The sequence below is a fragment of the Rhizobium sp. P1_B8 genome (assembly GCF_056406515.1).
The window spans coordinates 1-115343 of record NZ_JBFTZZ010000009.1 but is presented as its reverse complement, the minus strand read 5'-3'; the positions used below and the strand labels follow the sequence as shown (position 1 = coordinate 115343).

At 60.8% G+C, this 115343-nt stretch carries 99 protein-coding genes, 6 tRNA genes, 5 pseudogenes and 1 riboswitch (1 of these 111 running past the window's edge); of the genes and pseudogenes, 64 read left to right on the top strand and 46 right to left on the bottom strand.

The annotated features are described in order from the left end of the window. On the bottom strand, positions 1-846 hold the 5' portion of the coding sequence (locus tag AC1D2N_RS13600) for an ROK family transcriptional regulator (RefSeq protein WP_018241543.1). It extends 336 nt beyond the left edge of the window; only the first 846 of its 1182 coding nucleotides appear in the window; its start codon is at positions 844-846; its stop codon lies off the left edge, out of view. Between the two features lie 334 nt (positions 847-1180). Between AC1D2N_RS13600 and AC1D2N_RS13595 the strand changes: the two are divergent. Beyond that, positions 1181-1393: pseudogene (locus AC1D2N_RS13595) on the top strand (glycogen debranching protein); the annotation flags it as partial. 6 nt (positions 1394-1399) lie between these two features. On the opposite strand, the gene AC1D2N_RS13590 reads toward AC1D2N_RS13595, so the two are convergent. Then, a complete protein-coding gene (locus AC1D2N_RS13590) occupies positions 1400-2014 on the bottom strand; it encodes a GNAT family N-acetyltransferase (protein ID WP_130653526.1) in 615 nt (204 codons plus the stop codon). A gap of 177 nt (positions 2015-2191) precedes the next feature. Here AC1D2N_RS13590 and AC1D2N_RS13585 point away from each other — a divergent pair, with 177 nt between their 5' ends. The 3 genes from AC1D2N_RS13585 to AC1D2N_RS13575 all read left to right on the top strand — a co-directional run bounded on the left by AC1D2N_RS13585 (position 2192) and on the right by AC1D2N_RS13575 (position 5381). Further along, positions 2192-3529 (top strand): extracellular solute-binding protein, encoded by a 1338-nt coding sequence (locus tag AC1D2N_RS13585; RefSeq protein ID WP_028733645.1) that lies wholly within the window; start codon positions 2192-2194, stop codon positions 3527-3529. Between the two features lie 125 nt (positions 3530-3654). Then, on the top strand, positions 3655-4548 hold the full coding sequence (locus tag AC1D2N_RS13580; protein WP_028733646.1) for a carbohydrate ABC transporter permease: 894 nt from the start codon (positions 3655-3657) through the stop codon (positions 4546-4548). Beyond that, positions 4548-5381 (top strand): carbohydrate ABC transporter permease, encoded by an 834-nt coding sequence (locus AC1D2N_RS13575; RefSeq protein WP_018447497.1) that lies wholly within the window; start codon positions 4548-4550, stop codon positions 5379-5381. The genes AC1D2N_RS13580 and AC1D2N_RS13575 overlap by 1 nt, the downstream gene beginning before the upstream one ends. 27 nt (positions 5382-5408) lie before the next feature. On the opposite strand, the gene AC1D2N_RS13570 is transcribed toward AC1D2N_RS13575, so the two are convergent. The 4 genes from AC1D2N_RS13570 to AC1D2N_RS13555 all read right to left on the bottom strand — a co-directional run bounded on the left by AC1D2N_RS13570 (position 5409) and on the right by AC1D2N_RS13555 (position 10028). Beyond that, the gene (locus tag AC1D2N_RS13570; RefSeq protein WP_130652165.1) at positions 5409-6647 is read right to left on the bottom strand and encodes an O-antigen ligase family protein; all 1239 of its coding nucleotides are present in this window, start codon (positions 6645-6647) and stop codon (positions 5409-5411) included. After that, positions 6644-8206 (bottom strand): undecaprenyl-phosphate glucose phosphotransferase, encoded by a 1563-nt coding sequence (locus AC1D2N_RS13565; protein ID WP_018447499.1) that lies wholly within the window; start codon positions 8204-8206, stop codon positions 6644-6646. The genes AC1D2N_RS13570 and AC1D2N_RS13565 overlap by 4 nt, the downstream gene beginning before the upstream one ends. A 73-nt stretch (positions 8207-8279) precedes the next feature. Then, the gene (locus AC1D2N_RS13560) at positions 8280-9449 is read right to left on the bottom strand and encodes a glycosyltransferase (RefSeq protein WP_130652166.1); all 1170 of its coding nucleotides are present in this window, start codon (positions 9447-9449) and stop codon (positions 8280-8282) included. A 3-nt stretch (positions 9450-9452) separates the two neighbouring features. Beyond that, positions 9453-10028, bottom strand: coding sequence for a polysaccharide biosynthesis/export family protein (locus AC1D2N_RS13555; RefSeq protein WP_130652167.1), 576 nt, complete (start codon positions 10026-10028; stop codon positions 9453-9455). Positions 10029-10218: 190 nt separating this feature from the next. Here AC1D2N_RS13555 and AC1D2N_RS13550 point away from each other — a divergent pair, with 190 nt between their 5' ends. Then, positions 10219-12387 carry a GumC family protein gene (locus tag AC1D2N_RS13550; protein ID WP_130652168.1) on the top strand — a complete coding sequence of 723 codons (2169 nt, stop codon included), beginning with the start codon at positions 10219-10221 and terminating at the stop codon, positions 12385-12387. A gap of 6 nt (positions 12388-12393) precedes the next feature. On the opposite strand, the gene AC1D2N_RS13545 is transcribed toward AC1D2N_RS13550, so the two are convergent. Beyond that, positions 12394-13632: a GNAT family N-acetyltransferase gene (locus tag AC1D2N_RS13545; protein WP_130652169.1), complete on the bottom strand. Its 1239-nt coding sequence runs from the start codon at positions 13630-13632 to the stop codon at positions 12394-12396. 119 nt (positions 13633-13751) lie between these two features. After that, positions 13752-13961 (bottom strand): DUF2842 domain-containing protein, encoded by a 210-nt coding sequence (locus AC1D2N_RS13540; protein ID WP_018241554.1) that lies wholly within the window; start codon positions 13959-13961, stop codon positions 13752-13754. Positions 13962-14076: 115 nt separating this feature from the next. Between AC1D2N_RS13540 and AC1D2N_RS13535 the strand changes: the two genes are divergently transcribed. Then, positions 14077-15180, top strand: a complete 1104-nt coding sequence (locus tag AC1D2N_RS13535) for a COX15/CtaA family protein (RefSeq protein WP_130652170.1) — start codon at positions 14077-14079, stop codon at positions 15178-15180. A gap of 25 nt (positions 15181-15205) precedes the next feature. On the opposite strand, the gene AC1D2N_RS13530 is transcribed toward AC1D2N_RS13535, so the two are convergent. The 7 genes from AC1D2N_RS13530 to AC1D2N_RS13500 form a co-directional block, all read right to left on the bottom strand. Further along, entirely contained in the window at positions 15206-15997 is a 792-nt protein-coding gene (locus tag AC1D2N_RS13530) for a sulfite exporter TauE/SafE family protein (protein WP_130653527.1), read from the bottom strand. Positions 15998-16183: 186 nt separating this feature from the next. Next, the gene (gene argC / locus AC1D2N_RS13525; protein ID WP_018447506.1) at positions 16184-17116 is read right to left on the bottom strand and encodes an N-acetyl-gamma-glutamyl-phosphate reductase; all 933 of its coding nucleotides are present in this window, start codon (positions 17114-17116) and stop codon (positions 16184-16186) included. Between the two features lie 60 nt (positions 17117-17176). Further along, positions 17177-18139 (bottom strand): agmatinase, encoded by a 963-nt coding sequence (gene speB, locus AC1D2N_RS13520; protein ID WP_018241559.1) that lies wholly within the window; start codon positions 18137-18139, stop codon positions 17177-17179. Positions 18140-18363: 224 nt separating this feature from the next. Continuing rightward, positions 18364-19551, bottom strand: a complete 1188-nt coding sequence (gene cml / locus AC1D2N_RS13515; RefSeq protein ID WP_130652171.1) for a CmlA/FloR family chloramphenicol efflux MFS transporter — start codon at positions 19549-19551, stop codon at positions 18364-18366. Positions 19552-19858: 307 nt separating this feature from the next. Next, on the bottom strand, positions 19859-20326 hold the full coding sequence (gene rpsI, locus AC1D2N_RS13510; protein ID WP_018241561.1) for a 30S ribosomal protein S9: 468 nt from the start codon (positions 20324-20326) through the stop codon (positions 19859-19861). Position 20327: 1 nt separating this feature from the next. Beyond that, a complete protein-coding gene (rplM, locus tag AC1D2N_RS13505) occupies positions 20328-20792 on the bottom strand; it encodes a 50S ribosomal protein L13 (RefSeq protein ID WP_003558420.1) in 465 nt (154 codons plus the stop codon). A gap of 316 nt (positions 20793-21108) precedes the next feature. Further along, positions 21109-21987, bottom strand: coding sequence for a LysR family transcriptional regulator (locus tag AC1D2N_RS13500; protein WP_130652172.1), 879 nt, complete (start codon positions 21985-21987; stop codon positions 21109-21111). A 94-nt stretch (positions 21988-22081) separates the two neighbouring features. Between AC1D2N_RS13500 and AC1D2N_RS13495 the strand changes: the two genes are divergently transcribed. Both AC1D2N_RS13495 and AC1D2N_RS13490 read left to right on the top strand, forming a co-directional pair. Further along, positions 22082-22312, top strand: a complete 231-nt coding sequence (locus AC1D2N_RS13495; protein ID WP_130652173.1) for a DUF1127 domain-containing protein — start codon at positions 22082-22084, stop codon at positions 22310-22312. Positions 22313-22405: 93 nt separating this feature from the next. After that, positions 22406-23236: an enoyl-CoA hydratase gene (locus tag AC1D2N_RS13490; RefSeq protein ID WP_130652174.1), complete on the top strand. Its 831-nt coding sequence runs from the start codon at positions 22406-22408 to the stop codon at positions 23234-23236. On the opposite strand, the gene AC1D2N_RS13485 is transcribed toward AC1D2N_RS13490, so the two are convergent. Together AC1D2N_RS13485 and AC1D2N_RS13480 are read right to left on the bottom strand one after the other, a co-directional pair. Then, positions 23237-24073 (bottom strand): EamA family transporter, encoded by an 837-nt coding sequence (locus tag AC1D2N_RS13485; RefSeq protein ID WP_130652175.1) that lies wholly within the window; start codon positions 24071-24073, stop codon positions 23237-23239. Positions 24074-24548: 475 nt separating this feature from the next. Then, positions 24549-24872: a hypothetical protein gene (locus AC1D2N_RS13480; RefSeq protein WP_130652176.1), complete on the bottom strand. Its 324-nt coding sequence runs from the start codon at positions 24870-24872 to the stop codon at positions 24549-24551. Positions 24873-24992: 120 nt separating this feature from the next. Here AC1D2N_RS13480 and AC1D2N_RS13475 point away from each other — a divergent pair, with 120 nt between their 5' ends. From AC1D2N_RS13475 to AC1D2N_RS13435, 9 genes and pseudogenes are all read left to right on the top strand, one after another. Continuing rightward, a complete protein-coding gene (locus tag AC1D2N_RS13475) occupies positions 24993-25421 on the top strand; it encodes a CoA-binding protein (protein ID WP_018447514.1) in 429 nt (142 codons plus the stop codon). A 117-nt stretch (positions 25422-25538) separates the two neighbouring features. Further along, positions 25539-26822 carry an O-acetylhomoserine aminocarboxypropyltransferase gene (locus AC1D2N_RS13470; RefSeq protein ID WP_130652177.1) on the top strand — a complete coding sequence of 428 codons (1284 nt, stop codon included), beginning with the start codon at positions 25539-25541 and terminating at the stop codon, positions 26820-26822. 1100 nt (positions 26823-27922) lie between these two features. Next, positions 27923-28057, top strand: a pseudogene (locus AC1D2N_RS13465) (DUF1214 domain-containing protein); the annotation flags it as partial. Positions 28058-28059: 2 nt separating this feature from the next. Next, a pseudogene (locus AC1D2N_RS13460) lies at positions 28060-28227 on the top strand (HupE/UreJ family protein); the annotation flags it as partial. Between the two features lie 74 nt (positions 28228-28301). Then, entirely contained in the window at positions 28302-28994 is a 693-nt protein-coding gene (locus AC1D2N_RS13455) for a hypothetical protein (protein WP_018447519.1), read from the top strand. Between the two features lie 93 nt (positions 28995-29087). Then, positions 29088-29579 (top strand): ion channel, encoded by a 492-nt coding sequence (locus AC1D2N_RS13450; protein ID WP_130652179.1) that lies wholly within the window; start codon positions 29088-29090, stop codon positions 29577-29579. An 893-nt stretch (positions 29580-30472) separates the two neighbouring features. Continuing rightward, positions 30473-30826 (top strand): cupin domain-containing protein, encoded by a 354-nt coding sequence (locus AC1D2N_RS13445; RefSeq protein ID WP_130652180.1) that lies wholly within the window; start codon positions 30473-30475, stop codon positions 30824-30826. Between the two features lie 231 nt (positions 30827-31057). After that, positions 31058-33187 carry a bifunctional diguanylate cyclase/phosphodiesterase gene (locus AC1D2N_RS13440; RefSeq protein ID WP_130652181.1) on the top strand — a complete coding sequence of 710 codons (2130 nt, stop codon included), beginning with the start codon at positions 31058-31060 and terminating at the stop codon, positions 33185-33187. A 154-nt stretch (positions 33188-33341) separates the two neighbouring features. Beyond that, positions 33342-33623 (top strand): annotated as a pseudogene (locus AC1D2N_RS13435) (phosphate ABC transporter ATP-binding protein); the annotation flags it as partial. A gap of 35 nt (positions 33624-33658) precedes the next feature. Here AC1D2N_RS13435 and AC1D2N_RS13430 read toward each other — a convergent pair. Then, complete coding sequence (locus AC1D2N_RS13430) at positions 33659-34903, bottom strand: cytochrome P450 (protein WP_018241579.1); 1245 nt, start codon at positions 34901-34903, stop codon at positions 33659-33661. Between the two features lie 59 nt (positions 34904-34962). Further along, positions 34963-36378 (bottom strand): GGDEF domain-containing protein, encoded by a 1416-nt coding sequence (locus tag AC1D2N_RS13425; protein ID WP_018241580.1) that lies wholly within the window; start codon positions 36376-36378, stop codon positions 34963-34965. Between the two features lie 214 nt (positions 36379-36592). Here AC1D2N_RS13425 and clpP point away from each other — a divergent pair, with 214 nt between their 5' ends. The 6 genes from clpP to AC1D2N_RS13395 all read left to right on the top strand — a co-directional run bounded on the left by clpP (position 36593) and on the right by AC1D2N_RS13395 (position 45671). Further along, complete coding sequence (gene clpP / locus AC1D2N_RS13420; RefSeq protein WP_003547334.1) at positions 36593-37222, top strand: ATP-dependent Clp endopeptidase proteolytic subunit ClpP; 630 nt, start codon at positions 36593-36595, stop codon at positions 37220-37222. 303 nt (positions 37223-37525) lie between these two features. Next, positions 37526-38803 (top strand): ATP-dependent Clp protease ATP-binding subunit ClpX, encoded by a 1278-nt coding sequence (clpX, locus tag AC1D2N_RS13415; RefSeq protein WP_017963839.1) that lies wholly within the window; start codon positions 37526-37528, stop codon positions 38801-38803. 402 nt (positions 38804-39205) lie between these two features. Next, the gene (lon, locus tag AC1D2N_RS13410; RefSeq protein WP_017959927.1) at positions 39206-41623 is read left to right on the top strand and encodes an endopeptidase La; all 2418 of its coding nucleotides are present in this window, start codon (positions 39206-39208) and stop codon (positions 41621-41623) included. Between the two features lie 206 nt (positions 41624-41829). After that, positions 41830-42105, top strand: a complete 276-nt coding sequence (hupB, locus tag AC1D2N_RS13405) for a DNA-binding protein HupB (protein ID WP_003558438.1) — start codon at positions 41830-41832, stop codon at positions 42103-42105. A 124-nt stretch (positions 42106-42229) separates the two neighbouring features. Continuing rightward, positions 42230-42384, top strand: a riboswitch (FMN riboswitch). An 84-nt stretch (positions 42385-42468) separates the two neighbouring features. After that, entirely contained in the window at positions 42469-43377 is a 909-nt protein-coding gene (gene ribN / locus AC1D2N_RS13400; RefSeq protein WP_477981419.1) for a riboflavin transporter RibN, read from the top strand. Positions 43378-43460: 83 nt separating this feature from the next. Further along, entirely contained in the window at positions 43461-45671 is a 2211-nt protein-coding gene (locus tag AC1D2N_RS13395; protein WP_197728242.1) for an esterase-like activity of phytase family protein, read from the top strand. Positions 45672-45756: 85 nt separating this feature from the next. Here AC1D2N_RS13395 and AC1D2N_RS13390 read toward each other — a convergent pair whose 3' ends face one another. Then, positions 45757-46743, bottom strand: coding sequence for an aldo/keto reductase (locus AC1D2N_RS13390; RefSeq protein ID WP_130652184.1), 987 nt, complete (start codon positions 46741-46743; stop codon positions 45757-45759). Between the two features lie 242 nt (positions 46744-46985). Between AC1D2N_RS13390 and AC1D2N_RS13385 the strand changes: the two genes are divergently transcribed. Further along, on the top strand, positions 46986-47387 hold the full coding sequence (locus AC1D2N_RS13385; protein WP_245484458.1) for a (R)-mandelonitrile lyase: 402 nt from the start codon (positions 46986-46988) through the stop codon (positions 47385-47387). 5 nt (positions 47388-47392) lie between these two features. Here the strand turns inward: AC1D2N_RS13385 and AC1D2N_RS13380 are convergent, their stop codons facing one another. Continuing rightward, the gene (locus tag AC1D2N_RS13380) at positions 47393-47998 is read right to left on the bottom strand and encodes a class I SAM-dependent methyltransferase (protein ID WP_130652186.1); all 606 of its coding nucleotides are present in this window, start codon (positions 47996-47998) and stop codon (positions 47393-47395) included. A 165-nt stretch (positions 47999-48163) separates the two neighbouring features. Here AC1D2N_RS13380 and AC1D2N_RS13375 point away from each other — a divergent pair, with 165 nt between their 5' ends. Together AC1D2N_RS13375 and AC1D2N_RS13370 are read left to right on the top strand one after the other, a co-directional pair. After that, complete coding sequence (locus tag AC1D2N_RS13375; RefSeq protein ID WP_018241586.1) at positions 48164-48517, top strand: hypothetical protein; 354 nt, start codon at positions 48164-48166, stop codon at positions 48515-48517. 131 nt (positions 48518-48648) lie between these two features. After that, positions 48649-49197, top strand: coding sequence for a glutathione peroxidase (locus tag AC1D2N_RS13370; protein WP_018241587.1), 549 nt, complete (start codon positions 48649-48651; stop codon positions 49195-49197). A 111-nt stretch (positions 49198-49308) separates the two neighbouring features. On the opposite strand, the gene AC1D2N_RS13365 is transcribed toward AC1D2N_RS13370, so the two are convergent. From AC1D2N_RS13365 to AC1D2N_RS13355, 3 genes are all read right to left on the bottom strand, one after another. Next, on the bottom strand, positions 49309-49521 hold the full coding sequence (locus AC1D2N_RS13365) for a hypothetical protein (RefSeq protein WP_018447536.1): 213 nt from the start codon (positions 49519-49521) through the stop codon (positions 49309-49311). 406 nt (positions 49522-49927) lie between these two features. Continuing rightward, positions 49928-50326: a hypothetical protein gene (locus AC1D2N_RS13360; protein WP_028733659.1), complete on the bottom strand. Its 399-nt coding sequence runs from the start codon at positions 50324-50326 to the stop codon at positions 49928-49930. 101 nt (positions 50327-50427) lie between these two features. Then, positions 50428-50503: transfer RNA gene (locus AC1D2N_RS13355), tRNA-Val, on the bottom strand. Positions 50504-50907: 404 nt separating this feature from the next. Between AC1D2N_RS13355 and AC1D2N_RS13350 the strand changes: the two genes are divergently transcribed. The 25 genes from AC1D2N_RS13350 to AC1D2N_RS13230 all read left to right on the top strand — a co-directional run bounded on the left by AC1D2N_RS13350 (position 50908) and on the right by AC1D2N_RS13230 (position 74841). Then, a tRNA-Asp gene (locus tag AC1D2N_RS13350) sits at positions 50908-50984 on the top strand. A gap of 84 nt (positions 50985-51068) precedes the next feature. Beyond that, positions 51069-51145: transfer RNA gene (locus tag AC1D2N_RS13345), tRNA-Asp, on the top strand. A 246-nt stretch (positions 51146-51391) separates the two neighbouring features. Next, positions 51392-51757: an NADH-quinone oxidoreductase subunit A gene (locus AC1D2N_RS13340; protein ID WP_010055493.1), complete on the top strand. Its 366-nt coding sequence runs from the start codon at positions 51392-51394 to the stop codon at positions 51755-51757. Further along, the gene (locus AC1D2N_RS13335; protein ID WP_003547368.1) at positions 51748-52332 is read left to right on the top strand and encodes a NuoB/complex I 20 kDa subunit family protein; all 585 of its coding nucleotides are present in this window, start codon (positions 51748-51750) and stop codon (positions 52330-52332) included. Before AC1D2N_RS13340 ends, AC1D2N_RS13335 begins: the two co-directional genes overlap by 10 nt. 18 nt (positions 52333-52350) lie before the next feature. Beyond that, positions 52351-52953 carry an NADH-quinone oxidoreductase subunit C gene (locus AC1D2N_RS13330; protein WP_112902547.1) on the top strand — a complete coding sequence of 201 codons (603 nt, stop codon included), beginning with the start codon at positions 52351-52353 and terminating at the stop codon, positions 52951-52953. Between the two features lie 65 nt (positions 52954-53018). After that, entirely contained in the window at positions 53019-54209 is a 1191-nt protein-coding gene (locus tag AC1D2N_RS13325; RefSeq protein WP_018241591.1) for an NADH-quinone oxidoreductase subunit D, read from the top strand. Beyond that, positions 54209-54481, top strand: coding sequence for a hypothetical protein (locus AC1D2N_RS13320; RefSeq protein ID WP_477981414.1), 273 nt, complete (start codon positions 54209-54211; stop codon positions 54479-54481). The genes AC1D2N_RS13325 and AC1D2N_RS13320 overlap by 1 nt, the downstream gene beginning before the upstream one ends. A 16-nt stretch (positions 54482-54497) precedes the next feature. Continuing rightward, positions 54498-55664, top strand: a complete 1167-nt coding sequence (locus AC1D2N_RS13315) for an NADH-quinone oxidoreductase subunit E (RefSeq protein ID WP_130652187.1) — start codon at positions 54498-54500, stop codon at positions 55662-55664. Between the two features lie 10 nt (positions 55665-55674). Next, positions 55675-56979 carry an NADH-quinone oxidoreductase subunit NuoF gene (gene nuoF / locus AC1D2N_RS13310; protein WP_003547378.1) on the top strand — a complete coding sequence of 435 codons (1305 nt, stop codon included), beginning with the start codon at positions 55675-55677 and terminating at the stop codon, positions 56977-56979. A 2-nt stretch (positions 56980-56981) separates the two neighbouring features. Beyond that, positions 56982-57680 (top strand): 5' DNA nuclease, encoded by a 699-nt coding sequence (locus AC1D2N_RS13305; protein ID WP_130652188.1) that lies wholly within the window; start codon positions 56982-56984, stop codon positions 57678-57680. Positions 57681-57903: 223 nt separating this feature from the next. Continuing rightward, on the top strand, positions 57904-59985 hold the full coding sequence (gene nuoG, locus AC1D2N_RS13300; protein ID WP_028733664.1) for an NADH-quinone oxidoreductase subunit NuoG: 2082 nt from the start codon (positions 57904-57906) through the stop codon (positions 59983-59985). A gap of 12 nt (positions 59986-59997) precedes the next feature. Next, entirely contained in the window at positions 59998-61041 is a 1044-nt protein-coding gene (gene nuoH, locus AC1D2N_RS13295) for an NADH-quinone oxidoreductase subunit NuoH (RefSeq protein WP_018241596.1), read from the top strand. A 40-nt stretch (positions 61042-61081) separates the two neighbouring features. Next, positions 61082-61573, top strand: a complete 492-nt coding sequence (nuoI, locus tag AC1D2N_RS13290; RefSeq protein ID WP_003547385.1) for an NADH-quinone oxidoreductase subunit NuoI — start codon at positions 61082-61084, stop codon at positions 61571-61573. A gap of 144 nt (positions 61574-61717) precedes the next feature. After that, on the top strand, positions 61718-62332 hold the full coding sequence (locus AC1D2N_RS13285; protein ID WP_003547387.1) for an NADH-quinone oxidoreductase subunit J: 615 nt from the start codon (positions 61718-61720) through the stop codon (positions 62330-62332). Between the two features lie 23 nt (positions 62333-62355). Beyond that, positions 62356-62664, top strand: coding sequence for an NADH-quinone oxidoreductase subunit NuoK (gene nuoK / locus AC1D2N_RS13280; RefSeq protein ID WP_003547388.1), 309 nt, complete (start codon positions 62356-62358; stop codon positions 62662-62664). Positions 62665-62671: 7 nt separating this feature from the next. Next, the gene (gene nuoL / locus AC1D2N_RS13275; protein WP_028733666.1) at positions 62672-64672 is read left to right on the top strand and encodes an NADH-quinone oxidoreductase subunit L; all 2001 of its coding nucleotides are present in this window, start codon (positions 62672-62674) and stop codon (positions 64670-64672) included. After that, positions 64672-66183, top strand: coding sequence for an NADH-quinone oxidoreductase subunit M (locus AC1D2N_RS13270; RefSeq protein WP_130652189.1), 1512 nt, complete (start codon positions 64672-64674; stop codon positions 66181-66183). Before nuoL ends, AC1D2N_RS13270 begins: the two co-directional genes overlap by 1 nt. An 18-nt stretch (positions 66184-66201) precedes the next feature. Then, complete coding sequence (gene nuoN / locus AC1D2N_RS13265; RefSeq protein WP_115156956.1) at positions 66202-67647, top strand: NADH-quinone oxidoreductase subunit NuoN; 1446 nt, start codon at positions 66202-66204, stop codon at positions 67645-67647. After that, positions 67647-68411, top strand: coding sequence for a biotin--[acetyl-CoA-carboxylase] ligase (locus tag AC1D2N_RS13260; RefSeq protein ID WP_477981410.1), 765 nt, complete (start codon positions 67647-67649; stop codon positions 68409-68411). The genes nuoN and AC1D2N_RS13260 overlap by 1 nt, the downstream gene beginning before the upstream one ends. A gap of 17 nt (positions 68412-68428) precedes the next feature. Then, positions 68429-70099 carry a ribonuclease J gene (locus tag AC1D2N_RS13255; RefSeq protein ID WP_018241601.1) on the top strand — a complete coding sequence of 557 codons (1671 nt, stop codon included), beginning with the start codon at positions 68429-68431 and terminating at the stop codon, positions 70097-70099. A gap of 2 nt (positions 70100-70101) precedes the next feature. Continuing rightward, entirely contained in the window at positions 70102-70506 is a 405-nt protein-coding gene (mce, locus tag AC1D2N_RS13250) for a methylmalonyl-CoA epimerase (RefSeq protein ID WP_130652190.1), read from the top strand. 131 nt (positions 70507-70637) lie between these two features. Further along, the gene (locus tag AC1D2N_RS13245) at positions 70638-70913 is read left to right on the top strand and encodes a DUF1467 family protein (RefSeq protein ID WP_018241603.1); all 276 of its coding nucleotides are present in this window, start codon (positions 70638-70640) and stop codon (positions 70911-70913) included. A 588-nt stretch (positions 70914-71501) separates the two neighbouring features. Further along, positions 71502-72824, top strand: a complete 1323-nt coding sequence (proS, locus tag AC1D2N_RS13240; protein ID WP_130652191.1) for a proline--tRNA ligase — start codon at positions 71502-71504, stop codon at positions 72822-72824. A gap of 14 nt (positions 72825-72838) precedes the next feature. Beyond that, on the top strand, positions 72839-74143 hold the full coding sequence (locus tag AC1D2N_RS13235) for a lipoprotein-releasing ABC transporter permease subunit (protein ID WP_130652192.1): 1305 nt from the start codon (positions 72839-72841) through the stop codon (positions 74141-74143). A 14-nt stretch (positions 74144-74157) separates the two neighbouring features. Next, positions 74158-74841 (top strand): ABC transporter ATP-binding protein, encoded by a 684-nt coding sequence (locus tag AC1D2N_RS13230; protein WP_018241607.1) that lies wholly within the window; start codon positions 74158-74160, stop codon positions 74839-74841. A gap of 64 nt (positions 74842-74905) precedes the next feature. Here AC1D2N_RS13230 and AC1D2N_RS13225 read toward each other — a convergent pair whose 3' ends face one another. Then, positions 74906-75370 carry a DUF5680 domain-containing protein gene (locus AC1D2N_RS13225; protein WP_477981406.1) on the bottom strand — a complete coding sequence of 155 codons (465 nt, stop codon included), beginning with the start codon at positions 75368-75370 and terminating at the stop codon, positions 74906-74908. 502 nt (positions 75371-75872) lie between these two features. Here AC1D2N_RS13225 and dnaE point away from each other — a divergent pair. Continuing rightward, positions 75873-79370: a DNA polymerase III subunit alpha gene (gene dnaE / locus AC1D2N_RS13220; RefSeq protein WP_130652194.1), complete on the top strand. Its 3498-nt coding sequence runs from the start codon at positions 75873-75875 to the stop codon at positions 79368-79370. A 236-nt stretch (positions 79371-79606) separates the two neighbouring features. Here dnaE and AC1D2N_RS13215 read toward each other — a convergent pair whose 3' ends face one another. Both AC1D2N_RS13215 and AC1D2N_RS13210 read right to left on the bottom strand, forming a co-directional pair. Then, complete coding sequence (locus tag AC1D2N_RS13215) at positions 79607-80866, bottom strand: L,D-transpeptidase family protein (protein ID WP_130652195.1); 1260 nt, start codon at positions 80864-80866, stop codon at positions 79607-79609. Positions 80867-81057: 191 nt separating this feature from the next. Then, positions 81058-82350 carry a DNA polymerase IV gene (locus AC1D2N_RS13210; protein ID WP_028733671.1) on the bottom strand — a complete coding sequence of 431 codons (1293 nt, stop codon included), beginning with the start codon at positions 82348-82350 and terminating at the stop codon, positions 81058-81060. A 76-nt stretch (positions 82351-82426) separates the two neighbouring features. Between AC1D2N_RS13210 and AC1D2N_RS13205 the strand changes: the two genes are divergently transcribed. Further along, positions 82427-83014: a GNAT family N-acetyltransferase gene (locus AC1D2N_RS13205; RefSeq protein WP_130652196.1), complete on the top strand. Its 588-nt coding sequence runs from the start codon at positions 82427-82429 to the stop codon at positions 83012-83014. Here the strand turns inward: AC1D2N_RS13205 and AC1D2N_RS13200 are convergent. Both AC1D2N_RS13200 and AC1D2N_RS13195 read right to left on the bottom strand, forming a co-directional pair. Next, the gene (locus tag AC1D2N_RS13200; RefSeq protein WP_018447554.1) at positions 82989-83663 is read right to left on the bottom strand and encodes a hypothetical protein; all 675 of its coding nucleotides are present in this window, start codon (positions 83661-83663) and stop codon (positions 82989-82991) included. The genes AC1D2N_RS13205 and AC1D2N_RS13200 overlap by 26 nt on opposite strands. 2 nt (positions 83664-83665) lie before the next feature. Continuing rightward, positions 83666-83974, bottom strand: coding sequence for a DUF3572 domain-containing protein (locus AC1D2N_RS13195; RefSeq protein WP_018241613.1), 309 nt, complete (start codon positions 83972-83974; stop codon positions 83666-83668). A gap of 133 nt (positions 83975-84107) precedes the next feature. Here AC1D2N_RS13195 and AC1D2N_RS13190 point away from each other — a divergent pair, with 133 nt between their 5' ends. Together AC1D2N_RS13190 and AC1D2N_RS13185 are read left to right on the top strand one after the other, a co-directional pair. Next, entirely contained in the window at positions 84108-84479 is a 372-nt protein-coding gene (locus AC1D2N_RS13190; protein WP_003547430.1) for a response regulator, read from the top strand. An 18-nt stretch (positions 84480-84497) separates the two neighbouring features. Beyond that, positions 84498-85871, top strand: coding sequence for a PleD family two-component system response regulator (locus tag AC1D2N_RS13185; protein ID WP_047622597.1), 1374 nt, complete (start codon positions 84498-84500; stop codon positions 85869-85871). A gap of 747 nt (positions 85872-86618) precedes the next feature. Here AC1D2N_RS13185 and rpmG read toward each other — a convergent pair. From rpmG to AC1D2N_RS13140, 9 genes are all read right to left on the bottom strand, one after another. Next, positions 86619-86786, bottom strand: coding sequence for a 50S ribosomal protein L33 (rpmG, locus tag AC1D2N_RS13180; RefSeq protein ID WP_003547442.1), 168 nt, complete (start codon positions 86784-86786; stop codon positions 86619-86621). A 92-nt stretch (positions 86787-86878) separates the two neighbouring features. Then, positions 86879-88063, bottom strand: coding sequence for an MFS transporter (locus tag AC1D2N_RS13175; protein WP_018241615.1), 1185 nt, complete (start codon positions 88061-88063; stop codon positions 86879-86881). 255 nt (positions 88064-88318) lie between these two features. Further along, positions 88319-88771 (bottom strand): DUF983 domain-containing protein, encoded by a 453-nt coding sequence (locus tag AC1D2N_RS13170; protein ID WP_018447557.1) that lies wholly within the window; start codon positions 88769-88771, stop codon positions 88319-88321. A gap of 118 nt (positions 88772-88889) precedes the next feature. After that, positions 88890-91262, bottom strand: a complete 2373-nt coding sequence (gene rnr, locus AC1D2N_RS13165) for a ribonuclease R (RefSeq protein WP_130652197.1) — start codon at positions 91260-91262, stop codon at positions 88890-88892. 1 nt (position 91263) lies between these two features. Continuing rightward, positions 91264-93918, bottom strand: a complete 2655-nt coding sequence (gene topA / locus AC1D2N_RS13160) for a type I DNA topoisomerase (protein ID WP_026230854.1) — start codon at positions 93916-93918, stop codon at positions 91264-91266. 249 nt (positions 93919-94167) lie between these two features. Continuing rightward, positions 94168-95310, bottom strand: coding sequence for a DNA-processing protein DprA (dprA, locus tag AC1D2N_RS13155; protein ID WP_130652198.1), 1143 nt, complete (start codon positions 95308-95310; stop codon positions 94168-94170). Next, on the bottom strand, positions 95310-95930 hold the full coding sequence (plsY, locus tag AC1D2N_RS13150; RefSeq protein ID WP_018241620.1) for a glycerol-3-phosphate 1-O-acyltransferase PlsY: 621 nt from the start codon (positions 95928-95930) through the stop codon (positions 95310-95312). Before plsY ends, dprA begins: the two co-directional genes overlap by 1 nt. Positions 95931-96223: 293 nt before the next feature. Then, positions 96224-97513 carry a dihydroorotase gene (locus AC1D2N_RS13145; RefSeq protein WP_018241621.1) on the bottom strand — a complete coding sequence of 430 codons (1290 nt, stop codon included), beginning with the start codon at positions 97511-97513 and terminating at the stop codon, positions 96224-96226. Continuing rightward, a complete protein-coding gene (locus AC1D2N_RS13140) occupies positions 97510-98466 on the bottom strand; it encodes an aspartate carbamoyltransferase catalytic subunit (protein WP_130652199.1) in 957 nt (318 codons plus the stop codon). The genes AC1D2N_RS13145 and AC1D2N_RS13140 overlap by 4 nt, the downstream gene beginning before the upstream one ends. A gap of 179 nt (positions 98467-98645) precedes the next feature. Here AC1D2N_RS13140 and AC1D2N_RS13135 point away from each other — a divergent pair, with 179 nt between their 5' ends. Next, positions 98646-100304 (top strand): acyl-CoA dehydrogenase family protein, encoded by a 1659-nt coding sequence (locus AC1D2N_RS13135; protein ID WP_028733677.1) that lies wholly within the window; start codon positions 98646-98648, stop codon positions 100302-100304. A 64-nt stretch (positions 100305-100368) separates the two neighbouring features. Here AC1D2N_RS13135 and AC1D2N_RS13130 read toward each other — a convergent pair. Together AC1D2N_RS13130 and AC1D2N_RS13125 are read right to left on the bottom strand one after the other, a co-directional pair. Continuing rightward, a pseudogene (locus AC1D2N_RS13130) lies at positions 100369-100575 on the bottom strand (type II toxin-antitoxin system VapB family antitoxin). Positions 100576-100719: 144 nt separating this feature from the next. Further along, the gene (locus AC1D2N_RS13125) at positions 100720-103593 is read right to left on the bottom strand and encodes an Rne/Rng family ribonuclease (RefSeq protein ID WP_130728999.1); all 2874 of its coding nucleotides are present in this window, start codon (positions 103591-103593) and stop codon (positions 100720-100722) included. A 623-nt stretch (positions 103594-104216) separates the two neighbouring features. On the opposite strand from AC1D2N_RS13125, the gene AC1D2N_RS13120 reads away from it, so the two are divergent. From AC1D2N_RS13120 to prfB, 3 genes are all read left to right on the top strand, one after another. Then, positions 104217-105473, top strand: coding sequence for an N-acetylmuramoyl-L-alanine amidase (locus AC1D2N_RS13120; protein WP_115156945.1), 1257 nt, complete (start codon positions 104217-104219; stop codon positions 105471-105473). Between the two features lie 360 nt (positions 105474-105833). Beyond that, positions 105834-108293, top strand: coding sequence for a penicillin-binding protein 1A (locus AC1D2N_RS13115; RefSeq protein ID WP_477981399.1), 2460 nt, complete (start codon positions 105834-105836; stop codon positions 108291-108293). Positions 108294-108393: 100 nt separating this feature from the next. Next, positions 108394-109525, top strand: a protein-coding gene (gene prfB, locus AC1D2N_RS13110; RefSeq protein WP_112902571.1) for a peptide chain release factor 2 whose coding sequence is annotated in 2 segments (ribosomal slippage) — positions 108394-108462 and positions 108464-109525 — 1131 coding nt in all. Because the reading frame shifts where the segments join, the coding sequence is not laid out codon by codon here. Between the two features lie 57 nt (positions 109526-109582). Here prfB and AC1D2N_RS13105 read toward each other — a convergent pair. From AC1D2N_RS13105 to AC1D2N_RS13095, 3 genes are read right to left on the bottom strand one after another with little or no spacing between them, the layout of a single operon-like run. Then, positions 109583-110599, bottom strand: a complete 1017-nt coding sequence (locus AC1D2N_RS13105) for an alpha/beta hydrolase family protein (RefSeq protein WP_130652202.1) — start codon at positions 110597-110599, stop codon at positions 109583-109585. A gap of 33 nt (positions 110600-110632) precedes the next feature. Next, the gene (locus AC1D2N_RS13100; protein WP_018241629.1) at positions 110633-111148 is read right to left on the bottom strand and encodes a hypothetical protein; all 516 of its coding nucleotides are present in this window, start codon (positions 111146-111148) and stop codon (positions 110633-110635) included. Positions 111149-111152: 4 nt separating this feature from the next. Continuing rightward, positions 111153-111926 (bottom strand): NAD kinase, encoded by a 774-nt coding sequence (locus AC1D2N_RS13095; protein WP_018241630.1) that lies wholly within the window; start codon positions 111924-111926, stop codon positions 111153-111155. Between the two features lie 158 nt (positions 111927-112084). Between AC1D2N_RS13095 and AC1D2N_RS13090 the strand changes: the two genes are divergently transcribed. Next, positions 112085-112160: transfer RNA gene (locus tag AC1D2N_RS13090), tRNA-Thr, on the top strand. A 194-nt stretch (positions 112161-112354) separates the two neighbouring features. Further along, the gene (locus AC1D2N_RS13085; RefSeq protein WP_197728283.1) at positions 112355-112774 is read left to right on the top strand and encodes a hypothetical protein; all 420 of its coding nucleotides are present in this window, start codon (positions 112355-112357) and stop codon (positions 112772-112774) included. Positions 112775-112805: 31 nt separating this feature from the next. Here the strand turns inward: AC1D2N_RS13085 and AC1D2N_RS13080 are convergent, their stop codons facing one another. From AC1D2N_RS13080 to rlmB, 3 genes are all read right to left on the bottom strand, one after another. Then, positions 112806-112943, bottom strand: a complete 138-nt coding sequence (locus AC1D2N_RS13080) for a hypothetical protein (RefSeq protein ID WP_003547501.1) — start codon at positions 112941-112943, stop codon at positions 112806-112808. A gap of 64 nt (positions 112944-113007) precedes the next feature. Further along, positions 113008-113166: a hypothetical protein gene (locus AC1D2N_RS13075; RefSeq protein WP_003558513.1), complete on the bottom strand. Its 159-nt coding sequence runs from the start codon at positions 113164-113166 to the stop codon at positions 113008-113010. Positions 113167-113493: 327 nt separating this feature from the next. Beyond that, a complete protein-coding gene (rlmB, locus tag AC1D2N_RS13070) occupies positions 113494-114384 on the bottom strand; it encodes a 23S rRNA (guanosine(2251)-2'-O)-methyltransferase RlmB (RefSeq protein ID WP_047622609.1) in 891 nt (296 codons plus the stop codon). Between the two features lie 201 nt (positions 114385-114585). On the opposite strand from rlmB, the gene AC1D2N_RS13065 reads away from it, so the two are divergent. From AC1D2N_RS13065 to AC1D2N_RS13055, 3 genes are all read left to right on the top strand, one after another. Next, positions 114586-114670, top strand: a tRNA-Tyr gene (locus AC1D2N_RS13065). A 24-nt stretch (positions 114671-114694) separates the two neighbouring features. Continuing rightward, positions 114695-114768, top strand: a tRNA-Gly gene (locus AC1D2N_RS13060). 347 nt (positions 114769-115115) lie between these two features. Continuing rightward, positions 115116-115343 (top strand): GTP-binding protein (locus AC1D2N_RS13055; protein ID WP_477981396.1); only part of this gene is annotated, 228 nt, incomplete at its 3' end.

Genomic DNA, 115343 nt, shown 5'->3' with positions numbered 1-115343 from the left:
CCCGCCGAAACCGACGTAGCGGCGCAACATAGCGACGCTGCCGACCGCACTCTCAAAGGTTCCAAGCGTAAAACCACCAGGATCAAAAGCATCTCCACCGATCGGAAGATAGGCGATTTCACCGGCCGCCCCACGCGCGCCGCGCAACAGAGTTCCGTTGGCGATGATGCCCATGCCGACGCCCGTGCCGAGAGCAACGAAAGCAAAATTGCTGGTTTCGACACCGTGTCCCCGCCATTTCTCCCCTTGCGCGGCCAGGTTGACGTCATTTTCAACGATCACGGGTATCCCCATTCTGTCGCTGAAGACTTGCCGCAGATTTATTGCGTCGATGCCGGGGATGCTTGGCGCTACGTTGATATGTCCGGTGGCCGGATCGAGCACGCCGGGACTGCCGAGAACGACGAGACGAAGTTTGTCGGCAGTCGTCCCGGCCGCAAATGCGAGTTCCACGATAAGATCACTGAACTGATTGACGAGATGCATTCCGCCGCGCGGATCGGTGGATACTTTGGTTTCAGCAACCACATTCCCTAACAGATCGCAAATAGCCGCAGCAATCTTGGTGCTCCCGAGATCGATAGAGACGGCCAGTCCCGCCCTGGCATTGATTTCATAGGTGATCGCATTCCGGCCCGGGCGACCATCAGTCTGCCCGACTGGTTTCAGCCATCCGTCATCCTCGAGGTCGCGCACGACATCGGAAATCGTCTGCTTTGACAAGCCGGTCAGCTTGGCAATATCGGCGCGAGAGATCGATCCGTTCGCGAACACGGTTCGGATGACGGCATTGGTTGAAATTTTTCGTGCGATCGGAGTCTGTGCGACAGAAGATGTCATTGCCATCCGGCTAGCTCAGTCCAATTAGTTCGGAGCACATACTTAATGGGGGCGGTATTGAGTTGGCAATTATCGCGACTAACCGGAATTCAATACATCGAAGAAGGCAATTTGTCTATGTCCTTGACAAATGGGAGGCCAGCTGTAGGCTTGAGATTAACGTGCGATGAAAATGCGCGATGAAATAAAGAGGGTCGAGTAGAAGTATGCGCCATACGTATCGTCTGGTTAGCCGTGCGCCCGTCAAGATCGCCCGAAGAAGAATTAGGCTAGGTTTAGCTAGCTCTTTCCTCTTTCGCGTTCCCCCGACTCCTTGAACCTGGCTGCCGAGGATTTGCTCATGATGAAGCCCTCGATTGATGGACAGCTTTCCGCCGAGCAACCTGTTTTACTGCCGATTATGGCACCACGCCTTCAGGCGAACGTTCATCCAGATAGGTACGCTGATCTCGCCTTGTGGGGAGCAGGCAGCTCTGGGCGTGTGAGATTTTCGCCAATCAAGGGTCCTTATACCTACGAGACAGGGCCTTGCCGTGCCTGGCAGAAACCAGGAAGTGCTTCAACCCAATCCCTGATCAATCCGCATAGCAAAGGCGACGGAGCCATCGTGCTCGAATTCGGAAAAGCCAAGGTGACGGTAGAAACCCTTGGCGCGTTCGTTGTTTGGGTCGACCCCGAGATGCACGCCTCCGACCCCGTGATTTCGAAGCGCTTGAAGCTCCGTGCCGATCATCCTGCGTCCCCAACCGCTTGCCTGAAGTCCGGGAAGGATGTTGATGTGAAGATGCGCCGGATACTGGTCTTGAAGCCACGACGTTCCGCTGCGCGGATTTTGAATTCGTTCCATCACGTCGGCGTCGCGCGGACGGGTGGGTGCCAGTCCCGCAATCTGCCGGCGGACGAACGGCCACCAGTTTGTCTGCAAGTCTCTGTCGAACCCGCCGGTGTCCGGTACCCCCACGACGTAGCCAACCGGCTGGCCGTCCTGAACGAGAACAAAGGCAAAGTCCTGGGCGAACTTGAGGTAGGGTACCGACCAGATGTAGCCGGGCAGATGCGGGTCGCTATAAAGCGTGCTGGCATCATGACCGCCATTCGCGGTTTTCAGGCAGATGTCGAAAAAGGCGTCGATATCCGCTTCAATCGCGGGGCGGATGAAGCAGTTGGTGTCCATCACTTTGCCACCTCCTGCGTGGCGCTTTGTCATTTTAGGTCGCGAGAGGTGCGGATGCATTGACGATTACCTCAGATTCGCCAGCCAGGCAAAGCTCTGGGGGAAGAAAACGTTCGGCCGGTGCTTGGCGCAAGGCCTGAGCGGAGAGTGGAGAATAAACCAGATGAGGTGGAGCAGATGAAAAGAACTGTGAAATCGATCAGCATACTGCCGGCATACGGATTGAAAGCAGCTGTCGCGCTTGCTGGCGCGGCGCTTCTGAGTTTTGGCCTTTCGGCAGCCGCGCGCGCTGACGACCTGGCCGTGTGGGATGACCAAACCTATGAAGGCCAGAGTGCGGTCATAGAGCAGCTTAACAAGGACTTCGAAGCTGCCCATCCCGGCGTCACTATCAAACGCACTGCCCGCACCTTTGATGACATGAAGCTGACGCTGAAGCTTGCGGTTTCAGCGGGTGATGGCCCTGTCATCACGAAGGTCAACCAAGGTGCCGGTGACATGGGGGCGATGGTCAAGGAAGGATTGCTCCTGCCGGTCGACGACTACATAAAACAATATGGCTGGGATAAGCTCCAGTCGGATTCCGTGCTTGCTCGAGACCGCTGGGAGGATGGAAAATTTGGGGTCGGTAAGACCTACGGCATCTCCGGCCTCGGCGAGATCGTTGGCCTCTTCTACAATAAAAAGATCCTCGCCGATGCAGGAGTAGCGCTGCCGCAAACCTTCGAGGAGTTCCTGGCCGATCTCGACAAGCTGAAGGAAAAGGGGGTTCCGCCCTTCATGATGGGCTCGGCAAAGCAGCATCTGGCCCTGCATATGATCGGCGCCATCGACCAAGCGCATATCGACGCGAGCAATCGCGCCGAACTTGACGATCTGATCTACGGCCGAGGCGGCTCCTGGAACACCAAGGGGAACATCGAATCCGCCAAACTCGTGCAGCAGTGGGCACAGGGCGGTTATTTTTTCCCTGGTTTCGAAGGCATCTCGGGTGACGACGCCGTCCAGCTTTTCATTTCCGGACAGGGCGCGTTTCTTATCTCCGGGACCTGGTATTTCGGTGACATGCAACACAATCCGGATATCGGCTTCATGGCCATCCCCGCCCCGAAAGGCATTTCCAAGCCCATGAGTGTCGGGGGTGTGGATCTTGCCTGGGCGATAACGAGCCTTGCCAAAACCAAGCCAACACAGGACCTAGCCGGCGCATATATCGACTATATGGTTTCAGAGAAGGCTGCGGAAACCTGGGCCAATGCTGGCTATCTCCCGGCAACTTCGCTCGCGGCTGACGCAAAGCCAAAGCTCACGCCGCTCCTCAGCTCCGGCATCGAAATGTGGAAGACACTCAACGCAAACGACGCTCTCGGCCATTACCCCGATTGGTCGAGCCCAACGATGCTGAAGACAATAGACGACAACACGCCGCTTCTTCTGTCCGGCAATATCACGCCCGAAGCCTTTGTCGATGCCATGGACAAGGATTATCAGGCGTACCTGAAGGACAAGAAATAAAGACTGCGGGCGCTGGTCACGACCGTCCCCTGCGGTCGTGGCCTGAGTCTCGTCGATCCAAATAAATGAGCACTGCGATCGGCTTGCTGCGCGATGATCACAGCTTTGGCTTTATGGAGTACTGGATGAAACGCTCCGCACTTGATGGCTCGCAACATGCCAATTTAATCTATTTATTGCCTGGATTGCTGTTCTACGCGGCTTTTGTCTTTGGACCGATCCTCGCGGCTTTGGGTTTGAGCCTGACCAGCTGGGACGGCTTGGGCATGCCCAAGTGGGTTGGTTTGGGCAATTACGCCGATCTCTTTTCTGACAGTCGTTTTTATATTGCCTTGCGTAACAATGCCGAGCTTATGATCTTCTACTGTGTCCTGCCGCTCGTGCTCGGTATAGCTCTTGCTGCTTGCGTCTGGAACCTGAAGCAACGCGAACAACTCGCCCTGCGGACCTTCTTGTTCCTGCCTTATATCATGCCGACTGCCGTGTTGGGCATCATCTGGGCATGGCTCTACAATCCTGCCTTTGGCCCGTTCAATCAGTTTCTGAGAGCGGTGGGGTTGGGCGCATTCGCGCTGCCGTGGCTGGGCGATTTCAATTTTGTGCTCCCCGCGGTCGGGATCGTTGCCACATGGTATTTCTTCGGTTTTTGCATGGTCATCTTCCTGACCGGAATTCAGCGCATCGACCCGTCTCTTTTCGACGCTGCCAAGGTCGATGGCGCTTCGGCGCGAAAAACCTTCTTCTGGATAACGCTGCCGCTTCTATTGCCTGAAATAAGGGTGGTTTTGCTTCTGACGGTCATAGCCTCGATCAAAAGCTTCGACCTGATTTTTACAATGACCCGGGGTGGACCAGCCAACGCTACGCTTGTGCCGAATATCTACATGTATCAGCTCGGCTTCGAGCTTAATCGGTTCGGCGCCGCAGCGGCCATCGCCATTGTGGGCGCGATACTCACATTCGTAATCAACTATGCAATTCACCGATTTGTAGGATCGCAGCATAAAGGAGTGGCTTGATGGGCCGTTCATTTAACATTTCGGCCGGTCCGCTATTCCTCCGCATTGTCCTCTGGCTTCTTGCTTTCGTCACGATCATCCCCTTCCTGCTCCTGCTTCTAACCTCAATAAAGAGCAAGGCTGACGTTCTGCAGGGTGCATTCGCGTTGCCGGCGTATCCACATTTCGAAAATTACGTCGATGCCTGGAATGCCGGACATTTCAACATTTACTTTTGGAATTCGATCATCGTTGTCATACCCGTCGTCGCTGCAAGTGTCTTTTTGGGCCTGCTGACCGGCTTTGCATTCGCATACCTGTCATTTCCGCTGCGGCGTACGCTGTTCGCTATCCTGACGCTCGGCATGATGGTGCCGGCGGAAGCCTTCATTATCCCGCTTTATTATGAAATGCGGTATCTCGGACTGATCAATACCTATGCGGCTCTGATTGTGCCGCAGATCGCGATGTCGATACCATTCTCAACGATCTTCCTCGCCAGCGCGATGCAGCAGCTGCCGGAAGAAGTTCTCGAAGCGGCGGTTCTCGATGGCGCCGGACGCTTCTATATCCTGCGCAAGATCGTTATCCCCCTCATGGTGCCGGCAATGTCGACGCTGGCGCTGTTTCTGTTCATATGGACCTGGAACGAGTTTCTCATTCCGTTCATTCTGGTCAATGACGACGCTTATCGGACGCTGCCCCTCGGCATGCTGTTTTTCCAAGGGCGTTATACCGTCAACACGCCGGTTCTGACAGCCGGCGCGGTGATCGTGATTTTCCCGCTAATCGTGACTTATCTGGTTTTCCAGCGACGGTTCATTGCCGGCCTGACGGCGGGAGCGACGAAATAGACAGCCGATGGTGTCGGCGGCAAGACCTCACACCGCGCCCCTCACTCTTCGCTTGTGGCGCACTTCCAGTGCCGCGCAGCCCCAGACCGTGCCAAGCAGCAGATAGACATGGCGCCAGTGGTCGATGTCGATGACGTTGCCGATTGTCGCATGGCCGAGAACCGAGATCCAGGCGATCATCAGGAAGGGTTGCCACGGCCGGTCGAGCAGCAGGTTTCGGAAGCCGAGAGCCAGCGTCCAGAGAAGCATGCTGACATAGCTGACGAAGCCGAGCCAGCCATAGGTGGTCAGCGATTTCAGCCAGATATTGTGCTCGTCTTCGGGAAACATCGTGCCGAACACCAGCGGGCCGATACCGAACGGGCGCTCCATCATCATGGTGAAACCGATCCGGTGGCGCTCGAAACGGCCGAGATGTTCGCCGTCATATTGCTGCACCAGCTGGGCGCGCGCCGAAAACAGTTCGGCGACCTTCGGGATCTGGAGTGCCACCAAGAGCGAGGCGACCAACATAATGATCGCCGCCAGCGACAGGACCAAGACTCGCAAGCGAAAGGCGCCGCTGCGCTCCTTCAGCAGCATGATGAGGATCAGCAGCGCCACGCCAAGCGCGAAGAGCCCCCAGGCGGCACGGGAAAAGGAGAGGAAGATGCCGAGCGCAAGCACGAGCAGGGCCGCGGCCTTCAGCGGCGATTTCTTCAGGTCGCCAGCCAGGATGCCGTGGATGAGATAAAGGGATGGCGGCACCAGGAAGGGGCCGAAGACGTTGGGGTCCTGGAAGGCGCCCTTGGCGCGGTCGTAGAGCGTGAAGACTTCCGCGCCCGGAAAGGCATGGAAATAGCCGAGTATGCCGAGCGCGGAGGTGGCGACGGCGGCGAAGGTCCAGGCGTTGAAGATCAGCGGCAGCCGCTTGTGGCTGTCCTCGATGATCGCCGCGTAGAAGACTGCCGTCAGCGCCAGGAAGGTCGACACCGCGATATACATCGGCCCGGTCGCCAGGTCCTTCATCTGCGTCAGCGACAGCATCCCGCCGATATTGAAAGTAAGCAAAAGGGCGAGCAGCGGCGCCACGCCGCGCGAAATCCTTAAGCCCAGGATGAACCAGAGGCCGATTAGCCCCGCCATCCAGAGTTCATAGGGCGCCGGCTCGTCGATCACGAAGCCGGAAAGGAAGACGCCGAAGGCGACAAAGGCCGAGCCGATCAGGCGCAGCGTCATCCGCTGCGGCTGGGCGACACGGGAATATGTCGCCTCGATCGCGCTCAATAGGCGTTTTCCGTGTTGAGCAGCCGGATCGGCGTCAGGAACAGGATCTTGAGATCGAACCAGAGCGACCAGTTCTCGATGTAATAGAGGTCGTAAGCGGTGCGGAACTTGATCTTCTCGTCATTGTCCACTTCTCCGCGCCAGCCGTTGATCTGTGCCCAGCCGGTGACGCCGGGCTTGACGCGGTGGCGGGCAAAATAACCCTCGACGACGTCGCCAAAGGCGCGGTCGCGCGCCTGGGCGAGAACGGCATGCGGGCGTGGGCCGATCAGCGAGAGATCGCCTCTCAGCACGTTGAAGAGCTGCGGCAGTTCATCGATCGAGGTCTTGCGGATGAAGCGGCCGACGCGGGTGACGCGCGGATCGCCCTTGGTCACCGCGGCCTTGCCCGTGGGATCGGCCATGTTGGTGTACATCGAGCGGAACTTGAAGACGTTGATGATTTCATTGTTGAAGCCGTGGCGCTTCTGCATGAAGAAGACCGGGCCTTCCGATGTCGCCTTGATGGCGATCGCGGTCGCGACCATGATCGGCCAGAGAAGCGCAAGCGCGACGAGCGCGAAGAAGATGTCGAAACCGCGCTTGGCGACGGAATCCCAGTCGCGGATCGGCTTCTTGAAAATATCGAGCATCGGCACCGAGCCGACATGCGAATAGGCGCGCGGCCGGAAGCGCAGCCGGTTGGCATGCGCGGCAAGGCGGATATCGACCGGCAGAACCCAGAGCTTCTTCAAAAGGTCGTAAATACGGGCCTCGGCCGACAGGGGCAGGGCGATGATCAGCATGTCGATGCGCGTCAGCCGTACGAATTCGACGAGTTCGGCCACGGTGCCGAGTTTCGGATAACCGGCGACCATGATCGGCGAGCGCTTCTCGCCGCGGTCGTCGAAGATGCCGCAGATGCGGATGTCGTTGTCGGCCTGTTGTTCGAGGACGCGGATCAGGGCCTTGGCCGGCTCGCCGCCGCCGACGATGACGGCGCGGCGTTCCATGAGGCCGTTGCGCGCCCAGTTGCGGATGCCGTAGGCGACGAGGAAACGCTCGGCCGCAAGGAAGAGCGCGCCTGCGGCGAACCATGGAATATAGGCGTCGACCATCGCCCATGTGGTGCCGCGAATGAGCGCGAACAGCCCGACGGTGAGGAAAAGCGCGAATGTCCACGAGGCGACGATGCGCGGCATCAGCCGCAGCTTCGCCCGAAGCGCGGGAATGGTGTAGGTGTCGGCAAGCTGCAGGCTGATGACGGTCAAGGCCGAAGCGATCGCCGCCATGCCGGTCCGCATCAGCAGGGAATCGCTGCCGTCGCCGGGCCAGAAATAGTGGACGATCAGGGCGATCGCGAAGAGCGCCAAGAATTCCAGCAGCCGCAATTGCCCGATGATGATGGCAGGCGAATTGGTCCCGTCGCGGAACTGTTCGGCAATCTGCCGGGCATAGGGGTTGATTTCGGTCGGGTCGGAAGGCTTCTCCTCACCCGTGTCGCCGCGCACCTCGATGTCGGAGACCTGCTTGCGCAGCGCTTCGACGTCGAATTGATCGCCTTTTTCCAGCTTGTTCATGGGGCCAGCTTGTTCATGGGGCATCGTCGCTCGTTGTCAGCAAGCGAAGTACCAGAAAGCCCCTAAGAAATATTTACGAGGCGACGGGCATTGCTTGGCTGGCAGCCGGGTTGACGAGCTCATGATACAATTTCAGGACATCGCGTGCCATGACGGCGGATGAAAACACCGCCTTCACCGCCTCGGGCTTCGGCATCGTCCTGGCGTGCCAATCGGGCGTGCTCAGCGTTTCCGCCATGACGCGGGCGAGATCGTCGGAATTACCGGGCTCCACCAGGGCTGCGCTGTCGGCGCCAAGCACCTCGGGGATGCCGCCGACACTGCTTGCGATGATCGTCTTGCCGGCGCCGAGCCCCTCGAGCACGATGTAGGGCATGGCTTCGGCGCGCGAGGGAACGACGAGGTTCTGCGCCATGGAGAAGGCTTCGTGGACCCGCATTGCCGGCAGCATGCCGATGCGTTTGCCAAGGCCGCGTTCGACCATCATTTCGCGGTAGCGGTCGCGATCCGGCCCGTCGCCGATCATCAGCGCCGACAGTGGCCTGCCGAGCAGCCGTTCCGTTTTGGCGAAGGCATCGACAAACAGATCGGGACCCTTGAGGTCCCGCAGCATTCCCACATAGATGAAATGCACGGCATCCGAGCGGGTCGGGATCGGCTCGAAATCGCGCTCGCCGATGCCGTTGTAGATCAGTCTCGTCTTCGTCCGCGGCCGCCCGACCTTGCGCGCGTAGGTATCGCGCTCATATTCGCAGATGAAGACCAGCGCATCGGTGAAATATTCCTGCAGGCGCTCCATCTTGAGGACGAACTGTCCTCCGAGGGAGGAGCGCGAATAATGCAGGCTTCCGCCATGCGCGGTATAGAGGCGGGCTACGCGATACCTATTCACCCGCAACGCTGAGCCGGCAAGTCGCGCGAGCACGCCGCCCTTGGCGCCGTGTCCGTGCAGCACATCCGGCCGCAAACTTTTGATTTTCTTGTATGTGTCCCACATCGTCGCAATGTCGGACGGGCTGATCGAACGCCGGATTGGCACGCGTGTCAGGCCGAGCGAGAGATAGGGACGGATATCATCGAACAGGCTGTCCTCGTACTCGCCGCCGGTCGAGCTGTCGCAGAGGATGCCGATTTCATGGCCGGCCTTGCTGTGCTCCTCGACGAGATCGCGGACATGGCGGAAAATTCCGCCGACCGGTGACCTGAAGCAATGAAGGATGCGGAGCGGCTGCTGATTTGCCATCGCTCAGAAAAGCCGTTCGCGAACGTAGATCGTGTCACCTGCGATGATCGGCCCTGATATATTGATGCGGCCGGTCAGCACCTGTCCATTGATCTTGCGCGTGACATCGACCATGCGCTGGTTGGCGCGGCTGGTGAAGCCGCCGGCAACCGCGATGGCATTCTGCACCGTCATGCCGGGAACATAGGCATACTGGCCGGGCTGGCCGACTTCACCCATGATGAAGACCGAACGATAGCGATCGACATCGATGGTGACGTCGGGATCGCGAAGATAGCCCTGCTGCAGCTTCTGGGCGATCTGTCCTGAGAGTTGCTGCAGGGTTCGGCCGCGGGCAGGGACCTGGCCGATGAGCGGGAAGGCGACATAGCCGGCCTGATCCACCGTATAGGTGTTGGTAAGGCTCTGCTGGTCGAAGACGGTGATGCGCAGTCGATCGCCGCTGTCCAGCGTATAAGGCTGAATAGTCGCCTCGTTGAAGGCCTTCGGCGCCGGCTTGTACGTCGTGCAGCCGCCCAATGCTGCCAACATGGCTGCAAGGCTCAGGGCCAAAAGGATCTTGGGCTGGACGACAGACATCCGCTTGTGCTCACAAAAATGAACTCGGTGCAGTCGTTATCGATCCGTTAGGGTTAATGCCCGGTAAAGGGCGCTTGCAATTTCCTGGTTTCCTTCATCGATCATCGCTCATTTCTCGGCGAGATCGCCATTAACCGTTGAGTTACCATGGTCGTTTACGCTTACGGCACCTTTGTTGTGGAGTAAGAGCATGTCCGGCGTAGCTCGTGATCAGGATGTGGACATCGACCTCGGCCAGTTGGTCCGTGCGGTCTGGGCGCGCCGTCTGAGGATTTTGACAATCACCCTCCTGGGGGCGGGCGTCGCCTTTGCCGGCGCCAAAATCATGTCGCCGCAATATCGCAGCGAAACACGCATCCTCATCGAACCCCGAGCGCCGGCCTTCGCCAGCACGCAGCAGATCAATGACGCCAGCGCTGGTCCGCTGATGGATGAACTGAACATCGCCAGCCAGGTGCAGCTTCTGCAATCGGCCGATCTCCTCAAGAGGGTCATCAACGACCTGAAGCTCTATAACCTGCCGGAATTCGACGATGCCGCCAGCGGCTCGGCCATGAGCAGTATCCTGGTGAAGCTGCACCTGAAGAAGAACCCGCTGGAAAATCCGCCTGAAGAGCGCGTCATCGACGCCTTCGTCGAGCGCCTGCAGGTCTATCAGGTGCCGGGTTCACGCGTCATCGGCATCAATTTCACCTCCAAGGACCCGAAGCTCGCCGCCGCCATTCCGAACGCCATGGCGAATGTCTACCTTTCGACCCAGAGCGGCGCCAAGCTCGATTCCAATTCCGAGGCGACCCGCTGGCTGGAGCCGGAGATCGAAGGCCTGCGCCGGAAGGTCAGCGAAGCCGAGAAGAAGGTCGCCGAATACCGCACGTCGCACGGGCTGTTGCAGACGAACGGCACGACCACTTTTCCGGCCCAGCAATTGAACGATATCTCCGCCGAGCTGACCCGCGTGCGGGGCGACAAGGCCAATGCTGAGGCGAGGGCGCAGGCGGTGCGAAACGCACTGTCTTCGGGCGAGGCCTTCGATACGCTGCCCGACATCATGTCCTCACAGGCGATCCAGCGGCTGAAGGGGACGGAATCCGGCCTGCAATCGCAGATCTCCGATCTGCAGACCAGCCTTCTCAACAATCATCCACGGCTGAAAAGCCTGCGTGCTCAGCTCTCGGATATCCGCACCCAGATCCGCCAAGAGACGCAGAAGATCCTGGCAAGCATCGAGAACGAGTCCAAGGTCGCGGATTTGAGGGCGAGCGAACTCGAGCGACAGTCGGAGACGGTGCAGGCCACTAGCGCGCGCGCCGGTGAGGACGAGGTCGGTCTCAATGCGCTGGAGCGTGAGGCAAACGCCCAGCGTCAGTTGCTCGAAACCTATCTGGTGCGCTACCGCGAGGCCGCCTCCCGTGCCGACAGCAATTCGAGCCCTGCGGATGCGCGGATCGTTTCCAGGGCTGTTGAGCCGGTCGACCCCTATTTCCCCAAGGTGGTGCCGATCGTTGTCGTCGCTGCTGTCGCGACGCTGATCATGAGCGCCATCGTCATCATGCTGACCGAACTCTTCAGCGGCCGGGCGCTCCGCCCAGCAGATGCGACCCCGGAGGCAATCGAGGCAGAAGCGGTCGTCGAGGAGAAGCATGTGCCGCAGGCTGCTCCGATTGCCACTCCCGCCAAAAAAACCGTTCAGCCGAGCATGCTCGCCATTGTCGCGGACGAAGAGGATACGACCGAGGACGCGGAGGCTGCCGAGGAGGCGCGAGAGGATGAGAATGAATTCTCCGTCGCCTCAGTTGCAGACTATCTCACCGGCAGCCGCGCGCCGCTGGCAATCGCCATATCTCCGACTGGTGACAATGGCTCGGCGGCGACGGTTTCGCTGACCCGCATGCTCGCCGACGCCGGCCGCCGCGTCATCCTGATCGACATGACCGGTTCCGGCTACCCCACAGAACTGATGGCCGAGGACCAGGCCGCCCTCGGCGTCACCGATCTGCTTTGCGGTGAGGCCGCCTTCGGCGATACGATCCACGGCGACCGCCTTTCCGATGCCCATCTCATCCCTCAAGGCCAGAGCGACGTGCGCCGCGCCATGCGCGGTGTCGACCGGCTGTCGTTGCTGCTCGATGCGCTCGCCGCCGCCTACGATCTCGTGGTGGTCGAATGCGGTTCGGCCGATGTCGCTGGCGTCTCGCGGCTGACGCGCAGCCGGGACGTCGAGATCATCCTTTCGCTACCTGAGGTCGAGGAGACCATTTTCGTTGCACTGATGACGGAATTCCAGGCCGCAGGCTATGAGCGCGTCGTGCTGATGTCGGGCGGCGAGGGGGCCGAGCAGACGCTCGGCCGGGCGGCCTGAACGGGATCAACCGATCCGTGCCCGGATGCCCTGGGCGAATTTATAGAGCTTCGGGCGCGCCTTGATATGCGCCTTGCCGCGGGTGACGATCCGGTGCGCGGCGCCGGCGATCACACCGAACGGCGAGACCGGCAGCACCACGTCGTAGTGTGGGGTCTCGACCGGCGCCCAGGAGCGCTTGTAGGTCTGGTCGCCGAGGCCGAAATCAAACAGCGCGACACCCTTGCCATGCAGTCCCGAAATGGTCTGCCAATAGAGGAATTCGCCGGGGCTCGTATCCGGCACGATTTCTTCATTGATCGCGCCGAACTGGCAGATGATGTGGTCGCCCTTGCGCGAAATACCTGAAATCGCTGCGATCTTACCCTCATGCCCGTCCTTGAGCCGGAGTACATGCATCTGCAGCCCGAAATACTGCTTGCTGTCATCCAGCTTGTCGAGCAGGCCGTGCAGAAAGGCCTGCGTTTCCCTGTCGGCGAAGACGTCGGGCAGGCCGAGGTTGGCGAAGCGGGCGCTCTTCAGGCAGAAGAAGATATCGAGCAGGCGGTGCTGTTCTTCCGATGTCCCGGGAATGAGGTATTCGAAGCCGCCGGCCGCCTCGAGGCGTTTCGATTGAACGCGGAATTTCTTGCGCCGGTTCTTGGCGTTGAGCTGCTTCAGCGTTTCCTCGAACGTGGGAAAGAACGGCAGCTGGTAGGCATGATTCTGGTTCTGCACCATCGGCAGCCCCGTGAGCGGGGTCTGTCGCCCGCGCCATTCCAGCGGAATGTTCTGCAGCAGCAGCAGATCGGCCCGGCCCTTGAGTGCCTGCTGAAGCTGGCTGGCGAATTTGCCGGCGTCGATGGTTCCGCCGCTTTCTGCAAAACTCTCGGAGAACAAGCCGGTATTGATGTTGCTGTGATCGGCTGCGATGAACTTCGCGACCGCGAGCCCCCGGGACTTGACGATTTCGACCGGCAGAATGAAAGCCGTCTGGTCGGCATGGGTGCCTTTGAGGATTGCAAGCGGCCGCTGGAAGGCGCTCACCCAGGCGGTGCACCAGTCGTAGCTCTGATGCAGGGACTGGAGATTGTCGCGCTCCAGCGCCCGCCACTCATCCTCCAGCGGCTGCATCGTATCGAAGACTTCGATGTCGATTTCGGCCATGGCGAGTTTCATGCTCAGCTGGCGCAGGCGCGAAATGGCCGCTTCGGCCAGCGCCTTGTCGGACGGCTGTTCATGGACATCGAGCTTTTGCGTCTGCACGGTTTTCTCCGGTCAAGAATGCTGAACGGGAAGGTAGGTATGCCAGGCGTATATTTGGTTTAACCGCACGCGATGGACGAGGTTTTCCGCGGATCACGGTTATTCGGCCGTTAATGGCCCTACTTCTGCGGCGGCCCGGCCATCCATTTGATGAGCACCATCGCCGGCAATACCCAAAGCAGGCCGGTGAACAGGAAGTAGAGCAAGTGTCCCCACCAGGGCGCGTTGCCGAGCGTTGCCACCGCGATCGTATTCGCCACCAGCGCATAGACGAGCACGAGCACGATGATCAGGATCGTGCCGATAAATTTGCGGAGGCGGATGGGCATCGGCTATCTCTTGCAATGGATGGGTCGAACCGGCGCGACGGCATGCCGCAAAGGTTCGGGGCTTGTTTTGCATGAGCCGGTGGGGCAAATCAACTGCCGGATAGAAGGAGATATCATGGCCGTCGCAAACCCGACCACGGAACAGGCGATCCTGAGAGAAGTGCGCAGGCAAAATCGTGACCGCCGCGCCTTGCGTCTCTGGCTCGGTTTCGTGCTATTGGCGCTCTTCTGTCTCGTCCTCGTCGGCGGCGCCACGCGGCTGACCAATTCCGGCCTGTCGATCACCGAATGGAAGCCGATCCACGGCGTCATTCCGCCGCTGTCGGCTGCCGAATGGGAGGAGGAATTCCGCCTCTACCAGCGCATCCCCGAATTTCAGCAGCTGAACAATTCCATGACCGTCGATGAGTTCAAAGGCATCTTCTGGTGGGAATGGGCGCACCGGCTGATCGCCCGCGGCATCGGCGTGATCTTCGCGCTGCCGCTCATCTATTTCTGGCTGACCGGGCGGATCGAAAAGCGTCTGCGCTGGCCACTCGTCGGCATCCTGGCGCTCGGTGGCCTGCAGGGTTTTATCGGTTGGTGGATGGTGTCCTCGGGCCTTTCCGTCCGCACCGACGTCAGCCAGTACCGGCTGGCAATGCATCTCGTCATGGCCTGCCTGATCTTTGCCGGCTGCATGTGGATCATGCGCGGTCTCGCCAGACATTCCGATGATCCGGCGCCGGCACGAAGCTCGCGCGGTTTTGCCGCCGCGATCGCCATTTTCGCGCTGTTCCAGATCTATCTCGGCGCGCTGGTGGCTGGGCTCGACGCCGGTTTTTCCTACAATACCTGGCCGCTGATGGATGGCGCCGTCATCCCCTCCGATCTGTTGATCCAGCAGCCCTTCTGGATCAATGCCTTCGAGAACCCGAAGACGGTGCAGTTCATCCACCGCATCGGCGCCTATACCCTCTTCGCATTGACGCTGATCAACATGGTGATCGCCCTTCGCGCAGCACCTTGGACCACCCATGCACGCCGCGCCGTCCTGCTCTTCGCGCTGGTGACGCTGCAGGCGGCGATCGGCATCGCCACGCTGCTGATGCAGGTGCCGCTTCACTGGGGCCTGCTGCACCAAGCCGGTGCGCTGGTGGTTTTCGGTTTCGCCGTCGCCAATTGGCGCGGCTTTTACGGCGAATATCCGCATGGGACGATGATCGCCGAACGCGATTGAAGCGAGCTGGTTTCTCGGGGCGGATCTATCGCAACACCCCATCGAGCAGCGGCATGCCGATGATCGCGGCGGCGGCTATCAGGATGTAGCAGGCGATGCGGAAGGTCCGCTCCTCGGCAAGCCCGAACAGTTTCGAGCCGCCGTAGAGCCCGACCGCATAACTCGGCAGGATCACGGCGGTCAGCGCGAAGACGGCAGGCACGAACAGTCCGCCGACATAATAGCTGATGGCGCTGAAAACGGACGAGATCGAGAAGTAGAGCACGACATTCGCCCTGACGCGCGTGAAGTCGCTCTTGCCGCCGAGCCAGTAGGCGACGACCGGCGGTCCGCCGAGCTGTGCGGCGCCGCTGAAAAGCCCGGCGATCAGGCCGACGCCGCTGCTGAGCGGTGCAGAAGGGGCGCCATGGTAGCGCCATCCGGATGCAAGAAGCGCGAGCAGGGTGATGGCGATGATGGTGATGCTCCAGCGCAGCAACATCGGGTCGAGCAGCGCCAGCATCGCCGTGCCGGCCGGCACGCCGAGCGCGGCCCCCGCCGCCATGACGAAGACCTCGGGCCGGTTGGCTCCGCGCCAGGCGGGAGGGATCATCCCAAGCGCCGCAATGCCGTCGATGACGAGCAGGATCGGCGAGATCAGCTTCGGCCCGACGATCGCACCGCCGAGCGGAATGAAGATCAATGCGGCGCCGAAGCCCGAAAAGCCGCGGGCAAGCCCGGCGATGAAGGCAAACGCCATCAGCGCATAGATGCCATGGTCGGGCAGGGCAGCGGTAAACCATGCGTGCACGCCATCGACCAGCGCATCCAGCGTCATGACATCAGGCTCCGTGATTCGGGAATAGCGGGCGAGGAAAGTCCGCTCTCATAGCCCAATCGTCGCCGATGATCGAGCCGAAAGCGATGCTGCGGCCGCCGAGGGAGGCGGCCGCGGGGGAAAGATCATGATGAAGAGATCGACACAAAGCTCGAATGGCATCACCTCGATGCCGTCGTCTGCGCCTTATGAGGCGAGCATCAGGTCCATGTTCTGGACGGCGGCGCCCGAGGCGCCCTTGCCGAGATTGTCGAGCAGCGCCACGAGGTTCACCTGCGAAGCGCCCGAGGTGCCGAAGACGAAGAGCTTCATCGTGTCCTTGCCTTCGAGCTCGACGGCGTTGACGCGGGGCAGGGCCTTGCTTTCGGTCAGCGGCACGACACTGACGATATCCTGGCCGGCATAATGGGCGACGAGTGCGGCATGGATGCTTTCCATCGTCGTGCCCTCGGCGAGATCGTCGAGATGCAGTGGTACCTGCACGATCATGCCCTGCGCAAACTTGCCGACCGACGGCGAGAAGATCGGCGCGCGGTCGAGCAAGCCGTGCACGGTCATCTCGGGCACGTGTTTGTGGGTGAGCGGCAGGCCATAGAGGAAATGCGGCGCGGTGATCGCATCCGGGTGATCCGGGTTTTCCATCTGCGCGATCATCTGCTTGCCGCCGCCGGTATAGCCGGAGACCGCGTTGACCGTGACCGGATAGCCGTCCGGCAGAATGCCGGCGGCGCGCAGCGGCCGGATGAGGCCGATCGCTCCGGTGGGATAGCAGCCGGGGTTGGCGACGAAACGGGCGGCCTTGATCCTGTCGGCCTGCGCGCCGTCCATCTCGGCAAAGCCATAGGCCCAGCCGGGATTGACGCGGAAGGCGGTCGAGGTGTCGATGACGCGCACATTGTTGTTGGCCGAAACCATCTGCACCGCTTCCTTCGACGCATCGTCGGGCAGGCAGAGAATGGCGATGTCGGCACTGTTCAGCATGTCCTCGCGCATGGCGGCGTTGCGCCGCTCGGCTTCGGGTATGGACAGAAGCTCGACATCGCGGCGGCCGGCCATGCGCGTGCGGATCTGCAGACCCGTCGTGCCGTGTTCGCCGTCGATGAAGATTTTCGGTGCCATGTTAAACCTGCGCTTTCAATGGGTTCTGAAGGTTTCCGGATTCAGTTTGAGGATGATAGGTCAGCCTTGTGACACGGCGATGGCGCGTCGCTCGGCATGAAGACCCAGCATATACATCGCCACCGTTGCCCCCGCAATGGCGGTGATATCAGCATGATCGTAGGGCGGCGACACCTCGACGACATCGGCGCCGCGGATATCGAGCTGGTGCAGGCGCTGCAGCACCGAGAGGATCTTGGCGCTCGACGGTCCGCCGGCAACCGGCGTGCCGGTGCCCGGCGCAAAGGCCGGATCGAGGCAATCGATATCGAACGTGAGATAGGCCGGCGCCCCGCGTGTGTGGGAGATGATCGCCGAGGCGATATCGCTGGCGCTCATCTCCTCGACCTGATGACCGTAGAGAATGTTGACGCCGCAATCCTCCGGCGCATGGGTGCGGATGCCGATCTGGATCGAGCGGTCGGGATCGATGATGCCCTCGCGGGCGGCCCGCGCCACGAATGAACCATGGTCGATGCGGCGTTCTTCGTCGAACCAGGTGTCTTGGTGCGCGTCGAACTGCACGAGCGCCAGCGGCCCATGTTTTGCCACATGGGCTTTCAGCAGCGGCCAGGTGACGTAATGATCGCCGCCGAGCGTCAGCAGGAAGGCGCCGCTGTCGAGGATGACATTCGCCTGTCGTTCGATGGCGGCTGGCGTGTCCTGATGATTGCCATAGTCGAGCAGGCAATCGCCGTAGTCGATCACGGCCATTTCGGCGAAGAGATCACGGTGGAAGGGATATTGCGCATCATTGTCGAAGATCGCCGAGGCGCGCCGGATCGCTTGCGGCCCGAAACGTGTGCCCGGCCTGTTCGATGTCGCGGCATCGAAGGGAATACCCCAGACGGCAACGTCGACGCCGGCGAGCTCCTTGGTGAAGCGGCGGCGCATGAAGGACAGGGCGCCGGCAAATGTCGGGTCGCTGGCAGCGGAGGTGAGGCTGGTCGCCGTGAAGGCGTGGTCAATCGATCTGTTCGCCAAGTCATGCTCCTTTTTTCGGTCGCAAAACCGTAGTCGCGTTCGATGCGGACGCTGCATTGCATGATCGCCGTTGACGTGAGGGTGCCAGGCGGCGGTTCTCTCGCGAAGGAACTGGCCGATCCCCTGCGCGCAGAAAGGGGTAGGCGAGGTGCGTACAGATTTCAAGCGATCGTTCGGACGACGGCCGCTCGTTATCGTCGAGCGACCGTCATTTGCTCGTCTGCCTATCGGGCCGGCTCCGGCAGGCACCACAATCCAGCCAGCGTCGTCAGCGCGGTCGCACAGACATAGGCCGCGAGCGGCCAGGCGCTGTCGCCGCCGAGCAGAATCACGAAGAAAGTTCCGGCAACTCCGACGATGATGCTCTCGACGCAGCAATAAAGCGCGACCGCCGTTCCTGCCGTGTCGCCAAAGGCGTCGAGCGCGCCGTTGGCGGTGACCGCGGTCGCAAGGACGATGCCGATCGCGATGATCCACATCGGCACGACGAAGCTGACCAGGGAAGGCTGCAGAAACAACTCTCCGAAGACAAGCAGCATAGCGCCGGAAAGCAGCACCGCCATGCCTCTGGCAAGGCTGCCTGCAATGCCCCAGCGTATGACGAAGTGTTTGGCAAAACGCGCCGTCACGATCATTACCAGCGCCACCGTGGCAAAGACGAAGCTGAAGGCGATGCCGGAGAATCCGGCTTTATCGATCAAGATGCGGGGTGCTGTCGAGAAGAAGACGAAGAAGGCGCCCATCGCCGTACTGAAGCCCACTGTATAAACCCAGAAGGGTAAGCTTGTAAGGATCGGGCGGAGAGCGATCTTTGCAGTGACGGCGGGGCGGGTTTCATGCCACCGCATGCCGGCATTGAAAAGGGCGGCAACCGAAAGGAGGCCGATGACGAGGAAGATGGCGCGCCAACCGAAGTGATCGGCGATCAGGGCTCCGGTGATCGGAGCTAATGCAGGCACGAAGGAGAGGATGGAGCCGAGAAGGCCATAAATCGTGCTGCTTTCGGGACGCCCGGCATAGACGTCGCGCACTGTTGCGAAAGTTGCGACCAGTGTCGCCGACGCGCCGATGGCTTGCACCAATCTCAACACTACGAAGATTGGTGCTGACGAGGAGGCGGCAAGCAGGAAGGATGAAGCGGCAAAGAGTGCCGCGCCTCCGAGCAGGACAGGCCGTCGTCCGACAATATCGGAAATCGGCCCGAAGACGATCTGCCCGGCGCCGAGCACGAGCATGTAGAGGCTGAGGGTCAGTTGGATGACGGCCGGCGAGGTACCGAGCGCCTCCGGCATGACCGGCACGATCGGCAGATAGATATCCATGGCAAGCGAGGCCAGGATGTCGAACGGTGCCATCAGCAGCAAAGCTGCCGGCAGGGAATAGGTCCAGGGCTGGATTTTGGGATAGGACATGGGAAAGAACCCGCTCAAATGATTTCATTCGGCGGCGATCTGTCTCTTCATCAGTATCGGGATTGGCCGGACAGACGCCGCAACAACAGGGCAAAGTTGTTGCGGCTTATTTGTCTGCGGACTTGGTTATTCCCATGATTCGACCCTTGAATGTGGCCTCGCTTAATCCCGAAGCGTTTTGCCAAATTTCTACCAGCAGAACCGGAATGCGACAATGGCATGCCGGCACGCTTCCAATTGGCTTAACAGAGCAAAACAAAAAGGCCGGGTTGCCCCGGCCTTCGTAAATTCTGTCTGTCCGAAGCGATTAACGCTTGGAGAACTGGAACGAGCGGCGGGCCTTTGCCTTGCCGTACTTCTTGCGTTCGACGACGCGGCTGTCGCGGGTCAGGAAGCCGCCCTTCTTCAGCACCGCGCGCAGGCCCGGTTCGAAGTAGGTGAGCGCCTTGGACACGCCGTGGCGAACGGCACCGGCCTGGCCGGAGAGGCCGCCGCCGGCAACGGTTGCGATGATGTCGAACTGGCCGTCACGGGCAGCGGCGACGATCGGCTGGCGCAGGATCATCTGCAGCACCGGACGTGCGAAATATTCCGCGAATTCCTTGCCGTTGACGATGATCTTGCCGGAGCCCGGCTTGACCCAGACGCGGGCGACGGCGTTCTTGCGCTTGCCGGTCGCGTAGGAGCGGCCGAGCGAATCGACCTTGCGGACGTGGGCCGGAGCAGCAGCTTCGGAAGCCGTGCCGAGATCCTTCAGGGAGGAGAGGTCAGCCATATCAGGCGCTCCTTACGTTCTTTTTGTTGAGCGCGGCAACGTCGAGGGCGACCGGCTGCTGGGCTTCATGGGGATGGTTGGAGCCGGCGTAAACGCGCAGATTCTTCATCTGGCGACGGCCGAGCGGGCCACGCGGAACCATGCGTTCGACGGCCTTTTCGAGGACGCGCTCCGGGAAGCGGCCTTCGATGATCTGGCGTGCGCTGCGTTCCTTGATGCCGCCGGCATAACCGGTGTGCCAGTAGTAGACCTTGTCGGAATACTTCTTGCCGGTGAAAACGACCTTTTCGGCATTGATGACGATGACGTTGTCGCCGTCGTCAACGTGAGGCGTGAAGGTTGCCTTGTGCTTGCCGCGCAGGCGCATAGCGATGATGGAAGCGAGACGGCCAACGACCAGCCCTTCGGCGTCGATGATCACCCACTTCTTCTCCACCTCTGCAGGCTTCTGGGAGAAGGTTGCCATAGTGAATACTCTCTTTTGGGACCCTTGGCCCGAAGGCTTGAAGGGCGTTTCTTGTTGCTTGGATTGGCACGCTCGAGGCATGCCAAAAAGAAAGCAGCCCGGATAGGCTGCGTTCTGGCGCGGTGTATAAAGGGAATACGACATGGGGTCAATATCGACTTTCCCGAGGTTTGGAAAAAAAATAAAGCAAAAACAATAAGTTAGATATATGGTATTGCAATACCTCATATTTGTCGAGGTCCCAGGCTGCTGCGCCGGACGTTTTTGGCGTCGCCTCTGCCGGTTTGACGTAAGGTCCGACGGTCGAAAGCAGCTCTCAACCTTTGAACGCGCGCAGGCATTTCATCATTTCGCGAAGGCCGCGTGTCAGATGTTTGTCCCGGCGTAGAACCATGCCGAGGCGGCGCGTCAGCCGCGGGTTCAGCGATGATGTCGTCACGAGGCCGGCGCGGTCGCGCTTCAGCGCCAGCCCCGGCAGGATCGACCAGCCAAGTCCCACAGCCACCAGCTCCTTGATCGCCTCGATACTGCCAAACTCCATCGCAGGTCGGATCCTGGTATCCGGGGCGGCTAACCACGCGTCGATCGCGCGCCTGGTATTGCCGCCCTCATAGAGCAGCAGTGTCCTGTTGCGCATGAATGCGGCGTCCGGTCCGTCTTCGGGCATGAGGCTGCCCGCGGGGGCGACGGCCAGCAATTCCTCTTCGTAGAACGGTTCGATCTCGAAGTTCCGTCCCGATGCCGGCAGGGCAACGACGGCGATGTCGAGGCTGTTGGCTTCCAGTTCGTGCAGAATGTCGTCGGCATCGCCGATGCGCACGGTGATTTCGAGCCCGGGCATGCGTTTTCTGGCGGCAGCAATGGCGCGAGGAAGCAGATGGATCGACGCCGTGCCGCCGCTGCCGATGCGCACGCGGCCGCTCGCACCATCTCTGTACGGCACCATCGCTTCTTCCGCGGCGGCCGATTCCTGAAGTAGCCGCCTTGCATGCACGAGCAGGTCGAGGCCTGCAGCGGTCGGCTGTGCTCGCCGTCCGACGCGCTCGATCAGCCGGACGCCGAGCCGCTGTTCGAGCCCCTTGACCTGCAGGCTGACGGCCGGTTGCGTCAGGCCTTCCTTGTCGGCCGCAGCCGTAAAGCTTCCGAGATCGGCAACATTGACGAAGGTGGCAAGCTGATCAAGATTGAGAGGCATACCAAAGAAATCCTTATGCATATGATAATATCAATAAGCTTCTCTCGCGGCATTTTCCAGCGCATCTTTCACCCGTTCAAGAAAGGAAGAAGCGATGGCTCTGGAATTGAGCGAGATCTTCGAAACACCTCGCGATATCGTTCGGTCGAGAATTCGCTGGATGGCGCGATGGAGCCGGCGGCGGCTGATGACGGTCGAACATCACCTCGAAAAGCGCCGCAGCCGTCGCACGCTTTCGGAACTCACCGACGACGAGCTTTGCGATGTCGGTCTGACCCGTGCGCAGGCGAGGGCCGAGACATCGAAGTCGTGGTTCTGGTCCTGACTTCAGCGGCCAAGGCGGGGTGGGGATCCTGCTCGAAATTGCCGGCGCCTTGTGGCAAAACGTCTGCCTGAATCGAGCGCAGGGAGCAGCATCATGGCCGAAATCGTATCTTTCCCGGACGCAGCCAGAGCGGAAGAGGGCGGATTGTTGATCCGCTCGCTGCGCGACGGCGTGCTGCGGTTGGTGCTCAACAACCCACCGGCGAATGTGTTTTCGATCGCACTTCTCGAAGCGCTGATGAGCGAGCTGGAGACGGCCGAGGCGGAGCCGGATGTACGCGTCGTCGTCATCGCCTCGACCGGTAACGTCTTTTCCGCCGGGCATGATCTCAAGGAACTGACGACCCATCGCGCCGATGAAGATCAGGGTGCCAGTTTCTTCGAAAAGACCTTTCGGCTCGCTGCCGATCTGATGCTCAAGATCGCGCATTTGCCGAAGCCTGTCATCGCCGAGATCGACGGGCTTGCAACGGCTGCGGGCTGCCAGCTCGTTGCCTCCTGCGATCTGGCGATATGCACGGATAGTTCGACATTCTGCACGCCGGGCGTCAATATCGGCCTGTTTTGTTCGACGCCGATGGTGGCCGTTTCCCGTGCCGCGCACCGCAAGCAGGCGATGGAGATGCTGCTGACCGGCGAGACGATCGACGCCTCGACTGCCAAGGATTTCGGCCTCGTCAACCGTATCGTGCCGAAGCAGTATTTGGCGCAGGTGGTTTCCAAATATGCGGCTGTGATCGCCAGCAAGTCACCGCTGACGCTGAAGATTGGCAAGGAAGCCTTCAACCGGCAGCTCGAACTGCCAGTGGAGGCGGCATATGATTATACCGCCAGGGTGATGGTCGAGAACATGCTGACGCAGGATGCGCAGGAAGGGATTGGCGCCTTCCTCGGCAAGCGCAATCCTGAATGGAAGGGCGAGTGACTACGCCAGTTTCAAAATCAGCCCGCCGATGGCGATGACGACGCCGGCGACGTAGCGCCAGATGCTGGCTTTTTCCTTGAAGACGGTGATCGAGATCACCAGCGCAAAGAGGATCGCGGTTTCCCGCAGCGCTGCGACGGTCGCGACCGGGGCTTTCGTCATCGCCCAGAGTGCCAGCCCATAGGAGGCGATCGAGCCGGCGCCGCCGATGAGGCCGCGCCACCAGTTGCGACGAACGTGACGCACGACGGCGACAGTGCCGCGTTGCGAAACCGCCCAGGAAAACAGTAGGACGGGTGGCAGCAGCGACATCCACAAAGTGTAGGAAACCGCATTGCCGGAGATACGCGCGCCGATGCCGTCGACATAGGTGTAGCTGGCGATGACACAGGCATTGGTAAGCGACAGCATGACGGCGCGGCTGCTGCCGCGCCGTGCCTCCAGAGCGAGTGTGAGGACGCCGGCGCAAATCGTCATCGTGCCGGCAAGGGCGCCGCTGGAAAGATTTTCCTTCAGGATGAAACCGCTTGTCGCGGCGATCAGTAGCGGTGCGCAGCCGCGCATCAGCGGATAGACGAGACCGATATCGCCGGCCCGGTAGGCGGCGGCGACCAACTGGAAATAAGCGAACTGCAGGATGGCAGAGGCGCCGATGAACGGCCAGGCCGAGGCGTGCGGCAACGGCAGGAACGCCAGGAACGGCAACGCCGAAACAGCGCCGCCGGCAGAGATCAGCGCCGCATCCAGGGATTTATCACTCCCCGCCTTGACGATGGCGTTCCATGTCGCGTGCAGCAGTGCGCCGAAGAGAACGAGCAGGATGACGTCGAGAGGCAAGGGAGTAAATCCGGAAAGGATGACAGGAAGCGGAATACGTCTCGCCTTCGGCGTTTCAAATTCCTGAAAAGACAACTGGGATTTGCACGAAAATGTACGGCTGCGGTCGCTTATGCGTTCATATGTCGAATAGCATCCTTCCACTATGTGAACAATGGCGGCGCATTGGAGCAATTTTTACGTGCGCGCGACATGCGTTCAATCCGCACGATCCTTTCAACTATGAGATGTTTCTAATGGATGGAAGAACAAAGGGCGGAATTACCACGAACAAAAAGAGAAAATATCTACAGGAGCGAGGGAGCCGATTATTCTATGCTGCTGAAATATAGATATTATTCTATAGCTTTGACATAGGGGGAAATTGAAGCTTCCGATTGTGAATCTTCAAGAAATCGCAGCGCACAATTGAGCCAAAACCTTTCGCAAACGCGAAAGACGTACAGTTTCGGCGGCTGTCACGACGTTGAAAACATCAAAGCTGATGATGCGGAACGAAGAGCATCCCGTCAAGGTTGTCGATGCTCTGGCAGTTCAGGACCTGGCAGCGCGGATTGTCCTTTGAGGGGATATGCGTCCATTCCGCATAGTCGGTCGCGTCGCAATAATTGCTGTTGCGGACATAGCGATCGTAGAGCGGCAAGCCACGGGGAGATTGGTAGCGGAAGATGACGGCGCCCTGATTGTGGATGGCGGCGCGCACGCTGGCACAGCTCATGGTGAGCGGATTGTAGCGCGAGATCGCCAGCGCCGGCGATGCGGCGAGCACGAGCATGAGGGTAAGAGCGATTTTTTTCATCGAATCATCCTCACGGAGTATCCAATTCATATATACGGAAAAGATGCCCAGCCGGTTTCACGGAAACGCAAAAAAAACTGCGCGCCGTGGCGAAGGGCTTTCGGGAGTGGAGAAACGGATATGAATCACGACGTCTACACGGATGATTACCTCGCCGGAATTCTGCATTCGGTAAAGACCATCGCGCTGACCGGCGCCTCACCCAATCCGGCCAGGCCGAGCAACGGCGTCATGGGCTATCTGTTGTCGCGCGGCTACGAGGTCATTCCTGTCAATCCGGGGCAGGCGGGCAAACAGATCCAGGGCCGCAACGTGTATGCCCGGCTCGCCGACATTCCCATGCCGGTCGACATGGTCGACGTATTTCGCGCTTCCGAATATCTGGACGGGGTCGTCGAGGAGGCGCTGGCGCTGAGGCCGCTGCCGAAGATCATCTGGTCTCAACTTGGTGTCCGCGACAATGCGGCTGCGGCAAAGGCGGAGGCCGCCGGCATCAAGGTGGTGATGAACCGCTGCCCGGCGATCGAATATCCTCGTCTCATTGCCTGAGTTGCGGTTCGCGGAGACGGATTTTCCACGGAACGCCCATGGGTTGAAACGGATCGCGATTAACTTTCGTTCGCGAGAGGCTATGATCCCTCCCGTCAGCAATAACGGGAGGACGACATGGCCAAGAATGATCCGGGATTCAACACGTTGGCGATCCACGCCGGCGCGCAGCCCGACCCGGCGACCGGCGCGCGGGTAACGCCGATCTACCAGACGACCGCTTTCGTCTTCAATGATTCCGATCATGCCGCCGCCCTCTTCGGTCTGCAGGCTTTCGGCAACATCTACACCCGCATCATGAACCCGACACAGGCCGTGCTTGAGGAGCGCGTCGCAGCGCTCGAGGGCGGCACGGCCGCCCTTGCCGTCGCCTCCGGCCATGCGGCGCAGGTGATCGTCTTCCACAATATCATGCGTCCTGGCGAGAATTTCATCGCTGCCCGCCAGCTCTACGGCGGCTCGATCAACCAGTTCGGCCACGCCTTCGAGAATTTCGGCTGGCAGGTGCGCTGGGCCGATGCCGCCGATCCGGCAAGCTTCGAAAGCCAGATCGACGACAAGACGCGCGGCATCTTCATCGAGAGCCTGGCCAATCCCGGCGGCACCTTCGTCGATATCGCTGCCATCGCCGACGTCGCGCATCGCCACGGCCTGCCGCTGATCGTCGACAATACGATGGCGACACCCTATTTCATCCGTCCGATCGAGCATGGCGCCGACATCGTCGTGCATTCACTGACGAAGTTTCTCGGCGGCCACGGCAATTCGATGGGTGGCCTCATCGTCGACGGCGGCACCTTCGACTGGTCGAAATCCGGCAATTATCCGATGCTGTCGAGCCCGCGGCCGGAATATAACGGCGTGGTCCTGCACGCGACCTTCGGCAATTTCGCCTTTGCGATCGCTGCCCGCGTGCTCGGCCTGCGCGATCTCGGGCCGGCGATCTCGCCCTTCAACGCCTTCCTGATCCTGACCGGCATCGAGACGCTGCCGCTCAGGATGCAGCGCCACAGCGACAATGCGATCGCCGTCGCGAAGTGGCTGAAGGCGCACAGCAAGATCGCCTGGGTCAATTATGCCGGTCTCGACGACGATCCGAACCACGCTCTGCAGCAGCGTTACTCGCCGAAGGGCGCAGGCTCCGTCTTCACCTTTGGCGTCAAGGGGGGGTATGAGGCGGGCAAGACGCTGGTCGAGGGGCTGGAGCTCTTCTCCCATCTTGCCAATATCGGCGACACCCGTTCGCTCGTCATCCATCCGGCCTCGACGACACACCGGCAGTTGACCGACGAGCAGCGGATCGCCGCCGGTGCGGGGCCCGACGTTGTACGCCTTTCCGTCGGCATCGAGGACGTCAAGGACATCATCGCCGATCTTGAACAGGCGCTCTCGAAGATCTGATGTGGTTCGTCACATACCTCTGACACCTACGTCAGTTCCTTTGACAACTTTTTTGAGCAGGTTGTATTGAGTCGACCGCCGAGAAACCCCTGAAAACAGGGCGCTTTCGGCGGTCAAACTTTGAAGAAAGAAGAWTTTTGAATTTTTTTTTTGGTTGTGCTCGAAGGTCGTTTTGTTAACCCCTTGGCCGCACGACAGCCATCTCGGGGAGGCGGCCCAGCGCCCAATTCAGTGCGATGGCACTCCCGGCCTCCGACGGGTTCACCTCAAAACGCCGCGTCAGAAAATCATAGAGTTACAGACCCCGGATCGGCGTCTGTAATACCATGCGCTCAATCTTCCCCGGCGCGGCGGGCTTACCTGACTGGAAACGTGTCGTCAGAGAATGACTGGAAGCTCGTCAAGGCTTCGCGTTCATCAGCCGCCCGACCATGTCGATACTGGCGCAGTTAAAGGAAGACGCCGATGTAAATCAGCCGAGGCGGGTTCAATGCCCCACGTCTCAACCATGAAACTCCCGAACACCGTCATCGAACTGAATTCTCTCGTGGCTCCGAGGTCGGATGTCGTGTTGATGTCCAAGCTGATCGGCCAGTGCTCAGGGCTTGCTTCCTACTCACGAACTTCAAGCTTGTCGCCATATTTCAAGGCGAGCCGACGGCAGTCCTCGCAATTCAACATAATGCCCTCCGCCAAGACACTCGCGGCGGCGGTCGTGCAAACCGAAACGTCCAGTCTCGCGACATGCAGAATTGCATTACCCAGTAGCATATCGCAGGGCGTAGTCTCCACTTCGGCCCCGCCCACGCTATGCGCAGGGACGCCGCGCACGGTCGCCAGCATTCCGCGCTTTCTTAATATGGTTATGTCGGATCCCTTGTCATGACGATCTCTTCTGCCGCCCGGCCGCCGCTTGCTTCGAACATAGCGTCCCGTACCACCAACTACCCCGTATGTTACCGTTACATACTTGCGCATTCGCGATGCACGGTCACGATGAGTAGCTCCGTGTCCTGAGTCTGCATGACAGAGCCGCTGGATGATAGGTCTGCAACCGAGGGAACATCATGACGGCGCTTAAAAGAACGGTCTCGTTACTCGCAGCCGCGGATGGCTCTACCACGATCTATTTCGGCCCCGATCAGCCGAAATACGTCAAGCGAGGCAACTGGGTGCAGACGGTTCCCGGCAAGGGCTGGTTCACGATCCTGCGGCTCTACAGCCCGCTCGCACCCTTGCGAAACGCCCTTGGCTGGTCGCCTTTGCGTTCGGGCTGCTGCACGGGCTGGGGTTCGCGGGGGCACTGTCTGAACTGGCCCTTCCTTCAGGGGACATTCCGCTTGCCTTGCTGTTCTTCAATCTAGGCGTCGAGATCGGGCAGTTGATGTTCATCGCCACCGTGATCGACAACAGGCGCGTTCAACTGATCAATCTAGGGCTCCTGAAATAGGGAGTGGTCATAATCAAACTGGAGGATGTATGATGCTAAGACTCTCAGCAATAAGCATGATCGCCGTCGCGGCGAGCCTTCTAGCGGCATCGCCTGTCTTCGCGCAGGACGCCATTTCGGCTCCAGCGGAAAAGACGATAGGAGCGACCAAGTCAAAAATGGTGCCGTCGCTTGCCGTGCTGAATTCCGGTGGGGCGAAGCTCGAGGGTGGCAAGCTAACGATGAGTGGCATCTCGGCGGTGTCGATCGTGTTTGCCGACCGCCCGGTCCGATCGGCGGGCCACGTGCTGACCTCCGAGTTCATCAAGCAATGGGGTGAGGGGCCCGACAGCTTCGCGAAGGACCCACCCAACGCGACGATATCGGTACTCAGCGCCAAGGGTGATTCTGTTGCCGACGTGGTGGTCGTCCTGAAAATGCCGAAGCTTGAGGGCGGAGACCTGACGTTCGACGTAGCAGTGCTTGAAGGGGACCTCGCCGGAGCCGATGGGCCCGCATCGCTGTTTATCGACTGGTTCGCGGCACGTGGTCCCTATGGGGGCGTCGCCGTGGGAGGCGCTGGGTTCCGCGCGCCGGTTTGGCGTGGCGGATGGTACGCCCATCCAGGCGCGTACTATGGGGCGGGCGTCGTGGCGGGGGCGGCGATTGGTGCGGCCGCTGCGGAGCGACGTTATTACCCGCCTCCGGCATGTGGCTATTATCCGTATCCGCCCTGCTACTAGCACTTAGGGCAAAGTCCATGCTCGCGCTGGGTTCGGTCGTGGGACGCTGCACGACGCGTCCCACCGCAGGCTGAACACTGAGGACGCAAACGATTGGACCATCTCACCCACCCGAATCCAGTTCTGGAGATTCTTGTCGGCACCGTGTTTTTGATCGTTGTGATCTTTGTGCATGGCGTCGGAATCCGAAGCATCGGGCTTCAGTTCAGCAAGTCATGGGCACACGTCACCCCAGCCACGCCGCATTGGCGGCTGAATTTGATGCTCGCCGTAACAATCGCCTCGCTAGCGGTTCTGCACTTCGCGGAGACTCTTATTTGGGCAGTTCCCCTGTACGTCAGGGACATTATCCCTTCGATGCGCGATAGCTACTACTACGTCCTCGAAAGCTATACCACTCTCGGCGAGGGCAACGTCACTCTTCCAGACCGATGGCGTCTGCTCGGTCCTATCATCGGTATGTCGGGCCTGTTCACCTTCGGTTGGACTGGAAGCGTTCTCGTTAGCATCATGACCGATTTTGGCAAGTTCGACCGACTGCAGGCGAGGCGGGAGCGAGTGGAGGAGGGCAAGACGGAGTTGTGAGCAGGCTCGGTCTTCGCGATACGCCTGCACGTTCTCGCCGTCGGCAACGCTACCCGCCCACTCTCCGCCGCCATGCTTTCTGACCAGTGATGCGAAGCGCTTCATGCAGTATGTGTGAAGTCGATCAAGCGCGGCGTGCGGCTTCTTGGCGTCGAGGTCGCGGCGGATTGATGCCACGAGTTCGTCGAGTGTTTCACTGGGTTCGAAAGACTCGATCACCGAGCTGTCGATGTCCTGGCTTACCCCTTCGAACCTGCCAACGGTGATGAAATAGCTGGCCTCGAGCACCTGATCAGCGGGCGTCGTCGCACGGGTGGCGATGGAGCTGCGGTAGTTCCAGAGTTCGCGGAGCAGCTTCGCAATTAAGGAGGCCGGGGCGCGCTCAATGAAGGACCTCAGGCGCTTCGCTTTCGACGTGCCGCGCCCGTTGAAGAGGCGGCCTTCAGTCTCTGGGTCGATGCCCAGTCTCTCATAGAAGAAATCGTTGAAGGTCCGGTCCGAAAGATCGAGGACGTAACCTTGGCCCATTTCAAGGGCTAGCTCGAGCTTCTCCCTTTCGGCGCGCGGGATAAGCTGTTCGTAGGTGCGGGTCATGAGCTCTGGAACTCAACGACTACGGTTTCGGAAACAACAACTCTCATCGTCCTCCCCTCGCAGCTGTACGACAGCCAGTTCGGCGCAAGCCAAGCCTGCGATAAATCGTCAAGAAAACAATGGTTTAACTTGCGGTTGCAGAGTTGCTCAAGGGTATTTGACGAAAGGCACATACTTGAGCAAAGGTATGTGAGGAAACAACCAGACGTACATGACGCCTCCACTGAAAAAACTCTACGATTCCAAAGGGGTACGTGTCAAAGGTATGTGACGAACCACATCTGAGATCAGAGGGACCCATGGTGACCAAGGCAAATTTCATCACCTTCAGCATCGACGGCGTCGAACCCGAGTTCGGCGCCCCAGAGCCCGGCCGGATCATCTCCGGCGATCCGCATTTCCGCACCTGGAATCTGGAGGAGGCCGAAGGCGGCCTCTATTCCGGCATCTGGGAGGCGACACCGGGCAAGTGGCGGATCATCTACGAGGAATGGGAATATTTCAGTCTGCTGTCCGGCCATTCGATCGTGACGGAGGACGGCGGTGAGCCGGTTCATCTGAAGGCGGGCGACCGGATGATCCTCAGACCCGGCTTCAAGGGAACGTGGGAAGTCGTTGAAACGACTCGCAAGGATTATGTGATCAAGGTTTGAGCGGGCCAGAAAATCGACGTTGACGATTCCGCGCTTGTCCCGATTTGCGGCGATGATGGCCCGTCTTTCAGCGAATGGCTGCACCTGTTTCCGGGATAGAACGCTTTTAACCATTCCCATTAATCGTGCCTACATCGTCAAATGCTAAACCTTATCTGCAGCGCATTGCGGACATGATGTCTCCTGCCGTCCCACAGACATGGCCTTGCAATTAATCTTTTCGGAATTTGCATGTCGTCGAATCTTGCAGGTCGGCACGTTCGGACCCAGACGTCTTCCATCATCGCGACAACGGTCTGCTTCCTTGTCGTCGCCCTCGTCCTGACTGGCCTTGTGGCACACGTCGTCGTCACGATGACCCGGTCGGCCAACGAGATCGATGATGCCAGGGCCAGTCGCGCCGCCCGCGCGGCAATCGGTGCGTTTGTGGCTCGCCTCGGCGCGACAACGACGGATAACGCCGTATGGGACGATGCCTATAGCGCGATCTCGTCTCCCACCGCCGCGGATTGGGCCTATGAGAATTGGGGAAAGACCAGCGAGGATTACGCGCTTTATGACGGCGCGATCGTGACCGGCCCTGAGCGGTCTTTGGTCGTCTCGGCCTATGCCAAGGGCAAGCCCTTCCAGCCGGGCACGTTTTTCGGGGAAGCCTTTTATCAGCAGATCAATGCGGCTGCAGATCCGGCGAAGGTGCCGGTGGTCAATTTCATCAAGACCGAAAGCGGTATAGCGCTGATCGCCTCGCAGGCGATCCAGCCGTTCGACGCCGCCGTCGAGGTTCCGAAGTTCAGCGTGCTGACTTTCTACAAGGAGTTTACGTCGGAGGTTCTCGACACTCTCTCCAACGAACATGAACTCGAGGGGCTGAGCCTCGAGACGACGCCCAAGCCGGGATCCCTGAATACGCCGATCACCGACATGAAGGGAGCCGTCATCGGCTATCTCGTTTGGCCCAGCAAAGCGCCCGGAAGCGCCGTGTTTCATCAGGTCTATCCTTATCTTGCAGCTTCTACCGTCATCCTTTCGCTATTCTTGATCGGCGTTCTGTTGGTTGGGGCCTCCGAGGCGCGGCGCCTGCGCCAACTGGCGCAAACAGCGCTTTTCGAAGCGGGCCATGACAGCTTGAGTGGCCTGTTGAACAGACATGGGCTTCTCAACCTGCTGGCAGAGCTGGATAATTCCGGCTCTCCGCCACCCCGGCTCTATTTAGTCGACCTTGATGGCTTCAAGGCCGTCAACGATGCCTGGGGGCATGCGGTGGGGGACGATTTGATCCGGTTGGTTTCGAAGGCGCTGACAGGCTGCCACCCCGAAATCATTGCCGTGGCGCGGCTCGGGGGCGACGAATTTGCGCTGGTACACATCGGTTCTGCCACGTGCGGAGAGATCGAAAAGACGATTTTGGCACTGTTTGCCGAGCCCTTCAAAATCGACGGGCGAACGATCGAAATTGGCGCAAGCATCGGAGCCGCTGCTCGCAACGGCGACGTCCCGCCCCTGGAGCTTCTCCGCAGAGCAGACATGGCCCTCTATCGGGCCAAGGCAAATGGCAGAGGCCAGGCAATCGAATACGATCCCGAGCTGGACCGGGAACGCCAACAGGTCGCCGAACTGGAGGGCCTGTTGAAGAGCGCCATCAACAGCGGCGCAATCGAAGCCGTTTTCCAACCTCTCGTCTCGGCTTCGACCGGCGCTGTGACTGGTCTTGAAGCACTGGCGCGCTGGCGAACTGCAACCGGAAACATCAGCCCGGAGATTTTCATTCCTCTTGCCGAGAGGTGCGGCCTCATCGATGCCCTCGGCGTTCACATGCTGAGAACATCGATCGAGCATGCCAAGAGCTGGCCCGATCTGGCATTGTCGGTGAACGTTTCGCCAATCCAGCTCTGCAATCCGGAATTTGCCGCAGAAGTGATCTCGGTCCTGCAGGAGCTTGATTTCAATCCAAACCGCCTGACATTGGAAATCACCGAAGGTGTTCTGATGACCAATCCGGATCAGGCCCGGCGGTCGATAGACCAGCTCAAACGCGTCGGCATTAAGTTCGCGCTCGACGACTTTGGCTGCGGCTACGCAAGCATTGGCGCCTTGCGGCAGTTCGGGTTTGATCGCATGAAGATCGACCGCTCGCTCGTGTGGGCTCTCGACGAAGGTGCAAATGGCGCCGATGTTCTTCGGGCAACCATCTCGCTCGCGACCGCGCTGCGGATTCCGGTTACCGCGGAAGGTATCGAGACTACCCGCCAGGCGGCGATCTTGCGCGATGCCGGCTGCGACCAGCTTCAAGGATATCTGATTGGAAAACCTATGTCGGCATATGACATATCCAGTAAACTGGAAGAAGAGTCAGCCGCATGATGCCGCCAAGATCGTGGCAATATGCTCGGTATTGATGGCTTGTCGCCGGCGTTCCAGCAGAGCGGTGACCGCTGAACACGGCTCCCTTTCATTCGCTGCCCGATGTCCTGACCGTTAACCTGGACCGGTTGCCCTCTGCAGCATTTCAAAAGCCGCGCGTGCCGTGGCGCTTCGCCCCGAGGTGCTTCTCCTCGACGAGCCGACCTCCGCCCTCGACTCGATCTCGACCGCCAAGGTGGAAGAGCTGGTCGCCCAGCTGAAGACGGAGTTCACCATCGTCATCGTCACCCACAACATGCAGCAGGCAAGCCGCATCTCCGATAACACCGCCTTCATGTATCTGGGCGAGCTGGTCGAATACGGCCCGACCGCTGAGATTTTCCAGTCGCCGAAGGTCAAGCGTACGGAAGACTACATTACCGGACGTTACGGTTGATCCTCGCGCGGTGGATCACCTCTGCGAGGGATGGATCACCACTGCAAATCCAGCCGGTCCAGCCCGTGGAAATGGTAGACATCCTTGACCACCGGCGTCTTCGCTAGCCTCAGGCCGGCAAGCCGCTCGAACAGGATCGGCAGCACGACGTTGAGCTCCAGCCGCGCCAGCGGCGCGCCGATGCAGAAATGGATGCCGGCGCCGAAGGAGAGGTTCGCCGCCTCGTTACGATCGGGCCGGAAGGTCAGCGGATCGGTGAATTTTGTCGGGTCGAGATTGGCGGCGGCGAGGATGAGGCTCACCTTGTCGCCGCGCTTGAAGGAGACCCCATCGATTTCCGCAGGCTCCAGCGCCCAGCGCTGGAAGATGTGGACCGGCGCGCAGATGCGCAAGGTTTCCTCGACGGTGCGCTCTGTCGTCGCTTCGTCCCGGAAGAGTTCTGCCGGATCGCAGCCGCTGTCGAGGATGGTACGCACGGAATTGCCGATCTGGTGCACGGTCGCCTCGTGCCCGGCATTGAGCAGCACGATCGTCGTCGACACGAGCTCCTCATCGGTCAGATACTGGCCCTTGTGCTCGGTATGGATCATGTGGGTCAGCAGGTCGTCACGCGGTTCGGCGCGGCGTTCTGTGATGACCGTTTTGACGTAGTCGGAAAATTCCTTCGCCGCCCGCTCGGCCTCCTCCTCCTGCTCGCGCGTGCGGCCGAACATGTACATGCGAACATAGGCGTGCGACCAGGTAAGCAGTTGCGGTCCCATCTCTTCGGGAATGCCGATCATGCGGGCGATCATGGTCACCGGGATGATGTCGGCAAAGGCCGAGAGTAGCTCGACCTCACGCTTCTCCGCGAAACCGTCGATCAGCCGGTTGGCGAGTTCGGCAAGCTCCGGTTTCATCTTCTCGACATGGCGGGAGACGAAGGCGCGGTTGACGAGCGTGCGGAGCCGCGTGTGCTCCGGCGGTTCGAGTTCGAGCAGGGAATAACGTTCCGAGAGATCGAAACTGGCAAGATGCGGCATCGGCTCGGCAAGGCCGAGCTCCTCGCGGCTGGCGATATGCAGGATCTGCCGGCCAAAGCGGCGGTCGCGCAGCAGGCCGTTTACATGGTCGTAACCCGTGAAGAACCACTGCTTCTGCTCACTCCAGTAGAAGGTCGGGCAATGGGCGTGAAGTGCGGCATAGACGGCATTCGGGTTGCCGTAGAAGGCCGGATTGCGGCCGTCCAGCGAGACATGGCGGTTGGCGCGGTCGATCGAGAGAAAGGATGGGATCATCATGCCACGAGGCTTATCGGATTTGCCGAGCCTCGGAAAGATGCGGGGTGAGGGACCCAGGACTACCCGGCCCGTGACAGCGTACCCATGCGTCGCAGCGCCTCGACCTGGTCGTCGACCGTCGGCACGAGTTCGCCGGCGGTGCCGCTCGGCGTGGCCGGTGCCGGGGCAGCGGCCTCCGCTTCGCCGAAGGTGACCGTGCAGTTGCGGCCGGCCGCCTTCGCCGCATAGAGCGCCCGGTCGGCGGCCGAGATCAGTTTGTCGATATTGGCTTCGATCGAGGAGGCAAGCGCGATGCCGATGCTGACCGTGACCGGGACGATCGCTTCGCCGGTGCTGACGGGAAGACGGCAGAATTCGGTGCGGATCGCTTCGGCGATCGCCTCGGCTTCCGTCTGGTCCGTGACCGCGGCGAAGGCGGCGAATTCTTCGCCGCCCATGCGGCCGAAGATGTTGTTTGGAATATACTGGCGGGCCATCCGCGCGAATGCGGTCAGCACTGCATCGCCGGATTGGTGGCCGAAACGGTCGTTGACACGCTTGAAATGGTCGAGATCGAAGAGCATCACCGCGACCTGGCGCTGGTCGTCATGGGCCTTTTCCTGGATGCCGTCGAAATAGCCGAGCAGGCCGCGGCGGTTGAGCACGCCGGTCAGCGAATCAGTCAGGGTGAGCGCACGCAGGTGCCGTTCGGAGCGCTCCATGATCAGCCGGCAGGTGAACGCGAAGGCGATTGTGAGCAGGAAGGCGCTGGCCATGGCGGAGGCGCCGCCGAGATTGGTCGCTTCGATATCGCTCGGCAGCGTCAGCGCCATCATCAGCGCTGAGCCGAAGCACAGGCAGCCCTGGATGACGAACACGCCCATCAGCTTGACGCGGGTACGCTCGCGGCGCATGTCGCCGGCGGCGACCGCCATGGCAAGTGCCGTCGCACCCGTCGCTGAAGCAAGGTTATAGAGCACCACCCGGTTTGAATAATCGCTGTTGACCCAGGGCAGGAAGACCCCGGCGAGCCAGATGACCGGCGGCAGCAGCGCCCACCATTCGATCCGCTTGCGGTCGAGCGCCAGAAAACCCGCCACCCAGGCGCTCTGGCCGAGCAGGGCGATGGCATTGCCCGCCTCTATGGAAAGCACGCTGGGGATTTCGCCGCGCAGCGCGACCATCGCAAAGCCAATACCGGTCAGGAGGAAGCCCAAGCCCCAATAGAGATAGGCCTCGTTCCTGACGTTATGGCGCCAGGCGACGAACAGCACCAAAGCGAGCGTCATGGCCTCGGAACACCAGATGGCGAGACCTGTAGCAATATTGAACACGGCAGCAACCCCTTGTCTGTCGGTTCTCATCCTTGCCGAGGAAGCTCGCCAGTTCCTTAATGTCGCTGCGCTGCGGCATTGTTTCAGGCCGATATCTGCCGGTAGGCTTTCCGTTGGGTAAACGTGTATGAGCACAGTCGAATAGAGTAAGCCTTCCTTCACACTGTCATGGAGAAAAGCCGGGGGAGATCGTAGCAAGGGCTCGCCGTTAACAGGCGTTTGGGGGAAAGAGGCTGCCTGGAGCCGCCTTGCCCCGCCTTCTTAACGTTATCCTCATGCGTGTCTTGAAGAGGAGGGCCGGGACACTCTATGTAGGGGTAAGATATTTTTCTTTGATTCCCGGCGCCGGCCGGCGAGACGTTGACAAAGGACGCACATGAGAAACCCAGTCGATACCGCAATGGCCCTCGTGCCGATGGTCGTGGAACAGACCAACCGCGGTGAACGCTCCTACGACATCTATTCCCGCCTGTTGAAGGAACGCATCATCTTCCTGACGGGTGCCGTCGAAGACCATATGGCGACGCTCGTCTGCGCCCAGCTGCTCTTCCTCGAGGCCGAAAACCCGAAGAAGGAAATCGCCCTCTACATCAATTCGCCCGGTGGCGTCGTCACGGCCGGCATGGCGATCTACGATACGATGCAGTTCATCAAGCCCGCGGTTTCGACGCTCTGCATCGGCCAGGCCGCATCCATGGGCTCGCTGCTGCTGGCTGCCGGCCACAAGGACATGCGCTTTGCCACGCCGAATTCCCGCATCATGGTGCACCAGCCCTCGGGCGGCTTCCAGGGGCAGGCCTCGGACATCGAGCGGCACGCCCGCGACATCCTCAAAATGAAGCGCCGCCTGAACGAGGTCTACGTAAAGCACACCGGCCGCACCTACGAAGAAGTTGAAAAGACGCTCGATCGTGACCATTTCATGGATGCGGACGAAGCCCAGAGCTGGGGCGTGATCGACAAGGTTCTGACGTCGCGCCTCGAAATGGAAGGCGAACAGGCCTAGTAATTAATAGGGATGGTGTTTTTGTCGCCACAGTTCTATCCCATTTGTGATTGAACAGGGGCTTTCATACGGCGACGAAGACGCTAATAGTAACTATTAATGCTATGTTGAATTTTTATGACATAGCATTCGGCATTCGAAGGGGAATTCGTTGCCGCCGGAACCCGGACATGATTGGTTGGGCCCGGTTCGTACCCCCTGAAGCCCTTCTCGGCAAAGGCTCCGGAAACGGAGTGCCGCCAGGAGCTGATAGAGTGGACCGCGATTTCGCCTTGAAATGCGGCGTGCTGGAAGGAAAGTGATATGAGCAAGGTCAGCGGCAGCAACGGCGGCGACTCCAAGAACACGCTTTATTGTTCGTTCTGCGGAAAGAGCCAGCACGAAGTCCGGAAACTGATTGCCGGACCGACCGTCTTCATCTGCGATGAATGCGTCGAATTGTGCATGGACATCATCCGCGAGGAGAACAAGTCTTCGATGGTCAAGTCCCGTGACGGCGTTCCGACGCCCCAGGACATCATCAAGGTCCTCGACGAATACGTCATCGGCCAGCGGCAGGCGAAGAAGATCCTGTCGGTCGCCGTTCACAACCATTACAAGCGCCTGGCGCATGCCTCCAAGAACGGCGAAGTCGAACTGGCGAAGTCGAACATTATGCTCGTCGGCCCGACCGGCTGCGGCAAGACCTATCTTGCCCAGACGCTCGCCCGCATCATCGACGTTCCCTTCACCATGGCCGATGCGACGACGCTGACAGAGGCCGGTTATGTCGGCGAGGATGTCGAAAACATCATCCTGAAGCTCCTGCAGTCGGCCGACTACAACGTCGAGCGTGCGCAGCGCGGCATCGTCTACATCGACGAAGTCGACAAGATTTCGCGCAAGTCCGACAACCCGTCGATCACCCGCGACGTCTCGGGCGAGGGCGTGCAGCAGGCACTGCTGAAGATCATGGAAGGCACGGTCGCTTCCGTTCCACCGCAGGGCGGCCGCAAGCATCCCCAGCAGGAATTCCTGCAGGTCGACACGACGAACATCCTGTTCATCTGCGGCGGCGCCTTTGCCGGCCTCGACAAGATCATCTCTGCCCGCGGCGAGAAGACCTCGATCGGCTTCGGTGCGACCGTCAAGTCGCAGGATGACCGCCGCGTCGGTGAGGTCCTGCGCGAGCTGGAGCCTGAAGATCTGGTCAAGTTCGGCCTCATCCCTGAGTTCATCGGCCGTCTGCCGGTTCTGGCGACGCTTGAAGACCTCGATGAGGACGCGCTGATCCAGATCCTGTCAGAGCCGAAGAACGCGCTGATCAAGCAGTATCAGCGCCTGTTCGAGATGGAAGACGTGGAACTGAACTTCCACGAGGACGCTCTGCGCGAAATCGCCCGCAAGGCGATCGTGCGCAAGACCGGCGCCCGCGGCCTTCGCTCGATCATGGAGAAGATCCTGCTCGACACGATGTTCGAATTGCCGACGCTGGAAGGCGTGCGCGAGGTCGTCATCTCCGAGGAAGTGGTGCGCGGTTCGGCCCGTCCGCTTTACATCTATGCCGATCGCCAGGAAGAAAAAGCCAACGCTTCGGCGTGAGCTTGGGCTTTCGTGTGATTATTTTGGGGGCTTGCCATAGGCAGGCCCCTTTCTATTTGAAAAACCATGCGAAGCGCTGCTAGTATTTGCTGGTGGGAACCGACATTGCCTTTGCCGATGTTGCGCAAGGGGTAGTGCTTGGCAATCATGCAATGATTCCGTAAGTCTCTTGCTGGCGTTTGTATTTTAGCCGGGTCGGAAGTGGTAAGCGCCGGTCCAGCCACGCGCTTCATAGTGTTGGCGTTCCGTTGTAATAAAGCTGTCACATCCGAGGGACGCGGGCGTTTGCGTGGCTTGAAAAGCGTAGTCAGAACCTCCACTTGTAGCAACAAGTGAGAGTGCCGGCCGGTCCCAAGCGGCCGTGCAAAGAGCCCGGCAACGGGACGATGGAAAGGACATAAAATGACGAAGAAAACGTCTGTAGCGAGCAGCACTGCCTACCCTGTTCTGCCCCTGCGCGACATCGTGGTTTTCCCGCATATGATCGTGCCGCTGTTCGTAGGACGGGAAAAGTCGATCCGTGCGCTCGAAGAGGTCATGGGTTCCGACAAGCAGATCATGCTGGTGACGCAGATCAACGCCAGCGACGACGATCCGGATCCTTCCGCGATCCACAATGTCGGCACCGTGGCGAACGTGTTGCAGCTCTTGAAGCTGCCCGACGGCACCGTGAAGGTTCTGGTCGAAGGCCGCGCCCGCGCCGAGATCGACACCTATACCAGCCGCGAGGATTTCTATGAGGCGCTCGGCCATGTGCTCGAGGAGCCGCATGACGATCCGGTCGAACTGGAAGCCCTGTCGCGTTCGGTCGTCTCCGAATTCGAGAGCTATGTGAAGCTCAACAAGAAGATTTCGCCCGAAGTGGTCGGCGCCGCCAGCCAGATCGACGACTATTCCAAGCTCGCCGATACGGTTGCTTCGCATCTGTCGATCAAGATCACCGAGAAGCAGGAGATGCTGGAGACCACCAGCGTCAAGCAGCGCCTCGAAAAGGCCCTCGGCTTCATGGAAGGCGAGATCTCGGTCCTGCAGGTCGAAAAGCGCATCCGCTCGCGCGTCAAGCGCCAGATGGAGAAGACCCAGCGCGAATACTACCTCAATGAACAGATGAAGGCGATCCAGAAGGAACTCGGCGACGGCGAGGAAGGCCGCGACGAGATGAGCGAACTGGAAGAGCGCATCTCCAAGACCAAGCTGTCCAAGGAAGCCCGTGAAAAGGCCGATGCGGAACTGAAGAAGCTGCGCCAGATGAGCCCGATGTCGGCGGAAGCCACCGTCGTGCGCAACTATCTGGACTGGCTGCTCGGCATCCCCTGGGGCAAGAAATCGAAGATCAAGGCCGATCTCAACAATGCCGAGAAGATCCTCGAAGCCGATCACTTCGGTCTCGACAAGGTCAAGGAGCGCATCGTCGAATATCTGGCCGTGCAGGCTCGCGCCACCAAGATCAAGGGCCCGATCCTCTGCCTTGTCGGCCCTCCGGGTGTCGGCAAGACTTCGCTCGCCCAGTCGATCGCCAAGGCGACCGGCCGTGAGTATGTCCGCATGGCGCTTGGCGGCGTTCGTGACGAAGCCGAAATCCGCGGTCACCGCCGCACCTATATCGGCTCGATGCCCGGCAAGGTCATCCAGTCGATGAAGAAGGCGAAGAAGTCCAACCCGCTCTTCCTGCTCGACGAGATCGACAAGCTCGGCCAGGATTATCGCGGCGATCCGTCCTCGGCCCTGCTGGAAGTGCTCGATCCGGCGCAGAACATGACCTTCATGGACCACTATCTGGAAGTCGAATATGACCTGTCGGATGTGATGTTCATCACGACGGCAAATACGCTGAATATTCCGGCGCCCCTGATGGACCGCATGGAGATCATCCGTATCGCCGGCTACACCGAGGATGAAAAGCGCGAAATCGCCAAGCGGCACCTGCTTCCGAAGGCCATCAAGGAACATGCGTTGCAGCCGGAAGAATTCTCGGTCAGCGACGACGCCCTGATGGCGATCAGCCAGCAGTACACCCGCGAAGCCGGCGTCCGCAACTTCGAACGCGAACTGATGAAACTCGCCCGCAAGGCGGTCACCGAGATCATCAAGGGCAAGACGAAGGCCGTTCATGTGACGGCTGCCAACATCTCCGACTACCTGGGCGTCCCGCGCTTCCGCCATGGCGAAGCCGAGGGCGAGGATCAGGTCGGCGTCGTGACCGGTCTTGCCTGGACGGAAGTCGGTGGTGAGCTGCTGACCATCGAAGGCGTGATGATGCCGGGCAAGGGCCGCATGACGGTCACCGGCAATCTGAAGGAAGTCATGAAGGAATCGATCTCGGCAGCGGCCTCCTATGTTCGCTCGCGCGCTGTCGATTTCGGCATCGAGCCGCCGCGCTTCGACAAGAGCGACATCCACGTGCACGTGCCGGAAGGCGCGACGCCGAAGGATGGCCCCTCGGCCGGCGTCGCCATGGCAACCGCGATCGTCTCGATCATGACCGGCATCCCGGTGGACAGGCATGTGGCCATGACCGGTGAAATCACCCTTCGCGGTCGTGTGCTGCCGATCGGTGGTCTCAAGGAAAAGCTGCTCGCAGCGCTTCGCGGCGGCATCAAGAAGGTGCTGATTCCGGAGGAAAACGCCAAGGACCTGGCGGAGATTCCCGATAACGTGAAGAACAACATGGAGATCATCCCGGTATCCCGCATGGGCGAGGTGATCAAGCATGCGCTGATCCGGCGACCGGAGCCGATCGAATGGGACGGCACGGTAGAAACGCCCGTCATCGCAACGGTCGAAGGCCTCGATGAGACGGGCGCAACCATAGCGCATTGAGTGGCCTTTGCCACATTTACGCCCAATTGGGGCAAAACACGCAAAAAGGCTGGCGGAAACGCCAGCCTTTTTTGTGAAAACGTCATGTAGACGCTTGCTTTTCCTTGATTTGCAGGGCTTTTGGGTTTTCGGCGGGCCTGATGAAACCTATTCTGCGCCTAGCTTACTTTTGAGTCGTTTCATACCATTTAGAAAGGGGTGGAAACATGAACAAGAATGAACTCGTGTCCGCAGTAGCCGAAAAGGCAGGACTGACGAAGTCTGACGCGGCTTCCGCTGTTGACGCGGTTTTCGACGTTGTCCAGGCTGAACTCAAGAACAAGGGCGACATCCGCCTCGCGGGTTTCGGCAGCTTCACCGTTTCTCATCGTGCCGCAACGAAGGGCCGTAATCCGTCGACGGGCGCTGAAGTCGACATTCCGGCTCGCAACGTGCCCAAATTCACGCCTGGCAAGGGCCTGAAGGACGCCGTCAACGGCTGATCTGATATTATCCGTCAGCCGGAAACGAGACCGGTTGTGAAGGATTTGAGAGGGGTTCGGCTTTGCCGGATCCCTTTTGCTTTAGGAGCACTCTTGCCGCCGCGCGGGCTTTGATCTACGACATTTCTGTTCTCAGGGCGGGGTGAAACTCCCCACCGGCGGTAAGAGTTTCGGCTCGAGCCCGCGAGCGCCTTCCCTCGTGTCCAAGCGGGGGAAGGGTCAGCAGATCCGGTGCGATTCCGGAGCCGACGGTTAAAGTCCGGATGGAAGAGAATGAGTGTCGGTCGTGCGAAGGGCAGGGGTCTGTCCTGTGTCGCTTGGTCGTGGCTCATGCGTCCTGATTTATGTTGGTCCCTGTTTTGGATGAAAGACATGAATCAGACTTCCCTTGCAGTCTCGCCGTCCCGCGCCGTTGTCGGCGCACTCTGGATGGTGCTTGCCGGCATTGCTTTTTCGCTTCTCAACGTCGTCACCCAATGGCTGACGATGAAGCTTGCCTTTCCCTCGGCGTCGGCAGCCTTCTGGCAATATGGCTTTGCCTTCCTGTTTTCGTTGCCGTTCCTTAAGAGGCTCGGCCTCGCGGCGATGCGCACGCACTATCCCTGGCGTCACCTCGCGCGCGTCGCGCTTGCCGCGCTCGGCGTCGAGGCCTGGGTCGCCAGCCTTGCCGCCGTGCCGATCTGGCAGGCGATCGCACTGGTGATGACCTCGCCCTTCTTCATCATTCTGGGTGCCCGGCTTTTCCTCGGTGAGCGCGTCGGCCCGGCCCGCTGGGCCGCGACGGCGGCGGGTTTCACCGGAGCGATGATCATCCTGCAGCCATGGTCGGACGGCTTTGGCTGGGCAGCACTCCTGCCTGTGCTCTCGGCGCTGCTGTGGGGCGCCTCGTCGTTGATCACCAAAAGCCTGACGGGCATTGAACGACCGGAGACGATCACGGTCTGGCTGCTCGTTCTGCTGACCCCGATAAACGGCGGGCTGGCGCTTGCGGCAGGTTTTGCAGTGCCGACGGGTGCAACACTTGCCCTGTTCCTGCTGGCGGGGCTGCTGACCGCCGCAGCGCAGTATTTCCTGACGCTTGCCTATGCCGCAGCCGATGCCGCCTACGTCCAGCCGTTCGATGATCTCAAGCTGCCGTTGAACGTGCTGGCCGGTTGGCTGTTCTTTGGTTATGCGCCGGCGGGTTACCTTTGGCTGGGAGCGGCTCTCATCCTGTCTGCCTCGCTCTTCATCATGGGAAACGAGATGCGCCGGGAGCGCAAACCAGCCTGACGCGCTCAGGTACAAAATGTCGATTCTGTCATGCCTCTGTCATGTCGCTCCCGCAGAAAACTCCTGTTTCGAATGTTCGACACATGGGGGATTTCATGACAATTTCATCGCGCAAGGCAGCGCTTGCTGCCGTGCTTCTCGCATCCGTTGCCTTTCCGGCCACGGCCGAACCGGTTTTCAACCGCATCGCTTCCTTTCCGGTTGCGCAAAACCTGCCGGCTGACAAGGACAAGCTTTCGGTGAGCTCCGCCGAAATCATCACCGCGACCGACGACGGCAACACGCTGATCTATAGCGACAGCCCGCTCGGCGCGATCGGCTTCATCGACATTACCGATGCCAAGGCTCCGAAGGCCGGCGGCGCGGTGATGATGGACGGCGAGCCGACATCGGTCACCTCCAGCGCCGACAAGGCGCTCGTTGCCGTCAACACCTCCGAAAGCAAGGCGAAGCCCTCGGGCCGTCTCGCCATCGTCGACGTGGCGACCAAGAAGATCGAAAACAGCTGTGATCTCGGCGGCCAGCCGGATTCTATCGCCCTCAACAAGGATAAGACACTCGGCACCATCGCGATCGAAAACGAGCGCGACGAAAAGGTCAATGACGGCAAGATCCCGCAAATGCCGGCTGGCGACCTCGTCGTCTTCCAGGTCAAGAACGGCACCGTCGATTGCGGCACTATCAAGCACGTGGCGCTGACCGGGCTTGCCGGCGTCGCCCCGGAGGATCCGGAACCGGAATTCGTCGCCTTCAACAGCCTGAACGAGATTGCTCTGACGCTGCAGGAAAACAATGAGATCGTCATCATCGACGCCAACACGGCTGAAGTGAAGACGCATTTCTCCGCCGGCAGCGTCGATCTCACCGGTATCGACACCAAGCGTGACGGCGCCCTGAAATTCTCGGGCGAAGCCAAAGGCGTGCTGCGCGAACCCGACGCCGTGAAGTGGCTGGACGACAACCGCCTTGTCGTCGCCAATGAAGGCGACTACCAGGGCGGCTCGCGCGGCTTCACCATCTTCGACAAGACGGGCAAGCTTCTCTACGAATCGGGCGCATCCTTCGAACGCGCCGTCGCCCATATCGGCCACTATCCGGAAAGCCGGTCAGGATCGAAGGGCGTCGAGCCGGAAGGCCTCGAAGCCGCCAAGTTCGGGGACGATCAGTATTTCTTCCTGCTCGCCGAGCGTGCTTCGGTCGTCGGCGTCTATAAGGATACCGGTGCCGATCCCGAACTCGTCCAGCTGCTGCCGTCCGGCATTTCGCCGGAAGGCGCGATCGCCATCCCTAAGCGCAATCTCCTCGTGACTGCCAACGAACTCGACCTCGGAAAGGATGGCGGCGCGCGCTCGCATGTGATGATCTACGAGCGCTCGGAAGGCGAAAAGGCCTATCCGCAGATCGTCTCCGCCGAGAAGGACGGCAATCCGATCGGCTTTGCAGCCCTTTCGGGTCTCGCAGCCGTTCCGGGCAAGCCGGGCATGCTCTACGCCGTCAGCGACAGCGTTCTGGGCTCGCAGCCGACGATCTACACGATCGATGCCAGCAAGAAGCCGGCCGTCATCACCGACGCCCTCGTCGTCAAGCGTGACGGCGCCCCGGCCCAGAAGCTCGACATCGAAGGCATCGCGGCTGCTGCCGACGGCTCCTTCTGGCTCGCCTCGGAAGGTTACAGCGAGCGTCTGGTTCCGCATGCCCTCTACAACGTCAATGCCAAGGGCGACATCAAGGCCGAGATTGCCCTGCCGAAGGAGCTCTTCGTCAACGAAATCCGCTACGGCTTCGAAGGCGTGACCATTGTCGGCACCGGCGACGATGCGACGCTGTGGATGGCGGTCCAGCGTGAGTGGAGCGATGACGAGAAGGGCTTCGTCAAGCTCGTCTCCTACAATCCGAAGAAGAAGGAATGGGGTGCTGTGCGCTATCCGCTCGACAAGACGGAAAGCGGCTGGGTCGGTCTGTCGGAAATCTCCGCCCAGGGCAACAGCGTCTACATCATCGAGCGCGACAACCTCGTCGGTGATGCCGCCAGGCTGAAGAAGCTCTACAAGGTCGCGATTTCAGACCTGAAGCCCGCCAAGCTCGGCGGCGAGCTGCCGGTCGTCAAGAAGACCGAAGCCCACGACTTCCTCGGTGAGCTGAAGACCGCGACCAACGGCTACGTGCTGGACAAGCTTGAAGGCTTCGCCTTCGACGCATCGGGCAAGCCCTATGCGGTCACCGACAATGACGGCGTCAGCGACTCCTCCGGCGAGACCCTGTTCTTTTCGGTCGATCTCGTCGGCACGAACTGAGCCCACCAACTGACCTTGACGGATCGATGACACGAAAATGGCCGGGTTTTCGCCCGGCCATTTTCGTTTCGAAATGTCGGACGGCCTACCAGCGCTGATGCACATGCGGCGCGATCAGCCGCTCGTAAATCTCGCGCGTTGCTGCCATGACATCGGCCGAAAGCGGCGCCAGATTGGCAGCAGCCGCATTGCCCTTGGCCTGCTCGGCGTTACGCGCGCCGGGGATGACGACGGTGACGGCGTCGCTCATCAGGATCCAGCGGAGCGCGAAGGCGGCCATGGTGGCGCCCTCGGGCACCAGCTTGCGCACCTCTTCCACCGCCTGCAGGCCGACCTCGAAGGGCACCCCGGCAAAGGTCTCGCCGACATCGAAGGCTTCGCCGTTGCGGTTGAAATTGCGGTGGTCGTCGCTGGCGAAATGTGTGTCCCGGGTGATCTTTCCGGAGAGAAGACCGCTGGCGAGCGGTACGCGGACGATGATCGCCACGTTCCTGCGGCGTGCTTCCTGGAAGAACAGGTGATCGGGGCGCTGGCGGAAGATGTTGTAGATGATCTGGATGCTGACGACGCCGGGATATTCGATCGCCTTCAGGCCGTCCTCCACCTTTTCGACGCTGACGCCGTAACCCTTGATCTTGCCGGCCTTCTGCAGCTCGTTCAGGTCCTCGAAGACCTCCGGCTGGTAAAGCACCTCACGCGGCGGGCAGTGGAGCTGCACGAGGTCGAGACTGTCGACGGCAAGATTCGTCAGGCTGCGGTCGATGAAGCCTTCGAGATTAGCCTTGGTGTAGCCTTCCGCGACATGCGGGTTGAGGCGGCGGCCCGCCTTGGTAGCGACCATCGGACGCACATCGCCGCGCGTCTTCAGCACGTCGGCAATGATCTTTTCCGAGCGCCCGTCGCCATAGACGTCAGCCGTATCGATGAATGTCATGCCGGCATCGAGCGCGGCATTGAGCGCCGCGCGTCCGTCGGCCTCGCTGATATCGCCCCAGGAGCCGCCGATCTGCCAGGCGCCGAAGCCGACATTAGTGACGGTGAAGGGCATGCGGCCAAAAGCATGGTGTTTCATGAAAAATCCTCCCTACTGCATGTCGCCCGGAAGTGTGCGGGGACAACGACATGCATAAAAACAAAGAGCCAAAGCGCATCGCATGAATCAAGCACGATGCGACGCGCTTTGGTGATGAAAGCCACTGGAACTATCAGGCGGGTGACTCCGCGGCAATTACCGATCCGGCTTTGATTGGTCGCCTCGATGAAATATCGTCGCGATATAAGGCTTCAACCGCAATGAATGGAAAAGGAAAGATCATGGAGATCAAACCCGCCGGCTCTCGCCCCTCGACGAAGCCACCGGCCGACTATTTCACCGGCGCCGTTCGCCAGGATCCGCTGATGGAAACGCCGGCGCCGGCACGGGCGAGGGCGGTCTCCGTCACCTTTGAACCCGGCGCCCGCACGGCCTGGCATACGCATCCGCTCGGCCAGACACTGATCGTGACATCAGGTAAGGGCCTCGCCCAGAGCTGGGGCGAGGACATCCGCGAGATCCGCCCCGGCGATACCGTCTGGTTCGCGCCGGGCGAAAAACACTGGCACGGCGCTGCCCCGGACACGGCGATGACGCATATCGCCATCCATGAAGCGCTGGACGGCAGCCACGTCGACTGGATGGAAAAGGTCAGCGACGAGCAATATTCCGGTAAAGTGTGAGCTGATCAGAGCCGCTTCAGGCAATAGGAAAAATGCGCGTGCGATTCGACCGTCAGGAACTCGAATTGCCAGCCGTAATCCTTGCAGAATTTGGTGACCGCCTCGACGACGCCATAGACGATCGGCTTCACCGTATTGCCGGTGCAGAAATCATGCCCGGCAATGCGCCCCGTCCGCTTCACCTTCTTTTCGCAGAGCAGGAGTTCCTGCCAGGTGAGCTCGAACGAATGGTCGGTATCGATATAGGCCCAATCGAGGAAATCGTCCTCGAATTCGGCAAGCTTGTCGAGCGATGTGCCTTGCATCAGATGCAGCCGGCCGGCCGCGATCTCGACCGCGAAATTCGTGTGGATTGCATCGAGCCCGGAGCTGTAGCGATCCATTGACCAGGGATCGATGAGGTAGAGCTGCGCCGGGCGATTCTTTTCCAGGATCTCCGCCGTATATTCGCCGAAGGCTGCACCGACCTCGACGCCGATGCCGCCGTTCGGGATCCGATAAAGCAATTCGCCGCGATCCGGCAGCAGCCGGGCGTTTTCCATATGATGGGCGCTGAGCGGGGTGCGCGGCATGCTCGCCCGGAGCGCCTGCCTTTCTTCACGTGTCTTCATTTCTGATCTCGGGATTGCGGGCGACTGACGGCCCTGATGCGGTTTGACGGCAAGGTAGGAGCAGCCGGCACCGATGACAACCGCATGACGGGAATTTGCTTCTTTCGAACAAACCGCTAAGTTCCATCTGTGAACTGACGAAAAAGCCTCGGGAGGAGCGATTTCATGAGACGCATGTGGCCTGAAGAATTCAACGCCATCATCAGCGGAGCTGAGGAGGTGATGTTGGAAACACCAGCCGAGGCCGGCGAAGCGCCGCTGCAGCGCAAGGCGCTGAAGGCGCGAATCACCATGCAGGATTACGAGCGGATCTGGCCGCTCGCCGAGATGCGCTTCCGGCTTGGTGAAAGAGATGGCAAGGCCATCACGCTGATCACCACCAATCCCCATTACCACGCCTGGCACCCGAAGGACGGCGGCAGCGTCGATTCCGTGTCGGACAGTGGCCGCCATTACAAGACGGATTATCTCGTCGTGCACTTCCTGCTCGACGACGTGAAGGAAACGTCTCCCGCCTGAGGCTAAGGCCCGGTGCGGCCGGAAGCCGTACCGGCGTCCTGTGGAAGCCAAGTTGATCCCGACGCTGATGACAACGGCGGCGATATCGGTAAGCTTGGGCGAAACATATCCTTACGAAATTGGAGGTTCCCGTGACGGGCAACGTGCTGGATATCCCGGTCAAGACTGTGGATGGTCGTGAGACCACGCTCAACGAATACAGGGGCAGGGTGCTCTTGGTCGTCAATGTCGCCTCGAAATGCGGGCTGACCGTCCAATATGAGGGGCTGGAAAAGCTCTATGGGGAAAAGCGCGAGCGCGGCTTCGTCATCGCAGCTTTCCCCGCCAACGACTTCAAGGGTCAGGAGCCCGGCACCGACGCCGAGATCCTCGATTTCTGCACCAGCACCTATGACGTCACCTTCCCGATCTTCTCGAAGATCTCGGTCAAGGGCGAGGCCCAGCACCCGCTTTACCGGCAGCTGACCAAGTCGGGTGTCGCGACGACGGGTGACGGCCCGATGCGCGAACGCCTGAAATCCCATGGCATGACAGGCGGAGATGAGGACGACATCCTCTGGAACTTCGAGAAATTCCTGATCGGCCGCGACGGCAAAGTCGCCGCCCGTTTCGCGCCTGACGTGACGGCGGACGATTCGCGGCTGGTTTCCGCTGTGGATAAAGAACTGGCGAAGGGATGAATGGTGGGCCATGAGCACCCACCGGACAGCGGGATGCTCACTACCCCGATCACGCTCTCACATCTCAGTCGGAGAAAATGAGAAAGCGCATCCGGCGCCGTTCCAAGATCCTCAGATCCCAAGCACGGTCACAAGCGGGGGCGTAAAGTTCTTGAAGCCCACCCTCGGCCAGTCGCACCTCTTGTCGAATTTCGTCTTTGGTTCGTGGCGCTGGCATGTCGGATTCGTCTTGAATGCATATCCGGGCAGGGCGACGTATGTGGCACTTGGCGTGCCAAGGGCAATCGCGATGCACAGCATCAATGCGGAGCGCAGGGTCCTCATGGCACACCTCCAGGCGTGATGAACCTTCAAGCGCGGAGACTTTCCGGGCGGCGAATTCTCCCACTTTTGCCGGCCCCTATCCATTCGCCCAATAGGAGGTGGCGCGGTGGTTGGGAGTAGTCCGTTTTGCGGAGCGCTGGCGGGACGGCGCGCATCTGAAGCTGCCGGGATGTACGCCTTGCTGCGCCGGAACGTCTTGCCGCATGCTGCCTCGAGAACGCAGTCCTGCCCACAACTCGGACCGTGGTGTGCCGCCGAACGGGGGCATCGGCAGCCAGTTCACCGGATACGGAGAGTCGTGAAGAACCGATAGGCAGCGGGTGGGTTTTCAGTGTGGATGTAATCGCCATGAAATGGCAGACGATGGGCGTCCTCCAAACGGCGAGGGATGCCCATCACCCCACAGTCACTTCTGCGTGAGAGAAAATGAGAAGGCGCACCGGGCGCCGCTCATAAATGAAACGCGGTTTTGGAAAAACGAAAACGTATATTTATCGCCACTTTGACCGCTGTCTCTGAAAGACGCGGGGAATCGGCTGATGGTGCTTAAGACGCCGCGCTGGCTGGCTTTGCTGATTTCCAAGCTGCAGGCTGAATTGTCGGCATCGACCGAAAAATTAATCGGCAGATCTGACTGCATTCTCAGCAGATATGTTCTGGCTTCACGCGCCGGGGTTTCTCCCGAGGTTGTAATCGCCTGATCCCCGGCAGACAGGAACACCTCTTGCGCTGGCTCTCTGGCAATGCACGGCGGCGCAGCCACGCTGGCGAGAAGCAGCGTAGAGATGATGGCAACGGTTTTCATGAGGTGTCTCCTGACAAAACACCTTGCGCAGATCCTGATCGGATTAGCGAGCTAATTCGGGAGTCTAATTCCGATGAACAAGCAGCAGGAAAGATTGAAAATGGTGGGCGATGAGAGACTCGAACTCCCGACATCCTCGGTGTAAACGAGGCGCTCTACCAACTGAGCTAATCGCCCATCGCAAACGAAGCCGGATCGGCCTGCCGCGTTGGTGGCCGTGATCTATGCGGATCGCGGCAAAACCGCAAGAGTGTTTGTGAAGATTTTTTGATTTTTTTGGTGGTGGTCCCGTGTCTTGCAATGCCGCTTAGGTTCGGCTCGGCTGTGGAAAAGTGAGGGGAGGGCGACGAGCATGTCCGTTTCGAAGGCGCTGCGTCTGCGTCTGAGCGCCGCTGCGGAAGACGGAAGTGCCGGCTTTTGTTCGTCTGGCACCCAACCCGTAGAAACATTTCACGGACTGTCATGGTTTTGTCTCCAAACCTGCTTGACACTAAAAGGCGAACCCCGTAGTTAGCCGCTCATCGAAACGGGCAGCCGTTTTGGAGAGGGTGCGAAGGCATCCGGACTGCTTGAAATGAATTGCGGGTGTAGCTCAGTTGGTTAGAGTGCCGGCCTGTCACGCCGGAGGTCGCGGGTTCGAGCCCCGTCACTCGCGCCATTTCAAGTCTTGTAAAACGCAAATGCGATTTGTCGTTTGTCCGGTTCTCTTCTTCCTCGCGGCCGCAAAATGGCCGATCAATGCGCGGGTGTAGCTCAGTCGGTTAGAGTGCCGGCCTGTCACGCCGGAGGTCGCGGGTTCGAGCCCCGTCACTCGCGCCATTTCTCTTGAAAGCTATGCAGTTTCCAGTGGTCAGGCATGCGCGCTGAAGCGGCTTGCGCGGATTTGTCGCGACATCATTGCATGTGCTTGATAGTGTCCCTCGGCTACTCGTCGAATTGCTTCTGTAAAAGTCTTGCGCCGGGGCTTCGGCTGCGCTAACCACGGCTTGTTGCAACGCACGTTCGCTTGCCGGGCATTTGCCCAAATGCGCCACCTGGCGTCTCCGGCAAGCAGGGATGAACATGATGACTGAACTACTCAGTTCTTATATTCCAATCGCTATCTTCATTGCTATTGCGCTCGTGATCGGTCTGGCGCTGCTCATCGCGCCGTTCGCCGTGGCTTTCAAAGCGCCAGATTCGGAAAAGCTCTCGGCTTACGAATGCGGCTTCAACGCTTTCGACGACGCCCGCATGAAGTTCGACATCCGCTTCTACCTCGTGTCGATCCTCTTCATCATCTTCGACCTCGAAGTCGCCTTCCTCTTCCCCTGGGCCGTCTCCTTCGGCGCCATCGGCTGGTTCGGCTTCTGGTCCATGATGGTCTTCCTTCTCGTGCTGACCATCGGCTTTATCTATGAATGGAAGAAGGGAGCCCTGGAATGGGAGTAGCCCCTGTGAGCAATCAGCCGCTCGTCGCACAGCAGCCAAAAGGGATCATCGATCCTTCGACCGGCAAGCCGATCGGCAGCAACGACCCATTTTTCGGTGAGATCAACAACGAGCTCGCCGACAAGGGTTTTCTCGTCACCTCGACCGACGAGCTGATCAACTGGGCCCGCACCGGCTCGCTGATGTGGATGACCTTCGGCCTTGCCTGCTGCGCCGTCGAAATGATGCAGCTGTCGATGCCGCGTTACGACGTCGAGCGCTTTGGTTTTGCGCCGCGCGCCTCGCCGCGCCAATCCGACGTGATGATCGTCGCCGGCACGCTGACCAACAAGATGGCGCCGGCGCTGCGTAAGGTCTATGACCAGATGCCCGAGCCGCGTTATGTCATCTCGATGGGCTCCTGCGCCAATGGCGGCGGCTATTATCACTATTCCTATTCGGTGGTGCGCGGTTGCGACCGCATCGTGCCGATCGACATCTACGTGCCGGGCTGTCCCCCCACGGCAGAGGCGCTGCTTTATGGCGTGCTTCTGCTGCAGAAGAAGATCCGGCGTACCGGCACTATCGAACGCTAAGGGTTAAGGACAAGGCATATGAGTGAAGCCCTGACTGAGCTTGCGTCCTACCTTGGCGAAGCGCACGCCAACCTGATCGCCGCATCGCAGATGAAGTATGGCGAGCTGACGCTGACGACGACGGGTGAAAACCTGGTCGCGCTTCTGACCTTCCTGCGCGACGACGCCAAATGCGGTTTCGTCAACCTGATCGATATTTGCGGGGTCGACTGGCCGCAGCGCGAGTTGCGTTTCGATGTCGTCTACCACCTGCTGTCGCCGAAGAAGAACCTGCGCATCCGCGTCAAGGTCGCGACCGACGAGGATACGCCGGTTCCGTCGGCCTGCCCCGTCTATCCAGGTGCCGACTGGTTCGAGCGCGAGACCTGGGACATGTATGGCGTGCTCTTCACCGGCCATCCGGACCTGCGCCGCATCCTGACCGACTATGGCTTCGAAGGCCATCCGTTGCGCAAGGACTTCCCGACCACCGGTTTTGTCGAAGTGCGCTACGACGACGCCGCAAAGCGCGTCGTCTACGAGCCGGTCGAGCTGAAGCAGGAATTCCGCAACTTCGACTTTATGTCGCCCTGGGAAGGCACGGAGTATGTGCTGCCCGGCGACGAAAAAGCGAAGCAATAAATTCAAGGCGGCTGGTGGGCTTAGCCCGCCATTCACTGGTTATCTGAGAACGCGAGCCCATCGCCATGACAGAACATAACGTCCGCAACTTCAACATTAACTTCGGACCGCAGCATCCGGCGGCGCATGGCGTTCTTCGTCTTGTCCTGGAGCTTGACGGCGAAATTGTGGAGCGTGTCGATCCGCATATAGGCCTTTTGCATCGCGGCACCGAGAAGCTGATCGAGACAAAGACCTATCTTCAGGCCGTGCCCTATTTCGATCGTCTCGACTACGTCGCGCCGATGAACCAGGAACATGCCTATGCGATGGCCGTCGAAAAGCTGCTCGGCATTGAGATCCCGATTCGCGGCCAGCTGATCCGCGTTCTCTATTCAGAAATCGGTCGTATCCTCTCGCACCTTCTGAACGTCACGACGCAGGCCATGGACGTCGGCGCGCTGACGCCGCCGCTCTGGGGCTTCGAAGAGCGTGAAAAGCTGATGGTGTTCTACGAGCGCGCCAGCGGCTCACGCATGCACGCCGCCTATTTCCGTCCGGGTGGCGTCCACCAGGATCTGCCCGAACAGCTCGTGCAGGATATCGGCAACTGGTGCGACCCGTTCCTGAAGGCGCTCGACGACATCGACAACCTGTTGACCGGCAATCGTATCTTCAAGCAGCGCAACGTCGATATCGGCGTCGTCTCGCTGGAGGAATGCTGGGCTTGGGGCTTCTCCGGCGTCATGGTGCGCGGTTCGGGTGCGGCCTGGGATCTGCGTCGCGCCCAGCCGTATGAATGTTATTCCGATCTCGAATTCGACATTCCGATCGGCAAGAATGGCGACAACTACGACCGCTATTTGATCCGCATGATCGAGATGCGCGAGTCGGTTCGCATCATGAAGCAATGCGTCAACCGCCTGCTCTCGGATGCCAAGACCGGTCCCTTCTCGTCGATCGACGGCAAAGTCGTGCCGCCGAAGCGCGGCGAGATGAAGCGTTCGATGGAAGCGCTGATCCACCACTTCAAACTCTATACCGAGGGCTACCACGTGCCGGCCGGCGAGGTTTACGCCGCCGTCGAGGCGCCGAAGGGCGAGTTCGGCGTCTATCTGGTCTCCGACGGCACCAACAAGCCCTATCGCTGCAAAATCCGCGCCCCGGGCTACGCCCATCTGCAGGCCATGGATTTCATGTGCCGCGGCCACCAGCTTGCCGACGTCGCGGCCGTCCTCGGCTCGCTCGACATCGTCTTCGGTGAGGTGGACCGCTGATGCAGCTTCTGCCGCTGGCCGTCGTAATCCTTCTTTCGACATCCGGGGTTTCGGCTCAGGAGTCCGATAGCCTCGGCACGCCGCTGGGCCGTAAGGAAGAGACGCCGCCGGCGCAGCAATCGTCCATGGGCGAGCTTTTGTCCAAGGGCTATCAGATCAAGGCTGCCATTCCGAACGGCAGCAAATTCGTAGTGTTTATGCAAAAAGACCAGTCGGCCTATGCCTGCGAAATGCAGTCTTTGACCGCTTCGCGGTGTGGAACCCTAAACTGACAAGGCGTGAGGAAGAATGTCCGTTCGTCGATTAGCCGAAGATCAATTCCAGCCTGCCGCATTCGCCTTCAGCGATGAGAATGCGGTCTGGGCGGACAAGACGATCCAGAAATACCCCGCCGGCCGCCAGCAATCGGCGGTCATCCCGCTGTTGATGCGGGCGCAGGAGCAGGACGGCTGGGTCACGCGCGCGGCGATCGAAAAGATCGCCGACATGCTCGACATGGCCTATATAAGAGTGCTCGAGGTCGCGACCTTCTATACGCAGTTCCAGCTGCACCCTGTGGGAACGCGCGCCCATGTCCAGGTCTGCGGCACGACGCCCTGCATGCTGCGCGGCTCGGAAGCGCTGATGTCGGTCTGCAAGAGCAAGATCCATGCCCATGCCTTCGAGCGTAACGCCGAAGGAACGTTGTCCTGGGAAGAGGTCGAATGTCTCGGGGCCTGTGTCAACGCCCCGATGGTGATGATCGGCAAGGACACCTATGAGGACCTGACGCCCGAGCGTCTCGAAGAGATCATCGACGTCTTTGCCGCCGGCAATGGCGCCAGCATCAAGCCCGGCACCCAGATCGACCGCGTGTTTTCGGCGCCCGAAGGCGGCCTGACCTCGCTGACGACGGAAGAGCCGAAGGCAAGGACGCGCGCCAAGAAGGCCAATGCCGAAACCGTGTCGGCTCCAGTCGACGCCGCGCCGGTTCCGCCCTCCGAGGCCGCCCGCCCGAAGAGCACCGATGCCGAGACCAATGCTGCCCTGAAGACGCCGGCAACGGCGCCGAAGGCGGCTGCGAAAAACGCCAAGGCTCCCGAGCAGCAGCCGATATCAGGCACTGCGGCCGCCGAACCGGCGCCGAAAGCTGCCGTCAAGGCTGAAGCTGCCCCTGCGGCAAAGCCTGCTCTGACCGACAAGAACCGTCCGGCCGGCATCGAAAAGCCTGCCGCACCGGATGATCTGAAGATGATCTCGGGTGTCGGCCCGAAAATCGAGGCGACGTTGAACGAAATCGGCATCTTCACCTTTGCGCAGGTCGCAGGCTGGAAGAAGGCCGAACGCGAATGGGTCGACGGTTACCTGAACTTCCGCGGCCGCATCGAGCGCGATGACTGGGTCAAGCAGGCCAAGGCGCTCGCCAAGGGCGGGGAAGCGGAATATATCAAGGTCTTCGGCAAGAAGCCGCGGTAAGAGGTGAAGCATGTTACAAGATAAAGACCGCATCTTTACCAATATCTACGGCCTCAAGGACAAATCCCTGAAGGGCGCGATGAGCCGCGGCCACTGGGACGGCACCAAGCAGATCCTCGAAAAGGGCCGCGACTGGATCATCAACGAGATGAAGGCCTCTGGTCTTCGCGGTCGTGGCGGCGCCGGTTTCCCCACAGGTCTCAAATGGTCCTTCATGCCGAAGGAAAGCGACGGCCGCCCACATTACCTCGTCGTCAACGCTGACGAATCGGAGCCCGGCACCTGCAAGGACCGCGATATCATGCGCCACGATCCGCATACGCTGATCGAAGGCTGTGTCATCGCGAGCTTCGCCATGGGTGCCAATGCGGCCTACATCTATGTGCGCGGCGAATATATAAGAGAGCGCGAAGCGCTGCAGGCGGCGATCGACGAATGCTATGATTATGGCCTGCTCGGCAAGAACAACAAGCTCGGCTGGGACATGGACATCTTCGTCCATCACGGCGCCGGCGCCTATATCTGCGGCGAGGAAACCGCGCTGCTCGAAAGCCTCGAAGGCAAGAAGGGCCAGCCGCGCCTGAAGCCGCCGTTCCCGGCCAATATGGGCCTCTACGGCTGCCCGACGACGGTCAACAATGTCGAATCGATCGCTGTTGCGCCGACGATCCTGCGCCGCGGCGCCGGTTGGTTCTCGGCCATCGGCCGCCCGAACAATGTCGGCACCAAGCTGTTCATGCTCTCCGGCCACGTCAACAAGCCGTGCACGGTCGAAGAGGAAATGGGTATCACCTTCCGCGAACTGGTCGACCGCCATGCCGGCGGCATCCGCGGCGGCTGGGACAACCTGCTTGCCGTCATTCCGGGCGGGGCGTCCTGCCCGATCGTTCCGGCCAAGGACATCATCGATTGCCCGATGGATTTCGACGGCCTGCGCGGCGTCGGCTCTTCCTTCGGTACTGCCGCCGCGATCGTCATGGACAAGTCCACCGACGTCATCAAGGCGATCGCCCGTATCTCCGCCTTCTTCAAGCATGAGAGCTGCGGCCAGTGCACGCCCTGCCGCGAAGGCACCGGCTGGATGTGGCGCGTGATGGAACGCATGGCCAAGGGCAATGCCCAGAAGCGCGAAATCGACATGCTGTTCCAGGTGACGAAGCAGATCGAGGGCCATACCATCTGTGCGCTGGGCGATGCAGCCGCATGGCCGGTGCAGGGTCTGATCCGTAACTTCCGTCCCGAGATCGAAAAGCGCATCGACCAGTATACGGCAAGCGCCCTCGATCACGGTGCGGTTCTGGAGGCGGCTGAATAATCATGGCGGACAACGCATCCAAGGTTGGGAAGAAGGAAGAAGTCACCGATTTCGCGGCCGGTTTCGGCCGTCTTGCCGCCGAGATGCTGGAAAATGCACGGGCGATGCCGGTGCATCCGCTGATGGCGCATCCCGCTGCAGCCTTTGCTGCCGCAACGGCGATCGGCTTCGGTTTCTCGACCCAGATGGCGGGCGCCTTCTTCGGCGCCTTCCAGAGCGCCCTGGAAACGACCGGCAAGGTCGCGGCCGCCCTCGATGACACGCCGCCGGACGAACTGAAGCCCGATGTCGATATCCGGCCGGAGAATATTCGCCCGGATGTCAGGGCTTTCACCAAGCCGCCGGCTGAGAAGAAGGCAAGGCCGACCCTGACTGTTGTCAAGCCGGTCAGCGAGCCGACCCCAGCCAGCCACACGAAGCCAGCAAGCCAAGTGAAGACCAGCCAACCAAAGCCGGCTGTGAAGGCAAAACCGGTTGCGCGTGGGAAGTCCGACGATCTGAAGCTGATCGCCGGCATCGGCCCGAAGCTGGAGCAGGTGCTGAATGCCAAGGGCATTCGCAACTTCGCTGAGATCGCCGCCTGGACCGACGAGGAAATCGCCCGGCTCGACGCCGAACTCGGCTTTAATGGCCGCATCGGCCGTGACGACTGGACCGGTCAGGCGAAAATTCTGGCGGGACGGGGCCGCAGGAAGAAATGAACTGTCCGGCCGTGCAATCGGCCGGAAGGATGGGCAGATCGGCGGACGGGCGGGGACCTCAAGCTGCAGATGCCGGTGCGGGTTCCGGGTCTGGAATGCGCGACAGAGAATTTGGGCGACATCAGATGTCGGCAGGACGAAAGATCCGGCTTGGCAATGAGAGTGTTGCAAAAATAGGTTTGTTTGCCGTCATCAGGCAAACGGGAAACAGGACTGAGCGACGATGGCAAAACTGAAGATTGACGGCAACGAGATCGAAGTTCCGGATCATTTCACGCTATTGCAGGCGTGTGAGGATGCCGGTGCCGAGGTTCCGCGCTTCTGCTTCCACGAGCGCCTGTCGGTTGCCGGCAATTGCCGCATGTGCCTCGTCGAGGTAAAGGGCGGACCGCCGAAGCCGCAGGCTTCCTGCGCCATGAGCGTGCGCGATATCCGCGGCGGCCCGAACGGCGAACTGCCTGAGGTCTTCACCAACACGCCGATGGTCAAGAAGGCCCGCGAAGGCGTGATGGAATTCCTGCTGATCAACCATCCGCTGGATTGCCCGATCTGCGACCAGGGCGGCGAATGCGACCTGCAGGACCAGGCGATGGCCTTTGGTATCGACACCTCGCGCTATCAGGAAGACAAGCGCGCCGTCGAGGACAAGTATATCGGCCCGCTCGTCAAGACGGTGATGAACCGCTGCATCCACTGCACGCGCTGCGTACGCTTCACGACCGAGGTTGCCGGCATTTCGGAACTCGGCCTGATCGGCCGCGGCGAGGATGCCGAGATCACCACCTATCTCGAACAAGCGATGACCTCCGAGCTGCAGGGCAACGTCGTCGACCTTTGCCCGGTCGGCGCGCTTACCTCCAAGCCTTTCGCCTTTACCGCGCGCCCGTGGGAATTGAACAAGACCGAATCGATCGACGTGATGGATGCCGTCGGTTCGGCGATCCGCGTCGATACCCGCGGCCGCGAAGTCATGCGCATCCTGCCGCGCGTCAATGAGACGATCAACGAAGAGTGGATCTCCGACAAGAGCCGCTTCATCTGGGACGGCCTGAAGACCCAGCGCCTCGATCGGCCTTATGTTCGCCGCGACGGTCGCCTGCAGCCCGCTACCTGGGCCGAAGCCTTTGGCGCCATCAAGGCCGCCGTCGGCGCCACCTCGGGCGACAAGATCGGCGCGATATCAGGCGACCTCGCTTCCGTCGAGGAGATGTATGCCCTCTCCGAACTGGTGAAGTCGCTGGGGTCGGCCAATCTCGACTGTCGCCAGGATGGGGCGGCACTCGATCCGTCGCTCGGCCGTGCAAGCTACCTCTTCAACCCGACCATTGCGGGCATCGACCAGGCCGATGCGCTGTTGATCATCGGCGCCAATCCGCGCTTCGAGGCCGCCATCCTCAACGCCCGCATCCGCAAGCGCTGGCGCCGCGGCAAGTTCCCGATCGGCGTGATCGGCGAGCCGGGTGAACTGCGCTACAGCTATGATTACCTCGGCGGCGGTCCCGACACGCTGAAGGATCTGGTCGACGGCACCCACGCCTTCGCCGAAGTCCTGAAGAACGCTGCCAAGCCGATGATCATCATCGGCCAGGGCGCGCTGTCGCGCACCGATGGCGCCGGCGTTCTCGCCAGTGCTGCCAAGCTCGCCGGTTCGGTTGGCGCGGTCGTCGAAGGCTGGAACGGCTTTGCCGTCCTCCATACCGCTGCCTCGCGTGTCGGCGGCCTCGATCTCGGCTTCGTGCCGGGCACCAAGGGCGTCAACGCTGCCGAGATGCTGACGGCGATGGACGTGCTCTTCCTGCTCGGTGCCGACGAACTCGACTTCACCGCCAAGAAGGCCAAGCTCACCGTCTATATCGGCTCGCATGGCGACAACGGCGCGCACCATGCCGACGTCATCCTGCCGGCGGCAGCCTATACCGAAAAGTCCGGCACCTGGGTCAATACCGAAGGCCGCGTCCAGATGGGCAACCGCGCAGGTTTTGCGCCGGGTGACGCCCGCGAGGACTGGGCGATCATCCGTGCCCTTTCCGACGTGCTCGGCAAGAAGCTTCCCTTCGATTCGTTGAGTGAATTGCGTGTCCGCCTCTATGCCGCTTTCCCGCATTTCGCCGCCATCGACGAAATCGCCGAAACCGATAGCGCCCAAATTGCCGCAGTTGCGAAAAAAGCCGGCAAGATGAACAAATCCGGGTTTGCGTCGCCGGTGAAAGACTTCTATTTGACGAACCCGATAGCGCGTGCCTCGGCTGTCATGGCGGAGTGCTCGGCATTGGCCCGCAACAACTTCAAAGTCGCGGCAGAGTAAGGGCAGGGGACTATGGATTCTTTCTTTTCGACCTATGTCTGGCCGGCGATCATCATGATCGGTCAGTCGCTGCTGCTTCTCGTCTGCCTGCTCGTCTTCATCGCCTATGTGCTGCTCGCCGACCGCAAGATCTGGGCGGCCGTGCAGCTGCGCCGCGGCCCGAACGTCGTCGGTCCTTTCGGCCTGTTCCAGTCCTTCGCCGACCTTCTGAAGTTCGTCTTCAAGGAGCCGATCATTCCGGCCGGCGCCAACAAGGCGGTGTTCCTGCTTGCCCCGCTGGTGACGGTGCTTCTGGCGCTGTCCACCTGGGCGGTGGTGCCGCTGGCCGACGGATGGGTGATCGCCAACATCAATGTCGGCATCCTCTATATTTTCGCGATCTCCTCGCTCGAGGTTTACGGCATCATCATGGGCGGCTGGGCTTCGAACTCGAAGTATCCGTTCCTCGGCGCGCTGCGCTCGGCGGCACAGATGGTGTCCTATGAAGTCTCGATCGGCTTTGTCATCGTCACCGTGCTTCTCTGCGTCGGCTCGCTGAATCTGACCGATATCGTCAATGCGCAGCATACCGGCCTCGGCACCATGCTCGGCCTGCCGGCGTCGTTCCTCGACTGGCACTGGCTGTCGCTCTTCCCGATGTTCATCATCTTCTTCATTTCGGCACTCGCCGAGACGAACCGTCCGCCCTTCGACCTTCCGGAAGCTGAATCGGAACTCGTTGCCGGCTTCATGGTCGAATACGGCTCCTCGCCCTACATGATGTTCATGCTCGGCGAATATGCGGCCGTCTGCCTGATGTGCGCGCTGACGACAATCCTCTTCCTCGGCGGCTGGCTGCCCCCGGTCGATATCTGGATCCTCAACTGGGTCCCAGGCATCATCTGGTTCACGCTGAAGGCCTGCCTGGTGTTCTTCATGTTCGCGATGGTCAAGGCCTTCGTTCCGCGCTACCGCTACGACCAGCTCATGCGCCTCGGCTGGAAGGTCTTCCTGCCGCTGTCGCTCGCCATGGTCGTCATCGTTGCATTCGTGCTGAAACTGACGGGTTGGGCATGATCATGCCCGCTCTTGTTTCCGGCAAAATTGGAGGTTGAAGATGGCTAGCTTGTCCGGCTCCATCAGCTCGCTGTTTCTCAAGGAATTCGTCGGCGCGTTCTTTCTGTCGATGCGCTATTTCTTCCGCCAGAAGGCGACGATCAACTATCCCTTCGAAAAAGGCCCGGTCTCCCCGCGTTTCCGCGGCGAGCATGCGCTGCGCCGTTATCCGAACGGCGAGGAACGCTGCATCGCCTGCAAGCTCTGCGAGGCGATCTGTCCTGCCCAGGCGATCACCATCGAGGCGGGTCCCCGCCGCAACGACGGCACGCGCCGCACGGTGCGCTACGACATCGACATGGTGAAGTGCATCTATTGCGGCTTCTGCCAGGAAGCCTGCCCGGTCGACGCGATCGTCGAAGGCCCGAATTTCGAATTTGCGACGGAAACCCGCGAAGAGCTCTATTTCGACAAGGCGCGGCTTCTGGATAACGGAGACCGGTGGGAGCGCGAAATCGCTCGCAACATCGCGATCGACTCGCCGTACCGCTGATTGAGATTTCGAAATGCCGTAATGGAGCTTGAGCGCTCCTGTCGCGGTCAATATGCACAGGAGCTTTGCCGGTTAGCGCCAGGGAAAGCTCCATCGGGCAGGGAAACTCCCGGCTGCCCGGGGGAAGATGAAAAAGGCACCAACATGGGTCTGCAGGCTCTATTTTTCTATCTTTTCGCCTTTGTCGCGGTGGCGTCGGCGTTCATGGTCATCTGGGCGAAGAACCCGGTTCACTCGGTTCTGTTCCTGATCCTGGTGTTCTTCAATGCGGCCGGCCTCTTCCTGCTGCTCGGTGCCGAATTCCTGGCGATGATCCTGCTTGTCGTCTATGTCGGCGCCGTCGCCGTGCTCTTCCTCTTCGTGGTGATGATGCTCGATATCGACTTCACCGAACTGAGGGCCGGCGTTCTCGAATATGCGCCGATCGGCGGGCTGATCGGGGTGATCCTCGCAGCCGAACTGATCGTCGTCATCGGTGGCAGTGTCATCTCGCCTGAGATCGCCAAATCAGTCGCCATGCCGATCCCGGCGCTGAGCGAGCGCACCAATACCGCCGCTCTCGGCGACGTGCTCTACACCAACTACGTCTATTTCTTCCAGATCGCCGGTCTGGTGCTGCTGGTCGCCATGATCGGCGCGATCGTGCTGACGCTGCGGCATCGCACCAACATCAAGCGGCAGAATATTCCCAGGCAGGTTGCCCGCACGCCCGCCACCGCCGTCGAGGTGGTTTCGGTCAAGCCCGGGCAGGGCGTCTAAAGGCAGGTCAAGGAACAAAGAACATGGTCATCGGACTTTCCCACTACCTGACGGTCAGCGCCATCCTCTTCACGCTTGGCGTCTTCGGCATCTTCCTGAACCGGAAGAACGTCATCGTCATCCTGATGTCGATCGAACTGATCCTGCTCGCCGTCAACATCAACATGGTCGCCTTCTCCTCCTTCCTGAACGACATCGTCGGGCAGGTCTTCGCGCTGTTCATCCTGACGGTCGCGGCTGCCGAAGCGGCGATCGGTCTTGCAATTCTCGTTGTCTTCTACCGCAACCGCGGCTCGATCGCGGTCGAAGACGTCAATATGATGAAGGGCTGAGTGGCTCATGTTCCTCTATAAGGCTATCGTCTTTCTTCCCTTGATCGGTGCAATCGTCGCCGGCCTTTTTGGCCGCGCGATCGGCGCCAAGGCTTCGGAATATGTCACCAGCGGCCTGATGATCATCGCCGCCATCCTGTCCTGGATCGTCTTCTTCACCGTCGGCATGGGCCATGCCGAAGGTGGCCCGATCAAGGTCGAGGTGCTGCGCTGGATCCAGTCCGGCGGTATCGACGTCTCCTGGTCGCTGCGTGTGGATACGCTGACCTCCGTCATGCTGATCGTCGTCAACACGGTCTCGACGCTGGTGCATGTCTATTCGATCGGCTACATGCATACCGATCCGCATCGCCCGCGCTTCTTCGCCTATCTCTCGCTCTTCACCTTCGCCATGCTGATGTTGGTGACCGCTGACAACCTTGCCCAGATGTTCTTCGGCTGGGAAGGCGTCGGTCTCGCCTCCTATCTGCTGATCGGCTTCTGGTTCAAGAAGCCGTCGGCGACGGCCGCGGCGATGAAAGCCTTCATCGTCAACCGCGTCGGCGACTTCGGCTTCGTGCTCGGCATTGCCGGCGTCTTCGTGCTGTTCGGCTCGATCAACCTCGACACGATCTTCGCCAATGCCTCGAACTTCGCTCCGCATGAAGGCGGCGGCGAAGCGGGCGAGGTGTTCCTCAATCTCTTCGGCATGCAGCTCGACAAGGCGCATGCGCTGACCGGCATCTGCCTGCTGCTCTTCATGGGCGCGATGGGCAAGTCGGCGCAGTTCCTGCTGCACACCTGGCTGCCGGACGCCATGGAAGGCCCGACCCCGGTCTCGGCTCTCATCCATGCCGCCACCATGGTCACTGCCGGCGTCTTCCTCGTCGCCCGCATGTCGCCGCTCTTCGAACTGTCGCCGGATGCGCTGGTTGTCGTCACCGTGATCGGCGCCATCACCGCCTTCTTCGCGGCAACAGTCGCTCTCGTGCAGAACGACATCAAGCGCGTCATCGCCTATTCCACCTGCTCGCAGCTCGGCTACATGTTCGTGGCACTCGGAGCCGGGGCTTATGGCGCAGCGATCTTCCATCTCTTCACGCACGCTTTTTTCAAGGCGCTGCTCTTCCTCTGCGCCGGCTCGGTCATCCATGCTGTCGATGGCGAGCAGGACATGCGCTACATGGGCGGCCTGTGGCCGCATATTAAAGTTACTGCCGTGCTGATGATCATCGGCACGCTGGCGATCACCGGTTTTGGCATTCCCTTCACGCCGATCGGTTTTGCCGGCTTCTTCTCCAAGGACGTGATCATCGAGGCGACCTATGCATCGCATTCGCCGGTCGCCGGCTTTGCCTTCTCGCTGCTGGTCATTGCGGCTCTGTTCACCAGCTTCTATTCCTGGCGCCTGATCTTCATGACCTTCTTCGGCAAGCCACGCGCCTCGCACGAGGTGATGCACCACGTCCACGAGTCGCCGCAGGTCATGCTGGTGCCGCTCTATCTCCTCGCGATCGGCGCTGTGCTTGCTGGCGTGATCTTCGAAGGTCGCTTCTACGGCGAGGAATATGCCGAGTTCTGGAAGGGTGCGCTCTTCACCGGCGCCGAGAACGAACTTGTCGAAGAGTTCCACCATGTTCCGGCGCTCGTGGGCTTGAGCCCGTTCATCGCTATGATCCTCGGCTTTGTCACCGCCTGGTACATGTATATCCGCTCGCCGCAGACGCCGCGCATCCTGGCGCAGCAGCACCGCGTGCTCTACCAGTTCCTGTTGAACAAGTGGTATTTCGACGAGCTCTATGACTTCCTCTTCGTCCGCTCCGCCAAGGCACTCGGCCGCTTCCTGTGGAAGAAAGGTGATGTCGGCGTCATCGACACCTACGGCCCGAACGGCGTCGCCGCCCGCGTCGTCGCCGTCACCGATCGCGTGGTTCGCCTGCAGACCGGTTACCTCTATCACTACGCCTTCGCCATGCTGATCGGCATTGCGGCGCTCGTTACCTGGATGATGCTCGGGAGTTCCTTCTGATGACCGATTGGCCTATTCTTTCAACGGTCACCTTCCTGCCGCTCGTCGGCGTGGTGCTCCTGCTATTGATGAACGGCGAGAGCGAAACCGGCCGGAAGAACGTGCTGTGGATCTCGCTGATCACCACCGTCTTCACCTTCGTCGTTTCGCTCTTCATCTGGACCGGCTTCGACAATGCCAATCCGGGCTTCCAGATGCTCGAAAAGCATGACTGGCTCGGCACCGGCATCGGCTACCACGTCGGCGTCGACGGCATCTCGATGCTGTTCGTCATCCTGTCGACCTTCCTCATGCCCTTCTGCGTGCTGGCGAGCTGGCTCTCGATCGAGAAGCGCCTGAAGGAATATATGATCGCCTTCCTTATCCTCGAAACGATGATGATCGGCGTCTTCGTCTCGCTTGATATCGTGCTCTTCTACGTCTTCTTCGAGGCGGGCCTCATTCCGATGTTCCTGATCATCGGCGTCTGGGGCGGCAAGGACCGCGTCTATGCGAGCTACAAGTTCTTCCTCTATACGCTGCTCGGCTCGGTGCTGATGCTGCTCGCCATCATGGCGATGTACTGGCAGGCCGGCACAACCGATATCACCGCGCTGCTCGCCTACAAGTTCCCGCCGGCGCTGCAAACCTGGTTATGGCTTGCCTTCTTCGCCTCCTTCGCGGTGAAGATGCCGATGTGGCCGGTCCATACCTGGCTTCCGGATGCCCACGTTCAGGCGCCGACAGCAGGCTCGGTGATCCTGGCCGGCGTGCTGCTGAAGCTCGGCGGCTACGGTCTCATCCGCTTCTCGCTCGGCATGTTCCCGGTGGCGTCCGATTACTTCGCGCCGCTCGTCTTCGCCATGTCCGTCATCGCCATCATCTATACCTCTCTGGTGGCGATGATGCAGGACGATATCAAGAAGCTCATCGCCTATTCCTCTGTGGCGCACATGGGCTACGTGACCATGGGCATCTTTGCCGCCAACATCCAGGGCGTCCAGGGCTCGATCTTCCAGATGCTCTCGCACGGCATCGTCTCCGGCGCGCTCTTCCTCTGCGTCGGCGTCGTCTACGACCGTACCCACACCCGCGAGATCAACGCCTATGGCGGCCTCGTCAACAACATGCCGAAATATGCCGTGGCGATGATGGTCTTCACCATGGCCAATGTCGGGCTTCCCGGCACGTCGGGCTTCATCGGTGAATTCCTGACACTGATCGGCGTCTTCCGTGTCAACACCTGGGTGGCGCTCTTTGCCGCCACCGGCGTCATCCTCTCGGCCGCCTACGCGCTCTGGCTTTATCGCCGGGTGATCTTCGGCGCGCTGGAGAAGGAGAAGCTGAAGGCGCTGCTCGATCTTTCCAGACGCGAGCAGCTGATCCTCTACCCGCTGGTCGCGCTGACCATCTTCTTCGGCGTTTACCCGGCTCCGGTCTTCGATGCGACGGCCGCCTCGGTGGATCTGCTGGTCAACAACTACACGGCCGCCGTGCACGCAGCGCAGAATGTTGCGCTGTCTATGAAATGATGACGGGACTTATTGGACATGACCGCTGAAACAATTCTCCTCAGTCTGCATCTTTCCGCGCCGGAGCTCATCCTCGCGGTCGGCGCCCTTGTCCTGTTGATGGTCGGCGTCTTCTCAGGCGAGCGGTCGGGCCTTGTCGTCACCGGCTTGGCCATCGTCCTGCTCCTGGCCTCCGGCCTGTGGCTGCTCTTCGTGCCCGCAGAAGGCCTTGCCTATGGCGGCGTCTACATGGCCGACGGCTTCTCGCGCTTCATGAAGCTGGTGGCGCTCATCGGCTCGCTGGTCGCCGTGTTCATGTCGATCGGCCACGCACGCGAAAATCAACTCGACAAGTTCGAGTTCCCGGTTCTCCTGGTGCTGGCGACCCTCGGCATCCTGCTGATGATCTCGGCCAACGACCTGATCTCGCTCTATCTCGCGCTGGAACTGCAGTCGCTGGCGCTTTATGTCGTCGCCGCGATCAACCGCGACAGCCTGAAGTCGACCGAAGCCGGCCTGAAATACTTCGTCCTCGGCGCGCTTTCCTCCGGCATGCTGCTCTACGGCATGTCGCTGGTCTATGGCTTCACCGGCCACACCCACTTCTCCGAGATCGCCCAGGCGCTGTCCGTCGAGGGTGCGCGCTCGCTCGGCCTCATCTTCGGCCTGGTCTTCATCCTCGCCGGCATCGCCTTCAAGATCTCGGCCGTTCCCTTCCACATGTGGACGCCGGACGTTTATGAAGGCGCGCCGACGCCGGTCACCGCCTTCCTTGCCGCAGCACCCAAGGTCGCCGCCATGGCGATGATGACCCGCATCGTCATCACCGCCTTCCACCCGGTTCTGGCGGACTGGCAGCAGGTCGTCGTCTTCATCTCGATCGCCTCGATGCTGCTCGGCTCGTTTGCGGCGATCGGCCAGAAGAACATCAAGCGGCTGATGGCCTATTCCTCGATCGGTCATATGGGTTATGCGCTGGTCGGCCTTGCCGCCGGCAACCAGACCGGCGTCACCGGCGTTATGCTTTATATGGTCATCTACATGGTCATGACGCTCGGCAGCTTTGCGATCATCATGTCGATGCGCCGCAAGGACGGCACCGTCGTCGAGGAGGTCAACGATCTCGCCGGCCTCTCCACAACGAACCCGTTCATGGCCGTGGTGCTGACGGCGCTGATGTTCTCGCTCGCCGGCATCCCGCCGCTCGCCGGCTTCTTCGCGAAGTACTTCGTCTTCGTTGCCGCCATCGAGGCCAAGCTCTATGCGCTCGCCATCATCGGCGTTCTCGCCTCGGTCGTCGGGGCTTACTACTATCTGCGTGTCATCAAGCTGATGTGGTTCGATGAGGCGACCGGCGAATTCGCCCGTGTCTCCGGAACGCTGCGTCTGGTCTTCGGTCTCTCCGGTCTCTTCGTCACCGCCTATGTCCTCATCGGCGGCCCGATCGGTGGCGCGGCAGAGCTTGCCGCTGCGACGCTCTTTTGATGGCTTCCGACAGACGGCGCCGGATATCGCTCGGCGATTTCAGGCACGAGGCTCTGTCGGAAACATCGTCTACCAACAGCGAATGCCTCGCCCGGGCTCGGGCGGGCGATGGCGGCAATCTCTGGGTGACCGCCGAGAGGCAGACGGGCGGSCGCGGCCCCCGCGGCAGGCTCTGGGTTTCCGAACGCGGCAATCTCTACGCTTCTCTTCTTCTGATCGACCCGGCCCCGATGGAGCGCCTGGGCTCTCTGCCGCTGGCGATCGCCGTTGCGGTGCATCAGGCGATCCGCCGGGTGCTGCCGCCGGGTGCCGAACCGCTCGAGGTCAAATGGCCGAACGATATCCTCATCGGTCGAAAGAAGACCTGCGGCATTCTCGTCGAAGGTGAGGGGCTGCCGGACGGACGTTACGCGCTGATCGTCGGCATTGGGATCAATATCTCTGTGATGCCGGACAATCCGCTTTACCCGGTCACCTGCCTGCGTCAGCAGGGAAGCGCGGCTTCGCCGGAGGAACTCTTCGCGCATCTCTTCGCCGCCACGGCGGAAGTGCTTGAAATATGGGACCAGGGCCGCGGCATCGGCGAGATCACGGCGCTCTGGCGCGCGATCGCCTGCGGCATCGGCGAAAAGATTACGGTGAATTTGCCGGACAGATCGATTTCCGGACAATTCGCGGGAATTGATGATAATGGCTTGTTGATGCTCGATACCGGCGCTGGCAGGATAATGCCCATTGCTGCCGGTGATGTGTTTTTTGGATAGCGGAACAAACGAAAATTATGGCGAAACAGGACGAACTGGTATTCCTGCCTCTGGGCGGCGTTGGCGAGATAGGCATGAATCTCGCTCTCTATGGCTACGGCCCGCCCGAGCATCGCCAGTGGATCATGGTCGATTGTGGCGTCACTTTTCCGGGGCCCGACCTGCCGGGTGTCGACCTCGTTTTGCCCGATATCCGCTTCCTCGCCAGCGAACGAAAGAACCTCAAGGCGATCATCATCACCCATGCGCATGAAGACCATTATGGTGCGCTCGCCGACCTCTGGCCCGGCCTCAACGTGCCGGTCTATGCCTCTGGCTTTACATCAGGCCTGCTCGAAGCCAAGCGCAATTTCGAGAAGGCGACGATCGGCGAAGTGCCGGTGACGCCGTTCAAGGCAGGCGATACGATCAATGTCGGCCCCTTCAGCATCGAAGGTGTGGCCGTCAACCATTCGATCCCCGAGCCGATGTCGCTGATGATCCGCACGCCGGTCGGCAATGTCATCCATACCGGCGACTGGAAGATCGACCACGAGCCTTCGCTCGGCCCCCTGACCGATGAGACACGTTTCCGCCAGCTCGGCGACGAGGGCGTGCTGGCGCTGATGTGCGATTCCACCAATGCGCTGCGCGACGGTGTTTCGCCCTCCGAGAAGGATGTGTCCGAAAGCCTGCGTAAGATCATCGAGAATGCCGAGGGCCGGGTGGCGATCACCACCTTCTCGTCGAATGTCGGGCGCATCCGTACCGTTGCCGAGGCTGCCGAGGCGGCAGGCCGTGAAGTGCTGCTGCTCGGCAGTTCGCTGAAGCGCGTCGTCAACGTCGCCCAGGACATCGGCCTGATGGAAGGCGTGAAGCCCTTCATCTCCGAGGACGAATACGGCTATATCCCGCGCGACAAGGTCGTCGTCATCCTGACCGGCAGCCAGGGCGAGGCGCGGGCAGCACTTGCCAAGCTCTCCCGCGACGAGATGCGCAATGTGGCGTTTGCGGCAGGCGATATCGTCGTCTTTTCCTCGCGCGCCATTCCCGGCAACGAGAAGGCGATCCAGGACATCAAGAACGGCCTCGTCGAGCAAGGTGTGCACATCATCACCGATACCGAGGCGCTGGTCCACGTTTCAGGCCATCCGCGCCGCAACGAGTTGCAGAGGATGTACGAATGGACGCGGCCGAAGATCGTCGTGCCGGTGCACGGCGAGGCGACGCATCTGACGGCGCACAAGGAACTTGCCGAGCAATCCGGCATCGCCGTGGTGCCGCGCGTGCGCAACGGCGATATCCTGCGGCTGGCGCCCGGTCCCGTCGAGGTGATCGGCGAGGCGCCGCATGGCCGCATTTATAAGGACGGCACGCTGATCGGCGATTTCGACGAGATGGGTATCGGCGAGCGCAAGAAGCTCTCCTATGTCGGCCATGTCGCTGTTAACGTCGTGCTCGACGCCCGCTATGACATCGTCGGCGATCCCGATCTCGTTTCGATCGGCCTGCCGGTCTATGACGACGAGGGCGAGGAGATGGAGGACACCCTCTTCGACGCCGCGATCAGCGCCATCGAGAGCATTCCGCGCGCCCGTCGCAAGGATATCGATATGCTGCAGGAGGCCGTGCGCCGCGCCATTCGCTCTGCTGCGAACCAGGCCTGGGGCAAGAAGCCCGTCGTCACCGCCTTCGTCACCAGGGTCTGACCATGCTCGGCCGGGTCAACCATATCGCCATCGCCGTGCCCGACCTGGCCGCGGCGACGGCGGCCTATCGCGATAGGCTGGGTGCTGCCGTATCGCAGCCGCAGGCTCTGCCGGAGCATGGCGTCACCGTCGTTTTTGTCGAATTGCCGAACACCAAGGTCGAATTGCTGCAGCCGCTCGGCGATACTTCGCCGATCGCAGCCTTCCTCGAAAAGAACCCATCCGGCGGCATGCACCACATCTGCTACGAGGTGGACGATATTCTTCTCGCCCGTGACCGACTGGTAGAGGCGGGTGCCAGGGTGCTCGGCGACGGCCAGCCGAAAACCGGCGCGCATGGCAAGCCGGTGCTCTTTCTGCATCCCAAGGATTTCTCCGGCACGCTGATCGAACTCGAACAGGCCTGAGCCTGCGGCAGAGTGATAGCCCTGCTGCGGCAGAGTGACCAGAAGGCGGTTAAACGCTTCGCCTGCTTTGAGTTGGTCGCCATTCCGCCGTATAAGGACGCGATATCAGCGCGGCATCAACGGGAACCATAATGCTCCAGATCTTTCTTCAGGGATTTGCCGTCTACTTCATCATCTGGTGGATGACGCTTTTTGCCGTCCTGCCGATCGGCCTGCGCACCCAAGCGGACGACAACGACGTCGTGCTCGGCACCGTTCCGAGCGCGCCCACGCGGTTTCGCGCTGCTTTCGTGTTTTCACTGACGACGTTGATTTCGGCTCTGATCTACGGCCTCTGGTATGTCTGCGACACCTATTTCGGCTGGGGCTTCGATGCCCTGCCGCAACTCGGCCCCAGCTTCTATTGAGCCGTGGCTTTTGCTCAAACTTTGAGCATATGCAAGCTTAATGAAAGCGAACTTCGTCATACCAGCGTCATGCTGTTGCGGCAAAGAGCTCGCGTAACGGAATGAGGATCATCCCGTTACGGAAGTCGGCGGGATTTTTGGATGGGGCGAGGCCGAAATGCCAAAAAAAAACAAGGCTAAAAGCCTTGTTTTAAGTATCGCGTGATCTGTAACCGTTGCCGGGGCTGCGACGAGCGCGCCTAAGATCTGATCCTCCCAAGACTTGACCGCGAATTCGGCAAGAATTTAACTCCCTGCCTGTTTTGTGAGCTAAAACTAGCTCAAACATTGGGCTTTGTCATCAGCTTTTTTTGCATTTTTGCTACACTCTAGCAAAATTTTTCTGTTGACAAGATTTTCGTTCAAGTCCTTATAAACACGCGCTTTTTCACGCCCTTCCATTTTGCGGGTGCGAACATGCGCTTCCGGGAGGTTGCCGACATCCGTTGCGGGTTTCCTTCCTGCCGCGAAGCGGCTATGAACGCTCCCACATCAACACTTGCCTTCGATTCCGCCTGCCGCGGGATCTCAACTGCTCCGGAATCCGCCATGCGTCTGTCCCGCTATTTCATGCCCATCCTCAAGGAAAACCCCAAGGAGGCGGAAATCGTCTCCCACCGGCTGATGCTGCGCGCCGGCATGATCCGCCAGCAGTCGCAGGGCATCTATTCCTGGCTGCCGCTTGGCAAACGCGTGTTGGACAAGGTCAACGCCATTATCCGCGAGGAGCAGAACCGCGCCGGCGCCATCGAGCTTTCGATGCCGACCCTGCAATCGGCCGAGCTCTGGCAGGAAAGCGGCCGCTATGACGCCTACGGCAAGGAGATGCTGCGCATCAAGGACCGTCAGGATCGGCCGATGCTCTACGGCCCCACCAACGAAGAGATGGTGACGGATATTTTCCGCTCCTCCATCAAGTCCTACAAGGACCTGCCGCTTAATCTCTATCATATCCAGCTGAAGTTCCGTGACGAGATCCGTCCGCGCTTCGGCACCATGCGCTCGCGCGAATTCATGATGAAGGATGCCTATTCCTTCGATCTGACGCCCGAAGGGGCGGAGCATTCCTATAACAAGATGTTCGCCGCCTATCTCAGAACCTTCGACCGGCTCGGCCTGCGCGCCATACCGATGCGCGCCGACACCGGCCCGATCGGCGGCAAGCTCAGCCATGAATTCATCATCCTCGCCGACACGGGCGAATCCGAGGTCTTCTGCCATAAGGATTTCGTCGATTTCGATATTCCTGGTGAACATACCGATTTCGACAGTGTCGAGGGTTTGCAGGCGATCTTCGACAAGTGGACCTCGCTCTATGCGGCGACCTCGGAAATGCACGACGAGGCGGCCTTCAACGCCGTTCCCGAAGGCGACCGCCTGTCGGCACGCGGCATCGAGGTCGGCCATATCTTCTATTTCGGCACGAAATATTCCGAGCCGATGGGCGCGAAAGTGCAGGGACCTGATGGCAAGGAACACTTCGTTCACATGGGTTCCTACGGCATCGGCCCGACACGCCTTGTTCCCGCCATCATCGAAGCATCGCATGATGATAACGGAATCATCTGGCCGGCATCGGTCGCGCCCTTCGATATCGTTGTGATCAACATGAAGGCGGGCGATCAGGCCTGCGACGATACCTGCGAGCTGATCTATGCCGCGCTGACCAAGGCCGGCAAGGATGTGCTCTACGACGATACCGACGACCGGGCCGGCACCAAATTCGCGACTGCCGACTTGATCGGTGTGCCTGTCCAGATCATCGCCGGCCCGCGCGCGGTCGCAAACGGCGAAGTTGAGGTGAAAGACCGCAAGACCGGCGCCCGCGAAACGATGACCATCGAAGCGGCGATCAATCGGTTTGTGGCTTAGGAAACGGAGGCGAAATGGCAGAGGCAGCAGTGGACCGGAGTTCAAAATCCGGCTTGGGTCCGGCTGGCAAGCCATTTTCCACCTTTGAACGCCTCGTGGCGTGGCGTTATCTGCGCGCCCGCCGCAAGGAGGCCTTCATTTCAGTCATCGCCGGCTTCTCCTTCGTCGGCATTATGCTGGGTGTTGCGACGCTGATCATCGTCATGGCCGTGATGAACGGCTTCCGCACCGAACTCGTCTCGCGTATTCTCGGCATCAACGGCCACATGATCGTCCAGCCGGTCGACGGCCCCTTCACCGATTATCCTGTCCTCAGCGGCAAGCTCGCCGCCGTACCCGGCATCAAGATGGCGCTACCCCTGGTGGAAGGCCAGGTGCTCGCCTCCGCCCAGGCCGGCGGTAGCACCGGCGCGCTGGTGCGCGGCGCCCGCGCCGAGGACCTGACCAAGCTCAAGACGATCTCCGACAACATCAAATCAGGCGACATGGTGGGTTATGCCTCCGGCGAAGGCGTGCTGATCGGCACCCGCATGGCCGACCAGCTCGGTCTGCGCGTCGGCGACCTCATCACGCTGACCTCGCCGGAAGGCGACATCACGCCGATGGGCGTCAATCCGCGCATCAAGTCCTACAAGATCTCCGGGCTCTTCGAGATCGGCATGTCGGAATATGACTCCTCGATCATCTTCATGCCGCTCGAGGAAGCGCAGCTCTTTTTCAATGCCGAGGGACTGGTGCAGTCGATCGAGCTCTTCGTCGACAACCCCGACGATATCGACAATCTAAAGCCCAAGGTGGAGGAGGCAGCCGGCCGCCAGATCGCCATCACCGACTGGCGCCAGCGCAACCAGACCTTCTTCTCGGCGCTGCAGGTCGAGCGCAACGTCATGTTCATGATCCTGACGCTGATCGTGCTCGTGGCGGCGCTGAACATCATCTCCGGCCTCATCATGCTGGTGAAGGACAAGGGCAGCGATATCGCCATCCTGCGCACCATGGGCGCCAGCGCCGGTGCGATCATGCGCATCTTCTTCATGACCGGGGCGGCGATCGGCATTGTCGGTACCATTGCCGGCGTTCTGCTCGGCGTCCTCGTCTGCGTCAACATCGAATCCATCCGCCAGTTCTTCTCCTGGATCTCAGGCACCGTGCTCTTCAATCCGCAGGTCTATTTCCTCAGCCAGCTGCCGGCCGAGATGGATCTCAGCGAAACGATCTCGATCGTCGTCATGGCGCTGACGCTCTCCTTCATCGCGACCATTTTCCCGGCCTGGCGTGCCTCCAGGCTCGATCCGGTGCAGGCCCTGCGCTACGAATAAGGAATGCCGCCTTCATGAATCGCAACGTCGTTCTCAAGCTTACCGGCGTCGAGCGCCAATACGGGCAGGGCCATACGCTGCTCCCGATCCTGAAGGGCGCGGATTTTTCGATGTCGAAGGGCGAGATCGTCGCTCTTGTCGCGCCCTCCGGCACCGGCAAATCGACGCTGCTGCATATCGCCGGCCTGCTGGAGCATCCGGACGGCGGTGAGGTTAACATCAACGGCCATGCCTGTGACGGCCTGAGCGACGAGAAACGCACTGCGATCCGCCGCAGTGAAATCGGCTTCGTCTACCAGTTCCATCACCTGCTGCCGGAATTCTCGGCGCTTGAAAATATCATGATGCCGCAACTGATCGCCGGGCTGTCCTGGAAGGAAGCCGGAGAGCGGGCCGGCCAGCTTCTCGATTATATGCGCATCGGCCATCGTGGCTCGCATCGCCCGGGCGAGCTTTCCGGCGGCGAGCAGCAGCGCGTTGCGATTGCCCGTGCCGTCGCCAATGCGCCGACTCTTCTTCTTGCCGACGAGCCGACCGGCAATCTCGATCCCGAAACGGCAAGCTACGTCTTCGATGCGCTGGAAGCGTTGGTGCGCCAGTCCGGCCTTGCTGCCCTCATCGCCACCCATAATCACGAGCTCGCCCGCCGCATGGATCGCCGCGTGACGATCTCCGACGGCAAGATCGTCGATTTCTGATGCATGTCGCCCAAAAGCCTGCAGTGGTTTTGCGAGATTGACGCGATGCGCTTTAAGGCTGCGATCAGGGCACGATCAGCCCGCCGCGATAGTCGAGCGCATAGGCCTTCTGGCCGTCGACCATGATGCATTCGTGGCCGCTGAACCGCTCGCAGCCGCCTTCGCTGCGGTCGATATAGCGGCCGAACGGATGGTCGAATTCCATTCCGCCAAGAAACCGGCCCTCTCGATACATCGCTGAAAGTGCTGTCTTGATTACCGTCCCGGCTGCTGTGCCGTCGATGAGCTTCGGCGCAATGACGCAGCCAAAATAATTCATCGCCCAGATGGGCTCGTCGGCAAGCCGCACCACCTCCTGTCCGGCGAAATCGGTGCCGCCGAAATAGCTGTCGAGATAGCGCCAGTCGCCGCGTTCGTAACCGATATCGTGGGAGCTCGCCCGGCAGGGTACGCGCGCCACGCCGCCGCCGACATAGGTCGCAGCCTTCGCCTCCACGACGAATTCGTTCAGCATCGGAATATCGAACATCTCATTCTCCTCTTCTCGGCTGGATGCTGGCAAATATGCTGCGATGTGTAAAGAACAAAAGAGGAACATAGACTTGAAATAAACGGGTCGTCTCGATGAGGCTGGCCACCTAGGCGCCATGACCGATATGGCAGGCCAGAAGGGACAGCTGCCGCCCATATCATCGGGTACTGGCTCCCAGCGATTCGCAGGTGCGCATCTCGGCATTTTTCAAACACAAGAAAGAAGGAAAAGATTCCTGTTGACAACAGAACATACATGGAACAAATTGAAAACATAACGAGTAAAGGAGAGCCCGATGACTGACATGATCCGTGATATCGCAGCATTCACCTCCATCGCAATGTTCGTTGCCAGCTTTTCGCTCATCGTCATGGCGCTCTAAAGTTTTCAGGGGACCGCATGGCAATCATGCGGTCCGGATGCGGGACTTCTTCTGGACATCATCGCCCTCTATGCCGACAATGAGTCCGATTCATTCGGGTGATTGGGAAGGCATGTCATGGCGGATACGGCAAAGGGTTCAACGGGTGAGGCGACCGGCGGTACGCCGGGCTTCATCCACCTGAGGGTCCATTCCGCCTATTCGCTTCTCGAGGGCGCGCTGCCGCTGAAGAAGATCCTCTACAAGGCGACCGGCGACAGCCAGCCGGCGATTGCGATTACCGACACCAACAATCTGTTCGTCGCCCTCGAATTCTCCCAGAAGGCGATGGAGGATGGCCTGCAGCCGATCATCGGCTGCCAGGTCTCGATCGACATGGAAGACGGGTTGGAAACGGAAAAGCGCGGCGGCCAGCAGGCCCTGGTCAAGCTGCCGGCGATCGTTCTTCTCGCTGCGACGGATGCCGGTTACGAAAGGCTGGTCGATCTCGTCAGCCGCGCCTATCTCGGCGGCGAGAGCAATCAGGCCGTTCATATCAGTGCCTCCTGGCTGGAGGAGGCAGGCACGGAAGGGCTGATCGCATTGACCGGCGCCCTGACCGGGCCGGTCGACGTGGCGATCAAGGTAGGCCATCCGGCCCAGGCGGAAGCCCGGCTGCTGACGCTGAAGCGTCTCTTCGGCGACAGGCTCTATGTCGAGCTGCAGCGGCACGGCACTTACGACAAGCGGCACGAGCAGAAGATTGTCGGGCTCGCCTATGCCCACGACCTGCCGCTGGTTGCGACCAACGAGGCGTTCTTTCCGACACGCGACGACTACGACGCCCATGATGCGCTGATGGCGGTTGCGCACAACGCCATCGTCTCCGACGACAGCCGCTTCCGGCTGACGCCGGATCATTATCTGAAGAGCCGGGCCGAGATGGCCAAGCTCTTCGCCGACCTGCCGGAAGCGCTGGAAAATACGATCGAGATCGCGAGGCGCTGCTCCTTCGTGCTGAAGACGCGAAAGCCGATCCTGCCGCGCTTCACCGGTGCGACCGACGATGCCGAGGAGGCCGAGCGCGCCGAGGCGAGCGAGTTGCGCCGCCAGGCGGTCCAAGGGCTGGACATGCGGCTTTCGACGCTCGGCATGTCGCCGGGTTACGAGGAGAAGGATTATCGCGAGCGGCTGGAATTCGAGCTCAGCGTCATCGAGCGCATGCGTTTCCCCGGTTACTTCCTGATCGTTGCCGACTTCATCAAATGGGCCAAGCAGCATGACATTCCGGTCGGTCCCGGCCGCGGTTCGGGCGCCGGTTCGCTGGTCGCCTATGCATTGACGATCACCGACGTTGACCCGCTGCGTTTTTCGCTGCTGTTCGAGCGCTTCCTCAATCCGGAACGCGTCTCGATGCCCGACTTCGACATCGACTTCTGCCAGGATCGCCGCGAAGAGGTGATCCGCTATGTCCAGGCCAAGTATGGCCGCGAGCAGGTGGCACAGATCATCACCTTCGGTTCATTGCAGGCGCGCGCCGCCCTTCGCGACGTCGGCCGCGTGCTGGAAATGCCCTATGGCCAGGTCGACAAGATCTGCAAACTGGTGCCGAACAATCCCGCCAATCCGACGCCGTTGTCCAAGGCGATCGAGGAAGAGCCGAAGCTGCAGGAGGAGGCGGCGAAAGAACCTGTGGTCGCGCGGCTGCTCGACATCGCCCAGAAGATCGAGGGGCTTTACCGCCATGCCTCGACCCATGCCGCCGGCATCGTCATCGGCGACCGGCCGCTTTCCAAGCTGGTGCCGATGTATCGCGATCCGCGCTCGGACATGCCGGTCACCCAATTCAACATGAAATGGGTGGAGCAGGCTGGCCTCGTCAAGTTCGACTTCCTCGGCCTGAAGACGCTGACGGTGCTGAAGGTTGCGGTCGATTTCGTCGCCAAGCTCGGCGTCAAGGTCGATCTCGCAGCCATTCCTCTCGACGACAAGAAGACCTACGAGATGCTGTCGCGCGGCGAGACGGTCGGCGTGTTCCAGGTGGAAAGTGCCGGCATGCGCAAGGCGCTGATCGGCATGAAGCCGGACTGCATTGAGGACATCATCGCGCTGGTGGCGCTTTACCGTCCCGGCCCGATGGAGAACATCCCGACCTACAATGCCCGCAAGCACGGCGACGAAGAGCTGGAATCGATCCATCCGATGATCGACCACCTGCTCAAGGAAACCCAGGGCGTCATCGTCTATCAGGAACAGGTGATGCAGATCGCCCAGGTGCTGTCCGGCTATTCGCTGGGCGAAGCCGACCTTCTGCGTCGCGCCATGGGCAAGAAGATCAAGGCCGAGATGGACCAGCAGCGCGAACGCTTCGTCGTTGGCGCCGTCAAGAATGGCGTATCGAAGCCGCAGGCCGACAATATCTTTGAACTGCTGGCGAAGTTCGCCAATTACGGCTTCAACAAGTCGCATGCCGCCGCCTATGCCATCGTCTCTTACCAGACGGCCTACATGAAGGCGCATTATCCGGTCGAATTCCTCGCCGCCTCGATGACGCTCGACATGTCCAACACGGAAAAGGTCAATGATTTCCGCCAGGATTCCAAGCGCCTCGGCATCGAGGTGATCGCGCCCTCGGTGCAGACTTCCTTCCGCCATTTCGAGACCGGCAACAACCGCATCTATTACGCGCTCGCCGCCCTCAAGGGCGTCGGCGAATCCGCCGTCGACCATATCGTCGAGGTGCGTGGCGACAAGCCCTTTGCCAGCATCGAGGATTTCTGCCTGCGCATCGATCCGCGTCAGGTCAATCGCCGCGTGCTCGAAAGCCTGATCTATGCCGGCGCCTTCGATTGTTTCGACATGGACCGCGCCCAGCTAGCAGCCGGCCTCGACCGCATTCTCGGTTATGCCCAGCGCGCCCAGGAGAACAAGCTGAGCGGCCAGTCGGACATTTTCGGCAGCACGTTGACGTCGGGGCCCGAGAAGATCTCCCTGCCGCCGTTCTCGCCCTGGCTCCCCTCCGAGCGGCTGCTCAAGGAATTCCAGGTGCTGGGCTTCTATCTCACAGCCCACCCGCTCGATTCCTACAACAACATCCTGCAGAAGATGCGGGTGCAGACCTTTGCCGAATTTTCCGCGGCCATCAAACAGGGCGCGGCCAATGCGCGCCTTGCCGGCACCGTCATCTCGAAGCAGGAGCGCAAGACCCGCTCCGGCAACAAGATGGGCATCATCGTCTTCTCCGATTCTTCGGGCCAGTTCGAAGCGGTGCTGTTTTCGGAAATGCTGAACCAGTATCGCGACGTGTTGGAGTCAGGAAAATCCTTCGTGCTGACCGCGACGGGTGAGGAGCGGCCGGAGGGCATCGGCCTGCGCATCCAGACGATCCAGTCGCTGGAGGAAAAGTCGCTGCAGATGCAGAAGGCGCTGCGCGTCTATGTCCGCGATTCCGGACCGCTGAGAATGGTTGCCGGCCATTTGAACGCCAAGGGCGACGGCCTCGTTTCCTTCATCGTCATCAAGGAGGAGGGCAAACGCGAGGTGGAAGTGGCGCTGCCGGAGAAATACCGCATCACGCCGGAGATCGCCGCCGCCCTTCGTGCGGCCCCCGGCGTCGTCGACGTCGAGCTTGTCTGATCAGCCTAAAGCGCGCCGCGACAATCCGGATTCATGCGACGCGCTTTAAGTCTTTGATTTGTGCATGTTTTTAGCCCGAAACCGCTGCGCACTTTTGGGCGACACGCATCAGAGCATGATGCCGAAAAGTGTCAGCGGTTTTCGGGCGACATCATGCTCTAACTATTTAGTGTTGAACAGGATTCAGATTTTAGGCCGACCCGGCTTAAAATCATCCTGTTCTAGCGTGATGGCCATCACCCGCGGGTGATTGTGATGAAATCCGTGCCTTCGCCGGTCTCCCGGCCGACGCCGGTATCGGAGATCGTCAGCGTCGAGCCGGGCGCGATGAGGGCGTCGATCTTGCGGCGGGTCTCATCGGGGATGGTAATCCGGCTGAGCGAACGGGCGATCGGCTTGCCTGTAATGATCGAGCTTTCCTGATTGGTAATGCCGAGCCGCTTCATCGTCTCGCGAGACAGATTGTTCTCGAGCGTGATGCCGAGCCAGTCGGCCGTGCCGGCCCTTTCATCGACTGCATGCAGCGTGAAGAAATGTGTGCCGAGCGCCAGTCCCGGATCGGTGATCGTCACCGGCGCTTCGAAGATCGGCTTGAAGGCCTGCCGCACCATGATGACGCCGTTCGGCGGCTCGCCCTTGCCAGCCGCGGCATAGACTTCTCGGAGGAGCGTGTCGGAGACCAGGCTCTTGTCGGCGGCAAATTCCGCCGGCCGCAGCGTCTTGAAAGCCTTGATCGCCTGCACGGTCGACGGACCGAGCAAGCCGTCCGGATTGCCGGCGGAAAAACCGAGCTGGTTGAGCAGGGCCTGGATGTCGATCACCGTCTCGCGGAGCGTTCGGCGCGTAATCAGCATGCTGATCGGCTCGGACGGCGGCTCGGGTTCGGGCGCCGCAATCGGCTGCGCTGCCGGCATGGGCATCGCAGCGGTATCGTTCATCGCCACCTGCACCGGCTTCTCGGGGCTGTCGGGCATGGAGGGCCGCAGTTCGACGTCCGAAAGCAGCGGCATCGCCGCCGGTGCCTCCGGATGGAAAAGGGTCGGATGGTCGATCGGCTGCGGCACCAGTTCACCGTCGCTGATAATGACGGGGACACCGGGATCGGTCATCCCATAGAGCATTTTTGCGAAGGCGCCGGGCATGCGCACGCAGCCATGCGAGGCCGGATAACGCGGCACGGAATTGGATTCGTGCAGGGCGATGCCCGACCAGGTCAGCCTTTGCATGAACGGCATCGGGGCCGCCGAATAGAGATTGGATTCGTGGTATTTCTGCTTTTCCAGCACCGAGAAGATGCCGCTCGGCGTCGTGTGGCCGTCCTTGCCGGTCGAGACCTTCGAGGTCGCGACGACCTCGGTGCCGTCATAGACCGCAAGCGACTGCTTGTCCTTCGAGACGAAGATCTGCAGCGTGCGCGCAGCATCCGCGGCAAGAGCAGGGTGCACGAGTGCGGTGGCCGACAGCAAGCCGAGGCCGAAGACGAGACGCGAGAACATGATACCCAACCATACGCAATACTTGCCCGGCACATTATGGGACGAAGTTTAAGGAAGATTTTATAGGCCGCCTGGCTGACAGGCCTCACGCGTTAGAGCGCCGCGCGTCTTTTCTGACGCGCTAAGGACGCTCTATCACTTTGAATCTGCGCATAACCCCGAAAATCGATGCAGATTTTCGGGATTATGCGCTAGTGATCGCGCTTGCTGTTGCCGAACGTATAGCCGGTCTCGACCGTTCGCTTGCCGAACTTGTCGCGCAGCTTGTCCATCGCCGCTTCGGCGGCGGCTCGCCGGCCCGATTGCTGGTCGATCAGATCGGGCGGATCGGCGCGGGCGGCATCGCCGAGATCAGTGACGCCGATGCCGATCAGGCGGAATTTCGTACCGTCAGTCTCTTTTTCGAGAAGCTCGAGCCCGGTGCGGAAGATCTTGTCGGCAAGCTGGGTCGGGTCTTCGAGCCTGCGGTTGCGGGTGCGCGATTTGAAATCGGCGCTCTTCATCTTCAGAACCACGGTCTGGCCGGCAATGCCGTTTTTTTTCAGCCGCCAGGAGACCTTTTCGGAGAGGTTGCGCAGGATCGGCACCAGATCGTCATAACGTGAGATATCGTCAAAGAAAGTCGTCTCGGACGAGACGCTCTTGGCCGCATCGTTGAGATGCACTTCGCGGTCGTCTATGCCGCGCGACAGCCGGGCGAGCCGCTGACCGATGCTGCCGTAGCGGCGCATCAGGTCGTTTTCCTCCATCTGCTGCAATTGGCTGATGGTGCGGATGCCGTCCGCCTCCAGCGTCGCCGCAAAGGCCTTGCCGACGCCCCAGATCGTGGTGACGGGACGCGGTGCCAGGAACTCTACCGCTTCCTCGCGGCCGATGACCGAAAAGCCGCGCGGCTTCTGCAGGTCGGAGGCGACCTTGGCGAGGAATTTGCAGTAGGAAAGCCCGACCGAAACGGTGATGCCGATCTCCCTTTCGATGCGACGAGCGAATTTGGCCAGCGTACGCGCCGGGGGATCGTGATGCAGCCTCTCGGTACCGCCGAGCTCCAGGAAGGCCTCGTCGATCGATAGCGGCTGCACCAGCGGCGTCAGATCTTGCATCATTGCGCGCACCTGGCGCCCGACACGGACATATTTCTCCATGTCGGGGCGGATGACGATCGCCTCAGGGCATGCCTCCAGCGCCTTGAACATCGGCATGGCCGAACGCACGCCGTGGATACGGGCGATATAGCAGGCAGTGGAAACCACACCCCGTTTGCCGCCGCCGATGATGACAGGCTTGTCGGCAAGCTCCGGATTGTCGCGTTTCTCCACTGCTGCGTAGAAGGCGTCGCAATCGATATGTGCAAGCGTCAATGCGTAGAGTTCGCGATGGCGCACGAGACGGGGGCTGCCGCAGGAAACGCAGCGGCGCGCCTCGCCCTTCTGCTCGGCAAGGCAGTCGCGACAGAAGCCGGGTGTCTTGTCAGGGGCGGGTGTCATGATGAGAACAAAGATTGAACGTGGCGAGGTTACGCCTTAAGCTTCCGAGTCTCAAGAGAGGGCGGGAGCTTTGCCTTTGGATAACGATCTTCGTTTCGAGCCGGTAACGCCAGCACGCTGGGACGATTTCGAAATCGTGTTCGGGCCGCAGGGTGCCTTCTATAATTGCTGGTGCGTGGCGCTGCGCCTGCCGCATGCGATAAGGACTGAGATGGCGGCCGACGAACGCAAGGCGCATATGCGGGGACGGATCAAGGCGGGTCCGCCGCCTGGCATCCTCTGTTATGCCGAGGGCGCGCCGGTCGCCTGGGTGCAGGTCGGGCCGCGCCACGACGTGCCGCAGTTCAATTCGCCGCGCACCGTCTCGCGGCCGCTGGAAGAGGGAGATGCGCAGGATCCATCAATCTGGGCCGTCAGTTGCTTCTTCCTGCTGCCCAAACTGCGCGGCAAGGGAATGAGCCACCGCCTGCTCGCCGGCGCGATCGACCATGCGCGGCGCCAGGGAGCACGGCTGCTCGAAGCCTGTCCGATCGATCATGTGAAGCAGTCGAAATCAGTGACGCTCTGCATCGGCTCGACGGCGATCTTCGATGCGGCCGGTTTCGAGACGGTAGCGCGGCGCAAGGACGGTCGTCCGCTCATGCGGCTGGAACTGCGCGCGTGAACGTGCCGGAAACAAAATGCGCCTCGATGAGCTCGGCCGCGTGCGTCCAGTCGGTGGCGCGGGTGATGTCGTCGGCCGCCGCTGGCGCGAAACGATGGACGGGCGAGTTAGGCATCAGGTGAATCAGCAGGCAATCGGCGACGTGTTCCCTAACGGAATGCAGATTGCGCGCCATATCATCAATGAAGACGACGGGAAGGGAGCGGCTGGCATGCAATGCGTGAACGATCGGCCCTTTGGGTTGTTCGGTGGCAAGCAGCGGAAAGAGCAGGCCCATCCTGTCCAGCAGCCGACGGCGCTGGTCCTGGAACCGCGGCTGCATGGCTGTCAGGAAAAGGATGTCGGCCTCTTCCGAAAGTCGGTCGAGCGTTTCGACCACGCGGTCGAGCGGCGTCTGCCACAGCTCTTGGGCCTCGAAGAATTCCTCGATCAGCCGGCTGACCTCATGATCTTCGATCTCCACGCCGTCGGCTTGCGAGACGATGTTGCCATGAAGCCGGAACGATCGCGGCAGAAACGTGTGGCCCCGGCTCTGAAGGAAAAGCTGGAAGGGACCGATGAACTGCAACACGACGTCGTCGACGTCACAGACGATCAACGGCCGCTTGCCGAGGCGGATGTGCGAGATATCGAATTCTTCGGAGGCCACGATCAGTATTCTCCGGAATCGAGGCCCGGCGAAGAGAAATGCTGCCAGGCGCCGGTCACCGTCTCCGGGCTTATGCCGCTCGCCGCGCAGAAGGCCATGGCTGTCGGTTCGTGGTTCATCAGAAAATCCATCAGGCCGGCGAGGAATCCGGGATCGTTGACGGCGTTGCGCACCTGGCCGGGCGCCACACCCGTCAGGGCGAGAAAGCGGCCGAACATTTCGGGATCATCGGCAAGCCAGCCGAGCACGGCGATCGCCGTCTCGTGCGGGTCGGCAGCCTGTTGTTTCGAAGTCTTGAAGTTGCTTTGCATTTCGCTGGGTAAGTTACCTTTTCTTCAACCAAATACCGGTAGCGTGCGCTATCGGTTTCACGGAGCTATTTGTCCGCATGTGCCTTTGTCATGGGACGAACCGCTGCGCGAACGGACGTAGGGACAGCTTGTCATGCCCAAACAGGTGATGATTGTAGAAGATAACGAGCTCAACATGAAGCTCTTTCGCGACCTCATCGAGGCGTCCGGCTATACGACGATCCAGACCAGAAACGGCATGGAGGCGCTCGATCTGGCGCGCAAGCATCGTCCCGACCTCATCCTGATGGATATTCAGCTTCCCGAGGTCTCCGGCCTCGAAGTTACGAAGTGGCTGAAGGAAGACGACGAGCTGCACGTGATTCCCGTCATTGCCGTTACGGCTTTCGCGATGAAGGGGGACGAGGAGCGGATCCGCCAAGGCGGCTGCGAGGCCTATGTTTCAAAGCCGATCTCGGTTCCGAAATTCATCGAGACGATCAAGACCTATCTGGGCGATGCCTGACGCATCGGAAAGACGCTTATGACTGCGCGAATACTGGTGGTTGACGATATTCCGGCCAACGTGAAGCTGCTCGAAGCGCGGCTGCTTGCGGAGTATTTCGACGTGATGACCGCAGCGGACGGCTACACGGCACTGGCGATCTGCGAGCGCAATCAAGTCGATCTCATTCTGCTCGACATCATGATGCCCGGCATAGACGGTTTCGAGGTCTGCGAGCGGCTGAAGGCCAGCCAGAAGACCGCCCATATTCCAGTCGTCATGGTCACCGCGCTCGACCAGCCGACCGATCGCGTACGCGGCCTGAAGGCCGGCGCTGACGATTTTCTCACCAAGCCGGTCAACGATCTGCAGCTGATCTCCCGGGTGAAGAGCCTGCTGCGGCTGAAGACGTTGAGCGATGAGCTGCGCATCCGCGCCGACACCGCCCATACGATGGGCATCGACGACCTCACGCGGGCAGGCGAGGGCCGCGCCGACGAGACCGCTCAGGTCCTGCTCGTCGACGGCCGCGCCAATTCGCAGGAGCGCATCATCAAGGCGCTGAAGCCCGTCGCCGACGTGCTTGCCCTCTCCGATCCGCAGGCCGCCCTCTTCGAGGCGGCCGAAAGCGCCTTCGATCTCGTCATCGTCAATGCCAACTTCGACGATTACGATCCGCTTCGCCTCTGCTCGCAGCTGCGTTCGCTGGAGCGCACGCGCTTTCTGCCGGTCCTGATCATCACTGAGCAAGGCGCTGACGACATGGTCGTGCGCGCGCTCGATCTCGGCGTCAACGACTACATCATCCGCCCGGTCGATCCCAACGAACTGGTCGCCCGTAGCCTGACGCAGATCCGCCGCAAGCGCTACAACGACCGGCTGCGCGCCAGCGTCAAGCAGACGATCGAGCTTGCCGTGACCGATCCGCTGACCGGCCTTTATAACCGGCGCTATCTCGACAATCACCTGAACGTGCTTTTCAACCGTTCTATGGCGCGGGGCCGGCCGCTTTCGGTGCTGATCACCGATATCGACCGCTTCAAGCATGTGAACGACACCTACGGCCATGACGGCGGCGATGAGGTGCTGCGGGAATTCGCAAATCGCGTCCGTTCGACCATCCGCGGTGCCGATCTCGCCTGCCGCTACGGTGGAGAGGAATTCGTTGTTGTGATGCCCGACACCTCGCCGGAAATTGCCGCCGCCGTCGCCGAGCGCCTGCGTGCGGCGATCGAAAACGCTCCCTTCATGCTGAAACACGCCGGAGAAGCGCTGAATGTCACTGCTTCGTTCGGCATCGCCTCGCGCATTACGTCGGTGCTGACACCGGACCAGCTGATGAAACAGGCAGATCTGGCCCTTTACGAGGCCAAAAATACCGGCCGCAACCGTGTGGTCGCCGCAGCCGCCTGACGAATCACTTGCCGCCATATGCGCCATTTGCGGGTTTTCCACTGCGGTAAGCGAATTGTTACCGATTTTTAATCTTCGCCTGTGCACTGCGGGGCGAAAAAATTGCAGCTCAATAGCCCAAAAATGGACTCGCCGCGTTGCCGCGGATGTGGTGCCGCGCGATAGTCTTGAGAGCGTCAGGCCGTAGCTCAAAATGAAATGAAGACTATAAAAAATGCCTGCCGCCGACAGGGTCAAATAGATTGCGGCGGCGTCACCTCACGTAAGGGGAGGGGTGGCGTAAGTTATTAAGTTATATTGTCGAATTTCTTGGAAAGAGCAGGCGCTACGCTTTGATCCAAAGCAGAGACGGCAAATCTTTGTATGTCCCAAATCTGGACTTTTAACCATAGAATCAAGATGAGAAAATTCATCATTAAGAATTTGTTGATTTTCTTTCATTTTTGCGCAAATTATCGGCTCATAAGAGAAGCGCTCCCGTTGAGGAGTTGTCGATACCCCATGATGCTCAGGTCCGCCGCATCTCCTGGGTCGTGGGGTCGGTCGGCTAGTAGGCAAGTTATAGCGGTTCCTCGTGCCGTTTTGCATGCTGGCCGACCCCCTTTCAAGAAAACGCCGCCACTTCCCGACGATGGAAGGGCGGCGTTTTGTCTGTTTGCGCTATCATCTTGAAAACCACAAAGCCGGACAATAAAAAACGCGCAACCCGAAGGCGCGCGCTTTTGTGAAATCCGTCAGGCCAAGTGATTACTTGATCTTGGTTTCCTTGAACTCGACATGCTTCTTTGCAACCGGGTCGTACTTCGTCTTCGTCATCTTGTCCGTCATCGTGCGGCTGTTCTTCGTGGTGACGTAGAAGAAACCGGTGTCGGCTGTCGACAGCAGCTTGATCTTGATTGTTGTAGCCTTGGCCATGGTCGTCCTGCCTTTAAGAAAATGAAAGCCGTGGAAGCCGGATGGGCTCCACGGCAAATCCTGGCGCGAAACTACGAATCCCGCCCGAAAAGTCAAGCCCGTTTTCGAATGAACATCAGTCTGATGCCCGAAAGTAGGGCGTAAAGACCGAAGAAAGCGGCAATCGCCCAGGCAAACCCGTTATTTCCAGCGACATCGATCGCCGCGCCGATCGCCTGCGGACCGGCCACGGTCCCCATCGCATAACAGAAGACAAAGGCAGCATTGGCTGCCGCAAGATCGGAGCCGGTCAGCCGCGAGCCGAGATGGCTGAGGCCGACCGTATAGAGGCCTGAGACGCAGCCGCCCCAGAAAAGCAGGAGCCCGGCCATCAGAAGCCAGTTGTCGAGCAGTAGCGGCAACATCATCGAGCCGATGAAGCCCATCAGGGCCATGCCGGCCAGAAGCGGCCGCTTGTCGGCGATGCGGTCGGAAAGCAGGCCGAGCGGGATCTGAAAGATGACGTTGCCGACGCCCATCATGGTGAGCAGCAGCGCGGCCTGCGATTCGGTGAAATGGGCGCGCACGGCAAAGATCGGGAAAAGCGACAGCCCGCCGGCCTCCACCGCGCCGAAGATGAAGACCGCCGCCGTCGCCGTCGGCACCAGGAAAACGTAGCGCATGAAATGCAGCTCCGGTTTTTCCTCGAGCACCGGGCTCTCGTCGCGGGCGATGAAGATCGGGATGGCCGCAAGCAGGATGGCGGCGGCGCCGATCAGGAATGGGAAGATGCCGTCGCTGCCGAGGACCGAAAAGAGCAGAGGTCCGGCCGCAAAGCCAAGGGAAAGCACCGTCGCATAGATGCCGAGCACGAAACCGCGCTTGGAAGGCGGCGAAGCGGCGTTGATCCAGAATTCGGAGAGGATGAACAGCGTCGTCGTCGCGCCATGGAAGGCGAAGCGCAGCGGAAACCACATCCAGAAATCCTGGGCGTAATAGAAACCGAGCGCGCTCAGCGCCGAAATCAGCACGGCCCAGAGCATTGTCGGCGCAACGCCGTATTTATGGGCGAGTTTGGTGGTGATCGGTGCGGCGGCCATCGCCGCGACCCCGGCCATCGCCGTGTTGAGCCCGATCAGGGTGGACGAGATGCCGCGTTTTTCGAGGATGATGCTGAGAAGCGGGAGACCGAGGCCGATTGCTATGCCAACGGCAGATATGGACGAGATGGCTGCCACCAGAGAAGGCCAATGGATTTCTTCGACATCGCCCGGTGTGCCGGTTCTCGGCTGAGACATTTATCCATCCTTAGAAAGCTGCGCGAACGAAACGGCCGATTCCCGTCAGATAGATAGACACAGACGTGCCAAATCCAGGTGACGGATGCCGCTTCGCAGTATTTCCGATGTGAGTGACCATCTGCGGAATGTAAAGCCCGTTGGGGCAAGAAATGCTTACCATGTCAGGTCTTGAGGATCTTCGGCTCTCGCATTCGGGTGGTGGTCGGTGGAGGGCTGGCACTACACGTTAAATATGTCTGGAAGGTGAAGGCGCTAATTCGGCCGGCCGGGGATGTCATAATCGTCCGGACCGTCACTCTCGCCACCGAAGCCGTGCATGCGCAGCGCCCATTGCAGACCGATGACCCCGCCCTTGATCGGCTGGATCGAGGCAAGCGCGGTGATGACGGTGATCGGCGCCCAGATGGCGATATGCACCCAGACCGGCAGCACGAAAGTCATGTCGGTCAGCATATAGCCGCCGACCACGACGTGGCCGAGGACGAGGATGACGATATAAGGCGGCAGGTCGTCCGCGCGTTGGTGATGCATCGCCTCGCCGCAGGCCGCGCAATGATCGACCGGTTTCAGGAAGGCACGAAAGAGCTTGCCGTTGCCGCAGGCCGGGCACCGGTTCATCAGCCCGCGCATGATGGAGCGCCCAAGCGGACGCTCGACCTCGGGCGCATCCCCGTAGCGGGCAACCGGATCGGTCGGTGTGCTCATCGCATGTTCCTCTTTCAGCCGAAAGCATCGGATTCGTCTTGTGAACCACGTCCAACGCCGGCGATCTTCGTTGTTGCAGCGTTTTGCCGAAAACCAGCGTCCGCTTTCGGCGCGATGCTTAGTGGCGTCCGCGTGGCGGCCTTGTTCCAGGTTTCTTGCGGACCTGGCCTCTGTCGCGGCGGCCCGCCTTGTGGAAGGAGCGCACCGCTGCAGGCATCTCGCGGCCCTCGCTGATCATCTCGAAACGCAGCGCGCCGGCAAGCGGGATCGCTTCGGCAAGCTTCACGGTAACGCTATCGCCCAGGCGATAACCGAGCCCTGTTCGTTCACCCGAGAGTGCCTGATGCGCCTCGTCATAGATGAAATAATCGGTGCCGAGCGTAGATATAGGGACGAAACCATCGGCGCCATAGTCTGGCAGGGCGACAAAAAGCCCCGATTTCGTCACGCCCGAGACCCGTCCGGCAAACTCCTCGCCGACGCGGCCGCTGAGGTGATGCGCGATCAGCCGGTCTACGGTCTCGCGCTCGGCTGCCATCGCCCGACGCTCGAAGGTCGAGATTTCGGCGGCGATATCGTCGAGCGCCGCCTCTTCGTCGGGTGTGATGCCGCCTTCGCCGAAACCGAGCGAGCCGACAAGCGCGCGGTGCACGATGAGATCGGCATAGCGGCGGATCGGCGAGGTGAAGTGGGCGTATTTCATCAAATTGAGGCCGAAATGGCCGATATTCTCAGGGCCGTAGATCGCCTGGCTCTGCGAACGCAGCACCATCTCGTTGACCATGGTCTGGTGCGGCGTGCCGTCCGCCTTCGCCAGGATGCCGTTGAAGTTGTTGGCGCGCATGTTGCCGCCCTTGGCAAGCGAGATGCCGAGCGTGGCCAGGAACTCACGCAGGATCTCCTGCTTGGCAAGCGTCGGGCCGTCATGAATGCGATAGATCAGCGGCTGCCGCTTCTTTTCCAGCGTCTCGGCGGCGCAGACATTCGCCTGGATCATCATCTCTTCGATCAGCTTGTGCGCGTCGAGCCGTGGCGGCACGACGACCCGGTCGACCGTACCGTCGGGCTTCAGCAGGATCTTGCGCTCCGGCATGTCGAGTTCGAGCGGCTGGCGCCGGTCGCGTCCGCGCTTCATCACCTCATAGGCGTGCCAGAGCGGCTTCAGGATTGGCCCGAGCATCGGTCCGGTCTGATCGTCCGGTTTGCCGTCGATCGCTGCCTGGGCCTGCTGGTAGGACAGCTTGGCCGCGCTCTTCATCATGATGCGATGGAAAGTGTGGCCGATCTTGCGGCCTTCGCCGGAAAAGCTCATGCGCACGGCGAGCGCCGGACGGTCGACGCCTTCCTTCAGCGAGCAGAGATCGTTGGAGATGCGCTCCGGCAGCATCGGCACGACGCGATCCGGGAAATAGACCGAGTTGCCGCGCTTCAGCGCCTCGCGGTCGAGCGGTGAATTGGGGCGGACATACCAGGAGACGTCGGCAATCGCGACAGTGACGATGACGCCGCCGGGATTGTCGGGCGAGGGGTCGAGCTCGGCATAGACGGCGTCGTCATGGTCCTTGGCATCGGCCGGGTCGATGGTGATCAGCGGCACGTCGCGCCAATCCTCGCGATGCGACATGCTGGCCGGTTTTGCGGCGTCCGCCTCAGCGATGACGGCCGGCGGGAAGACATGCGGGATGCCGTGCGCATGAATCGCGATCATCGAGATCGCCTTTTCCGAACCGACGGAACCGACGACGGAGAGAACCTTGGCGCGCGGAAGGCCGAAACGGCCGAGACGGGCGATTTCGACTTCGACCAGATCGCCGTCCGTGGCGCCGCCGGTGAAGTCGGGATCGATCACCATCTCCTCGCCGCGCCGTTCGATCGGCAGCAGACGGCCGCCGCCGCCCGGTGCCGTGCGGAAAACGCCCATCGAGGCGCCGCGGCGCCTGTCGATCACCTTGATGATCCGCGCCGTATAGGCTGGCCCGCCGCGATCGACGGCCGGGAAGATCTTCGCCAGGATGCGGTCGCCGAGCCCGGCGACGGGCGCCTTGCCCTTGCCCTGGCGGCCTGCGGGCGATTGCTGGCGGATGCTGACGGCGGGTGCTACGCCTTGGTCTTCCGGCCATTCCGCCGGCCGGCCGATCAGATCGCCATCCTTGTCGCGCGTGGTGATATCGAGAACCGTGACGGGCGGCAGCGCACCGGGACGGATCAGCGACTTGCGGTTCTTCTGCAGCATGCCTTCCTGCTCGAGCTCCTGCAGCATGTGCTTGAGTTCGACACGGTTGTCGCCCTTCAGGCCGAAAGCCTTGGCGAGTTCGCGTTTGGACGCTTTCTGCGGGTGATCGGCGATGAAGCGCAGGATCACCTCGCGCGAAGGCAGCGCGCCATGGACGATGTTCAGCGGCTCGACGGCGGGGGCATCCTTGCCGGCGCGGCCGATCTTGCCCGGACGCTTGCCCGCAGGGTTCGTTCTATCGCGCGGTATCCTGCTCACGTCAGCTCTTTTTCGATTTCGCGGGCGCTTTCGCCTTCGTTGCCTTCGGCTTGGCGGCCGTCTTGGTGGCCTTGGCGTCGGCGGCTGCCGCCTTCGGCTTGGCTTTCGCCTTGGCCGCCTTGCCCACAGGTGCCTTGCCGGCCTTTTCGGCGATCAGCGCAAGCGCCTCCTCGACGGTGATCGCCTGGGGATCCTTGCCCTTCGGCAGTGTGGCGTTGACCTTGCCCCAGTTGACATAGGGGCCGTACTTGCCGTCGCGAACGGTGATGGCGCCGCCATCAGGATGATCGCCGAGCGTCTTCAGTGCCGCCGGCGTGCCGCGCGCGCCCCGGCCCGGGGCCTGTTTCGCCTTTTCGGCGATAACAGTCACGGCGCGGTTGAGGCCGACCGAGAACACGTCCTCGACGGTTTCGAGATTGGCGTAGGAACCGTCATGGAGGAGGAACGGCCCATAGCGGCCGATGCCGGACGAGATCATCTTGCCGGATTCTGGATGTTTGCCGATATCGCGCGGCAGCGAGATCAGCGCCATCGCCTTTTCATAATCGATGTCTTCGGGCTTCCAACCCTTCGGCAGCGAAGCGCGTTTGGCTTCCTTGCCGTCGCCGCGCTGGATATAGGGGCCGAAGCGGCCGGAACGCAGCGTCAGCTCCTCGCCGGTGGTCGGATCGGTGCCGAGGTTCTTCGGCTCGTTAAGTGCTGCGCCGTCCGCTTCTCCGCCGTTTTCGGAGGAGAGCTGACGGGTGTAGTTGCATTCAGGATAGTTCGAGCAGCCGACGAAGGCGCCGTATTTGCCGAGTTTCAGCGACAGGTTGCCGGTGCCGCAGACCTGACAGATTCTGGGATCGCTGCCGTCCTCCCGTTTCGGGAAGACGAGTGGTGCCAGCGCCTCGTTCAGAGAATCGAGCACGTTGGTGACGCGCAGTTCCTTGGTGTCCTCGATCTGGGCGAAGAAATCCTTCCAGAAATCGCGCAGCACCTGCTTCCAGTTCAGCTCGCCGGCCGAAATCCGGTCGAGCTTTTCCTCGAGGTCGGCGGTGAAGTCGTATTCGACATATTTGGTGAAGAAGCTTTCGAGGAAAGCCGTCACCAGCCGGCCCTTGGCCTGCGGGATCAGCTTGCGTTTGTCGATCGTCACATAGTCGCGGTCGCGCAGCGTCGCGAGGGTCGCAGCATAGGTGGAGGGGCGGCCGATGCCGAGCTCTTCCATCTTCTTGATGAGCGAGGCTTCCGAATAACGCGGCGGCGGCTCGGTGAAATGCTGGGTCGAATTGATCTTCTGCTTGGCGAGCGTTTCGCGCGCAATGATCTCCGGCAGGCGGCCATCCTCGTCGCCGTCGTCGCTCTGCTCGCCATCCTCCTTCTGGTCGGTATAGGCGGCGATGAACCCGTCGAAGCGGATCACGGAGCCGACGGCGCGAAGCCCGGCCTTCTCACCCTTGTTGTCGGCGGTGATTTCAGCCGTCGTGCGCTCGATCTCGGCCGACGCCATCTGGCTGGCGATACCGCGCTTCCAGATCAGCTCGTAGAGCCGGATCTGGTCGGCATCGAGGAATTTGCGCACACGGTCGGGCGAACGATAGAAATCGGTCGGACGGATCGCCTCGTGCGCCTCCTGGGCATTTTTCGCCTTGGTCGAGTAGAAGCGTGGCTTTTCCGGCATATAGCGTTCGCCGAACTGGTCAACGATGGCGCTGCGAGCCGCATCGATCGCCTCGGGTGCCATCTGAACGCCGTCGGTCCGCATGTAGGTGATGAGACCCACCGTCTCGCCGCCGATATCAACGCCCTCATAGAGCCTCTGGGCAATCTGCATGGTGCGCGAGGCGGAGAAGCCGAGATTGGAGGAGGCGGCCTGCTGCAGCGTCGAGGTCGTAAACGGCGGTCCGGGGTTGCGCTTGACCGGCTTCGCCTCGACCGTGTCGACGACATAGCTCGCACCTTCGAGCAAGGCCTTCAGCCGGCCGGCATCTTCGCCGTTGCCGATTGCGCGCGGCTGCAGCCGTTTACCGTTCGCCGAAACCAGCCTTGCCTCGAACTCGTCGCCGCGCGGCGTCTTCAGAAGCGCCGAGATGTTCCAGTACTCCTCGGAAATGAAGCGCTCGATCTCGGATTCGCGGTCGCAGACCAGGCGAAGCGCCACAGACTGAACGCGGCCGGCCGACCGCGCACCGGGCAGCTTGCGCCAGAGCACAGGCGAAAGATTGAAGCCGACGAGATAATCGAGCGCGCGGCGCGCGAGATAGGCGTCGACCAGCGGCACGTCGATGTCGCGCGGATCGGCCATCGCGTCGAGCACCGCCTTCTTGGTGATCGCATTGAAGACGACGCGCTTGACCGGCTTGCCGTTCAGCACGCGCTTCTTGTTCAGCATGTCGAGAACGTGCCAGGAAATCGCTTCGCCTTCGCGATCCGGGTCGGTTGCGAGAAACAGGCCATCGGCGGATTTCACCGCGTCGGCAATGTCCTTCATCCGCTTGGCGGAGGCGCTATCGACCTCCCAAAGCATTTCGAAATCCTGATCGGGGAGGACTGAGCCATCCTTGGCAGGCAGATCGCGCACATGACCGAAGGAGGCGAGCACTTTGTATCCCGGACCCAGATACTTATTGATCGTCTTGGCCTTGGCAGGCGATTCCACCACTACAACATTCATGATGATTCTCTAAAAAGGAAGCGACGCCAGCGTTGAAACCAGCGCAACACATACCGCAACTTGGATATCGGCCCTCCGACATGGACAGGGAAATCGCCGCGGTCAAGGGGTTTGCTACAATTTTACCTCTTGCATCTGTTGCAGCCGAGGGGAGATTATCGGGAAAATACAATTTTAGATAGGTTATCAAAGGTTTTTCGATACAGGGTTCGGCAATTCGCGTAGCCGCCGCCTGATGTCGCGCAAGGTTCAATCGGAAAGCGAGACGAGGCCACCCTGCTGCCGGTGCAGCCTGCCGGCAATATCAAGCTCCAGGAGGATCAGATAGACCGCGGATGCCGACAGGCCCGTATGGCGGATGACGTCGTCGATCTCGACCGGCGTCGGCCCGAGCGCATCGATGATGCGATTCCGATCGGAATCGCCGGGTGGCACCGATATCGACTTGCCGTCACGCGCAGGCTCTTCCGCCATCGATGACGGGAATAGGTCGAATTGCGCAAGCGGCGCCAGGGCCTCCATGACATCGGCGGGTGCGGTGACGATCGAAGCACCGTCCTTCAGCAGGCCGTTGGTGCCATGGCAGCGCGGATCGAGCGGTGAGCCGGGCACGGCAAAAACCAGGCGGCCGAACTCGCCGGCAAGCCGTGCCGTGATCAGCGAGCCCGAACGCGATGCCGCTTCGATGACGACGAGGCCGAGCCCGATGCCGGCGATCAGCCGGTTCCGGCGCGGAAAGTCGCGGGCGCGGGGCTCCCAGCCGAAGGGCATTTCGCTCACCGCCAGGCCGTTGCCGCCGGTTATCTCTTCGAGCAGGCCGACATTCTCCGGCGGGTAGGGCTGGTCGAGGCCACCGGCGAGCGCCGCGATCGTCCCTGTGTCGAGGCTTGCCCGGTGGGCTGACGTATCGATGCCGCGCGCCAGGCCGGAGACCACGGTATATCCAGCCCGGCCGCAGTCGCGTGCCACCATCGCCGCGAATTTCGCACCTGCGATCGAGGCGTTGCGCGAGCCGACGATGCCGACGGCCGGTCGTTTGGCGGCGGCAAGCGCGCCCTTGACGGCCAGAAGCGGCGGCGCGCCGTCGATCTGCTTCAGAGCTTGCGGGTAGTCCGGCTCGCCGATGCCGACGAAGCGGGCGCCGAAGCGACGCGCCGCCTCGAGTTCCCGATGTGCCTCGGCCTCGCTGGCGATGCGGATTGCCCGCGTGGCGCCGCCGCGCGCCGAAAGCTCCGGCAGTGCGGCAAGTGCTGCCTCGGCCGAACTGAAATGATTAATGAGGTCGCGAAAGGTGGCAGGGCCAATATTGTCGGAACGGATGAGGCGTAACCAGGCAATTCTTTGCCGTTCGGTCAGAACAACGCCTTTTGGTCCGGCGCTCAGCGCATCCATTATCCCTTTGCCCCGATCTTGCTTTCCGTCCCGCTCATCAGGCGCGAAATATTCGCCTTGTGCTTCCAGTAGGAGATGAGGGTCATGATCGCCATCACTGCCGCAACCTTTTCGTTGCCCAGTATCCACAGTGCAACCGGAATGACAAGCATGGCAACCAACGCTGACAGTGAGGAGTAGCGGGTGGTGAAAGCGACCGCTAGCCAGACGGCGGCGAAGAGCACGACCATGATCGGCGCGACGCCGAGCAGGGTGCCGATATAGGTGGCGACACCCTTGCCGCCCTTGAAGCCGATCCAGACCGGGAAGAGATGGCCGATGAAGGCGAAGAAGCCGGCGATGATCGCTGCCTCCTCACCGAGGAAATAGCCGACGATCCAGGCTGCGGCCGATGCCTTCAGCGCATCGAGCAGCAGCGTCGCCGCGGCGAGCGTCCGGTTTCCTGTTCTGAGCACATTGGTTGCGCCGATATTGCCGGAGCCGATGCTGCGCACGTCGCCGAGGCCGGCGGCGCGCGTGAGGATCAGGCCGAAAGGGATCGAGCCGAAGAGATAGCCGATAACGGCGGCGGCAAGCGCGATCGGCAGCGTGATCTGCCATGACATGAGATTGGATAACATATGCCCCCTCAGCCCCTCCGTGGCCTATCCTCGAGTCAGCCTTCTCCCGCTGGGGGATGGACGGCGATGGTGTCGATCCTAGAGCATGATGCCGAAAACTGTGAGCGGTTTTCGGACGACATCATGCTCTAACTATATAATTTAGAACAGGATTCAGATTTTAGGCCGACCCGGCCTAAGATCATCCAATTCTAGAGCAATTCCAGCAAAACTGCGCAGCGGTTTTGCGTCCGGAATTGCGTAAAAACAAAAAGATAGAGCATTTCCGTCACTCAGAGAAATCAGGAATTGCTCTAGAGTGCGTGGACAAGCTTTCCCGAGACGTAAGTCGCGACCGCCCGCCCGCTGAAACGCGCATCCTCGAACGGCGTATTCTTTGAGCGGGAGAGAAGCATGTCTTTGGCGACAAGCCAAGGTTCATCGAGATCGATCAGCGCGATATCGGCCGCAGCGCCCGGCTTCAACGTGCCGGCGGCGAGGCCGAAGATTTGCGCGGGGCGGGTGGACATGGCGTCGATCAGGCGCATCAGGCTCACCTGGCCACCATGGTGAAGTCTGAGGGCTGCCGCCAGCATGGTTTCGAGGCCGATCGCGCCGTCCTCCGCCTCGCCGAAGGGCAGGCGCTTCGTATCGACATCCTGCGGGTCGTGCGAGGAGACGATGATATCGATCGCGCCGCTCGCAAGGGCGTCGGCCATGGCCACCCGGTCATCTTCCGGGCGCAGCGGCGGATAGAGCTTGAAGAAGGTGCGGTATTCACCGATGTCGTTTTCGTTGAGCGCCAGATTGTTGATCGAGATGCCGCAGGTCACCTTGGCGCCACGGCTGCGGGCGCGTTCGATCGCCTCGACTGATTCTGGCACCGAGATCATCGCGGCGTGATAACGGCCGCGCGTCAGCTGCGCGATCCTGAGATCGCGTTCGAGCGGGATGAGCTCGGCTTCCCTTGGAATGCCGGAGAGCCCGAGCCAACTGGCGAAAAGCCCCTCATGCATGACGCCGTTGGCGCCGAGATATTTGTCGCGCGTTTCGCAGGAGATGACGGCGCCGAATTCGCGCGCATAGGTCATGATCCGGCGCAGCACCTGCGTGTCGTGGACGCTGGAATGGGCATCGGTAAAGGCGACGGCGCCTGCCTGCATCAAGAGGCCGATCTCCGTCATCTCTTCGCCGGCAAGGCCCTTGGTGATGGCGGCCGCCGGATAGACGTTGACGGCGGCCGTATCCCGCGCCGTCTTCTTGACGAATTCGACAAGCGCAATGTCGTCGATAACAGGATCGGTGTCCGGCATCATGATGATCGAGGTGACGCCGCCGGCCGCCGCCGCCCGGCTCGCCGAGGCGATCGTCTCACGGTGCTCGCCGCCGGGTTCGCCGACATGGACGCGCGCGTCGACGAGCCCGGGCGTGGCGACAAGGCCCGTGCAGTCGCGGATGACGGCGCCTTCCGGTGCACCCTGGTTCTGCGCCTTGCCGCCGGCGGCAATGATCACGCCGTTTTCGGCAATGATCGTCCCGACTTCGTCGAGATTGCGCGACGGATCGATGATGCGGACGTTCTTGAGGACGATCGGGTTGCTCATGCCATCATTCCATCGCTTCGGGGACCCTGGTTCTGCGAGACGAGCAGCGTCTCCATGACGGCCATGCGCACCGCGACCCCCATCTCCACCTGTTCGGCGATCACGCTCTGCGGCCCGTCCGCCACTTCCGAGGCGATCTCGACGCCGCGGTTCATCGGGCCGGGATGCATGACCAGCGCGTCGTCCTTCGCCGCTTTCAGCGTTTCGGCGTCGAGCCCGTAGAAGTGATAGTATTCGCGCACCGAAGGCACGAAGGCGCCGGACATTCGCTCGCGCTGCAGCCGCAGCATCATCACGACGTCGGCGTCCTTCAGCCCTTCCTGCATCGAATGGAAGACCTCGACACCCATCTCGGCGATGCCAGCGGGCAGGAGGGTCGCAGGCGCGACGACACGCACGCGGGCGCCCATCGCGTTGAGCAGCAGGATATTGGAGCGCGCCACCCGCGAATGCAGCACGTCGCCGCAGATCGCCACGACGATGCGCGATAGCTTGCCCTTGGCGCGGCGGATCGTCAGCGCGTCGAGCAGCGCCTGGGTCGGATGTTCATGCTGCCCATCACCGGCATTGACGACCGAGCAGGAGACCTTCTGGGCGAGAAGGGCGGCCGCACCGGCGCTTGAATGGCGGATCACCAGCACATCTGGGCGCATCGCATTCAACGTCATCGCCGTGTCGATCAGCGTTTCGCCTTTCTTCACCGAGGAATTGCCGACCGACATGTTCATGACGTCGGCGCCGAGCCGCTTGCCGGCAAGCTCGAAGGAGGCCTGCGTGCGGGTCGATGCCTCGAAGAAGAGGTTGATCTGCGTCAGCCCGCGCAGCGTCGACGTTTTCTTTTCTCTCTGGCGGCTGATCTTGACGGCCTCGTCCGCCTTGTCGAGAAGATAGGTGATATCCTGCTCGGTGAGGCCCTTGATGCCGATGAGGTGGCGGTGGGGGAAAAAGACCATGACCCTGCCTCTTGCTGTCTCTGGCGGGTCTATAAAGAGTGCTGCCCGCCGGGGCAAGCATGTGCTGTGGGCAAAGGCTTATGTCCCCATGCATTTTCGCCCGAATTCCGATAGAGCAGAATGAACCGAATCATAACTTCCGGTTTCCCTTTGCCGGGTTCTTACACTAGAAGCGAATTATGACCTCCGCCAACCGGACTGACGACAAACTCGCAGAACTCAACCAGCCGAGCCTGTGGTCCGGCATCAATGCCTATCGGTCCGATCCGCTGATCGTCGATCTGACAGCGGCTTTGCCGCGCGGCATCCGCGAAGACCTGGAAAACATGGGCCGCTACGTCACCTCGCCGGAGGCGCAGGAGATGGCGCGCATGGCAAACCAGGGCGCGCCGCAGCTGCGCACCCACGGTCCGCGCGGTGAACGCGTCGACGTCGTCGAGTTTCACCCGGCCTGGCATGCGCTGATGCGCCGCTCCATGTCGGTCGGCCTGCATTCCTCCGTCTGGGACCCCCAGGCCGATACCGAGGCCAAGGACGAGGCCCATAAGGTTCGCGCTGCGCGCTTTTATCTGACGTCGCAGCTGGAATCCGGCCATCTCTGCCCGCTGACGATGACGAGCGCCTCCGTTGCGGCACTCTCGGCCTCGCCCGCGGTCCAGAAGGACTGGGCGCCCAAAATTCTCTCGCGCAAATATGATTCGTCGAACAAGCCCGCCATGCAGAAATCCGCCGTGACCATCGGCATGGGCATGACGGAAAAGCAGGGCGGCACGGATGTGCGCGCCAACAGGAGCGCTGCCGAAAAGGTCAGCGAGGGCATCTACCGGCTGTCCGGGCACAAGTGGTTCATGTCCGCGCCGATGAGCGATGCCTTCATCATGCTGGCGCAGACGAAGGAGGGCATGGGCTGCTTTCTCGTGCCGCGCCTTCTGGAGGATGGTTCCGCCAACGGGCTGCAGTTTCAGCGGCTGAAGGACAAGGTCGGCAACCGCTCCAACGCCTCTTCCGAGGTCGAGTTTACTGACACCTTCGGTTTCCTGCTCGGTGGTCCGGATGCCGGCATCCGCACGATCCTCGATATGGTGACGCTCACCCGGCTCGACTGCGCGCTGGCCTCGTCAGGCATCATGCGCGCCTCGCTCGCCGAAGCCGTCCACCACACCCGCGGCCGCAGCGTCTTCGGCAAGATGCTCGTCAACCAGCCGATCATGACGAGGGTGCTCGCCGACATGGCGCTCGACGTCGCCGCCGCGACGGCACTGTCCTTCCGTCTTGCCGACGCCTTCGACAAGGCGCGCGGCAATGCCGAGGAAGCGGCCTATGCCCGTGTCATGACGCCGGTCGCCAAATACTGGTGCTGCAAGATCGCGCCTGCGCTGATCTACGAGGCGATGGAGTGTATTGGCGGCAACGGCTACATCGAAGAACGCCCGATCGCCCGCCATTACCGCGAGGCTCCCGTCAACGCCATCTGGGAAGGCTCCGGCAACGTCATGGCGCTCGACGTGCTGCGCGTGCTTAACCGCGGCAAGGATCTGTTCGAAACGGTCTTCGCCGGCCTAGCCCGCGATCTCGGCCCTGCGGGCAAGAAGACGATCGACGTGCTGCGCGCCGCAATCGCGCTCTGTGAACAGGATGAGGGCGCCGCCCGCCTGCTCGTCGAGCAGCTGGCGCTCGCCGCCGGTGCCGCCGAACTCTATCGGCTGGGCGCTGGGCGCATTGCCGATGCCTTCATCGAGACGCGTCTTGCCGGCGGCTGGCGCTCCACCTACGGCATGCTCGATTCCCGCTTCGACGCCAGCTACATCGTCGACCTGCTCTATCCGCCGGCGGCCTGATCGCAAGTGCGCTGAGGCGGTCCCGAGGCCGCGACGCTCGACCATCGGGCCCTGTCGACGACGATCACAGATCGTCCGGCCGGTCGCGACGTATCGCGCCGAGGTCGCTTTCCCAATCTATCCCTGCGAGATCTGCGATCGCATTTTCCGGCGGTGCCTCTCAACGAGACTTCGCAAGGCCCGGTCGACGGTGGCCTTTTTTGTCGCCAATCCCCGTGGCGGTCATTGCCGCGTCGAGCAAGGCATCATCGATATCGATATTCGTCCGCATGATCGCGCCCCAAGTGTAATCATCATAAGAGATACACATCCACGTCACGGCGGTCCAAGCTCGGCGACGATGTCATCGCCATAAACGAAAATCCGGCCGCGTCGCCGCGGCCGGATTTCAGTGTTTACGTCCGAAAATCAGCGTTCAGAAGAAGCCACGGCGCTGCCACCAGCCGGCTTTCTTCGGCTTGCCGTCATCGCCTTCGCCATTCTCGACGCGGGTGGATTTCACCGTCGGCTCGGAGGAGGAGATGTTGGATTCGCGGTTGGCGCGAACCGGCTTTGCCTCTTCCTGAACGGATGTTTCGAGATCGGCGGAGGCTTCAACCAATTCCGGTTCGGCCTCGGCCACAGGTGCAGTCTCGGCAACCGGTTCCTCGACCGGCGCTGCGGCCGGTTTGCGGCGGCCGCGGCTGCGGGCGGGCTTCACATCTTCGGTTATGACGGTTGCGCTCTCGACGGCTGCCATCGCGGCCTGGCCTTCGTCGGCCGGCTCGCCAATCGCCTCGACCGCTACGGCTTCGCTCGGAGCGCCGTCGTTCGAAACGTCGTCGCCTTCGTCCTCGTCGCCGCCATTGTCTTCACCGGCTTCGCCAGCCGTCAGTTCGGAGCCATCTTCGGCGCGATTGCGACGGCCACCACGCTTGCCGCGACGGCGCCGCTTGCGGCGCTGCGATTCTTCGCTTTCAGCGCGTGTCTCGGGCGTAGCTTCGGTGGTTTCATCACCTTCGCTGCCCTCGTCGTCACCGTCCTCATCCTCGTCGCCGGCTTCGCCTGCTGCCGATGCCGGCTGCTCGGCATTGCCGTTGCGGCCACGGCGGCGCCTGCGGCGCTTGCGCTTGCGGTTGCCGTCAGCTTCGCCTTCCGAGCGTGCTGCGACGGGCCGTTCGGCAACGGCCGGCTTTTCCTCGAGTTCCTCGTCTTCGTCCTCATCCACTTCGATGACGATGTCGTCGTCGTCATCCTCAGGAATGGCCGCGAAGTTGAAGAGCGTTTCGATCTTGACCGGGTTTTCCACCGGCTCGCCGCGATCGATCGCGAAATGCTGTGCGCCGACCGAACCGTCCGCATCGATGACGATAGCGACGCCGAAACGGCTTTCGTAATCGATGATCGTCTGGCGCTTGTGGTTGAGCAGGTAGAGCGCAATGTCAGGCGTGGTGCGCACGGTGATGTTGTGCGTGGTGTTCTTCAGCAGATATTCCTCGATACCGCGCAGGACATGCAGCGCGACGGAGGACTGCGAGCGCACGTGGCCGGTGCCGCCGCAATGCGAGCAGACCTGCGTGGTCGATTCGAGAACCGACGCGCGGATGCGCTGTCGCGACATTTCGAGCAGGCCGAAATGCGAGATCCGGCCGACCTGGATGCGGGCGCGATCGTTCTTCAGGCATTCCTTCAGCTTCTTCTCGACAGCGCGGTTGTTGCGCTTCTCTTCCATGTCGATGAAGTCGATGACGATCAGGCCGGCAAGGTCGCGAAGGCGAAGCTGGCGGGCGACTTCGTCTGCAGCCTCGAGATTCGTCTGCAGCGCGGTGTCTTCGATCGAATGTTCGCGGGTCGAGCGGCCGGAGTTGACGTCGATCGAGACCAGCGCTTCGGTCTGGTTCATGATCAGGTAGCCGCCGGACTTCAGCGTCACCTGCGGCTGCAGCATGCGGTCGAGCTGAGCCTCGATGCCGGAGCGCGAGAAGATCGGGTGGATGTCGCGGTAAGGCTGAACCACCTTGGCATGGCTCGGCATCAACATCTTCATGAAGTCTTTCGCTTCACGATAGCCTTCTTCACCGGAAACGATGACTTCGCTGATATCCTTGTTGTAGAGGTCGCGGATCGAGCGCTTGATCAGCGAGCCTTCCTCATAAACGAGGCAGGGAGCGGTGGACGCCAGCGTCAGCGTGCGCACATTTTCCCATAGGCGCATCAGATATTCGAAGTCACGCTTGACCTCGACCTTGGTGCGGTTGGCACCGGCGGTGCGAAGGATGACGCCCATGCCCTGCGGCACCTCGAGCAGGCGCGCGATTTCCTTCAGGCGCTTGCGGTCGGCAGGATTGGTGATCTTCCGGGAAATGCCGCCGCCGCGCGCCGTGTTTGGCATCAGGACGGAATAGCGGCCGGCGAGCGAGAGATAGGTGGTAAGGGCTGCACCCTTGTTGCCGCGCTCTTCCTTGGCGACCTGCACGAGCAGGATCTGGCGGCGCTTGATGACTTCCTGAATGCGGTACTGCTTGCGCGGCTTGCGCTGCACTCGGTCCGGCACTTCTTCCATGGCGTCTTCGGCGCCGACGGATTCGATGACTTCCTCTTCGCCGTGATCGTCATCATCGTCGTCATCATCGTGGCGACGCTTGCTGGTATCGACGTCCTCGGAGATCGAGTCGGTTTCCACCATGGCGGCCATCGCGCCGCCGGTCGAGCCGTCATCCTGGTTGTCGACGCTCGACGCTCCTTCGGCTTCAACGTCTGTGGGAACAGCGTCTTCGGTCGCCGTCGTTTCGGCGGCCGGTTCTACGGCCTTCTTGCGGCTGCGACGCGGCCTTGCCTTCTTCGCCGGCGCTTCCTCGGCGGCCGCGGGAGATGCTGCGGCTTCTACCGCTGCCGTCTCTTCCGTTACGGCAGCCGTTTCCGGCGCCTCTGCCGGCACGATGCCGACATCCGGCTGATCCTGCTTGGAAAGATCGACCATCGGTGCGGTTTCGACATGCTCGACGTCCTCGTCGCGGCGATGCTCCTCGGCTTCGGCCCGAAGCAATGCCTGACGGTCGGCAAGCGGTATCTGATAATAGTCGGGATGGATTTCGGCGAAGGCCAGGAAGCCGTGCCGGTTGCCGCCGTAGTCGACGAAGGCGGCTTGCAGCGAGGGCTCGACCCTCGTTACCTTTGCAAGATAGATGTTGCCGCGGATCTGCTTCTTGTGCTGGGACTCGAAGTCAAATTCTTCTATGCGGTTCCCGCGAACGACAACGACGCGCGTCTCTTCCTCGTGAGACGCATCGATAAGCATTTTGTCTGCCATGTAAGCTGTGCTCCTCGGCGTGGCCGCGAGAGCGCATTCCCGACTGCTGTTGAGACAGAAAGAATGCGGTCCGCAGTGGCCGCGCCGGATAATGAAAGTCGCGCCTGATGCGAGGGGGAGGGCAGCAGCCAGACCGCAACCGGAACCATTTCGGTCCGGGGCCTGTACACTTCAGATAAAACCTGCTGCGAAACCATCAACAACCAAGCGTGATCGACAAATACGAAGACCCGTTCGGGTCCGATGAGTTTGCTCCCTGAGAGCGTGGTGGCTGATCCACCAATGAATTCCGACAATGAGCCGGAAAATCAGGATCCAGTTCTAGGGATTAAGCGCATGAGACGGCGGACGATGACCGGTGTGGCGCCAGGTCCTGATCTGGCTGGCAGCCTTTGCGGCGACTCTATCCCGTCAACACTTTACCCTGAAATTCGTTGTATGTTTTCTGTGTCACAATAGCAAGGGAAAAGCCAAATGTGCCATAATATTGATGGATTTCGCAACGCATAGAAACTGGGGATAAAGTGATCGCGATTCGGCAGGCCACAGCGGGTGTTTCGTCACAGGGACGCTGGCCGCAGCTGCGTCGGGTCCATCGCAATACAAATAGGGTGTGCGGTTTATTGTTTAAGAGGGCTCGGATCGCGGCGAAATCCGCAGCGCGGCGATCGACAATCGCAAGGCGGGTTCTGGCGGCGCTTTTGGCCGCTAGTCTCCTGCCGGTCGCTGCCAGCTCCGTCGAGGCCGGGGATCCGCTGCTTGCCTATGGCGCGCGCATCGTCGGCGACGATGCAAGGACGCGCATCGTCATCGATTTCGATCGCGAGCCGCGCTTCTCGGTCCACTATATCGCCAATCCGGAACGCATCGTCGTCGACCTTCCGGCGACCGCCTTCGGTTTTCCGGCGAAGGATCTTGCCGCCCGCGGCCTGTTCAAGGATATCCGCTACGGCAAGATGGACGAGGAGAGCGCCCGCATCGTGCTGACGACGGCAGGGCCGGTCAAGCTGGCGCTTGCCAAAGTGCAGGCCGACGAGGCCGGCAAGGGTCATCGCCTCGTGCTCGATGCCGAGATGATCGACAAGCGGGCCTTTGCCGAACTGGTGAAGACGCAATCCTGGAGCGATCGAGGTGAGGCGGCTCAGACGACCAGCGCCATTCCGGCACCGGAAAAAGCTGCTCCCGGCGATTTCGTCATCGCCGTCGATGCAGGCCATGGCGGCATCGATACCGGCGCGATCGGCGTCGACACCAAGACCGAGGAAAAGCAGGTGACGCTTGCCTTCGCCAAGGCTTTGACCGACCGGCTGAACAAGGAGCCGGGCATCAAGGCTTTCCTGACGCGTGAGGATGACGAGTTCCTGTCGCTTTCGCAGCGTGTGCTGATCGCCCGCCAGAACCACGCTGGGCTTTTCATTTCGCTGCATGCCGACACGCTGAAGCAGAAGGATATCCGCGGCGCCACCGTCTACACGATCTCCGACAAGGCATCCGACAAGCTCGCCGCCGACCTTGCCGAACGGGAAAACCTCTCCGACCAGATCGCCGGCAAGGAGACGGTCGCCGAGCCGCCCGAGGTTGCCGACATCCTGCTCGATCTGACGCGGCGCGAGACGCAGGCTTTCTCGATCTCGCTGGCCGAGAGCGTGCTGAATTCTTTCAAGGATCAGGTCGGCACCATCAACAATCCGCACCGTCATGCCGGCTTCCGTGTGCTGCAGGCCCCTGACGTGCCCTCGATCCTTCTCGAGATTGGGTTCCTCTCGAATGCCGAGGATGAGAAATTGCTGCTCGACGAGGCCTGGCGCGGGAAGATCGCCGGTCTCTTGACCGACGCAGTCAAGCGATACCGCGCCGCCGTCATGGCGAATGGCGGCTAATATACGCGCCCCAAAATCTGAAGGGGTTGCAGCTCGACGACATGCATAAAAACAAAGACTTGAAGTGCGTCTCCTGAATCAAGTTCTGAGCAAGATGCCTCAGATTAGCGGCAGCGGCAGGCGTTGCTTGGATGTGACAGTTCTAATGAAACGCGGCGGCGGTGGTGAATGCGGCGCAGACAGCCCTATTTTGCTCACATTCGCGCCGTTACTCCGGCTTATGTTTCGTAAGCCTTGAGCGCGGAATCGGCTTGTGGCGGTAACGCTCATGGAGTAAGCCGCGCAACGTGCAAATTGCCTTGATCTGTACAATCGTTGCGGCTGCGCCGATTGAAGATCGAAAAGACCGGTAGCTGAAATATGGTTAGACTTTTTGGATATTTCTTCGGAATGGCCTGCGTCCTGTTTCTGGTCGCGGCGGCGGGTATTGCCATCTATCTCGCCAATGTCGCGAAGGATCTTCCGGACTATGCCGTTCTGAACAGCTATGCGCCGCCGGTGACGACCCGCGTCCATGCCGGAAACGGCGCTCTAATGGCCGAATACGCCAAGGAAAAGCGTCTCTTCCTGCCGATCCAGGCTATTCCCGACCGCGTGAAGGCCGCTTTCCTGTCGGCCGAAGACAAGAATTTCTACAATCATCCGGGCGTTGATCTCACCGGCCTCGGCCGCGCAATTCTCGTTAACCTGCAGAATTTCGGTTCCGGCCGCCGCCCGGTCGGTGCCTCCACAATCACCCAGCAGGTGGCCAAGAATTTCCTTCTGAGCTCGGACCAGACCATCGACCGCAAGATCAAGGAAGCGATCCTTTCCTTCCGTATCGAGCAGGCCTACAGCAAGGACAAGATCCTCGAACTCTACCTGAACGAGATCTTCTTCGGTCTGAATTCCTATGGCATCGCCGGCGCAGCACTCACCTATTTCAACAAATCCGTCACCGAACTGACCGTCGCCGAAGCCGCCTATCTGGCATCGCTGCCGAAGGGGCCTGCCAATTATCATCCGTTCCGTCATCCCGAGGCGGCGCKCGAGCGCCGCAACTGGGTGATCGACCGCATGGTCGAGAACGGCTATGTCAGCCAGAGCGACGGCGAGGAAGCCAAGAAGCAGCCGCTCGGCGTCACCGCTCGCACCACTGGCCCATCGCTCTTTGCTTCGGATTATTTCGCCGAAGCCGTTCGCCGCCAGCTGATCGACCAGTACGGCGAAAAGGTCCTTTATGAGGGCGGACTTTCGGTGCGCACGTCGCTCGATCCGCAGATGCAGCTCGCTGCCCGCAAGGCGCTGCAGGACGGTCTAATCACCTATGATGAGCGCCGCGGTTTCCACGGCCCGATCAAGCAGATCGATGCAAGCGGTGATTGGGGCAAGGCGCTAGCCGATATTCCCACCCTGTCCGACGTGCCGGAATGGCGGCTCGCGGTCGTGCTCGCCGTGTCCGACTCGACCGTCGACATCGGCCTGCAGCCGGCCAAGGATGGAAGCGGCAAGGTTGCCGCCGACCGCCAGCGCGGCACGATCGACGCCAAGAACATGCAATGGGCCTTCCGTTCGGCCGACGGCGCCCGCAAGACCACGAAATCGCCGGTCGGCGCCGTGGCGCCTGGTGACGTCGTTTATGTCGCAAAGCTCGGCGATGACGCGTCGACCTCCTATCGCCTGCAGCAGCCGCCGAAGGTGCAGGGTGGCCTGGTCGCGATGGATCCGAAGACCGGCCGCGTGCTCGCCATGGTCGGCGGCTTTTCCTACGCCCAGTCCGAATTCAACCGCGCCACCCAGGCGATGCGCCAGCCAGGCTCCTCGTTCAAGCCCTTCGTCTACGCCGCGGCAATGGACAATGGTTATACGCCGGCCTCCGTCATCATGGATGCGCCGATCGAAATCGTCTCGGGCGGCCAGGTCTGGAGGCCGGAAAACTACGGCGGCGAATCCGGCGGCCCGTCGACGCTGCGTTCGGGCATCGAGCATTCGCGCAATCTGATGACGGTGCGCCTCGCCAACGATCTCGGCATGAACATCGTCGCCGAATATGCCGAGCGCTTCGGCATCTACGATCACATGCTGCCAGTTCTTTCCATGTCGCTCGGCGCCGGCGACACGACTGTGCTGCGCATGGTCTCGGCCTATTCGGTCATCGCCAATGGCGGCAAGCAGATCAAGCCGACATTGATCGACCGCATCCAGGACCGCTACGGCAAGACGATCTTCAAACATGAGGAGCGTGTGTGCGAGGGCTGCAATGCCGGCGACTGGCAGAACCAGGAAGAGCCGAATGTGGTCGACAATCGGGAAACCGTTCTCGACCCGATGACCGCCTACCAGATCACCTCGATGATGCAGGGCGTCATCCAGCGCGGCACCGCTGCCGGCAAGATTGATCTCGGCGGTCGCGACGTCGCCGGAAAGACCGGCACCACCAACGACGAGAAGGATGCCTGGTTCGTCGGCTTCACGCCGGATCTGGTTGCAGGCCTCTATATGGGCTTCGATACGCCGGCCCCACTCGGCCGCGGCGGCACCGGTGGCGTCTTGTCCGCCCCGATCTTCAACGAATTCATGCAGGCTGCCGTCAAGGACACGCCGGAATCGAAGTTCGTCATTCCATCAGGCATGAACCTGATTTCGATCGACCGCAAAACCGGCATGGCGGCTGGCGACGGCGATCCGAACACCATCGTCGAGGCCTTCAAGCCCGGCACCGGCCCGGCCGACAGCTTCTCGGTGATCGGCATGGACAGCACCATGGCGCCGGAAGAGATCTTGAAGACCTCGCCGCAGGCGAACCAGGCCGTCCAGACCGGCACGCCCGGCCTGTTCTGACCGAGGCCTGAATTTTGCACGCCCGCCGCGGCCCTTTACATCCGCGGCGGGCGTCTCTATGTCACCAGCACCTGAATAAGACCGACAGAGAAGCAGGAAAATGCGAGCGGAAATCGAAAACGTGGTCGATGAAACCAAGCAGGCTATCACCCTGCTGAGGAGGCATCTTTGACTGGGACCAGGCGATAAGACGGCTGGACTGGTTGAACAACAAGGCAGAGGATCCGAACCTCTGGAACGACGCTTCCGAAGCGCAGAAGCTGATGCGCGAGCGCCAGCAGCTGGATGACGGCATTAACGGTGTCAAGCAGCTCGAACAGCAGCTGAACGACAATATCGAGCTGATCGAGCTTGGCGAGGAAGAGGGCGACCAGAGCGTCGTCAAGGAAGCCGAGGACACGCTGAAGGCCTTGAAGGCCGAGGCTGCACGCCGCCAGGTGGAAGCCATGCTCTCCGGCGAAGCCGATGGCAACGACACTTATCTCGAAGTCCATTCCGGCGCCGGCGGCACCGAAAGCCAGGACTGGGCGAACATGCTTCTGCGCATGTACACCCGCTGGGCTGAACGCCAGCGTTTCAAGGTCGAGCTTCTCGAAGTTCATGACGGCGAAGAGGCTGGCATCAAGTCCGCGACCCTGCTCGTCAAGGGCCACAATGCCTATGGCTGGCTGAAAACGGAATCGGGCGTGCACCGCCTGGTGCGGATCTCGCCCTACGACAGCAATGCGCGTCGCCACACCTCCTTTTCGTCGATTTGGGTCTATCCGGTTGTCGACGACTCGATCCAGATCGAGATCAACGAAAGCGACTGCCGCATCGATACCTACCGTTCGTCGGGCGCCGGCGGCCAGCACGTCAACACCACCGACTCGGCCGTGCGCATCACGCATATCCCGACGGGCATCGTCGTGCAGTGCCAGCAGGAGCGCTCGCAGCACAAGAACCGCGCCAAGGCCTGGGACATGCTGCGCGCCCGCATGTACGAAGCGGAACTGAAGAAGCGTGAGGATGCCGCAAGCGCCGAAGCCGCTTCGAAGACCGAGATCGGCTGGGGTCACCAGATCCGCTCCTACGTGCTGCAGCCCTACCAGCTGGTCAAGGACCTTCGCACTGGTGTCGCCAGCAGCGCGCCGGACGACGTTCTCGACGGCGACCTGAACGAGTTCATGGAAGCAGCACTTGCCCACCGCATCAGCGGCGCCGCCGACGCGGTCGTCGAGGATGTCGACTGATCGGATTATCGATGCATTGAGATAACAAAAGCCCCGGAGACGGGGCTTTTGTTTTGCTCAAGCCATCGCGCTTATACTGCTGACTTGAAACAGCGCTGCCGACAGATTGGCAATCTCCTCATGAATGGCTGCGCGCTCGATGCCTGGGGGATCGGTAAAGAGTTCTGCCGCAAAGGCAAGGCCGAGCGCCGTGCCCTCTGGCACGAAGACATAATGTCCAAGGCCGCCGCCGAAGATTTTAAGGGCGCTGCGCCGGAGCCGCGCATGCAGCCACGACGAACATTCTTCGGCCGGTGCCGCCCTGTCGGCGTCACCGACCAGGATAAGGGCAGGCGCATCGACAGCTTTCAGGCTTTCCTCGCTGAAACCGAGAACGGACCGGCCTGGCGCGCAAACGAGTGCGGCCCTGATTCTGTCGTCTCGGTAGGAGTTCGACATCCGGGACCACGAATCGCGAAACACATCGCTGGTGCGCAGCAATGCCGGGATATGATCGGCAAGGTCGGGAAACTCCCTCGGTCCGCGCGCGCCACCAGGCTTCATCCTCGATGGTTCGAACTGCGAGAACTGGGCAACAGCCCCAAGAAGCAGCATCACGCTATAAGCTCCGGCGGAAAATCCGGCTGCGAAGACACTGTTCGTATCGATATCGCCAGAGAGATCGCTGAGCCATGCATCGCGGTGGTCGAGCAGGTAGCTTAGGTCAGGCGCCCGCTCCCAAAGGCAGGCAAAGCCTTCAGCGCGATAAGGCTCGATGCCGGTATTGCCGTGATGACTGACGCCGAGCGCTGCAAACCCGCGATCGACCAGGCGTCGCGCCAGCCACTCCAGCCCGGCCGCGGATCCGCCGGTGCCATGCGACAACAGAACGAGGGGATAGGGCCCGGCCTCCGGCCGGATGGGTGCATCGCGGGCGACGGCCGCCCTCTGGAACCAGCTTCTTTCCGGGACGTCGCTTTGTGCGTCATCGGCGGCGGGGTACCAGAGGGACCAACTGATCGGTCTAGGGCCGGCTGCGTCCCAGTTCGACCTTTTCTCGTCGTAGAGGACGCCGTCGCGAAAGCCCAGTTTCATCTCTTGAATGCCCTTCGAACACGTCCCAGCCGTTCAATTCGTCGCTTTCTCGACGGTGATGTCGCCGAATTCGTCGATCAGCACGGTCCAGCCATCCGGCTCCGCGGCAGGGTCGGTCTTCAGATAGACTGTGGCGAAGAGCCCCGGTTCCTTGATGATGCCGTTCGAATTCTCGGGGCGTATATCGGTAACGTAAGGCTTCAGGTCGCTGAACTCCTGCAGCTCGATGGTCGAGGCGATCGCCGGGCCGGTCTCGGTCTGGGCAATCTGCTGCAGATAGATCTTCGAGGTCCTGTCCGGCTGGCGGACGGCAAAGAGCTTGTAGTAGCCGTGGCGCTGCGCGGCCTTTCCCTCGGGATTGGCGACGCTCTCGGCGCTCGTCGGCACCCGCTCGACCGCCGGTGCATTGCCATCGTCCTCCCAGTAGCCGGTACTGGTCGCGAAAATCACCGATGCCGGCAGGAGGGCATCCTGCGCCGGGCCGGCCGCCGCTGCAATGCTCCATCCCGCAAGCAGGAGGCTGGTCATCAATATCCGTCGCATTGCCATCGTCTCAATCCTTGAACTGCTCGGCTAGAATCCGGTCGGACCAGGAGCGGTCGGGATCAGAAAGGATGCGCGCCGTCACATGCTCCGACTGGGCGATGCGAATATGCAGCACCGACTTGACCTCGGTATTGTCGGCCACTGCGTTCACCGGTCGCTTCTCCGGCTCGAGAATGTCGATATCGACGGTCACCTTGTTCGGAAGCAGAGCGCCCCTCCAGCGCCGAGGCCTGAAAGCGCTGACCGGCGTCATGGCGAGCAGCGGCGCCTCGAGCGGCAGGATCGGGCCATGGGCGGAAAGATTATACGCCGTCGATCCGGCAGGTGTCGCAACCATCAGCCCGTCGCAGATCAGTTCTTCCAGACGGACGCGCCCATCCACCATAACCCTTAGATTCGCGGCCTGATAGGACTGGCGAAAAAGATAGACCTCGTTGATGGCGAGCGCCGTCGAGTTGGTGCCGTCGGCGTTGGCCGTCGTCATCTGCAATGGCCGGAAGACGTTTTCGACGGCGACGCAGATGCGCTCCTGAAGCTTGTCGGTGCGATAGTCGTTCATCAGGAAGCCGACCGAGCCGCGATTCATACCGTAAACCAGCTTGCCGGAGTTCATGGTGTTGTGCAGCGTCTGCAGCATGAAACCGTCGCCGCCGAGTGCGACAATGACGTCGGCTTCGTCGGCCGGGACGTCGCCATAGATGCGAATCAACTCCTCGCGCGCGGCAAGCGCCTCCGTCGTTGGTGAGGCGAGAAAGGAAAGCGTCTGAAATGAACGGCCCATGCAATGCCCTTTATGATGCTGCCCTAGCTAAAGGATAAAGGCCTTGCGCGACAAGGACGTTTTCTATCGCGAAGCGTTTTGAGCTGCAGCCGAACTGTCCGCGCAGGCACGGATTTTCCCTTTACAGAATCACAGAATCTGCTAGTTGGGCAACTATTGCCCTTGTAGCTCAGTTGGTAGAGCACCTGATTTGTAATCAGGGGGTCCCGGGTTCGAACCCTGGCGGGGGCACCAGCCTACGCTCTGTGAGCTTCGGCTCGGCGAGCCGAAGAGAGCAACTAAGCGAAGGCGGACTGGTTCGAGAATGCTCCGGTTAGCTGCACCATCTTTCCCCACGATACCGTCTTTCTAAGCAGAGCTGGGTTCACGGCTGCCTCGCTCAATCGCACCGGCTTTTCAGATGGCACGTATCGCTTGATGAACCGCGTCTGAAGGGCTGCTTCACCGCCAATTCAGCCGCGACCGCTTATCTTCGCCTCATCAGCAATGAGGAAACAGCCATGAAGCTCGCACATCTCTTTCTCGCCGCAACCGTTTCCGTCGGTGCGGCTTTCGCGTCCGTCGCACCGGCTGCCGCCATGCCGGCCGAGCGGCCGGCGGTGACGGCGCAGGGCGATATCGTTCAAATTCGTGATGGCTGGCGAGGTGATCGCGACCGCGACGACCGTGGCTGGCGAGGTGATCGCGACCGTGACGACCGTGGCTGGCGCGATGAGCGCGATTGGCGCCGGTCCGACTGGCGCGATGATCGCCGTCACTGGCGGCGGTGGCGTGCCGAGCGTTGGCAGGAGCGCCGCGAGTGGCGTGATCGCGATCGCGGTATGCCGTTCTGGCTCTACCGCGGTTGACAATAACGGCCCGGATCACCCGGCCGTTATTTTAATGAGTGACGGGTTCGTTGACGCTCGCCTCGATCCGATCGCCATTGCCGGTCTGTCCGGCGCCGGAGGGCGACATCATTGCGATGCTAAGCACGGAGGCGACCATGAAGGCGACGACGGCGATCATTATGCGCATAAGCGTTCAATCCTCGTTCGATTCCGGGATTAACGCATGATCGCCGTCGGCGTTCCTGCCAGTATTATTGCACCTGTCCCGGCGTTGCTGGGCCGGGCGCCGTCGGCGACAGAGGATCGGGCTGGTGGATGGGGTGCGACGTGTCCACCCAGATGATACTGATGATAATCACGACGAAGACCGCGATGAAGAGGATACCGAAAATCAGCGGTCGAATGGCCATGATAGGGATCGTTCCTTCTTGCTGCTGAGCCGGTCGCTACAACCGATCATCGCCCGATCATAGTGCCCCGGGGCGTCATTCCAAGGCAAAAATGGATTTTTCTGGCATCGGTCGGGCGTTGCACGAGCGTTGTGCGTGTCCGTTTCCGTTTGTCGCGCCGGATCGAGCTCCTGCGTAACTCCTTAAATCCGAATCGATAGCGCGTCAGAAAAGACGCGCGACGCCAGCATGTCACGGATGATCGCCTATCCCGTCGAAGTGGACTATGCAGGCGATACGGCGCGGGCCGATTGACGGACCCGACCGGCTGCCCTTGCTTGGGCCGGCCTATGCCTTCAGGTGGAGCCGCGCCGCGTAAAGTGCGATCGCCGCCGCATTGGAGACGTTGAGAGATTTGATCGCGCCCGGCATGTCGAGACGGGCAAGTGCGTTGACGGTTTCCCGCGTCTTCTGCCGAAGCCCCTTGCCCTCCGAGCCAAGCACCAGCGCCACTTTCTCGCCGGAGAAGGTGCCTTCGAGCGGCGCCGGTCCTTCCGAATCGAGGCCGATGGTGGAGAAGCCGAGCTTGTGCAATTCACCGAGCGCATCGGCGAGATTGGTAACCTGTATATAAGGTATCAGTTCCAGCGCGCCGGAGGCGGACTTGGCGAGCACGCCCGATTCGGTCGGGCTATGTCGCTGCGTGGTAATGACCGCGCCGGCATTGAAGGCGACGGCCGAGCGCATGATCGCGCCGACATTGTGCGGATCGGTCACCTGATCGAGGACGAGCAGGAGAGGGCTTTCCTTCAGTGCTTCGAGTCGGCGTACCGGAAGCGGCCGTGTTTCCAGCATCACACCCTGATGGATCGCCTCGGGGCCGAGCACCTTGTCGATTTCCTGCGGCGAAACGATCTCGAAGGGCATGCCGAGCGTTTCGACGTCGACTTCGAGGCGCGCGAGTGCGTTCTGCGTCACGAACAGCTTGATCTTCTTGCGCTCGGGATTGTCGAGGGCCGCGCGCACCGTATGCAGGCCATAGAGATGCACCTGGTCGGGCGCAAGCGCCGGCGGCTTCCAGTCTTCGCCGCCGCGCTTTCGCTTCTGCGGCTGAGGCGTCGGAATCTCCCCGCGTTCGCGCTTGGCGTCACGGTGGGCGCGCCGCAGAGTGGCGTAATGCGTATCCTTGGCGGATGGGTCTGTCGCGGTCTTGCCGCCGGATTTGTTGTCTTTGCTCATGCAGCTTTATAGCCATGGCGCTCGCTGCCGCATAGGCTTTCTTTCATATGCCGGCTTTCGGTGGCGAATGAAATTTTTCGTGTTTTTTCCGTTGTCATCGTGTTGACAGACTGAAATGCTCCGGTCATATACGCGGCGCAGACGACGGGCAGCAACGCTTCGAAGTCTGACGAACTTGGTCTTGCGATCCGGACGAAAACTGGAGAGATGCCCGAGTGGTTAAAGGGGACGGACTGTAAATCCGTTGGCTCAGCCTACGTTGGTTCAAATCCAACTCTCTCCACCATTCGTCATCGGATCGGACCACCCCGCGGGTATAGCTCAATGGTAGAGCAGCAGCCTTCCAAGCTGAATACGCGGGTTCGATTCCCGCTACCCGCTCCAGTTTCCGTGACGCTACTTTATTCGACCGCTGCTGCCGTAGTCCCCGAGATGTCTCCGGCGCGGGCGGAGAAGCTGACGATTGCGATTATCGACTGGCAGGGAAGGCGCTCGACGCTGAACGGCTATGGTGTGTCTTCGGCGGTCAATGCGATTTTCTTTAAGATTTCAGCGATTTTCGAGGGGGCTTTGGCGAATCGCCTTGCAGGCGGCGAATTGTCTCCCATATGCGCTCTCAGGCCAAGAATGGCGTCTGCAATTAAGTCTTGCGCAATGTCGCCGAAAGCCTTAAACGGCGGCACTAAACCGGTTCGCCGGGGCCACCATTTTCGATCACAGGAAGCATTCAAATGGGAAAGAGTAAGTTTGAGCGCAACAAGCCGCACGTCAACATTGGCACGATTGGCCACGTTGACCACGGTAAGACGTCTCTGACGGCAGCGATCACGAAGTACTTCGGTGAGTACAAGGCGTACGATCAGATCGACGCGGCTCCGGAAGAAAAGGCCCGTGGCATCACCATCTCGACGGCGCACGTCGAGTATGAGACGCCGGCCCGCCACTACGCGCAACGCGCA

Bases quoted from the DNA above. Each gene is read 5' to 3' on its own strand.
- nuoF (WP_003547378.1), top strand. From the start codon at position 55,675: ATGTTACAAGATAAAGACCGCATCTTTACCAATATCTACGGCCTCAAG.
- nuoG (WP_028733664.1), top strand. From the start codon at position 57,904: ATGGCAAAACTGAAGATTGACGGCAACGAGATCGAAGTTCCGGATCAT.
- AC1D2N_RS13330 (WP_112902547.1), top strand. From the start codon at position 52,351: ATGAGTGAAGCCCTGACTGAGCTTGCGTCCTACCTTGGCGAAGCGCAC.
- AC1D2N_RS13455 (WP_018447519.1), top strand. From the start codon at position 28,302: ATGATGCTAAGACTCTCAGCAATAAGCATGATCGCCGTCGCGGCGAGC.
- lon (WP_017959927.1), top strand. From the start codon at position 39,206: ATGACGAAGAAAACGTCTGTAGCGAGCAGCACTGCCTACCCTGTTCTG.
- clpX (WP_017963839.1), top strand. From the start codon at position 37,526: ATGAGCAAGGTCAGCGGCAGCAACGGCGGCGACTCCAAGAACACGCTT.
- AC1D2N_RS13530 (WP_130653527.1), bottom strand. From the start codon at position 15,997: ATGACGCTGGATGCGCTGGTCGATGGCGTGCACGCATGGTTTACCGCT.
- AC1D2N_RS13195 (WP_018241613.1), bottom strand. From the start codon at position 83,974: ATGCAAAGCAACTTCAAGACTTCGAAACAACAGGCTGCCGACCCGCAC.
- AC1D2N_RS13535 (WP_130652170.1), top strand. From the start codon at position 14,077: ATGGCCGTCGCAAACCCGACCACGGAACAGGCGATCCTGAGAGAAGTG.
- AC1D2N_RS13320 (WP_477981414.1), top strand. From the start codon at position 54,209: ATGCAGCTTCTGCCGCTGGCCGTCGTAATCCTTCTTTCGACATCCGGG.
- clpP (WP_003547334.1), top strand. From the start codon at position 36,593: ATGAGAAACCCAGTCGATACCGCAATGGCCCTCGTGCCGATGGTCGTG.
- AC1D2N_RS13140 (WP_130652199.1), bottom strand. From the start codon at position 98,466: ATGGTCTTTTTCCCCCACCGCCACCTCATCGGCATCAAGGGCCTCACC.
- AC1D2N_RS13080 (WP_003547501.1), bottom strand. From the start codon at position 112,943: ATGCGCATAATGATCGCCGTCGTCGCCTTCATGGTCGCCTCCGTGCTT.
- rpsI (WP_018241561.1), bottom strand. From the start codon at position 20,326: ATGGCTGACCTCTCCTCCCTGAAGGATCTCGGCACGGCTTCCGAAGCT.
- AC1D2N_RS13185 (WP_047622597.1), top strand. From the start codon at position 84,498: ATGACTGCGCGAATACTGGTGGTTGACGATATTCCGGCCAACGTGAAG.
- AC1D2N_RS13315 (WP_130652187.1), top strand. From the start codon at position 54,498: ATGTCCGTTCGTCGATTAGCCGAAGATCAATTCCAGCCTGCCGCATTC.
- plsY (WP_018241620.1), bottom strand. From the start codon at position 95,930: ATGTTATCCAATCTCATGTCATGGCAGATCACGCTGCCGATCGCGCTT.
- AC1D2N_RS13170 (WP_018447557.1), bottom strand. From the start codon at position 88,771: ATGAGCACACCGACCGATCCGGTTGCCCGCTACGGGGATGCGCCCGAG.
- AC1D2N_RS13490 (WP_130652174.1), top strand. From the start codon at position 22,406: ATGGCCGAAATCGTATCTTTCCCGGACGCAGCCAGAGCGGAAGAGGGC.
- hupB (WP_003558438.1), top strand. From the start codon at position 41,830: ATGAACAAGAATGAACTCGTGTCCGCAGTAGCCGAAAAGGCAGGACTG.
- AC1D2N_RS13145 (WP_018241621.1), bottom strand. From the start codon at position 97,513: ATGAGCAACCCGATCGTCCTCAAGAACGTCCGCATCATCGATCCGTCG.
- AC1D2N_RS13230 (WP_018241607.1), top strand. From the start codon at position 74,158: ATGAATCGCAACGTCGTTCTCAAGCTTACCGGCGTCGAGCGCCAATAC.
- AC1D2N_RS13395 (WP_197728242.1), top strand. From the start codon at position 43,461: ATGGGGGATTTCATGACAATTTCATCGCGCAAGGCAGCGCTTGCTGCC.
- nuoK (WP_003547388.1), top strand. From the start codon at position 62,356: ATGGTCATCGGACTTTCCCACTACCTGACGGTCAGCGCCATCCTCTTC.
- AC1D2N_RS13365 (WP_018447536.1), bottom strand. From the start codon at position 49,521: ATGAGGACCCTGCGCTCCGCATTGATGCTGTGCATCGCGATTGCCCTT.
- AC1D2N_RS13480 (WP_130652176.1), bottom strand. From the start codon at position 24,872: ATGAAAAAAATCGCTCTTACCCTCATGCTCGTGCTCGCCGCATCGCCG.
- AC1D2N_RS13550 (WP_130652168.1), top strand. From the start codon at position 10,219: ATGTCCGGCGTAGCTCGTGATCAGGATGTGGACATCGACCTCGGCCAG.
- AC1D2N_RS13495 (WP_130652173.1), top strand. From the start codon at position 22,082: ATGGCTCTGGAATTGAGCGAGATCTTCGAAACACCTCGCGATATCGTT.
- AC1D2N_RS13585 (WP_028733645.1), top strand. From the start codon at position 2,192: ATGAAAAGAACTGTGAAATCGATCAGCATACTGCCGGCATACGGATTG.
- AC1D2N_RS13375 (WP_018241586.1), top strand. From the start codon at position 48,164: ATGAGACGCATGTGGCCTGAAGAATTCAACGCCATCATCAGCGGAGCT.
- AC1D2N_RS13470 (WP_130652177.1), top strand. From the start codon at position 25,539: ATGGCCAAGAATGATCCGGGATTCAACACGTTGGCGATCCACGCCGGC.
- mce (WP_130652190.1), top strand. From the start codon at position 70,102: ATGCTCGGCCGGGTCAACCATATCGCCATCGCCGTGCCCGACCTGGCC.
- ribN (WP_477981419.1), top strand. From the start codon at position 42,469: ATGAAAGACATGAATCAGACTTCCCTTGCAGTCTCGCCGTCCCGCGCC.
- AC1D2N_RS13210 (WP_028733671.1), bottom strand. From the start codon at position 82,350: ATGACACCCGCCCCTGACAAGACACCCGGCTTCTGTCGCGACTGCCTT.
- AC1D2N_RS13255 (WP_018241601.1), top strand. From the start codon at position 68,429: ATGGCGAAACAGGACGAACTGGTATTCCTGCCTCTGGGCGGCGTTGGC.
- nuoI (WP_003547385.1), top strand. From the start codon at position 61,082: ATGGCTAGCTTGTCCGGCTCCATCAGCTCGCTGTTTCTCAAGGAATTC.
- topA (WP_026230854.1), bottom strand. From the start codon at position 93,918: ATGAATGTTGTAGTGGTGGAATCGCCTGCCAAGGCCAAGACGATCAAT.
- AC1D2N_RS13475 (WP_018447514.1), top strand. From the start codon at position 24,993: ATGAATCACGACGTCTACACGGATGATTACCTCGCCGGAATTCTGCAT.
- cml (WP_130652171.1), bottom strand. From the start codon at position 19,551: ATGTCCTATCCCAAAATCCAGCCCTGGACCTATTCCCTGCCGGCAGCT.
- AC1D2N_RS13225 (WP_477981406.1), bottom strand. From the start codon at position 75,370: ATGTTCGATATTCCGATGCTGAACGAATTCGTCGTGGAGGCGAAGGCT.
- AC1D2N_RS13560 (WP_130652166.1), bottom strand. From the start codon at position 9,449: ATGGCAAATCAGCAGCCGCTCCGCATCCTTCATTGCTTCAGGTCACCG.
- argC (WP_018447506.1), bottom strand. From the start codon at position 17,116: ATGGCACCGAAAATCTTCATCGACGGCGAACACGGCACGACGGGTCTG.
- AC1D2N_RS13325 (WP_018241591.1), top strand. From the start codon at position 53,019: ATGACAGAACATAACGTCCGCAACTTCAACATTAACTTCGGACCGCAG.
- AC1D2N_RS13305 (WP_130652188.1), top strand. From the start codon at position 56,982: ATGGCGGACAACGCATCCAAGGTTGGGAAGAAGGAAGAAGTCACCGAT.
- AC1D2N_RS13575 (WP_018447497.1), top strand. From the start codon at position 4,548: ATGGGCCGTTCATTTAACATTTCGGCCGGTCCGCTATTCCTCCGCATT.
- AC1D2N_RS13540 (WP_018241554.1), bottom strand. From the start codon at position 13,961: ATGCCCATCCGCCTCCGCAAATTTATCGGCACGATCCTGATCATCGTG.
- dprA (WP_130652198.1), bottom strand. From the start codon at position 95,310: ATGGATGCGCTGAGCGCCGGACCAAAAGGCGTTGTTCTGACCGAACGG.
- dnaE (WP_130652194.1), top strand. From the start codon at position 75,873: ATGGCGGATACGGCAAAGGGTTCAACGGGTGAGGCGACCGGCGGTACG.
- AC1D2N_RS13440 (WP_130652181.1), top strand. From the start codon at position 31,058: ATGTCGTCGAATCTTGCAGGTCGGCACGTTCGGACCCAGACGTCTTCC.
- AC1D2N_RS13270 (WP_130652189.1), top strand. From the start codon at position 64,672: ATGACCGATTGGCCTATTCTTTCAACGGTCACCTTCCTGCCGCTCGTC.
- AC1D2N_RS13125 (WP_130728999.1), bottom strand. From the start codon at position 103,593: ATGGCAGACAAAATGCTTATCGATGCGTCTCACGAGGAAGAGACGCGC.
- AC1D2N_RS13105 (WP_130652202.1), bottom strand. From the start codon at position 110,599: ATGAAACTGGGCTTTCGCGACGGCGTCCTCTACGACGAGAAAAGGTCG.
- AC1D2N_RS13335 (WP_003547368.1), top strand. From the start codon at position 51,748: ATGGGAGTAGCCCCTGTGAGCAATCAGCCGCTCGTCGCACAGCAGCCA.
- rplM (WP_003558420.1), bottom strand. From the start codon at position 20,792: ATGGCAACCTTCTCCCAGAAGCCTGCAGAGGTGGAGAAGAAGTGGGTG.
- AC1D2N_RS13390 (WP_130652184.1), bottom strand. From the start codon at position 46,743: ATGAAACACCATGCTTTTGGCCGCATGCCCTTCACCGTCACTAATGTC.
- AC1D2N_RS13500 (WP_130652172.1), bottom strand. From the start codon at position 21,987: ATGCCTCTCAATCTTGATCAGCTTGCCACCTTCGTCAATGTTGCCGAT.
- AC1D2N_RS13580 (WP_028733646.1), top strand. From the start codon at position 3,655: ATGAAACGCTCCGCACTTGATGGCTCGCAACATGCCAATTTAATCTAT.
- AC1D2N_RS13135 (WP_028733677.1), top strand. From the start codon at position 98,646: ATGACCTCCGCCAACCGGACTGACGACAAACTCGCAGAACTCAACCAG.
- rpmG (WP_003547442.1), bottom strand. From the start codon at position 86,786: ATGGCCAAGGCTACAACAATCAAGATCAAGCTGCTGTCGACAGCCGAC.
- nuoN (WP_115156956.1), top strand. From the start codon at position 66,202: ATGACCGCTGAAACAATTCTCCTCAGTCTGCATCTTTCCGCGCCGGAG.
- AC1D2N_RS13175 (WP_018241615.1), bottom strand. From the start codon at position 88,063: ATGTCTCAGCCGAGAACCGGCACACCGGGCGATGTCGAAGAAATCCAT.
- AC1D2N_RS13340 (WP_010055493.1), top strand. From the start codon at position 51,392: ATGACTGAACTACTCAGTTCTTATATTCCAATCGCTATCTTCATTGCT.
- AC1D2N_RS13075 (WP_003558513.1), bottom strand. From the start codon at position 113,166: ATGGCCATTCGACCGCTGATTTTCGGTATCCTCTTCATCGCGGTCTTC.
- AC1D2N_RS13235 (WP_130652192.1), top strand. From the start codon at position 72,839: ATGGCAGAGGCAGCAGTGGACCGGAGTTCAAAATCCGGCTTGGGTCCG.
- AC1D2N_RS13430 (WP_018241579.1), bottom strand. From the start codon at position 34,903: ATGATGATCCCATCCTTTCTCTCGATCGACCGCGCCAACCGCCATGTC.
- AC1D2N_RS13245 (WP_018241603.1), top strand. From the start codon at position 70,638: ATGCTCCAGATCTTTCTTCAGGGATTTGCCGTCTACTTCATCATCTGG.
- rlmB (WP_047622609.1), bottom strand. From the start codon at position 114,384: ATGAGCAAAGACAACAAATCCGGCGGCAAGACCGCGACAGACCCATCC.
- AC1D2N_RS13565 (WP_018447499.1), bottom strand. From the start codon at position 8,206: ATGAACAAGCTGGAAAAAGGCGATCAATTCGACGTCGAAGCGCTGCGC.
- proS (WP_130652191.1), top strand. From the start codon at position 71,502: ATGCGTCTGTCCCGCTATTTCATGCCCATCCTCAAGGAAAACCCCAAG.
- AC1D2N_RS13360 (WP_028733659.1), bottom strand. From the start codon at position 50,326: ATGAAAACCGTTGCCATCATCTCTACGCTGCTTCTCGCCAGCGTGGCT.
- AC1D2N_RS13590 (WP_130653526.1), bottom strand. From the start codon at position 2,014: ATGGACACCAACTGCTTCATCCGCCCCGCGATTGAAGCGGATATCGAC.
- AC1D2N_RS13385 (WP_245484458.1), top strand. From the start codon at position 46,986: ATGGAGATCAAACCCGCCGGCTCTCGCCCCTCGACGAAGCCACCGGCC.
- AC1D2N_RS13100 (WP_018241629.1), bottom strand. From the start codon at position 111,148: ATGGCAATGCGACGGATATTGATGACCAGCCTCCTGCTTGCGGGATGG.
- AC1D2N_RS13380 (WP_130652186.1), bottom strand. From the start codon at position 47,998: ATGAAGACACGTGAAGAAAGGCAGGCGCTCCGGGCGAGCATGCCGCGC.
- nuoL (WP_028733666.1), top strand. From the start codon at position 62,672: ATGTTCCTCTATAAGGCTATCGTCTTTCTTCCCTTGATCGGTGCAATC.
- AC1D2N_RS13095 (WP_018241630.1), bottom strand. From the start codon at position 111,926: ATGGGCCGTTCATTTCAGACGCTTTCCTTTCTCGCCTCACCAACGACG.
- AC1D2N_RS13190 (WP_003547430.1), top strand. From the start codon at position 84,108: ATGCCCAAACAGGTGATGATTGTAGAAGATAACGAGCTCAACATGAAG.
- AC1D2N_RS13555 (WP_130652167.1), bottom strand. From the start codon at position 10,028: ATGTCTGTCGTCCAGCCCAAGATCCTTTTGGCCCTGAGCCTTGCAGCC.
- nuoH (WP_018241596.1), top strand. From the start codon at position 59,998: ATGGATTCTTTCTTTTCGACCTATGTCTGGCCGGCGATCATCATGATC.
- AC1D2N_RS13445 (WP_130652180.1), top strand. From the start codon at position 30,473: ATGGTGACCAAGGCAAATTTCATCACCTTCAGCATCGACGGCGTCGAA.
- AC1D2N_RS13285 (WP_003547387.1), top strand. From the start codon at position 61,718: ATGGGTCTGCAGGCTCTATTTTTCTATCTTTTCGCCTTTGTCGCGGTG.
- AC1D2N_RS13215 (WP_130652195.1), bottom strand. From the start codon at position 80,866: ATGTTCTCGCGTCTCGTCTTCGGCCTCGGCTTGCTGTCGGCCACCGCA.